Here is a 112,661-nt window from a genome sequence, read left to right on the forward strand (position 1 = left end):
ACATCGTCAACGGTCATTCGATGGTTGACGGCAAGAAGGTGGAGGCAGCCGCTGCATGAGCGCGCAACCCAATAATCCGGGTGGGAATCCGAGCGTCCCACCCGATCACGTCACCATCGAGATCGATGGCAAGTCGCTGGTCGTGCCCAAGGGCTCGATGATCATCCAGGCCGCCGACAAGGCCGGCATCTCCATTCCGCGCTTCTGCTACCACGAGAAGCTGCCGATCGCCGCCAACTGCCGCATGTGCCTGGTGGACGTGGAGAAGTCGCCGAAGCCGGCGCCGGCCTGCGCCACCCCGGTGATGGACGGCATGAAGGTCGCCACCCGCAGTGAGAAGGCGCTCAAGTTCCAGCGTTCGGTGATGGAGTTCCTGCTCATCAACCACCCGCTGGACTGCCCGATCTGCGACCAGGGCGGCGAGTGCGAGCTGCAGGACGTTTCGCTGGGCTATGGCCGTTCGGTCAGCCGCTTCAACGAGCGCAAGCGCGTGGTGCCGGACGAGGACATGGGTCCGCTGGTCGCCACCGAGATGACCCGCTGCATCCAGTGCACCCGCTGCGTGCGCTTCACCGCCGACGTGGCGGGCACCTATGAACTGGGTGGCATGTACCGCGGCGAGAACCTGCAGATCGGTACCTACGACGGCAAGCCGCTGACCACCGAGCTGTCCGGCAACGTCGTCGACGTCTGCCCGGTCGGCGCGCTGACCAACAAGGTGTTCCAGTTCCGCGCCCGCCCGTGGGAACTGACCGCGCGTGAATCGCTGGGCTACCACGACGCCATGGGTTCGAACCTGTTCCTGCACGTGCGTCGCGGCGAAGTGCTGCGCACCGTGCCGCGCGACAACGAAGCCGTGAACGAGTGCTGGCTGTCCGACCGTGACCGCTACTCGCACCAGGGCCTGTACAGCGAAGACCGTGCGGTCAAGCCGCTGCGCAAGGTCAATGGCGAGTGGAAGGAAGTGAGCTGGGCTGAAGGCCTGGCCGCGGCCGCCGAGATCCTGAAGGCGAACCAGGGCGACAACCTGGGCGTGCTGGTGCATCCGTCGACCTCGAACGAGGAAGGCGCGCTGCTGGCCCGCCTGGCCAAGGGCCTGGGCTCGAGCAACATCGACCACCGCATCAACAACCGCGATTTCTCCGATGCCGCAACCGCCGAAGTGTTCGGCCTGCCGCTGGCCGAAATCGAAGGCGCCGACCGCATCGTCGTTCTGGGCAGCAACATCCGCCACGAACTGCCGCTGCTGCACGCCCGCCTGCGCAAGGCGCAGACCACCAACGGCGCCAAGATCCACGTCGTCAACCCGGTGGATTTCGACTTCGCCTTCAGCATTGCCGGCAAGCAGATCGTCGCGCCGTCGAAGTTCGTCGACGCGCTGGCCAACGCCGAGCTGCGTTCGGCGGTGCAGGGCGGCAACAACACCGTGCTGATCGTCGGTGGCATCGCCGAGAACCACCCGCAGGCTGCCGCGATCCGTGCCGCCGCGCGTGACTTCGCCGCCGCCACCGGTGCCAAGCTGTGCCGCATCCCGCAGGGCGCCAACGCCGTTGGGCTGAGCCGTGCCGGCGTGCTGCCGGCCGGCAAGGACGTCGCCGCGATGCTGGCGCAGCCGCGCCAGGCCTACGTGGTGTACGGCCTGGAGCCGGGCCTGGACTTCGCCGATGCGCCTGCCGCGCGCAAGGCGCTGGTCGGCGCCCAGGTGGTGGCTTTCAGCCAGTTCGCCTGTGCCTCGACCCGCGACGTTGCCGACGTGATCCTGCCGATCGGCGCGCTGCCGGAAATCGACGCCACCCTGACCAACCTCGATGGTCGCGAGCAGTCGGCCCGTGCCGGCGGCAAGCTGCCGGGCGAGGCCCGTGAAGGCTGGCGCGTGCTGCGCGCACTGGGCGGCGAAATGGCGCTGGCCGGTTTCGACTTCACCGACCTCGCCGGCCTGCGCGCCAGCCTGGCCCCGGTGTCGGTCACCGTCGCCGCTTCGGCACAGCCGGTGGTTGCCGGTGAAGGGCTGGAAGTGGCTTCGACCGCCGCGATCTACCGCACCGATGCGGTGGTCCGTCGCGCCCCGGCGCTGCAGTCGCATCCGCTGAACAACGCCCCGCGCATCGTGCTCAACGCTGACGATGCCGCGCGCCTGCAGCTGCAGGAAGGGCAGATGGCCAAGGTCGGCACCGATGCCGGCAAGGCCACCCTGCCGGTGGTGGTCGACGCCCGCGTCGCTGCGGGTTCGGTCTGGATTGAATCGGGCCACGGCGCGACCGCGCCGCTGGGTGCCGCTCGCGTATCGGTGGTGGCTGCATGAACGAATTGCTGTTGAACGCGGTCGACCCGCTGCACCAGTGGCTGCTTGGCCTCGGTGACATCGGCGCGCTGATCTGGATCATCCTGAAGATCCTGGTGATCACCGTACCGGTGATCGTCTCGGTGGCCTTCTACGTGGTCTGGGAACGCAAGCTGATCGGCTGGATGCACGTCCGCCATGGCCCGATGTACGTGGGCATGGGCATCTTCCAGGCCTTCGCCGACGTCTTCAAGCTGCTGTTCAAGGAAGTGGTCCAGCCGAGCAGCGCCAACAAGGCGATCTACCTGCTGGCGCCGCTGATCACCCTGGCCCCGGCCTTCGCGGCCTGGTCGGTGGTGCCCTTCGATTCGCAGATCGTGCTGTCCAACGCCAACGCTGGCCTGCTGTACCTGCTGGCGATGACCTCGCTGGGCATCTACGGCATCATCCTGGCCGGTTGGGCGTCGAACTCGAAGTACGCGTTCCTGGGTGCGATGCGCGCCTCGGCGCAGATGATCAGCTACGAAATCGCCATGGGCTTTGCCCTGGTCGGCGTGATGATCGCCGCTGGCAGCCTGAACCTGAGCAACATCGTGATGGCGCAGGCCGGCAGCTCCGGCTTCTTCGACTGGTTCCTGCTGCCGCTGTTCCCGCTGTTCGTCATCTACTGGGTGTCGGGCGTGGCGGAAACCAACCGCGCGCCGTTCGACGTGGTGGAAGGTGAATCGGAAATCGTTGCCGGCCACATGGTCGAATACTCCGGCGGTGCCTTCGCCCTGTTCTTCCTGGCCGAATACGCGAACATGATCCTGATCAGCTTCCTGATCTCGATCTTCTTCCTCGGCGGCTGGCTGAGCCCGGTCCAGGGCTGGGTCAACTTCGGCGATGTCTCGCCGCTGGTCGACTGGATCTGGAAGGGCGGTGCACCGTGGCTGTTCGTCAAGGTGTTCTTCTTCGCCAGTGCCTACATCTGGTTCCGTGCCAGCTTCCCGCGCTTCCGCTATGACCAGATCATGCGCCTGGGCTGGAAGGTATTCATCCCGCTGGCCATTCTGTGGATCGCGGTTACCGCCGTCATGGTGTTCTTCGGCGTGATTCAAAAGGGCGTCTAAGTGATGAACAGGATTACCCATTACTTCAAGAGCCTGCTGCTGCTCGAACTGCTGGCCGGCCTTTGGCTGACGCTGAAGTACAGCTTCAAGCCGAAGTACACGATGATGTACCCGATGGAGAAGTTCCCGCAGTCGCCGCGCTTCCGTGGCCTGCACGCACTGCGCCGTTACCCCAACGGCGAAGAGCGCTGCATTGCCTGCAAGCTGTGCGAAGCGGTGTGCCCAGCCCTGGCCATCACCATCGACTCGGCCAAGCGCGAGGACGGCACCCGCCGTACCACCCGCTACGACATCGACCTGTTCAAGTGCATCTTCTGCGGCTTCTGCGAAGAAAGCTGCCCGGTGGACTCGATCGTCGAAACCCACATCCTCGAGTACCACTTCGAGAACCGTGGCGAAAACATCGTTACCAAGCCGCAGCTGCTTGCCCTTGGCGATCGTCTCGAAAACGAGATCGCCGAGCGTCGTGCCGCCGATGCCGCTTACCGCTGAGGTCGAGAGATGGATTGGGTAAATATCGCTTTCTGGGTGTTCGCCATCGCGGCAACGGTTTCGGCCGGTGCGGTGATCAGCGTGCGCAACCCGGTACACGCCGTGCTGTGCCTGGTGCTGACCTTCTTCTCCATTGCCTGCGTGTGGCTGCTGGTGGGCGCCGAGTTCCTCGGCGTGGCGCTGGTGCTGGTCTACGTCGGCGCGGTGATGGTGCTGTTCCTGTTCGTGGTGATGATGCTGGACATCGACCCCACCAAGATGCGTGAAGGCTGGGTGCGCTACCTGCCGGTGGGCCTGATCGTGGCCGTCGCCATGCTGGTGCAGATGCTGATGCTGATCGGCGTGAAGGGCAGGGCGGTCAACGCCTTCCCGGCCGACAACGCCGCCGCCCTGGCAGCGGACACCTCCAACATCACCTGGCTGGCCCGCAGCCTGTTCACCGAATACCTGCTGCCGTTCGAGTTCGCCGCCGTCATCCTGACCGTGGCCGTGGTGGCAGCGGTGATGCTGACCCTGCGCCGCCGTACCGGCGTGAAGAGCCAGAACCCGGGCGAGCAGACCATGGTCAAGGCGGGCGATCGCCTGCGCATGGTCAAGATGGGCGCCGAAGCGCCGGTCGTGCACAGCAACAGCAAGCCGGTCGCCGGCGAGGAGACCCAGCCGTGATTACCCTTGGCCACATGCTTGCGCTTGGCGCGGTGCTGTTCGCCATCAGCCTGGCCGGCATCTTCCTCAACCGGAAGAACGTCATCGTGCTGCTGATGTCGATCGAACTGATGCTGCTGTCGGTGAACGTCAATTTCGTCGCCTTCTCGCGTCAGTTGGGTGATCCGTCCGGCCAGCTGTTCGTGTTCTTCATCCTGACCGTCGCCGCAGCCGAGGCCGCCATCGGCCTTGCGATCCTGGTGACCCTGTTCCGTACCCGCCGCACGATCAATGTCGGCGAAGTCGATTCGTTGAAGGGCTGATCCACAGATGGAAATCACTCTCTCCAAGAGTCTGTTGATCGCAGTGGTGCTTGCACCACTGTTCGGCAGCATCATCGCCGGCCTGTTCGGTCGCCAGGTCAAGCGCTTCGGCGCGCAGACCGTCACCATCCTCGGCGTGGCCATCAGCTGCGCCCTGTCGATGTACACGCTGTACCAGTTGCTGTGGGGCGGCGCCCAGCCGTTCAACCAGAACATCTACACCTTCTTCGAAGTCGGCCAGTACTCGGCCCACGTCGGCTTCATGGTCGACAAGCTGACCGCGATGATGATGGTGGTGGTGACCTTCGTGTCGCTGCTGGTGCACATCTACACCATCGGCTACATGGAAGAAGACCCGGGCTACCAGCGCTTCTTCAGCTACATCTCGCTGTTCACCTTCTCGATGCTCACCCTGGTGATGAGCAACAACTTCCTGCAGCTGTTCTTCGGCTGGGAAGCGGTGGGCCTGGTGTCGTACCTGCTGATCGGCTTCTGGTTCAAGCGCCCGACCGCCATCTTCGCCAACATGAAGGCGTTCCTGGTCAACCGCGTGGGCGACTTCGGCTTCCTGCTGGGTATCGCCGGCGTGCTGTGGGTGTTCGGCACCCTGGATTACTCGCAGGTGTTCTCGCAGGCCAGCGTGCTGTCCAGCCCGCAGGCGCAGATGCAGGTCTGGGACGGCACCCTGCTGGGCATGCAGCTGCTGAGCGAGCCGGTGGTCTGGTCGATCGCCACGGTCATCTGCATCTGCCTGTTCATCGGCGCCATGGGCAAGTCGGCCCAGGTTCCGCTGCACGTGTGGCTGCCTGACTCGATGGAAGGCCCGACCCCGATCTCGGCACTGATCCACGCCGCGACCATGGTGACCGCCGGTATCTTCATGGTCACCCGCATGTCGCCGCTGTTCGAGCTGTCGCAGACCGCGCTGAACTTCATCCTGTTCATCGGTGCCACCACCGCGTTCTTCACCGGCCTGATCGGCATCGTGCAGAACGACATCAAGCGCGTGGTCGCGTACTCGACCCTGTCCCAGCTCGGTTACATGACCGTGGCCTTGGGCGTGTCGGCCTACTCGGCGGCCGTGTTCCACCTGATGACCCACGCCTTCTTCAAGGCGCTGCTGTTCCTGGGTGCCGGTTCGGTCATCATCGCCATGCACCACGAGCAGGACATGCGCAAGATGGGCGGCCTGCGCAAGTACATGCCGATCACCTTCATCACCATGTGGATCGGTACCCTGGCCCTGGTCGGTACGCCGTTCTTCTCCGGCTTCTACTCGAAGGACACCATCATCGAGGCCGCCGAGATCCACGCCCACATGCAGAACAGCTGGGTGGCCACCTATGGCTACTGGGCAGTGCTGGGTGGCGTGCTGGTGACCAGCTTCTACAGCTTCCGCCTGCTGTTCCTGACCTTCCATGGCAAGGAACGCTTCCGCGACGCGCACCATGAGGACCATGGCCACGGCCATGACGATCACCATGCCGCCGATGCCCACCACGGCGATGCGCACCACGACGACCACGGCCATGGCCATGGTCCGCACGAGCCGCACGAAACCCCGTGGGTGGTGACCCTGCCGCTGATCCTGCTGGCCATCCCCTCGATCGCCATCGGCTTCTTCAGCATCGGTCCGATGCTGCATGGCACCGACTGGCTCGGCCACCACGCCCACGACGCCATCAAGGGCCAGGCGACCACGTTCTTCACCGGCATAGTCGACTTCTACGATCCGGCCAAGAACACCGTCGGCTTCCTCGGCGAAGAGTTCCATGGTCCGGTGGCGTTCGCGCTGCACGGCATGATGCTGCCGCCGTTCTGGCTGACCCTGGCGGGCTTCGTGCTGGCCGCGCTGTTCTACCTGTGGAAGCCGGACCTGTCGGGCAAGGCGCGCAAGACCTTCGCCCCGCTGGTATCGGTGCTGGAAAACAAGTACGGCTTCGACAAGCTGTGGATCGATGGCTTTGCCGGTGGCAGCCTCAAGCTTGGCAAGGTGTCGCGCTGGATCGACAGCAACATCGTCGATGGCGTGGTCAATCTCTCGGCACGTGTTGTGGACGTTGCAGCCGGCGTGCTGCGTCGTACCCAATCCGGTTTCCTCTATCACTACGCCTTCGCGATGATCATCGGCCTGATTGCCCTGCTGGGCGTGCTGATGCATTACCTGCGTTGATGACCTGTACGGAATAAGAAGACGTGTCGAACTGGCCCCTACTCAGTGTCCTCATCTGGCTGCCGATCCTCGGCGGTGCCCTGATCCTTGCGATCCGTGATGCGCAGACCGCCCGCTGGGCGTCCCTGGGCGTCGCCGTCCTGACCTTCGTGGCGAGCCTCTCGCTGCTGAGCGGTTACGATCCGGGCATCGACGCGCTGCAGTTCGTCGAGACCCATGCCTGGATCCCGACGTACAAGATCGGCTACAACCTGGGCGTGGACGGCATTGCCGTGGCGCTGATCCTGCTGACCACCCTGGTCAGCGTGCTTGCCCTGATCGGCGCCTGGAGCGCCATTGACAAGCGCGTGAACCAGTACGTGGCTGCCTTCCTGATCCTGGAAGGCGTCACCGTCGGCATCTTCTCGGCCACCGACGCGATGCTGTTCTACGTGTTCTTCGAGGCGATGCTGATCCCGATGTTCCTGATCATCGGTGTCTGGGGTGGCCCGCGCCGCATCTACGCCGCGCTGAAGTTCTTCCTGTACACCTTCCTCGGCTCGGTGCTGATGCTGGTGGCGCTGATCTACCTGTACATGAAGGGCGGCAGCTTCCAGCTGGCCGACCTGTATGCCCTGCAGCTGTCGGGCAAGGAACAGACCTGGATCTTCTTCGCCTTCCTGATCGCCTTCGCGGTGAAGGTGCCGATGTTCCCGGTGCACACCTGGCTGCCGGACGCCCACGTGGAAGCGCCGACCGCCGGTTCGGTCATCCTGGCCGCCATCGCGCTGAAGATCGGTGGCTACGGCTTCCTGCGCTTCAACCTGCCGATCGTCCCGGACGCGTCGCAGGAATGGGCCTGGCTGGTCATTGCGCTGTCGCTGATCGCGGTGATCTACGTCGGCCTGGTCGCCCTGGTGCAGGACGACATGAAGAAGCTGATCGCCTATTCGTCCATCGCGCACATGGGCTTTGTCACCCTGGGCACCTTCATCGCCCTGTGGCTGGTGCGTGAAGCCGGCAACGTCGATGCAGCCCGCCTGGGCCTGCAGGGCGCTATGGTGCAGATGATCTCGCACGGCTTCGTGTCCGGCGCCATGTTCTCCTGCGTCGGCGTGCTGTACGACCGCATGCACAGCCGCCGCATCGCCGATTACGGCGGCGTGGTGAACGTGATGCCGTGGTTCGCCACCTTCGCCATGCTGTTCTTCATGGCCAACGCCGGCCTGCCGGGCACCAGCGGTTTCGTCGGTGAGTTCATGGTCATCCTGTCGGCGTTCCAGCGGAACCCGTGGATCGCCCTGGGCGCGGCCACCACCCTGATCATCGGCGCCGCCTACACCCTGTGGCTGTACAAGCGCATCTTCTTCGGCGAAGTGGCCAACAGCCACGTGGCCGAACTGAAGGACATCAACGGCCGCGAATGGCTGGTGCTGGGCGTGTTCGCCATTGGCGTGCTGGCCCTGGGCATCTACCCCAAGCCGCTGACCGACCTGATGGAGCCCTCGATCGCGAAGCTGGCGATGCAGATCGCATCCAGCAAGCTGCTGTAATTCCAGGATTTGATGATGACCACCTCGCCGCTGCTGCCATTGACCGCCGCCGACCTGCCACCGCTCGCTCCCGAGCTGGTGCTGATCGGCAGCGCCTTCGCCCTGATGATCCTCGACCTGTTCGTCAGCAACCGGAACAAGATCGTCACCCAACTGTTCGCAGTCGCCGCGCTGGCCGTGGTGCTGTTCATGCTGGCCACCGGCGTGGGCGGGCAGGGGGAAGTCTTCCATGGCATGTTCGTGCGCGACACCGCCGCGGACGTGATGAAGACCGGGATCGTGCTGCTCAGCGGCCTGACCCTGATCTACGGCTGGCGCTACCTGCGTGACCGTGACCTGTTCCAGGGTGAAATCCCGGTCCTGATCCTGTTCGGCACCGCCGGCATGATGATCCTGGTGTCCGCCGGCAGCCTGCTGATGGTCTACCTGGGCCTGGAACTGCTGGCCCTGTGCTCCTACGCCCTGGTCGCCAGCAACCGTGAAAACGGCCTGGCGTCGGAAGCGGCGATGAAGTACATCGTGCTGGGTTCGCTGGCCTCGGGCCTGCTGCTGTACGGCATGTCGCTGATCTACGGCGCCACCGGCAGCCTGCACCTGGATGCCATCCAGGCCGCCATCCCGCATTCGGACGAGCGCGTGCTGCTGATCACCGGTGCGGTGTTCATGATTGCCGGCGTCGCCTTCAAGCTGGGTGCCGCGCCGTTCCACATGTGGCTGCCCGACGTGTACCAGGGTGCCCCGGCGCCGATCGCGCTGTTCATCAGCTCGGCGCCGAAGCTGGCCGCCTTCGGCATGGCCTACCGCCTGCTGGAAATGGGCGTGGGCCCGCTGTCGACCGAACTGCAGATGCTGATTGCCGGCCTGGCCGCCGTGTCGCTGGTCATCGGCAACCTGATGGCCATCGCGCAGAGCAACCTCAAGCGCATGCTGGCCTTCTCCACCGTGTCGCACATCGGCTTCCTGCTGATGGGCATCGCCGGTGGTGGCGCCCAGGGCTATGCCGCAGCGCTGTTCTACGCACTGGCCTACGCCATCATGTCCACCGCCGCCTTCGGTGCGATCATCGCCCTGTCGCGCGCCGGCTTTGAAGCCGAGAACATCGAGGACTTCAAGGGCCTCAATGCCCGCAACCCGTGGATGGCCGGCCTCGTGCTGTGCATCATGGCGTCGCTGGCCGGCATCCCGCCGTTCCTGGGCTTCTGGACCAAGCTGGCCGTGCTCGGCGCTGCCGTGAACGGTGGCCTGCTGTGGCTGGCGATCCTGGGCGTGCTGTGCGCGGTGGTCGGCTGCTTCTACTACCTGCGTGTCATCAAGGTCATGTACTTCGATGAGCCGGTGGGTGAGGCCATGCCGCGCAGCAACGACCGCGTGCTGGGCCTGGTGCTGGGCGTGAACGCCCTGGCGCTGCTGGCTCTGGGCCTGGCCTGGAACCCGATCATGGTCTGGTGCCAGCAGGCATTTGCGCATCTTGCATAAAAGTTGACACAAAGCTGCGCGATTCGTGTAATATGCGCAGCCTGAGTTGTCACTGCAGCGGTTCAGCCAGAACATCGTTGCGGGAGTCCTCCTCGAAAGAGCAGGGCAGCAGTTCAAGCACTTCCGGTGCGGGGTGGAGCAGTCTGGCAGCTCGTCGGGCTCATAACCCGAAGGTCGCAGGTTCAAATCCTGCCCCCGCTACCAACTTCAGATCGGCGCCAACCGGTTTGATGAATGAGGGAAAGCTTGCATGTTTTGAAGCCATCACTCATAATTCCGCCTCTGATGCGGGGTGGAGCAGTCTGGCAGCTCGTCGGGCTCATAACCCGAAGGTCGCAGGTTCAAATCCTGCCCCCGCTACCAAGTAAAGAAGTCGCCTTCGAAGTCCTGCTTCGAAGGCGTTTTTCTTTGGGGTCCCTCCGTTTCTGTAGAGTCGAGCCATGCTCGACTACCTGCTGGAAAAGGGATCTGACCCCGGGTCCGCACCTTGCACCAGCGCGGTGCAGCCGCTATCATCAGCGGCCTAGGCAGTACCCCTGAAGGCGGCCTCCCCACGGGAGACCCGGTCCGGAAGGAGGGCTCGCAACACGCTTGCACAGCGCGTTGCAACCGGAATCCAGTCACCGGAGTCTTTCCGGAAAAAGGGGCCCAGCGGGCCCTTTGTCGTTTCCGGGGCGTCATGTTTTCACGCCGGCCGTGGCCGGCACCCAACCAAGAGATCAAGGCAGGCTGTGAGCGACAAGGCAACCGACATCGCGAATCTGCTCGCCCCGACCGTTGTGTCGCTGGGCCTGGAGCTGCTGGGCGTTGAGTATCTGCCGGCCCCCGGCGGTGCAACCCTGCGCCTTTACATCGACGTGCCGCTGGCTGAACAGCCCGAGCGCATCATCAACGTGGACGACTGCGAGCGCGTCAGCCGCGAAGTGTCCGCGCAGATGGACGTTGAAGACCCGATCAGCGGCAACTACACGCTGGAAGTGTCTTCGCCGGGCGTTGATCGCCCGCTGTTCAACCTGGAGCAGTTCGGTCGTCACCTCGGCGAAATGGCCAAGGTCACGCTGAAGCTGCCGCAGGACAACCGTCGTCGCCTGCAGGGCCGCATCGAAGCGACCGACGAGGCTGCAGACACCATCACCTTCATCGTCGACAAGACCGAAGTGGTCGTGTCGGCCGACAACATCGACAAGGCCCGGATCATGCCGGACTGGGTTGCCCTGGGCCTGGCCCCGGCCAAGCCGACCGGCCCGGCGCCGAAGCGTCCGAAGCCGGACAAGAATTCTTCTTCCAACGAGCCGGCGGCAAAGAAGCCGCGCGCGGAGTGAGCCAATGAGCAAGGAACTGTTGCTGGTAGTGGACGCGGTCGCCAACGAGAAGGGCGTGCCGCGTGAAGTGATCTTCGATGCGATCGAGGCCGCCCTGGCCTCCGCAGCGAAGAAGCGCTATCCCGACGAGGAAGTGCTGACCCGCGTGGTCATCGACCACAAGGATGGCAGCTACGAAACCTACCGCCGCTGGGAAGTGGTGGCCGATGACGTGGTGATGGAATCGCCGGACCGGCAGATCCGCCTGATGGACGCCGTCGACGAAGCCGAAGGCGTGGACGTTGGCGACTACATCGAAGAACAGATCGAAAACCCGGACTTCGGCCGCATCGCGGCCCAGGCTGCCAAGCAGGTCATCGTCCAGCGCGTGCGCGAAGCCGAGCGCCAGCAGGTTGTCGATGCGTGGAAGGATCGCGTGGGTGAGCTGATCACCGGCGTGGTCAAGCGCGCCGAGCGCGGCAACATCTATGTGGACCTGGGCGGCAACGCCGAGGGCTTCATTCCGAAGGACAAGGGCATTCCGCGCGACGTGCTGCGTGCCGGTGACCGCGTGCGCGGCTACCTGGCCGAAGTGCGCTCGGAACCGCGTGGCCCGCAGCTGTTCATCAGCCGCGCCGCCCCGGAATTCATGATCGAGCTGTTCAAGCTGGAAGTGCCGGAAGTCGGCCAGGGCCTGGTGGAAATCAAGGCCTGTGCCCGCGATCCGGGCGACCGCGCCAAGATCGCCGTGCTGGCCCACGATACCCGCACCGATCCGATCGGCGCCTGCATCGGTATGCGCGGTTCGCGCGTGCAGGCCGTGTCCAACGAGCTCAATGGCGAGCGCGTGGACATCGTGCTGTGGAACGACAGCCCGGCCAACTTCGTCATCAATGCGATGGCCCCGGCCGAAGTGCAGTCGATCATCGTCGATGAAGACAAGCATTCGATGGATCTGGCCGTGGCAGAAGACCGCCTGGCCCAGGCCATCGGCAAGGGCGGCCAGAACGTGCGTCTGGCCAGCCGCCTGACCGGTTGGCAGCTGAACGTGATGACCCAGGACCAGGTCACCGCCAAGTCCGAAGCAGAGCAGGCCTCGGCCCGCCAGCTGTTCATGGACAAGCTGGAAGTCGACGAGGAAATCGCCGGCATCCTGGTCAGCGAAGGCTTCGGCACCGTCGAGGAAATCGCTTATGTCCCGGTCGGCGAACTGCTGGCCGTGGAAGGTTTCGACGAGGACATCGTCGAAGAGCTGCGCGCTCGTGCCCGCGATGCGCTGCTCAATGAGGCCCTGGCAGTCGAAGAAGGCCTTGAAGACGGCCAGCCGGCGCAGGACCTGCTGTCCCTTGAGGGCATGGACGAAGCCACCGCGTATGCGCTGGCCGGCCACGGCGTGCGCACCAGCGAGGAGCTTTCCGACCTGGCCGCCGACGAGGTCATGGACTTCGGCATCGAAGGGCTGGACCAGGAGCGCGCCGCGGCGCTGATCCTGGCCGCGCGCGCCGAAGAGATCGCCCGACTGGAACGCGGCGAATGAGCCGGCAATGAACAGGGCCCTGAGCCGATCAGGGCGTAGAATCCGCGCCACCTCCATCTGCGGGGGGGCGCCCACAAGATCATAGGATCCGAATGTCGCAGCAAACCACCATCCGCAAGCTTGCCGAACTGGTCAACACGCCGGTCGAGAAACTGCTGGAACAGCTGGCCGGTGCCGGCATGAAGTTCAGCGGTCCCGACCAGGTCGTGACCAGCACCGAGAAGGTGAAGCTCCTGGGCTTCCTTCGTCGTTCGCACGGCAAGCCCGAGCAGGCCCCGGAAGAGACGGATCAGTCTGCAAAGAAGATCACGCTCAATCGCCGGAAACAGCAGGAAGTGACGGTCAATTCCGGTCGCAGCAAGACGACCGTGAATGTCGAGGTGCGCCAGAAGCGTACCTACGTCAAGGATGGTGCCCGTGCGATGACGCCGGACGAAGAGCGCGCCGACATCCTGCGCAAGCTGGAAGAGTCGCGCGCCCGCAACCTCGCCGAACAGCAGGCCCTGGCCGAGAAGGATCGTCTGCGCGACGAAGCCATCGTCCGTGCCCGTGAGGAAGAAGTTGCCGCCAAGGAGCGCGCCGAGGCCGAGAAGAAGGCCGCCGAGGAAGCCGCAGTGGCTGCCAAGGCCGCCGAGGCCCTGGCTGCGACCAAGCCCAAGCGCGCCCCGATCGACGAAACCGCGCCGCGCCCGCCGCGCGCTCCGGCCGCCGCCCCGGCTGCGCCGCGCAGTGCACCGCCGCCGCCGCGCAGCGACGACCGCAACAACCGCAGCGCGCCGCGCAGCGAGCGTGGCCCGGGCGATCGCTTTGCCGGCCAGATGCACCTGTCGGCCGCCGACCGTGCGCGTCGTGGCAACAGCAACAACAGCAACAACCGTGGCCGCCCGGGTGGCCGCAACCAGAGTGGCGGCCGTCGCGACATGTCGCGTGGTGGCAACAACGCCGGTCCGCACGCCTTCGAGCGTCCGACCGCACCGGTCGTGCGTGAAGTGGCGATCGGCGAGACCATCACCGTGGCCGACCTGGCGCAGAAGCTCGCGCTGAAGGGCGGCGAGGTGGTGAAGGCGCTGTTCAAGATGGGCGTGATGGCCACCATCACCCAGTCCATCGACCACGACACCGCTGCGCTGGTGACCGAAGAACTCGGCCACAAGGCGATCCGCGCCAATGACAACGACGCCGAAGACGCACTGCTGGCATCGACCGGTGAAAACCAGGGCGAAGCCGTGCAGCGTCCGCCGGTGGTCACCATCATGGGCCACGTCGACCACGGCAAGACCTCGCTGCTGGATTACATCCGCCGCACCAAGGTCGCCCACGGCGAAGCCGGTGGCATCACCCAGCACATCGGTGCGTACCACGTTGATACGCCGAAGGGCGTCATCAGCTTCCTGGATACCCCGGGCCACGCCGCGTTCACCTCGATGCGTGCCCGCGGTGCCAAGCTGACCGACATCGTGGTGCTGGTGGTGGCTGCCGACGACGGCGTCATGCCGCAGACCAAGGAAGCGATCCAGCACGCCCGTTCGGCGGGTGTGCCGCTGATCGTGGCCATCAACAAAATCGACAAGTCCGGCGCCGACCCGATGCGGGTCAAGAACGAACTGCTCTCCGAGCAGGTCGTGGCCGAAGACTTCGGCGGTGACATCCAGATGGTGGAGATCTCGGCCAAGACCGGCCTGGGCATCGACGACCTGCTGGACGCCGTTTCGGTGCAGGCCGAACTGCTGGAACTGAAGGCCGTCGACGAAGGCCGCGCCTCGGGCGTGGTGATCGAATCGTCGCTGGACAAGGGCCGCGGCCCGGTCGCTACCGTGCTGGTGCAGCAGGGCCGCCTGAAGAAGGGCGACTACCTGGTGTGCGGCATCCAGTACGGCCGCGTGCGTGCGCTGTTCGACGAAACCGGCAAGCAGCCGGAATTCGCCGGCCCGTCCATCCCGGTGCAGGTCCTGGGCCTTTCCGGCGTGCCGGAAGCCGGTGACGACTTCGTGGTCGTCGAGGACGAGCGCCTGGCCAAGGACGTTGCCCAGCAGCGTGAGACCAAGCGCCGCGAATCGCGCCTGGTCGCCACCGCTGGCAGCCGCATGGAAGACATCATGGCGACCCTGGGCAAGGGCGAGGGCCAGCAGGTCCTCAACCTGGTCATCAAGGCCGACGTGCAGGGTTCGGTGCAGGCCCTGAGCCAGGCACTGGTCGCGCTGTCCAACGAAGACATCCGCATCAACGTGATCCACTCCGGCGTGGGCGGCATCACCGAGTCGGACGCCAATTCGGCGGCCGCTTCGAAGGCCACCGTCATCGGCTTCAACGTGCGTGCGGACGCTTCGGCCCGTCGCATCATTGAATCCAACGGCGTCGACCTGCGTTACTTCTCGATCATCTATGACGTGATCGACCAGGTGAAGCAGGTGGCTTCCGGTCTGCTGGGCGTGGAGATCCGCGAAGAGATCATCGGTATCGCAGAGGTCCGCGACGTCTTTCGCAGCTCCAAGCTGGGTGCCGTCGCCGGTTCGATGGTCATCGAGGGCGTGGTCAAGCGCAACAAGCCGATCCGCGTCCTGCGCGACAGCGTGGTGATCTTCGAGGGCGAACTGGAATCGCTGCGTCGCTTCAAGGAAAACGTCGAGGAAGTCCGCAACGGTACCGAATGCGGTATCGCGGTGAAGGCCTACAACGACGTCAAGCCGGGTGACCAGATCGAGTGCTTCGAGCGTATCGAAGTGCCGCGCACCCTGTAATGCTGCAACGGACCGGCCCTCACGGGCCGGTCCTGTTTCATCCCGTAAACTGCAAAAACGCAACCCATACGAGCCTGACGCGTGCCCAAGACTTTCCATCGAACCGACCGTGTCTCCGCCCAGCTGCGCCGTGAACTCGGCACCCTGGTGCACAACGCCGTGCGCGAGCACGGGTTGCCCTCGGTGAGCGTGTCCGACGTGGAAATCACCCGCGACATGGCCCATGCCAAGGTGTTCGTCACCGCGCTGATGCCGGAACGTTCGGCCGAAGCCGTGGCCGGCCTGAAGGAACTGGGCTACCGCCTGCGCATGGACCTGGCCCGCGCGATGAAGCTGCGCCACGTGCCGGAGCTGCATTTCCACTACGACGACTCGGTCGACCGTGGTGAGCACATCGACAACCTCCTGCGCGACCTGCCCGATACGCTGGCCGCGGAGAAGCGTCGCGAGAGCGACGAAGAATAACCGCGCGACGCCGGGCATGCCCGGCGTTGTTGCATTCCGGCTGCGCGATGTCTGATGCAGACCGCGCTGCGGCAGTCGAGCATGGCTCGACTCTACGAAATCCTGTCATGACCCGAATTCAGTTCCGCCGCCTGGATGGCATCCTGCTGCTCGACAAGTCGACCGGCATGAGCTCCAACGCCGCTCTGCAGGTGGCCCGCCGCCTGTTCCGTGCCGAAAAGGGCGGCCATACCGGCAGCCTCGACCCGCTGGCCACCGGCCTGCTGCCGCTGTGCTTCGGTGAGGCGACCAAGATCGCCGGCCTGCTGCTGGGCTCGGCCAAGGCCTATGACGCCGACATCCAGCTCGGCCAGACCACCGATACCGATGATTCCGAAGGCCAGGTGCTGCTGCAGCGCCCGGTCCCGGCCATCAGCGGTGAGGCCCTGCGGGCTGCGCTGGCGCCCCTGACCGGCACGATCCTGCAGCGCGCACCGATCTATTCGGCGCTGAAGCAGGGCGGGGAGCCGTTGTATGTGAAGGCCCGCCGGGGCGACGCCATCGAGGCGCCCGAGCGCGAGGTCCAGGTGCATGCCATCGAGGTGCTGGAGCAGCAGGCCGACCGCCTGCGCCTGCGCGTGACCTGCGGGTCGGGCACCTATATCCGCAGTCTGGCCCGCGATCTGGGCGAAAACCTGGGTTGCGGTGCCCACATCAGCGCCCTGCGCCGGCTGTGGGTCGAGCCGTTCCGTGCGCCGGCCATGGTCACCCTGGACCAGCTGCGGGCCATGGTCGAGGCCGGCGATGAGGCCGGCATGGACGCCTTGCTGCTGCCCTTGGCGGCCGGCCTGGCCGAGTATCCACGGCTGGACCTGGATGCCGACCAGGCCCATCGCTTCTGTGTCGGCCAGCGCCAGCGCGACCCGTCCTGGCCGCGGGGCCTGGTGGCCGTGTACGGCCCGGACGATGCTGTCCAGGGCCTGGGCCAGGTGGACGACAGTGGCCTGCTGTCCCCGCAGCGGCGTTTCAACCTCTGACCGGGGCCTGCCGGTTCAGCCCCGGTCCTTGTCCCGGAAGCCCCCGGCCGTTACAATTTCGCGGCCGTTTTCCGGCAGCCTGCTTCGCGCAGGTTTCATCCTTGTAGTCCACGGCGAGCCTGGCGGTGCGCGAAGCGCGTTCCTGCCGGCCACGCATCACAGAGAAAAAAGAAAATGTCGATCGACACCCAGAAGGTCATTGAAGACAACAAGCGCAGCTCGGCTGACACCGGCTCCCCGGAAGTCCAGGTTGCCCTGCTGACCGCCCGCATCGAACTGCTGACCGGCCACTTCAAGACCCACAAGAAGGACCACCACAGCCGCCGCGGCCTGCTGCAGATGGTCAACCGCCGTCGCAGCCTGCTCGACTACCTGAAGAAGAAGGACGTCGAGCGTTACAAGGCCCTGATCGAGAAGCTTGGCCTGCGTCGCTAAGCAACGAATCCCCCGCGGCGCAGCGATGCGCCGCGGTTTTGTTTTGTAGCACCGCAATCCCCGATTCAGACCGGAACGATCCGGTCACCCGCAGGCGGCAAGGGTCGCCGACGGTCCAATTCGCAGACAGCATCCCCAAGGACACCCTCCGTGGCAAAAATCACCAAAACCTTCCAGTACGGCAAGCACACCGTCACGCTTGAGACCGGCGAAGTCGCCCGCCAGGCCAGCGGTGCCGTCATCGTCAAGATGGACGACACCGTACTGCTGGTCACCGCCGTCGCCGCCAAGACCGCGCGCGAAGGCCAGGACTTCTTCCCGCTGACCGTCGATTATCAGGAAAAGTTCTACGCCGGCGGCCGTATCCCGGGTGGTTTCTTCAAGCGTGAAGGCCGTGCGACCGAGAAGGAAACCCTGATCTCGCGTCTGATCGACCGTCCGATCCGTCCGCTGTTCCCGGAAGACTACAAGAACGAAGTGCAGATCATCGCCACGGTCATGTCGCTGAACCCGGAGGTGGACGGCGACATCGCTGCCCTGATCGGTGCCTCGGCTGCCCTGTCGCTGGCCGGCACCCCGTTCATGGGCCCGATCGGCGCTGCCAAGGTCGGTTACAAGAACGGCGAGTACATCCTGAACCCGACCGTCAGCGAACTGGCTGACTCGCAGCTGGAACTGGTCGTCGCCGGTACCTCCAACGCCGTGCTGATGGTTGAATCCGAAGCCGCGCTGCTGTCCGAAGAAGTGATGCTGGGCGCCGTGACCTTCGGTCACCGCGAAATGCAGAAGGTCATCAACGCGATCAACGAGCTGACCGTGGAAGCCGGCACCAAGCCGTCGACCTGGGTCGCCCCGGCCAAGAACGACGTGCTGATCGGCGCGCTGAAGGAAGCCATCGGCCCGCGCCTGGGCGAAGCCTTCCAGGTGCGCGACAAGCTGCAGCGCCGTGACGCCATCTCGGCGATCAAGAAGGACGTGGTCGAAAGCCTGGCTGGGCGCGTGGCCGCTGAAGGCTGGAACCCGGCCGAGCTGTCGAAGGAATTCGGCGAGCTGGAATACAGCACCATGCGCAACTCGGTGCTGGACACCAAGGTCCGCATCGACGGCCGTGCCCTGGACACCGTCCGCCCGATCGCCGTGAAGACCGGCGTGCTGCCGCGTACCCACGGTTCCTCGCTGTTCACCCGCGGCGAAACCCAGGCCATCGTGACCATCACCCTGGGCACCGCCCGTGATGGCCAGGTCATCGACGCCGTTGCCGGTGAGTACAAGGAAAACTTCCTGTTCCACTACAACTTCCCTCCGTTCTCGGTGGGTGAGTGCGGCCGCATGATGGGCCCGAAGCGCCGCGAAATCGGCCACGGTCGCCTGGCCAAGCGCGGCGTGCTGGCTGTCATGCCGTCGCTGGAATCCTTCCCGTACACCATCCGTGTCGTCTCGGAAATCACCGAGTCGAACGGTTCCTCGTCGATGGCTTCGGTCTGCGGCTCGTCGCTGGCCCTGATGGACGCCGGCGTGCCGGTGAAGGCGCCGGTTGCCGGTATCGCCATGGGCCTGGTCAAGGAAGGCGATCGCTTCGTCGTCCTGTCCGACATCCTGGGTGACGAAGATCACCTGGGCGACATGGACTTCAAGGTGGCCGGTACCGCTGAGGGCATCTCCGCCCTGCAGATGGACATCAAGATCGAAGGCATCACCGAAGAGATCATGAAGCAGGCTCTGCAGCAGGCCAAGGCTGGCCGTCTGCACATCCTGGGCGAAATGGCCCATGGCCTGACCGCTCCGCGTGAAGAGCTGTCGGACTACGCGCCGCGCCTGCTGACCATCAAGATCCACCCGGACAAGATCCGCGAAGTGATCGGCAAGGGTGGCTCGACCATCCAGGCCATCACCAAGGAAACCGGCACCCAGATCGACATCCAGGATGACGGCACCATTGTCATCGCTTCGGTCAACGCCATCGCTGCCCAGGCCGCCAAGGCCCGCATCGAGCAGATCACCTCGGACGTCGAGCCGGGCCGCATCTACGAAGGCAAGGTCGCCAAGATCATGGACTTCGGTGCGTTCGTCACGATCCTGCCGGGCAAGGACGGTCTGGTCCACGTGTCGCAGATCTCCAGCGACCGCGTCGAGAAGGTCGGCGACGTGCTGAAGGAAGGCGATGTGGTCAAGGTCAAGGTCCTGGAAGTCGACAAGCAGGGCCGTATCCGCCTGTCGATGAAGGCCGTGGAAGAAGGCGAAGGCGCCAGCGCCGAGTAATCGCCGGTCCCCGGTAGGTGTCAACCTTGGTTGACACGCTCCTGGAATCGCTGAAATGAAAAGGCGGGCTTCGGCCCGCTTTTTCTTTGCCTGCCATCCCGCGCAGCGGTACCGCTATGCTTCGCCGGTGGACACCCTTCGCCTGCTGGACCTGGACATTGATCGCCCGGCACGCCGCGTCTGCCGCGCCGGTGAGCTGCTGCCGGTAAGCGGCATGACCTGGATCCTGCTGGACGTACTGTTGGCCCACGGCACCGATGTCGTGGATTTCGACACCCTGGCCGCCGAGGTCTGGGCACCGGCGGTGGTTGGCGAAGATGCCGTCAGCCAACGCATCAAGCTCCTGCGGCAGGCCCTGGGCGATGACAGCCGGCACCCGCGCTACATCCGTTCCGTGCGTGGCCGCGGTTACCAGCTGTGCGCGCAACCGGTCGCCGTCGCAGCGCCTCCCGCGCGCGCTCGCTGGCACCGAAAGGCCGGTTGGACCGCCACAGCGGGCGCGGCACTGGGCGTGGCCGCCATCGTGTTCCTGCTGTGGCCACGGCAGGCACCGCAAGGCACGGCAGAGCCGCTGCTGCAACGCGCCGACTACTACGCCGGCATCGGCCAAGCCAGCAACAACGAACGTGCGATCAGCCTGTACCGGCAGGCGTTGCAGGCCGATCCGGAATCCGTGGCGGGCCGCCGTGGCCTGTCACGGGCCCTTGCCGCACAGGGTTGCCTGTTCAACGGCACGCCGGCGCAGATGAAGGAGGCGCTGCTGTTGGCCGACCGCGAACGCCAGCGCGCACCGGATGATGCCGCCGCGCATGCCCTTTGGGGGTATGCGCAGGATTGCCTGGGCGACATGCGGCAGGCCATCGCCGGCTACACGCGCGCCATTGAACTGGACCCCGCCGACGAACGCAGCCGCGCCTCGCTGGCCTACCTGCAGCAGGAGCGTGGCGAGCTGGTCACTGCGCTGCGCGGGAACCTGTCACTGAAGTCGCCGGGGCGCGTCCGCTTCCGTGATGTGCAGGTCGCGCGCGAACTGGAGCTGCTCGGCTTCACCCAGGCCGCCGCGCAGCGCCACGCGCGCAATTTCCAGCTTTACCCCGACAACGTGTTTTCCAACATCGCATGGCCGCGCAGCCTGTATCTGGCCGGCGCGCCCGAACAGGCCAGGCAGGCGCTGGACGAGGCGCTGACACGGCGGACGCCGCACCCGCAACTGCTGCGCCTGCAGGGCGAGCTGGCGCTGCTGGCCGGCGACCGCACAGCCGCCGCGGCAGCGTTCGAGCGTGCTCGCCAGCTTCGACCCCAGCAGTCGCTCGGCCAGACCCTGGCCGACCTGCATGGCGTGCCGCCCTCACGGCCCATGTGGCTAAGCGAGCGCCTGCAGCAACTCCGCGCCAGCGGCGATGACGGTTGGTCCGACGCGGCGCTGGAACGGGCGCTGCTGCTGCAGGCCGACGGGCGCCATGCGGACGCCGTGGCGGCGCTGCAGCAGGCGGTCGATGAGGGGTTCCGCGACGTGGCGTGGCTGCGCGTCACGCCCCTGTTCGCGCCCCTGCGCAGCGCGGCGGACTGGCCTGCGCTGCTGGATCGCCTCGACACGGACATCGCCCGCCAGCGTGCGCAGGTGCTGGCCGCGGCGTGGCGGCCAGACGATCTGCTGGCCCTCAGCGCAGCGCCGGCAGCAGGAACTCGGTGAGGATGCGCCGCGACTGGGGATGGGCGAAGCTGCGGTTGAAGGCCTGGCTGGTGACCACCGCCACCACGCGCTGCTCCGGCAGGACGAACACGTAGTTGCCGCCATTGCCGGACATCGCCCATACCGTGCGCGGTGAACCCTGCACCTCCAGTTTCAGGCCCCACCACTGGTAGCCGTAGTCGCTGCCGTCGGAGGTGGTAGCCTGGGGCCGCAGCATCGCCCCGATGTAGTCCTTGGGTACGAGCTGCCGGCCCTGCCAGCGGCCGCCATCGAGTACCAGCTGGCCGAAGCGGGCGAGGTCCTGCGTGCGGTAGCGGGTGCCGCCGCCGCCCATGCCGATGCCTTCCGGTGAACGGTTCCACTGGCTGTGGGTGATGCCCAGCGGTCGCTCCAGCAGGCGTGCGGCGTAGTCGGCCAGTGGCTGGCCGCTGGCCTGTTCAAGCACGGCACCGAGCACGAAGGAATCGGCAGTGCAGTAGGCGAACGCGCGGCCATGCGGGCTGTCCTCCGGCCGCTGCATCCATGGCGCAAAGCCCTTCACCGGCAGGGCCAGGGTGAAGTCCAGCCATTTTTCGGACACATACATGCGCTCCTCATGCCCGGACGAGAACGGGTTCTCGTCATCGCATTCCCAGAGGCTGCTCATGGTCAGCAGGTCCTGCACGGTGGTGGCGCGCAGGCGCGGGTCGACCGCGTGGCGCGCGGTGAACGCAGGGAAGGAGTCGTACACCCGGGCCTGCACGCCGGGCAGGGTGCCCTCGCCAATGGCGGCACCGACCAGCAGCGCGGTCACGCTCTTGCTGGCCGAGCGCACGTCATGCAGGGTCTGCGCATCGGCGCCGTTGAAGTAACCCTCGTAGACGATCTTCCCATCGACCTGCAGCAGCACGCTGCGGATCTGCTTGAGCTCATCGCTGGCGATGGCCTGTTGCAATGCCTGCAGCCGCTCGGGGTCGGGTGGTGCGGCGTGCGCGGCGAAGGGAAGGGTGCACAGGGTGCAGAGCAGGGTCAGGCCAGGCAGGATCGAACGCATTGTCAGGCTCCATCGAAAGGGAGCCCGATTGAGCCTGCGCTGCGTCTGAAGTGCTGGAAACCGGCCTGAAGAATTCTGAAGGCCCTGTGCCACAAGGCCCGCGCCCGGTAGGTGTCAACCTTGGTTGACACGCTATCACCGAAGTCGAGCAAGCTCGACGCTACGGGGCTTCCTCTTCTTCTTCCTCCTCTCCCAGCCACCACACCTGGCCTGGTTCCGGATCCTGCAGCGCATGATCCCGCTGTTCGATGGCATCCAACGTGCGTCCGGCTCCACCCTCCGTCCACACAGCCATCAGCTTCTCCACGGCAGCCCGGCCCTGGGCGGCGATGCCCAGGTTGCGCTCGCGCGCCCAGCCGTCGTCCTCCTCCGCGTCGCCCTGCCCATGCTGGTGCGGCGTGCCATAGCTGCAGCGCAGGCACAGGTGGCTCACCGAGTGGGTCCAGTCCTCGACCAGGCCGATTCCCGGCAGGCTCAACTCACGCAGCGCGGCGATGTCCTCGGCGGCATCGCATTGCACGAACACCGCATAGGTGGCCATGTCCGATTGCTGCAGGCGTTGCATGGCATTGAACACCGGCACCATGTGCTCAGCGTAGATGCGTTGCCCGGTGGCCGCGCCGTCGTGCAGCACGATGTCGCCGAAGCGGAATCCGCTCTCGGGCAGTGGTACGTTTTCCACCCGCGCACGCACCGGGTCCAGCCGGCGCATGTACACGGTTTCGCCGCTTGACCACGGATTCAGGCGCACGCAGGCGACGCCGAAGTTGCCGTCGATCGGTCCCTCACCTTCGGGGACGGCAATCCCGCATCGGTTCCACTGCCGGCGTGCCTCCACCCAGTCACCGGCGCCGGTGGCGGCAATACCGGCGTTCCATGCAGTGGCCTGGTCGAACGCATCACGCAGCTGCTCGGACTGCAGGTTGGCCTGCAGCGACGCCGGCCAGTCCCGCAGGTACTTGAGCGCCAGCCCCCGCATGTAGTGCAGGTGGGGAATGCAGGGGGTCAGTTCGACCAGCTGGCCGAACAGCGCTGCCGCATCGACCAGGTCGCCTTCGTCGAATGCCGCATAGGCCTGCGCTTCCAGTGACTGCAGCTTCTGCAGGGTTTCGTCGTCTAGCAGTTCGTCGTCCATGTCGGGGTCTGCGGTCATGTTCCTGCGCCTATGAAAATCCAGCGCCACCATAGCCCAGGTCGGTCGCGTGTTGTCCTGCAGCGACGCACTTTCGACGTGTCCGCGACCGGCACCTGGCAGCTTTCAAGGGCGACCGGCTGTCCAGAGGACGACATGCCGCGACATCGGTACGACAGGCACATTGGTTTGCTAACGTGGCCGGGTCTTCGAACCGGGAGTTTCCATGTTGCGCCAGACCCTGGCCGGGCTTGCCCTGCTGCTTGCCGCCGCCGTTCCCGCCACCAGCCAGGCTGCGCAACCACCGATCTACGGCGCTTACTACCCCGGCGGCTCTGCCGAGCGCTACCCGGTGTCGAGCATTCCGGCCGATCGGCTCACCCATCTGTTCTACGCGTTTTCCACCATCGAACAGGGGCGCTGCACGGTCGGTGCCGAAGCGCCGAAGAACTTCGCCGCGCTGGCCGAGCTGAAGAAGGCGCACCCGCACCTGCGCACGCTGATTTCCATCGGTGGCTGGGGAGCGGGGGGCTTTTCCGATGCCGCGCTGACCGAGGCCAGCCGCAAGCGCCTGGTGGATTCCTGCATGGCGCTGTTCTTCGACCAGTACGCAGGCAGCTTCGACGGCGTGGACATCGACTGGGAATTCCCGGTCAGTGGCGGGCCGAAGGAGCTGGCCCATCGCCCCCAGGACCGTGCGAATCTGACCCGGCTCGCGCAGGCCTTCCGCGTGGCGCTGGATGCGCGTGGCCGCAAGCGCGGCCAACCGATGCTGCTGACCGCCGCGCTCGCGGCCGGGCGCCTGCAGACCGATGGCCCCTACGACCCGGCCGCCAGTTATGACCTGCCGGCGCTGGCCAAGGTGTTCGACTTCATCAACCTGATGAGCTACGACATGGGCACCGGCTTCTCGGCGGTGTCCACCTTCAACGCGCCGCTGCATGAAGTGTCGGCCGATCCGCTGGCGCCGGAACTGCGCCGCTGGAACAACGTGGCCGGCGCCGTGCAGTACTACCGCGACCACGGGGTGCCGGCCGACAAGCTGGTGCTGGGCGTGCCGTTCTACGGCCGCGGCTTCAAGGTGACCGGCGACGCGCCCGATGGCCTGTTCCAGGCCTACAGCGCACCGGCCGATGCCGGCGACTGGCGGGTCATCAAGGCGCGCTACCTGGACCAGCCGGGCTGGACGAAGCACTGGCAGCCGCAGGCGCAGAGCCCGTGGCTGTACAACGCCGAGCAGAAGATCTTCATCAGCTATGAAGACCCGCGTTCGATCGGCCTGCGCGCGCAGTTCGCCCGCGAGCAGGGCCTGGCCGGCGTGTTCATGTGGGAACTGACCGGCGATGACGAACAGGCCAGCCTGCTCAACGCCATGCTCGCGCCGTGGCACAAGGCCCGCGTCGGCGATTGAGCGCGCTTTTGTAGAGTCGAGCTTGCTCGACTGCCTTTGGCGCGAAATCAACAGCAGTCGAGCATGGCTCGACTCTACCGGGTCGGTGCGAATCGGTAGCGCCGGGCCATGCCCGGCGGCTTCCTCAGTTGGCCCACACGCTGTTGGGATCCCCATCGCGGGCGCGGCGCTGGCTGGCCACCGCCAGCCGGCCGAAGCCGAAGGCCATCGCCAGCGCCACCACGTCGATCCAGAACAGCGGCCAGTGCCCACGCGATGCCGCCAGCCACAGCCAGTCGCCGCTGAGCGCGCCGTGCATGATCGGCACCAGTGCGGTGCTGATGGCCGCGGCCCACAGCAGCTCACGCGCAGCCTGCGCGGGCCGGCGCACGGCGGCCCACAGCGCACACGCCGCCCAGGTACCGAAACAGGCCCAGCGGATGCCATGGTCCACCGCCGCCGGGGCGACGCGCTCCAGTACCAGCGCGGTGACGAAGGCCACCGAGATCGCCACGCACAAGCCGATGCACACGCCCACCGTGGCCCGCGCCATGTTCACCCCGGAACGCGGCTGCTGCGGCTGCCGGCGCTTGCGCCGCGACTCGATCCACAGCAGGTTGCCCGAATAGAACAGGAAGGCGCCGCCCAGCCCCAGCAGGAAGTACAGCCACACCACCACGCCGTTGCCGAACTCGCCGAAGTGCAGGGCATAGGCTGCACTGAGCGTGGCGTGGTTGGCATCGCGGTGGCCGGGCAGCTGGCTGGCCAGTACGCGGCCACTGGCCACGTCCAGGGCCACCGAGCCCAGCGGGCCGAGGGTGCCGCTGGATTCGCCGGTGATCTCGATGGTGGCGTTGGCATCGCCGCCGTTGGCCAGCTTCAGGTAGGCCGGTTCGAAATCGGCCACGCCCTGTGCGCGCGCCACTTCCAGCGCCCGTGCATGCAGGATGCGCAGGCTGCCCGGTGCGGCGGGCACGCCGCTGGCCTCGCGCACGGGGGCCGTATCCATCGCCGCAGGTACCGCCTGCATCGCCTTGCCATCGAAGATGAGCGGGTTGAGTACCGCGATCTGCAGGAACACCAGGCAGAGCAGGGCACCGGTCACCGCGAACATCAGGTGGAATGGCAGGCTGAGCACGCCGATCACGTTGTGCGCGTCCTGCCACATCTGCTTGAGGTTGCGGCCCGGGCGCAGCGCGAACAGGTCGCCCAGCAGCTTGGGCAGGTGGATGACCAGGCCGCTGAGCAGCGCCATGCCATACAACAGGCTGACGATGCCCATCACATAGATGCCGGCCACCGGCAGGCCCAGGCTGTAATGCAGTTCGTTGACCAGTTCGGCCAGGCCCGACTGCGGTGGCGTCGGGCTGCCCGCGGTCTGCCCCGGCCAGGCATAGCGCCAGCCGCCATCGGCGGCCTGCCAGTAGGCCAGCGGTTGCGGGTGCTCTGCACCGGGGAAGGTCATGCCGACGTGGCGGCGCGCTTCGGGGTGCGCGGCCAGCACGTCTTCCAGCAGGTACTGCGCATCATCCAGCCCGGCAGGCAGTGCGGTCGCAGCGCCCGGGGTCTGCCACACCGGCAGGTCGTGGTGGAACAGGGTCAGGGCGCCCGCATAGAAGGCCACGAACAGGCCAAAGCCGGCCACCAGGCCGACCCAGGTATGCAGAGTGGTGAAGGTACGCAGGGTCTGCGAACTGAATTTCATGCGCTCATTCTCATTGCACTGCACCGGTCAGACGCAGCAACCACAGCGCGGCGAAGCCGCCGGCGGCGCAGGCCGCAGGCACCAGCCAGGCACGCGCTACGCTGCGGAAGCTGAAGGCCCACAGCGCGGCCAGCATCCACAGCGGAACAAAGGCGATCAGCGCCGGCACCAGCGCGCTCTGCCACGGGCCCGGCGGCAGCCACGTCACCAGGCCGGTAACGGCTGCGGCCAGGAAGAAGCCAGCAAAGATGCCGGACAGGGCGCGCATCCACATCAGCGCAGCTCCCGTGCGTTGTCCGCTGCCGGGCGGTGCCAGGCGGCCAGTGCCGGCAGCAGCATCGCCGCCAGCATCCAGGTGCACAGCATTGCCACCAGCCCGGCGGCCACGCCCAGTTCGGCCATCCACAGCCACAGCGAGGCCACGGCGGCGACCAGACCGATCTGCCGGCCCAGGCGGCCGGCACGGCGCAGGCGTGGCCAGCGGCAATGCGGCGAGGCCGCATAGAAGGCCAGCGCCGAGAACATCGCCGACAGCATGCCCAGGCTGCAGAAGCCCAGGGTGGACAGGCCCACGGTGATCATCGTCGGCTTACCACTGGTAGCGCAGGCTGGCGGTGACGGTGCGCGGGTAGCCGTAATAGCACCACGTCGCGCTGTTGCAGGCCGACACGTACTTCTTGTCGGTGGCATTGGCGGCGTTGACCTGCAGGCGCCACGGCCCGCGGTCGTAATGCACGCTGGCATCGAACAGGGTGAACGACGGCGTGTACCAGTCGTTGTAGATGTCACCATAGATGCCGCCGTTGTAACGCACGCCGGCGCCGAAACCGAGGCCACTCAACGCGCCGGCGGTGAAGGTGTAGTCGGCGCCCAGCGAGGCGCTTTCCTTCGGCACCAGCGCCACGCGCTTGCCCAGCGAGGCGGCATCGGTGCTGCGCCGCACCTTGGCATCCAGGCGGGTGTAGCTGCCGTACACGCTCAGGCCCTGGCCGATGTTCCAGCGGCCTTCCAGCTCGGCGCCGCGCACGCGGGTCTGGCCCTGCTGGATCGAGAACAGGGTGTGCTGCGGGTCAACGGTAAGCGTGTTGTCCTGCTCGATCTGGTAGGCGGCGGCGGTCAGCAGCAGGCGGCCGCCTTCGGGCTGGTACTTCACGCCGGCCTCGAACTGCTCGCCCGTGGTGGGCACGAACGCGCGGCCTTCGAAATCGGTGCCGATGGTGGTCTGGAACGACTGCGACCAGCTCACATATGGGCTCACGCCGTTGTCGAACAGGTAGTTCACGCCCACCCGGCCGGAGAACTGGTCATCGCTCTGGTGCGCGGTGCCGCTGCCGCCGATGCGCTGCTCGGTATCGGTGCCGACCCAGTCCTGGCGCCCGGCCAGGGTGACCAGCCAACGGTCGATGCGGATCTGGTCCTGCAGGTACAGGCCCAGCGTGCTCTGCGTCTGCACCTGCCGCGAGGTGTAGCCGGGCACCTGCACCGGCGCGCCGTACACCGGGTTGTAGGCATCGATACCGGGTGCGCCGAACAGGAACGCGGACGCGTAGTCGTCGCGTGCGCGGCGGTAGTCCAGCCCGGCCAGCACCGTGTGCTCGGCGCGGCCGCTGCGGAAGCGGAAGGTCAGGTTGTTGTCGATCGCCACGCTTTCGGACGTGTCCATGCGCGGGTAGTAGTAGCGCACCAGCTCGGTGCTGTCCGGCGCGGCCAGGCCGAACAGGCCCAGGCTGCCGTGGCTGGCATCCACTTCGGCCCAGCTGTAGCGCACGTTCTGGTTGAACACGGTGCCATCGCCGAAATCGTGGCGGAACTCGTAGCCCAGCGAAGCGGCTTCCTTGGTGTAGTCGTTCACGCCCGGCTCGCCGCTGAAGAAGTGGCGGGAGATGTAGCGGCCATTGGCGCCGGGCACCACGGTGCCCTGGTAGGGCAGGAAGCCGCCGGTCTCGACCGTATCGTTCTTCTGGTAGCGCGCCAGCACGGTCAGCGAATTCGCATCGTCCGGCGTCCAGGTCAGCGACGGGGCGATGTAGTAACGGTCGTCATGGACCTGGTCGATCACGTTGTCGCTGTTGCGGGCTAGGCCGACCAGGCGGTACAGCACGCTGCCGCTGTCGTTGAGCGCGCCGCCGATGTCGAAGGCGGCCTGTTTCAGGCCGTAGTTGCCCACCTGCAGTTCCACTTCCTGCAGCGGGTTGGCGTGCGGGCGCTTGCTGACGAAGTTGACCAGGCCGCCGGGCGGCATCGCGCCGTAGTTGACCGAGGCCGGGCCCTTCAGCACGTCGATGCGCTCCAGGCCGTAGGGCTCCATGCGCGATTCGCCGGTCCAGGTGCCTTCCACCGTGGCCAGGCCATCCAGGTAGCGGGCCGGCCTGAAGCCGCGCACCAGCAGCCAGTCACTGCGGCTGTCCTCGCCGTACTGGCCGCCCTGGGCACCGGCGGTGTACCACACCGCTTCCTCCACGCCATGGATGCCGCGGTCGCGCATCTGCCGGTCGGTGATGACCGAGATCGACTGCGGAATCTCGCGCAGCGGGGTGTCGGTCTTGGTCGCGCTGCCGCTCTCGGTGGCGATCGGCGCGGTCACCTGCACGGTATCGAGCGTGCGTGCCTCGTCGGCCAGGGCCAGCGCGGGCAGGGCGCCCAGCACGGCAAGCGCCAGGGCGGACAGCGGAACACGGAACAGGCCGGCACGGGCCGGCAGCGACTGCGGGGACATGGGCGGATCCAGGCCGGGAAGGGGGCGCGCCACACGCGAGTGAGAAACGCCTGCGTATGGTAATCATTGACATCTGGCCCTTCCAGCGGCCGCCATTCAGCCGTGTCGACGCCGCGGCCGGCGGGCTGGCTTGGGCTTTCCCGCGCGCTGGTTTAAGATCATCGCAGACCCCTGACTGGAACAAGGTGGCCCGCGCCCAGCGCCGGCCGAGCGTGCGACATGAGCACTACCACCGCCCATCGTTGACCTGCCCCCGAAGGCCCTGTGTTGCAGGCGCCCTCGCGGCGCTTTTTTATTGCCCGGGCGTTGCCCCGGAAACGCATCCAGCCCGCCCGAGCGGGCCCCGCACGAAGCCATTGCGATGATCAATATCACCCTTCCCGACGGCAGCCGCCGCGAATTCGAAAACCCCGTCAGCGTCATGGACGTCGCCCAGTCGATCGGCGCCGGCCTGGCCAAGGCCACCATCGCCGGTGCCGTGGACGGCGTGCTGGTCGATGCCAGCGACGTCATCGACCACGATGCCAGCCTGCGCATCATCACTGCCAAGGACGAGGAGGGCGTGGAAATCATCCGCCACTCCTGCGCCCATCTGGTCGGCCACGCCGTCAAGCAGCTGTACCCGGACGTGAAGATGGTCATCGGCCCGGTCATCGCCGAAGGCTTCTACTACGACATCTATTCCGAGCGCCCGTTCACGCCGGAAGACATGGCCGCCATCGAAAAGCGCATGGGTGAGCTGATCGCCCAGGACTACGACGTCATCAAGAAGGTGACCCCGCGCGCTGAAGTGGTCGAGATCTTCAAGGCCCGTGGCGAGGACTACAAGCTGCGCCTGATCGAGGACATGTCCGACGACATCCAGGCCATGGGCATGTACTACCACCAGGAATACGTGGACATGTGCCGCGGCCCGCACGTGCCGAATACTCGCTTCCTGAAGGCTTTCAAGCTGACCCGCATTTCCGGCGCCTACTGGCGTGGTGATGCGCAGAACGAACAGCTGCAGCGCATCTACGGCACCGCCTGGGCCGACAAGAAGCAGCTCGAGGCGTACATCAAGCGCATCGAAGAAGCCGAAATGCGCGACCACCGCCGCATCGGCAAGCAGCAGGACCTGTTCCACCTGCAGGAAGAAGCCCCGGGCCTGGTGTTCTGGCACCCCAAGGGCTGGGCGCTGTGGCAGGTGGTCGAGCAGTACATGCGCAAGGTCTACCGCAGCAGCGGCTATGGCGAAGTGCGCTGCCCGCAGATCCTGGACGTGAGCCTGTGGAAGAAGTCCGGCCACTGGGACAACTACCAGGACAACATGTTCTTCACCGAGTCGGAGAAGCGCACCTACGCGGTCAAGCCGATGAACTGCCCGGGCCACGTCCAGGTGTTCAACCAGGGCCTGCACAGCTACCGCGACCTGCCCATCCGCTACGGTGAGTTCGGTTCCTGCCACCGCAACGAGCCGTCCGGCGCGCTGCACGGCATCCTGCGCGTGCGTGGTTTCACCCAGGACGATGGCCACGTGTTCTGCACCGAAAACCAGATCGAATCGGAAGTGACCGCATTCCACCAGCAGGCGCTGGCGGTCTACCAGCACTTCGGTTTCGACGAGATCCAGATCAAGATCGCCCTGCGCCCGGAATCGCGCCTGGGTGACGACGCCACCTGGGACAAGGCCGAAGGCGCGCTGCGCTCGGCGCTGACCGCCTGTGGCGTGGAATGGCAGGAGCTGCCGGGCGAGGGCGCCTTCTACGGCCCGAAGATCGAGTACCACCTGAAGGACGCCATCGGCCGTACCTGGCAGCTGGGCACCATGCAGGTCGACTTCATGATGCCGGGCCGCCTGGGCGCCGAGTACGTGGACGAAAACAGCCAGAAGAAGCACCCGGTCATGCTGCACCGGGCCATCGTCGGCTCGATGGAGCGTTTCCTGGGCATCCTGATCGAGCACCACGCCGGCCAGTTCCCGGCCTGGCTGGCGCCGACGCAGGTGGTGGTGGCCAATATCACCGATGCTCAAGCTGAATACGTCTCGGGCGTGACCAAAACCCTTGCGGAGCAAGGCTTCCGCGTCAGCTCGGATTTGCGTAACGAGAAGATCGGCTATAAAATCCGCGAGCATACGTTGCAGCGCGTGCCTTACCTGCTGGTCATCGGTGACCGCGAGAAGGAAAATGGAGCTGTGGCGGTGCGTACGCGTTCTGGCGAAGACCTGGGCAGCATGAGCCTGCAGGCCTTCATCGAGCGGCTCCACGCCGAGGGCGCGTAAGCAAAGGTCCGGTCCGGGCGCACAGGCACCCGGACCGGTTCGATACCCTTGGGAGAACGTAATATCAGCACCCCTGACAACAAACAGAACCGCAAGAATCAGGAAATCCGTGTGCCGCGCGTCCGCGTGATCGGCAGTGACGGTGAAATGATCGGCGTGTTGTCGCGCGACGAAGCGCTGTCCATGGCCGAAGATGAAGGCCTGGACCTGGTCGAAATCCAGCCGCAGGCCGATCCGCCGGTCTGCAAGATCATGGACTTCGGCAAGTTCAAGTTCGAAGCGCAGAAGAAGGCCAGCGAGGCCAAGAAGAAGACCAAGCAGGTCGAGATCAAGGAAGTGAAGTTCCGTCCGGTCACGGACGAGGGCGACTACCAGATCAAGCTGCGCAAGATGCGTGGTTTCCTTGAGGAAGGCGACAAGATCAAGGTCAACATCCGCTTCCGTGGCCGTGAAATGAGCCACCAGGAACTGGGTCGCGAGATGGCCAACCGGATCGAGACCGATCTGGGCGAGGACATCGTCATCGAATCCCGTCCGCGCCTGGAAGGGCGTCAGATGGTCATGATGATCGCGCCGAAGAAGAAGACCTGAGGCCTGACGGGCCGCCTTCCGGGGCGCCTGGCTGAATGGTTCAGGGTAAAGGGGCGCCATGGGCGTCCCTTTGCTTTTGCAGCAGAGCGGTAAAAAGGGTTGCAGGGGCTGGTGGCAGGGCAGTTTTGCCTGTATCATGCCCGGCTCGACCCACCCAGGACGGGTCGTACGCCGATCATGGCAGGACGGAAAGAGCGGCCCAGGCCGCCGCCAGATCAGTCAGAAACCAGGGTCATATCCCATCAAGGACATTGCAATGCCCAAGATCAAGACCAACCGGGCAGCGGCCAAGCGTTTCCGCAAGACCGCCTCGGGCAAGTACAAGTGCGGCCACGCCAACCGTAGCCACATCCTCACGAAGAAAGCGACCAAGCGTAAGCGTAATCTGCGTCAGACGGGCCATGTCCGTGCAGAAGACGCAGGCCGTCTGGACCGCATGCTCCCTTACCTCTGAGGAACTGAAAAATGGCACGAGTTAAGCGTGGCGTACAGGCGCGTCGCCGCCACAAGAAGATTCTGGATCTCGCCAAGGGCTATTACAACGCCCGTCGCAAGGTCTTCCGCGTTGCCAAGCAGGCCGTCATCAAGGCACAGCAGTACGCCTACATCGGCCGTAAGCAGAAGAAGCGCAACTTCCGTTCGCTGTGGATCACCCGTATCAATGCGGCTGCCCGCATCAACGGCCTGAGCTACAGCCGCTTCATGAACGGCCTGCTGAAGGCCGGCATCACCCTGGACCGCAAGGTCCTGGCTGATATCGCCGTGCATGACGCAGCTGGTTTTGCTGCGCTGGCCGAAAAGGCCAAGGGCGCACTGGCGGCATAAGTCCTTCCCGATGCCGTTGCCGTTCAACGGGAACGGTGTCAGGTAGAGGCAATGCATGGGGAAGGGCGCAAGTCCTTCCCCATTCTTTTTTGGGTCCCGGCAACGCCGCAGGCGCGCGCTGCGGGGACCGGCGGTGGCGACAGGGGTCGGCCCTTCGCGCATCGCGATGGCAGACCGACTGGAGTTCCGGCCCCCCATGAGCGACATCCAATCCCTCACCACCCAGGCGCTGGCCGATGTGGCCGCCGCACAGAGCCCCGACGTGCTGGAACAGCTGCGCGTGGCCCTGCTCGGCAAGAGCGGCAGCATCACCGCCCAGCTCAAGCAGCTCGGCACCCTGCCGGCCGACGAGCGCAAGGCCGCCGGTGAAGCCATCAACCAGGCCCGTGACGCGCTGTCCAGCGCGCTGGGCGAGCGCAAGGCGCTGCTGGAAAACGCCGCACTGGATGCGCGTCTGGCCGCCGAAGCGATCGACATCACCCTGCCGGGCCGCAATGGCGACCGCGCCGGCCTGCACCCGATCACCCGCACCCTCGAACGCATCACCGGCATCTTCGGCCGGTTGGGTTACGAGCTGTCCGAAGGGCCGGAGATCGAAGACGACTGGCACAACTTCGAGGCGTTGAACTTCCCGCCGCACCACCCGGCGCGCGCCATGCACGACACCTTCTATTTCGGCGATGGCCGCCTGCTGCGCACGCATACCTCCGGTGTGCAGGTGCGCTACATGGGCGAACACCAGCCGCCGCTGCGCATGATCGCCGCCGGCAAGGTGTACCGCAGCGACAGCGACCAGACCCATTCGCCGATGTTCCACCAGGTGGAAGGCCTGCTGGTGGACGAGCATTCCACCTTCGCCGACCTGAAGGGCACGCTGGCCGAATTCGTGCGCGCCTTCTTCGAGCGCGATTTCGAAATGCGCTTCCGCCCCAGCTACTTCCCGTTCGTTGAACCGGGTGCGGAAGTGGACATCGCCTGGCAGCAGCCCGACGGCAGCACCCGCTGGCTGGAAGTGCTGGGCTGCGGCATGGTCCACCCGAACGTGCTGCGCAACGTCGGCATCGATCCGGAGCGCTACACCGGCTTCGCCTTCGGCCTGGGCGTGGAACGCTTCGCCATGCTGCGCTACGGCGTCAACGACCTGCGCGCGTTCTTCGAGAACGACGTGCGGTTCCTGAAACAGTTTGCCTAAGCGCCGACCCGTAGAGTCGAGCTTGCTCGACTGTTCCTGAATCGGCTGCTCCTAAATTCGCAGGCCCAGGCGCATGCGCCGGGCCCACCAGGGTGACACCATGAAATTCTCCGAAAACTGGCTGCGCAGCCACGTCCCGACCTCCGCCTCGCGCGATGAACTGAGCGCGGTGCTCACCGCCATCGGCCTGGAAGTGGAAGAAGTGACCGCGCTCGGCAACGGCCTGCAGCACGTGGTTGTGGCACGCATCGTCGAAGCCGTGCGCCATCCCGAAGCCGACCGCCTGCAGGTGTGCAGGGTCGACGCAGGGCAGGGCGAGCTGCTGCAGATCGTCTGTGGTGCGCCGAACGCGCGCCCGGGGCTGGTCGCACCGCTGGCCATGGTCGGCGCGCAGATCGGTGATCTGGCGATCAAGCCGGCCAAGCTGCGCGGCGTCGAATCCAACGGCATGCTGTGCTCGGCCAAGGAACTGGGCCTGGACACCGATGCCTCGGGCCTGCTGGAACTGCCTGATGATGCGCCGGTCGGCCAGACCCTGGTCGAGTACCTGGGCCTGCCGGACGCCAGTATCGAGATCAAGCTGACCCCCAACCGCGCCGACTGCTTCAGCGTGCGTGGCATCGCCTACGACGTGGCCGCCGCCACCCGCAGCGAAGTGCTGGATTTCGCCGCCGACGCCATTGCGCCGGTCGGCAGCCGTGAGCTGTCCATCCAGCTCGACGCCGGTGCTGAAGCGCCGCGTTACCTGGGTCGCGTCATCGAAGGCGTCAACGCCGCCGCCAAGACCCCGCTGTGGATGGCCGAGCGCCTGCGCCGCAGCGGCGTGCGCCCGGTGTCGCTGCTGGTCGACATCACCCAGTACGTGATGCTGGAACTGGGTCAGCCGATGCACGCCTACGACCTGGGCACCCTGCAGGGCAGCATCGGCGTGCGCCGTTCGCGCGCCGGCGAAGCCATCAAGCTGCTGGATGGCCGCGACGCCGTGCTGGACGAGAGCTTCCTGGTGGTGACCGACGCCGACCGTGCGGTCGGCCTGGCTGGCCTGATGGGCGGCTTCGACACCCGCGTCACCGACGACACCACGGCCGTGTTCCTGGAAGCCGCGCACTTCGCGCCGGCCGCCATCATGGGCCGCGGCCGCAAGCTGGGCCTGCACACCGATGCCGGCCATCGCTTCGAGCGTGGCGTCGACCCGGCGCTGCCGCGCACCGCCATTGAATACGCCACCCGCCTGGTGCTGGACCTTGCCGGCGGTACCCCGGCACCGGTCACCGAGGCGGTCAATCAGGCCGATCTGCCTGCGCCTGCGACGATCACCCTGCGCCGCGCCCGCATCACCCGCGTGCTGGGCATCACCATCGACGATGCCGAAGTCGAGCGCATCCTGCGCGCGCTGGGCATGGGCGTGGCCGCTGCCGGCGAAGGCTGGCAGGTGACCGCGCCGAGCCGTCGCTTCGATATCGCCATCGAAGAAGACCTGATCGAGGAACTGGCGCGCATCCACGGTTACGAGCAGATCCCGACCACCCTGCCGGGTGGCGCGGCGCGCGTGGCGATGCCGACCGAAACCCAGCTGGACGTTCTGAGCGTGCGCCGCCAGCTGGTTGCCCGTGATCTGCAGGAAACCCTGAATTTCGCCTTTGTCGACGATGCCCTGCTGACCCAGTGGCAGCTGCGCGACAACCTGGTGCCGCTGGCCAACCCGCTGTCGGCCGAGCTGGCGGTGATGCGCCCGGCGCTGCTGCCGGGCCTGGTCGCCACCCTGGGCCGCAATGCCGCCCGCCAGCTGGGCCGTGTGCGCCTGTTCGAGGTCGGCCGGGTGTTCGCCCAGCAGGCCGGCGAGACGTCGCCCGGCGAAAGCCAGCCGGCACCGCTGGAAACCCCGCGCGTGGCCGCCGCCGTCTGTGGTGATGCGCAGGCCGTGCAGTGGGGCCTGCCCACCCGCAAAGTCGATTTCCACGACCTGAAGGGCGACCTGGAATCGCTGGCCGCCGCCAGTGGCGCCGTGCTCGAGTTCCGCCCTTCCACCCGCGCCTTCGGCCATCCGGCCCGTTCGGCCGAGGTGTACCGCGATGGCGGGGTGATCGGCTGGATCGGCCAGATCCACCCGCGCCTGGCCAAGGCCATGGACATCGACGCCGACGTCTATGCCTTCGAGCTGGATCTGGAGGCGCTGTCCGCCCGTGCATTGCCGCGCGCAGGCGAGCTGTCGCGCTTCCCGGCCGTGCGCCGCGACCTGGCGTTCCTGGTGCCCGAGCAGGTGGCCTGGAGCGACCTGGCCGCGACCATCCGCCAGGCCGCTGGCCCGCTGTTGCGCGAACTGAACCTGTTCGATCGCTACGTCGGCCAGGGGGTCGAGCCGGGGTTCAAGAGTCTCGCTATGGGCTTGATTTTGCAGGACAAGTCGCGCACTCTGACGGACCGCGACGTGGAAGCGGTGGTGGCCGAGGCGGTCACTGCGATCGAGCGTGAGCACCACGCCCGGATCCGCGGCTGAGCGGGAAGCACTCAGGGGTAGCAGGCAATGGCATTGACCAAGGCGGAGATGGCGGAAAAGCTGTTCGACGAAGTCGGTCTGAACAAGCGGGAAGCCAAGGAATTCGTCGACGCGTTCTTCGATGTGCTGCGTGAAGCGTTGGAACAGGGACGTCAGGTGAAGCTGTCCGGTTTCGGTAATTTCGACCTGCGGCGCAAGAACCAGCGCCCGGGTCGCAACCCCAAGACCGGCGAGGAAATTCCGATTTCCGCCCGTACGGTGGTCACCTTCCGTCCGGGCCAGAAGCTCAAGGAGAGGGTGGAAGCTTATGCTGGATCCGGGCAGTAACCGCGAACTACCGCCGATCCCGGCCAAGCGCTACTTCACCATCGGTGAGGTAAGCGAGCTGTGCGACGTCAAGCCGCACGTGCTGCGCTACTGGGAAACCGAATTTCCCAGCCTTGAGCCGGCCAAGCGCCGTGGCAACCGCCGCTACTACCAGCGCCACGACGTGCTGATGGTGCGGCAGATCCGCAGCCTGCTGTACGAACAGGGTTACACCATCGGCGGCGCGCGCCTGCGCCTGGATGGTCCGGATGCACGCGAGGAATCCGCGCTGAGCAACCAGATCATCAAGCAGGTCCGCATGGAACTGGAAGAAGTGCTGCAATTGCTTCGCCGGTGATCCAAACCCCGCGTAATCCGCTATACTTCACGGCCCGCCGCACTGGCGGGTACGTCGCAGAATCAGTCGGGGCGTAGCGCAGCCTGGTAGCGCATCTGCCTGGGGGGCAGAGGGTCGTCGGTTCGAATCCGGCCGTCCCGACCACTGTGATGAAACAGAAAGCCCGCGCAGCGATGCGTGGGCTTTTTTGTTGTTGGCGTTGCTGCGCACAACAGGCGTTGCATGGATTCCGCGTTGAGGGCGTTGCGGGACGCACGGGCTGCGCTGGCGCTCACGCTGATGACCGCCAGGATGGTCGCGTGGCATCGAGCGCTGGCCCTACACCGGCCGTTCAGGCCGGCGGCCCATACGGCCGGGTACTTCCCTTATCATCGGCGCACATCCGATCGCATCGGTTTTCTTTCCGCACCCACCGCCGCGCCAGCGGGCGGAGCTTTGGCTCCGGCCACCGGTCGTTGCGGCGGGCGTGCTGGACGATGCGCGGACCACGACGACCACAGGGGGTTGCGTTGATCAGCAGTATCGTCATTCATCGCTCGGCCGGCGAAGGCGCGGCCGAGGTGCAGGTCCTGGACACCACGTTCAAGGGCAAGCGTATTTTCGTGGCCTGGGGCCTGCGTGGGCCGGAACTGAGTCGCGAAGCCGAACCGGCTGACACGGCCGCCGCACGGCAGGCCTTGCAGCGCGAGTCGCGCCAGGTCGATGGGCCGCGCAGCGGCGAGGTGTTCATCGCCAGCCAGTCGGGTGTGGCCATCAGTGTGTACCGCATGCTGACCGAAGCACGCAGCGGAGACGCGGTGTTCTTCCTGTGTGATTCGCCGCCGGTGGTGGATTGGCTGGTGACCGCGTTGGAAGTGCAGGGGCCGTTCCCTTTGTAGAGTCGAGCCATGCTCGCCTGCTTCTGCCAACAACAGTCGAGCATGGCTCGACTCTACAGAAGGTCTTCCAGCGCGGCATCCACTGCGGCACGTGCGTGCAGGGTGGTGGTGTCGAACAACGGCACCGGGCTGTCTTCGTCGCGCACCAGCAGCATGATCTCGGTGCAACCGAGAATGATGGCTTGGGCGCCGCGCTCGACCAGACGCCGGATCACCTCCACATACACCTGGCGCGAAGCCTCGCTGACCACGCCGGCAATCAGTTCGCGGTAGATGATGTCATGCACATCACGGCGGTCGTCGGCGTCGGGCACCAGCACCTGCAGGCCGAAGCGCTCGCTCAGCCGGCCGCGGTAGAAATCCTCCTCCATCGTGAAGGCGGTGCCGAGCAGGCCGACCGTGCCCAGCCCGGCCTGCACGATGGCCGTCGCGGTGGGGTCGGCAATGTGCAGCAGCGGTAGCGGGCAGGCCGCTTCCATCTGCGGGGCCAGCTTGTGCATGGTGTTGGTGCAGACCACCAGCAGTTCGGCACCGCCGGCCTGCAGGCGCTGCGCCGCGGCGATCATCTCCGCGCCCAGGGCATCCCAGTCGCCTTCGTGCTGGAGCTGCTTGATGCCGGCGAAGTCCATCGACCACAGCAGCAGCTGCGCCGAATGCGCACCGCCCAGCCGCTGCCGCACCTCTTCATTGATGAGGCGGTAGTACTGCGCCGAGCTTTCCCAGCTCATGCCACCGATCAGGCCCAGGGTCTTCATGCGTGTCTCCATGCTGGAGGCTCCATTGCAGCACAGCCCAGGGCACGGCGCAGCCCTGCATCTGTACCCGTCAATCCCGCCACGCGCTGTACGTACCGCCGCTGTGGTGCAGGCCGTAAGCTGGTCTGCTCCCCCGCGTCGAGAACAGCAATGGCCCTGCAAACCTGGTGGTGGTTCCTGGCCACGGTCTTCGTGCTGTGTGGCACGCCAGGGCCGAACATGCTGCATATCCTGGGTCGCAGCGTCGGCCTGGGCTTCCGTCGCAGTGTTCCGGCCATGGCCGGTTGCCTGCTGGCGATGCTGCTGGTGCTGGCCGCATCGGCCGCCGGCCTGAGTGCCCTGCTGCGTTCTTCGCCGATGCTGTTCGACATCCTGCGCTACCTGGGTGTGGCCTATCTGGCGTGGCTGGGCATCAAAGCATGGCGCGACAGCTACCGGCTTGCCCCGGTGGTGGCGGCCAACGAGCCGGAGCTGATTCCGGTGCAGGGCGCGTGGGCGGTATTCCGCGGCGGGCTGCTGGTGGGCCTGAGCAATCCCAAGCTGCTGCTGTTCTCCGCTGCGTTCCTGCCGCAGTTCGTCGACCCGGCACGCGGGCAGGGCCTGCAGTACACCGTGCTGGTGGCAACCTTCGCCAGCTGCGAACTGTTCTGGTACGTGATGTATGCCGCCGGTGGCCATGGCCTGCGCCGCTGGCTGGCAAGGCCCTTCGCACGGCGCTGGTTCGAACGCCTGGTCGGCAGTGTGTTCCTGGCGTTTGCGGTGGCGCTGCTGCGTTTCCGCCCGCGCTGAGTGGCGCGGCTTCACGTCGTACGCGCGGCGCGCTCACGGTGCTGGCATCGGTGCCGACCTAACCTGATCACACCGTTTGCAGTCCCTGCGGGGAAAGGATCGACATGATCAAGTGGGCCATCATTTTTGCAGTCATCGGCCTGATCGCCGGCGTGCTCGGCTTCGGCGGCATTGCCGGTGCCGCGGTCGGCATCGCCAAGTTCCTGTTCTGGGCCGGCATCATCATCGCGGTGATCCTGTTCCTGATCGGGATGAGCGTGGCCAAGAAGGTTGCGTGACAGCGCGCCTGTGGCAGCCAGGCAGCAGCGCGCTCAGTGCGCGCTGCTGCTGGAAAACAGATTGATCACCAGTACGCCCGCGCAGATCAGGCCGATGCCGATCAGGGCCGGGGTATCCAGGCGCTGCTTGAACACCAGCAGGCCGATCAGCGAGATCAGCACGATGCCAACCCCGGACCAGATCGCATAGGCGATGCCGGTGGGGATCGACTTCATGGTCATCGCCAGCAGGTAGAAGCACACACCGTAGCCGGCCAGCGCACCCAGGGTGGGGCCGAGCCGGGACATGCCGTCGGAGGCTTTCAGCAGGGAGGTGGCGATCACTTCCAGGATGATCGCGCCTGCCAGGTATACATAGGGGTTCATCAGCGGCTCCAGGTCAGGCGGGCAAGCACAGCTTCATGGCTTCGGCGGCCATGGCCAGTGCATTGCGCCGTTCTTCCTCGTCCAGCGGTCGGCCATAGGCCGTGGCCCAATAGCCGTCGGCGGCGCAGCGCGCCGTATACAGGCGCGGGTCGTTCGCTTCGCCGGGGAACTGCGTCAGCATCGCGCGCATCCACTCGCGCCAGCGCGCCAGCATCGCCGGTTCCAGCAGGTTGGCCATGGTCAGGCCGATGTCGTTGTCGCGCGTCTGCTGCAGCAGATGATCGAAGGTGACCTCGACATAGGCGCGGGTGAAACAGCCGTGGCTGGCAGGCGCGTGCTGCATGTGCGCGCGCAGGTCCTGCTCGAAATCATCGAGCATCGCGGTGAGTGTTGCGTCCAGCAGCGCCTGCTTGCTGCTGAAATGGTGGAACAGGGCGCCCTTGCTGACCCCGGCGGCGTCTGCGACGTCCTGCACGGTCATTGCGGCCAGTCCGTTCTGGCCGATCACGCGGGCGGTGGCGTCCAGCAGGGCTTGGCGCACGAGATCGGGCGCCTTGCGGCGGCCGGCGGTGGGGGATGTTTGCATGGGGAATGAAACCGACTGGACGGTTTGATTGTAGCGCATGCCACCTTCCGCGAAGGCACGGTTGGCGGCGGGCGGGGGTCAGTCTTCGATGCGGGCGAAGCGCGGCCGCGGGCCGTTCTCGCCTGGGACCTGCTCGACGAACATCGCGTACGGGCGGACCCACAGGCCACCTTCGCCATACAGGGCGCGGTAAAGCACCTGCGGTTGCAGGGTTTCGCTGCTGCGGACGATATCGATCACTTCGTACAGGCCGCCCTTGAAATGGCGGTAACGGCCCGGCGCGAGGCGGGGCAGGGGACTCAGGTCGGACATGGGGGCCTTACTTGCGGGCAGGAGTGGCGGGGGTGGCACACCAGGCGTCGATCGCCTCGGCGGTATTGGCCAGACCCTGGGCCTGGGCCAGCTCCCAAGGGCGTTCGCAGCGCTGGCTGCGCTGGCACCACTGGTAACCGGCCGAGCCGATGCAGCCGTGGGCATCCCGATCGCCGCCCACCACCGGCGCAGCCGGCGTCATGTCGGTGCGGGCCGGCGTCGACGCCGGGCGCGCACAACCGGCCAGTGCCACGACCAGCAGCACCATCGGGATCACGATCTTCATCGGAGTGGCTCCGGGTCTGGGGGCCTTAGTGTCGGCCGCTTCGACCCGGGCAACAAGCGATCAGCTGAGACTGGCGCGGACCAGTTCTTCCAGAAGGACCATGTAGCTGGCCACGAAATAGAACTTCAGCAGCGTGGAACGCTGGACGGGAAGGGAGGTGCGCATGTGGAAGGAGCCCCTGTTGATGACGGTAGTGTGAAGCCGGCCTGACTTCGTGACAAGGGTCACGAAAAAAATTCACTAAACGGACTCAGGGTTGTGATGGAGGGAAATTTCCCAGCCTCCGGCAGGGAATTTTCGTACTTGTCCGATAGGCCTGCCCCGAGGGGCTGGCTAGGCTGACTCCATCGAAGGACCGCTGTGTCCCGGCACCCATCAACCCTGCAGGAGTACGTCATGGTCATCACCGTCAAATGTCATTCCCAGCACTGGTCCGTGCTCGACTCGCAGCGCGATTCCAATGAGAGCTTCAACAGTGGCGCCGCCGCCTTCGATGCTGCGGTCGTTCTTGCCAGCGACCACCATCGCCGCACTGGCAAGCACAGCACCGTGCGGGTGGAAGCACTCGGCAACACCGTGGACGCGCTGCACTTCGGCCAGTAAGCGCGGCCGGACACAGTCAGGTCCGGTTGGGTTGTTTGAACGAAGAAAAAACCGCCGTCGCCGCCCCTCTGTGCGGCGCGCGGGGAATCCCCGATGCTTGCCTCCATCGTATTCATGTGGAGACGTGGGATGGGCAAGGGATTCGGCTGGCGTACCGTGGCGTGCACCGTGCTGCCGATGCTGGCGGCCGTAGGTGCTGCACAGGCGCAGAATTATGGATACGACGATCGCTACGATGACCGTGGCAGTGGCATCGTGCGCTGCGAATCGGTGAAGAACCGCAGCAACGAGTGCCGACTGGACGGCCGTGCGCGGCTGATCCGCCAGTTGTCCGGTTCGCCCTGCGTGGAAGGTGAGACCTGGGGCCAGTCGCGTTCCGGGGTGTGGGTCACCCAGGGGTGCCGCGCCGAATTCGTCGGTGAATCGCGCCGCGGCGGTGGCTGGGGCCATGGCAATGGCAACGGGTGGGGCGGTGGCGGTGGCCAGGTGATCGCGTGCCATTCGAACGACCGTCGCCAGCAGTACTGCGAGGCCAATATCCGTCGTGGCGTGCGCCTGATCCGCCAGGATTCGCGCAGCGCCTGCGTGGAAGGCAACACCTGGGGCTGGGACCGCCGCGGTATCTGGGTCAGCAATGGTTGCCGGGCCCAGTTCCAGGTCAACTGAGTCCGCTGCAGCGATCGCAGAAGATCAGAAAAATCCGATAGCGATCACAGTTCATTCCTCGTATTGTCGGCACCCGGGGGGCTGGAAAGCCTCCCGGTCATCCCACCGCCATCGATACGCTGTTCAAGGAGTGAGCAACGCATGTTGATCCGACTGCAATGCGAGCAGCGCCAGTGGCGCGTGCTGCACCCGGACAAGCCGGAACCGATCGAGTTCCGCGACGGTGTCCGCGCCTACGACTTCGCCGAGACCCTTGCCCGCCTGCATTTCACCGATACCGGGCAGCGCGCCGCCGTGCGCGTGGAAGCCAGCGGCGCGTTCGTGGAAGCAGTCAGTTACGGTTGAGAGCATCATCCACGCGTGGCGTGGATTTGCCGGCATGCAGTAGAGCCACGCCATGCGTGGATCTACCGGGGTGCTTCATCCACGCACGGCGTGGATCGATCGGCATGCAGTAGAGCCACGCCATGCGTGGATCTACCGGGGCGCTTCATCCACGCATGGCGTGGATCTACTCAACTCGCTGCGCTCAGGGGCGGAGTGCCGTTGGCCAGCTGCGGCCAGCGCTTGAGCACCGCCGCGCGGATGCCGGCGGCATCGATACCGGCTTCGCCCAGCAGGTCTTCGCGGCTGGCGTGGTGCTGGAAGGCATCGGGCAGGCCCAGGTGCAGGATCGGGCGCAGCACCTCTTCGGCGTTGAGCAGTTCGGCCACCGCCGAACCGGCGCCGCCGGCCACAACGTTGTCCTCGATCGTCACCAGGCCGTCGTGGCCCTTGGCCATGGCCAGCACCAGTTCGCGGTCCAGCGGCTTGATGAAGCGCATGTTGACCACGCTCAGCCCCAGTTCGCGGCCGACCTGTTCGGCGGCGGCCACGCAGCTGCCGAACGCCAGCAGGGCGATGCGGCTGCCCTGTACGCGCAGTTCGCCCTTGCCGATCGGCAGGGTCGACAGATCGCTGCCGGCATCGACGCCGGTGCCGCTGCCGCGCGGGTAGCGCACCGCCGCCGGGCCGGGGTGCTGCAGGCCGGTGCTGAGCATCTGCCGGCACTCGGCTTCGTTGGACGGCGCCATCACCACCATGTTCGGCACGCAGCGCAGGAAGCTCAGGTCCAGGTTGCCGGCATGGGTTGCACCGTCCGGGCCGACCACGCCGGCACGGTCGATCGCGAACAGCACGTCCAGATCCTGGATGGCCACGTCGTGCACCAGCTGGTCATAGGCGCGCTGCAGGAAGGTCGAGTAGATCGCCACCACCGGCTTGCCGCCCTGGGTGGCCATGCCGGCGGCCAGGGTGACCGCATGCTGTTCGGCAATGGCCACATCGAAATAGCGCTGCGGGTATTCCTTGCTGAAGCGCACCAGGCCCGAGCCTTCGCGCATGGCCGGGGTGATGCCGTACAGGCGCGGCTCGGCGGCGGCGGCATCGCACAGCCAGTCGCTGAACACATCGGTGTAGGTCGGCTTCTTCGCGCCGGCCTTGGCCACCAGGCCCTTGTCCGGATCGAACGGGCCCACGGCGTGGTAGCCGATCTGGTCACCCTCGGCCGGCTCGTAGCCTTTGCCCTTGGTGGTCATCACGTGCAGCAGCTTGGGGCCCTTGGAGGCGCGCAGCGTCTTCAGCGTGGACAGCAGGGCGGGCATGTCGTGGCCATCGATGGGACCGGTGTAATGGAAGCCCATTTCCTCGAACATCGTGGACGGCACGAACATGCCCTTCCAGTGCTCTTCCCACCGCTTCACGAAGCGCGCGGGGTTGTTCTTCTTGTCGCCCAGGATCTTCTTGCCGCCCTCGCGCAGAGCATTGAGGGTGCGGCTGCCGGTGGCGCGGCCCAGCATCTTGGTCAGCCCGCCGACCGCCTCGGAGATCGACATGTTGTTGTCGTTGAGGATCACCAGCAGGTTCGGTTCGGGGTCCATGCCGCCGGCGTGCATCAGCGCTTCGAAGGCCATGCCGGCGGTCATTGCGCCATCGCCGATCACAGCCACGACCTTGCGCTCATCGCCCTGCGACTGGCGCGCGATGGCCATGCCCAGCGCGGCGGAGATGGAGGTGGAGGAGTGACCGACGCCGAAGGTGTCGTACTCGCTTTCCTCGCGCTTGGGGAACGGCGCCACGCCGTCCTTCTGCTTGACGGTGTGGATCTCGTCGCGGCGGCCGGTCAGGATCTTGTGCGGGTAGGTCTGGTGGCCGACATCCCAGACCAGCTGGTCGTGCGGGGTCTGGTACAGGTAGTGCAGGGCCACGGTGAGTTCGATCACGCCCAGGCCGGCAGCGAAATGGCCACCGCTCTTGCCCACCGATTCGATCAGGTAGGCGCGCAGTTCATCGGCGACCGCGCGCATTTCGGATTCGTCGAACGTACGCAGGTCATCCGGCGTCTGGATACGCGCGAGGCGGGGATAGCGGGCAGAGTCGATCATCGTGTTCGCACTTTTTCTGAACGCCCATTTTCGCCCTCAATCGGGGGTGGGGCAAGCAAACGCCGCCGCCCGTGACAGGACGGTGAGGGTTGCCGGTGGCGGTGTTCAGGTGCTGAGCTTGGAACGCTTGGGCAACTGTGCCTTCAGGAAGGCCATCTGGTCGGCCAGGATGTTGCGGTTGGACAGGATCAGGTGCTCGATCCAGCTGGGCCGGTAGGGAATGGCGAGCAGGGGCATGTTGGCCTGCTGCGGGGTGCGGTCGCTCTTGCGCGAATTGCACTGGAAGCAGGCGGTCACCACGTTTTCCCAGCAGTCCAGGCCGCCCTTTGAAAGCGGCATGACGTGGTCGCGGGTCAGGGTGGGGCGGTTGAACTGCTGGCCGCAATACAGGCACAGGTGGGCGTCGCGGGCGAACAGGGCCGGGTTGGTCAGGTTCGGCGTGGGGTCCGGCGCGCGCGAGCGGGCGTGGCCGCGGGCGGCGATGATCGGGTGCAGGTCCATCCCGCTCTGCAGGCCGCTGAGCCGGTTGGTGCCGCCGTGGATGTGCAGGCACGGGTCGCCCAGTGTCCAGGACACCGCATTGCGGGCGTAGAGGCAGGCGGCGTCCTGCCAGGTGATCCAATCCAGGACGCGTCCGTGGGCATCAAGCGAGAGCAGGCGGACGGTGCCGGGGCGATGCAGCGGGCTGGCAGTGGGCGATGACGCGGCGCCCGGAGCAGACATCGAGGCTCCGGCTTCGATCAGACCCAAGCGTGTAGTGTCTGTCTCCATCGGGAAAACAGCTTATACCCGAATGTTGACGATTTGTGTATCGCCTGTCGGCGATACGCAAATCGTCAACATTCGGGTCCACACATTCTGCACCCCATCCCGCCGCTGGCGTGCTGGGGTGCCCACGCATTCCTCCTATCCCCCGCGCCGTTGGCGCGCCCCCCCTTAACAAAGGGGGGCTCTCCTCCAGACAGGGGCCGGGGGCTGCCGGGCTGGGGTCGGATCCCTTTCCGCAGGAAAGGGCTCTGACCCCCTCTCCACGCATGGCGTGGATCTACTGGGACTCCACGCATGGCGTGGATCTACCGGGGTGTCGGGGCTGGGGTCGGATCCCTTTCCGCAGGAAAGGGCTCTGACCCCGTGCGCTCAGGCGCCGAAGCGCTCGTCGTCCATGGCCATCAGCGGGGCGGCGCCGGCCTGCATGGCCGCGGCGTGGGCCAGGGTGCGCGGCAGCACGCGGGCGAAGTAGAACCGCGCCGTTTCGCGCTTGCCCTGGGCGAAGGTGGCGCCGTGCGCGCTGGCGTCGGCGGCGGCCACGCTGCGGGCCCACCAGTAGGCCAGCACCACGTAACCCGAGTAGAACAGGTAGTCGTAGCTGGCCGCGCCCAGTTCGTCCGGATTGCCGGCCGCGCGCTGCAGCACGTCCATGGTCAGCTTGCCCCATTCGGCGGCCTTGGCACGCAGCGGGGCGATGAACTCGGCCAGCGCCTCGTTGCCTTCGTGTTCCTGGGCGAAGGCTTCGATCTCGGCCAGCATCAGCTTCAGGCCGGCGCCCTGGCTGGACGCGGTCTTGCGGCCGATCAGGTCCAGTGCCTGGATGCCGGTGGTGCCTTCATACAGGGTGGTGATGCGCGCATCGCGGGCCAGCTGCTCCATGCCGTGTTCGCGGATGTAGCCGTGGCCACCGAAGCACTGCAGGGCGTTGTAGGTGTTTTCAATGCCCCATTCGGTCTGGCAGGCCTTGGAAATGGGGGTCAGGAAGCTCACCAGGGTGTCGGCGCGCTCGCGCTCGGCGGGGTCCTGGGCGCTGTGTGCCACGTCGATCAGGGTGGCCGCGTGCAGGGCCAGCAGGCGGCTGCCTTCCACCAGCGACTTGATGGTCAGCAGCATGCGCCGCACATCCGGGTGCACCAGGATCGGGTCGGCCGGCTTGTCCGGGAACTTGGCGCCGCTCAGGGCGCGCGACTGCAGGCGCTCACGGCTGTACTTCAGCGCGTTCTGGTAGGCGCGTTCGGACAGGCCGATGCCCTGCAGGCCGACGCCCAGACGCGCGGTGTTCATCATGGTGAACATCGCCTGCAGGCCCTTGTGCGGCTGGCCGACCAGGTAGCCCTGCGCACCGTCGAAGTTCATCACGCAGGTGACCGAACCCTTGATGCCCATCTTGTGCTCGATCGAGCCGCAGCGCAGCGCGTTGCGCTCGCCGACGTTGCCGTCGCGGTCGACCTTGAACTTGGGGGTGACGAACAGCGAGATGCCCTTGGCGCCCGGGGGGGCATCGGGCAGCTTGGCCAGCACCAGGTGCACGATGTTTTCCGTCAGATCGTGCTCGCCGGCGGTGATGAAGATCTTGGTGCCGGTGATGGCATAGCTGCCGTCGGCGTTCGGCTCGGCCTTGGTCTTCAGCAGGCCCAGGTCGGTGCCGCAATGCGGCTCGGTCAGGCACATGGTGCCGGTCCAGCGGCCTTCGATCAGGGGCTTGAGGAAGGCGTCGTGCTGCCAGGCCTCGCCGTGCTGCTTCAGCGCTTCGATGGCGCCGTGCGACAGCAACGGGAAGTTGCCCCAGGCCAGGTTGGCGGCGTTGATCATTTCGTTCAGCGGCACGCCCAGGGTATGCGGCAGGCCCTGGCCGCCCAGGTCCGGCGAGGCGGTCAGGCCGGTCCAGCCACCATCGACGAACTGATCGTAAGCCTGCTTGAAGCCCGGCGGGGTGGTCACTTCACCGGTGGCCTGGTCGAGCACGCAGCCGATTTCGTCGCCCACGCTGTTGAGCGGTGCCAGCACGCTGGCGCTGAAACGGCCGGCTTCTTCCAGCACGGCATCGACTACATCGGCGGTGGCGTCGGTGAAGCCCAGGCGGGCGAACAGCGGTTCGACCTTGAGCACGTCGTGCAGGGCGAAACGGAGGTCGGAAAGCGGGGCGGTGTAGCTGCTCATCGGTGACGTCTCGATCAGGACAAAGGGGCGCGGCAGGCGATGCCGCGGCGAAAGGGGGAACTCAGCGCAGCACGCCGGGCAGGCCCGGGGCCTGGTTGAGGGTGCTGCGGCCGCTGATGTCGAAGCTGCGCTGCTTCTTTTCCTGCGGCGTGGCCGCCACCGTGCCCTTCAGGCTGTAGGCCAGGGTGCGGTTGCCAGCCAGCGCGTCGGCCACCACCAGGCGGGCGGCGGAGCTGGGCGCCAGGTCCAGGTTGACCACGTCGGCGGAGGCGCCGCCGATGGAAATGGCCGGCTTGGCCTGCAGGGTGCCGGCTTCGGTATCGCCAACGGTCAGCGTCAGCGACACATCATCGAAGGTCATGGGCATGGAACTGTAGTTCTGCAGGCGCAGTGCCACGGTCCAGTTGCCGTCGGCACGCACGGTCAGCTGCTGCAGGCTGGCCGCCGGTTCCGAAACACGCTTGACGATGCCATCGCTGCAAGCAGCCAGGGCCAGGGTGCACAGGACGATCAAGGTGAAACGGAAGCGGTGGAACATGGGCGCAGGTCCTTTGTAGGGGGTGCGTGGAGTAAGCATACTACGGCGTATGGTCGAATGGATCGCCTGTGGCGACCCGCCGCAGAGGGTAGCGCGTGAGCATGACCGCGGGAGCGCGATCCGCAGGCGCGGGCACCGCCGTCCGCCGCGTGTGCGATGCAGATGTCCGTGCGTGGTCAGTCGGCCGGCGGAGTGGGGGGGTCGTGCAGCGGGGCCATCAGCCGCAGCGGTGCCAGGTCATAGCCCATGGCCTCGGCCTTGGCCTTGAGCTGCTCGAACAGGCCGCGGTCCATGTCCGGCAGGCGCGAGAGGATCCACAGGTATCTGCGGTCCGGTTCGCCGACCACGGCCCACTGGTAATCCGGGTCCAGCGCGATGACCCAGTAATCGGCCCAGACCAGCGGCACCCAGCTCAGCCAGTCCGGTGCGAAGCGCACCTGCAGCTGGCCGGGCTGGCCTTCCACCGGGCGTGCCACGCCCTCGGCCACCACCCGCACACCGTCGCGGTTGCGGCAGCCATTGGTGACGCTGATGCGGCCATCGCGGCGCAGCCCGTAGTTGGCGGTAATATCGCCCACGCACTGCTTCTGGAACGACACCGGCAGGTGCGCGATCTCATGCCACTGGCCGGCGTAGCGATCAATGTCCAGGGTTTCAACCGCGCGCACGGGTTCGGCGGCCAGGGCGGGCGCGGCGGTCAGCAGCAGGCAGGTCAGCAGGGCAGGGCGCAGACGCATCGGCATGGGCAGGCTCCGGACGTGACAGTCGAGCGTAGGCCAGAGGCTGTGGCCGGGTGTGAACATTGCCGGGACGGGGCGGACCGTGGTCATTGGCCGAACGGGGCCTGGCTAAGTTCCTCGCCATCGTGGCTGAGGGTGCGGGTCTGCAGGATGTGCCTTTCCATGTCCCATTTGAACAGGTCCACGCCACCTCCGCCTTCGCCTTGGGCGCGCAGACGCACCACGCCGCGGGTCAGGTTGTCGGTCAGAAGAAGCTGCGATGAGCCGTCCGCGTCGACACGGAGCCCGGCCCGGTCACGCACGCGCGCCTCGCCCCGACCTACGGGTGCGTCCAGGGCAAGGCTGGCGCTGCCGTCGTCGAACGTGGATATACCGCCGCGTTCGGCACCCGTGCGGTCAAAGATGAGCAGTCCGGCCGCGCGGCTGCGCCGGCCGTCTTCGGAGCCATCCTGCGTGATTTCCACGCGCACCACGCCGCGGTCATCCAGCACCTGCAGCCTGCGTGTGGTCAGTGCATCGACATGCAGCGGAGCGTGGCGCTGCAGGGCCAGCCAGGTGGTGGCGGCAGCCAAGGCAGCCACGAGCACGAAGAGGCCAACGATCATCCAGTGCATGCGTCGCAGCGAACGCTGCAACTGGGGCAGGGTAAGGGTGTCGTCCATGTCGTCGTCGCTCCAAGCATTCAGCGAGCGACCGTACTACAGATGTGGCGACGGGAAACGAGGGCGGAAGCGACACAAAAAAAAGACCCGCATTTCTGCAGGTCTTCAAACTGGTGGCCGAGGACGGAATCGAACCGCCGACACGGGGATTTTCAATCCCCTGCTCTACCAACTGAGCTACTCGGCCAGTTTGGCTGGCCAACCGCGCAGGGCGCGATGGCTGGAAAAAAAAGACCTGCATTTCTGCAGGCCTTCGAAAGTGGTGGCCGAGGACGGAATCGAACCGCCGACACGGGGATTTTCAATCCCCTGCTCTACCAACTGAGCTACTCGGCCACTTGTTTCGTTGCAGCGTGGTCGCTGCCGAGGACGCGCATATTACGGAGGTCGCGCGCCTTCGGCAAGCGTTTTGGCAAAAAACCTTCACATTGCCGTCTGCGCGCCTGCAAGTGATTGATCCTGCGTTGCGGGGGCAGGGCAGGCCGCGCCGATGTGATCGATCAGCTGCCCGTGGCCTTTTCCCTGCGCAGCAGTTCGCGCTTGCGCTCCACGCCCCAGGCATAGCCGGACAGGTCGCCATTGCGGCGGACCACCCGATGGCAGGGCACAGCGATCGCCAGTGGATTGCTGGCGCAGGCGCGCGCGACCGCGCGGCTGGAGCGCGGCGCGCCGATGCGCGCGGCGATATCGGCATAGGACGCGGTCTGGCCCTGCGGGATCTGCTGCAGCGCCTGCCAGACACGCTGCTGGAATGCGGTGCCGCGGATGTCCAGCGGCAACGTGCTGCCACCTGCGGGATCTTCCACCAGCCCCACCACCTGCGCGACCAGATGTTCGTAGCCGGCATCGGCACCGATCAGTTCGGCGCGGCTGAAGCGTTGCTGCAGTGACTGCAGCAGGGCATCGGGGTCATCGCCGAGCAGGATGGCGACCACGCCGGTCGTGCTGCTGGCCACCAGCACGCTGCCCAGCGTGCTTTCGGCGATGGCGAAGCGCAGGGTTTCGCCCTTGCCACCGGCACGCCAGCGGCGCGGTGTCATGCCCAGCAGGCGCGGCGCGTTCTCGTAGAAGCGGCCGCTGGAGCCGAATCCGGCCTGGTAGAACGCATCGGTGATGCGTTCCTGCTGCTGCAGGCCCTCGCGCAGGCGATCGGCGCGCAGGGCGGCGGCATACTGCTTCGGGGTCAGGCCGGTGGCCTGCTTGAACAGCCGGTGCAGCACGGTGGGGCTGCAGCCGGCCAGTTCGGCCGGCGCTTGCAGCGAAGGCGCTTCATCACAGGCCTGCAGGTGGCGGCAGACCCACTCGATACGGGCGTCGGGAGGTGCGGAGGGCGTGTCCATGGGCGGATTCTGGCACGCAGCCGGTGATCGGAAACTCCGGTTCCTGCACGGGGTAGGGGGCGCAGGAAACGGAGTGTGGGGCGTGCGCGGCGGCGCCATCGTGGCCGCACCACCCAACCACAGGACGGCACGATGCGCCTTCACGACAGGATTGCCCTCATCACCGGTGCCAGCGCGGGAATCGGCCGCGCCTGCGCGCTGCGCTTCGCCGCCGAAGGTGCGCGGTTGGTGCTCAACGCGCGCCGCCTGCAGCCGCTGCAGGAACTGGCGGAACACATACGCGCCGGCGGTGGCGAGGTGGTGGTGCATGCCGGCGATGTGGCCCAGGCCGACACCGCGCAGGCACTGGTGGATGCCGCATGCCAGGCCTATGGTGGCCTGGACATCGCCATCAACAATGCCGGCATGCTTGGCCCCAGCCGGCCCACGGCCGAGCTGGCCCCCGCCGACTGGCGGCAGGTGATGGCCACCAACCTCGACGCCGGCCTCCATGCCGCCCGCGCGCAGCTGCCGGCCCTGCAGGCGCGCGGCGGCGGTTCGCTGGTCTTCATCGGCACCTTCGTTGGCCACACGGTCGGTTTCCCCGGCATGGCCGCCTATGCGGCAAGCAAGGCCGGCCTGATCGACCTGAGCCAGGTGATCGCCGCCGAGTACGGCGCGCAGCGGATCCGCAGCAACGTGCTGCTGCCCGGCGGCACCGACACCGAGATGGGGCGCCAGGCGGCGGCCACGGAAGAGGCGCGCGATTTCGTCCGCTCGCTGCACGCGCTCAAGCGCATGGCCGAACCAGAGGAGATCGCCAATGCCGCCCTGTTCCTGGCCAGCGATGAAAGCAGTTTCATCACCGGCAGCGCACTGCGCGTGGAAGGCGGGGTGTCGATCACCCGCACCTGAGCGCGCCTGCGTGAGCGCGTCTGCGTGCATCGGTGTGTGCCGAGTGTGGCCGCGCGCGCAGGGCAGCCACCGGCACGCTGTCCAATCGGGCCGCCGATGGTTCATGCTGCGCCTCTGTTGCATCGACCAGGGAAGGACATGCCAAAGACCACCGACGTCCATGCCATCGACTGGCAGGCATTGCAGGGGGCGTATGGCGACGGCGCCGAAGCGGGCGCCCTGCTGGCGGCGCTGATGGACCCCCAGCACCAGCAGGACTGGAACGATGCCTGGTCGCATCTGTGCCACCAGGGCACGGTGTACACCGCCAGCCACGCCGCGCTGCCCGTGCTGCTGGCGATCGCGCGGCAGAGCGGACGCAGCGACCGCGATGATGCATTGCTGCTGGCCGGCGCCATCGTGGCCGGTTCGGAGGTGGGCGATCCCGGCCTGGTGCCGCATGGCGATGTCATCCAGGCGTTGCGGAGCAAAGTGCAGCAGCGCCTGCAGGGCAGTGGCAAGGACGCCGTGCCGTTGTCCGGGGATGGCCATGGTGAGCGCGGCGGGCTGCGCCAGGCGTGGCTCGGGCTGAGCGGCGAAAAAGCGTGGTCGCTGCACCTGGACCGGCTTGCCGAAGGCGAAATTGCCGGCGAATGTGCGGCCTGTTCGGCCGATCTGTACTGCACGCTGGACGCCGACGCGCCGTATGTCTGCCACGAGGACCCGGTGTTCGGCGTGCCGACGGCGGTCACCGCGTTGCTGCCGGGTGAACCGGTTGGCGTGGCCGAGCAATGGCTGATGCAGCAGGTGCGCGGCGATGGCGACGCTCGCGCCGAGCAGCTGCTGGGTCTGGCGTTCGGTCATTCCACCTGCAGCGCCTGCGGGCATCCGTTCGCCGTGCGCGAGTGCGTGCAGGCCTGAGCCACGCGCTGCCCCTGCACGTGGCGCTCGCGGCGGCCTGACTGCCGCATCACTGCCGCGCGGCTAGCGTCCCGTGGCAAGGCCGGCGTGTTGCCGGTGGGAGCCCCGCCGTGAACGACAAGCAGAACCCCAACCAGCAGCAGGCCCGCGAGGGGGCCGAGGAAAGCCGCCAGGATCGTCGGCAGGATGAGGTCGCAAAGCAGCGGCCGGGGCAGCATGACCAGCAGGTGCATGATGCCCATTCGCGGCGGCCGCAGCGCAAGGACGGCAGCCAGGATCCCGACTGAGCCTGTGCTCGGCTGCCGCTGGCTGGCCGTTCAGTCCTGCAGGGTGAATCCGGCAGGCGCGCGCTGCACCGGTGCGGCGGGGCAGTGGTACATGTCCATGTACACGGCGGTAGTGGTTTCACCGCAGTGCACGTCGTAACGGTCGATGACGTGGTAATCCGTTGCGCCTTCGGCCAGCGGCGCGAAGGTCATCATCGCCTCAAACTCGCGTTCGCGGACGGCACGATCGCTGGAGGGGGGATTGCGATTGCCGACGCTGCCACCACGCTCGAAGCGCGGGTGGCTCTGGTCGCTGCAGACCAGCCGTGCCAGGTAAGCGTGCTGGCCGATGGGCTGGCACACCTCGACGGGATTTTCCTTGCGCAGGCCCCACTGCGCCTCGTCGGTCGCGGCGGAATCGGCCGCGTGGGCAGGTACAGCGGAAACGGCCAGCGCGGCCAGCGCCAGCAGGGGAATGACTGCATGCATCCGTGCATCCTCAAGGGGTGTCGACGTGCCGATCATATCGCCGCGGCACGAGGGCGCGCGAGGGGCGTTGCGGCCCAAAGAAAAAGCCCGCAGATCACGGGGATCTACGGGCTTCTCTGAATAGTGGTGGAGCCAAGGAGGATCGAACTCCTGACCTCGTCATTGCGAACGACGCGCTCTCCCAGCTGAGCTATGGCCCCACAGCGGGGTCCAGTGTAGCGCTGCCCCCCGAGCTTGCCAAGCGGCCGGCCGGGTTGGCTGCCGGCGGGACCGACAGCCCTCCCCGCCGGTTCAGCACAGGGCTTGGCGCAGCAGGGCGCCTGCGCGTTCTACCGCCATGCCGGTGGAGGCGGCCACGGTCTGCAGGTGGATGCAGGCATGGATCATTCCGGGCAGCCGTTGCAACGTGCAGTCGATGCCGGCGCCCTGCAGCCGCCGCGCGTACTGCTCGGCCTCATCACGCAGCGGGTCGTGCTCACAGCTGAGCACGGAGGCCGGCGCCAGTCCTTGCAGGTCCGCTGCGTGGGCCGGCGAGGCCAGCGCCGGTGCGGGAGCCCGATCACCCAGATAGGCCTGCCAGCACCGCTGCATAAGTTCGGCGCTCAGGTAGTAGCCGCTGGCGTAGTCGCGATAGGAGTCGCTGCCCATGCCGGCATCCAGCGCGGGGTACAGCAGCAGCTGGTGGCGCGGCTGCGGCAGGCCGGCCTCGCGCAGCAGCAGGCAGCAGGCGGCGGCCAGATTGCCACCGGCGCTGTCGCCGCCGATCGCCAACCTTTGCGGGTCCAAGCCAAGGCGTTCGGCGTTGGCCTGCAGCCACTGCCAGGCGTCCGTGACGTCGTGCAGCGGCACCGGGAACGGATGTTCCGGCGCGAGCCGGTAGCCGACTGCCGCGATCACGCAGCCGCTGGCGTTGGCCAATGCACGACAAGGGCCGTCATAGACCGCCAACGAACACTGGAACCAGCCGCCGCCATGCGCGAACAACAGGGCCGGCGACGGGCCATCGCGCAGCCCTTGCGGTGTATAGAGGCGGACCTCCAATGCATGCCCGTCGCGTGCGATCACCGTGTGCTCGATCACGCGTGCAACCGGCTGCGGCGCACCCTGCAGCGTCGGCAACGTCCCCTCGCTGATCGCACGCAGTTCCCGCAGATCGTCGGGCAATGGCTGTGATGCCACAGCGTCGACGAACTGCTGCAGTTCCGGTTCAAGCCGCATGGCGCGCCTCCTGCAGGAATGGCAGCAGCTGCGCGAGGAACGCCTGCGGCGCTTCTTCCATGATGAAGTGGCCGCAGCCCGGAACGATGCTGCCGCGGATATCGTCGGCATGCGGCTGCAGGGTCAGCATCGGCGCATCGGCGGTGGCGTGTTCGGCGCCGATGGCCAGCACGGGCATCGGCAGCCGGCGCTGCGCGCGCAGCCTGTTCTGGCGGATCGTTTCCGGAATCGCGCGATACCAGGCGAAGCCCGCGCGCAGCGCGCCGGGGCGGCTGTAGGCGGCGATGTAGGTGTCGGCGGCCACTGCATCGCGGCGATACGACCAGCGGTCGAACATGAATTCCAGGTAGGCGCGCTCGCGACCACTGATCAGTGCCTCGGGCAGGTCGGCCACCTGGTTGAACATGAAATGCCAGAGGAAGATGTTGTCGGCCGGTGCAGCGAAGATGCCCGGTTCCGGCGCCAGGCCGGGAATCACCGCTTCGGTGACGGCCAGCTGGCGCACCGCCTGCGGCTGGTCGCTGGCCAGTGCATAGGCGATCCACATGCCGATGTCATGGCCGACCACCTGGTAACGGCCGTGGCCCAGCGCCAGCATGGTCTGGTGCAGGACGGCGGCGGCGCTGCCGGTGTCGTAGCCGTGGGCAGGGCGGTCGGATTCGCCGATGCCCGGCGGATCCACGGCAATCGCTTCGAAACCGGCCTCGGCCAGGGCGTGGAGTACGTGGCGCCAGGCGTACCAGGTCTGTGGCCAGCCGGGAATCAGCAGCACAGGTTCGCCGTGGCCGGCGGATACGCAATGCACGCGCTGGCCATCGATGCGCAGGTAGTGGTGGCGCAGGGTGTCGTCGCCGGCGGCGCCAGCGGGAAGGGACGTGGTCATGGGGAAGTGCTCCGTTGGGGCTCAGGCGATGCCGAGCATCTGCTGCATCTGTGCGGTGCTGATCGGTGCACCGGCGAAGTCGTCGAAGATCTTGTCGGTGACCGGAATGATGTGGTCGCGGATGAACGCGGCGCCTTCGCGCGCGCCGGCTTCCTGGTCCTTCAGGCAGCACTCCCACTCCAGCGTCGCCCAGCCCTGGTAGTCGCACTGGGCCAGCTTGGAGAAGATCGACTTGAAGTCGACCTGGCCGTCGCCCAGCGAGCGGAAGCGGCCCGCACGTTCGGTCCAGTCGGCATACCCGCCGTAGATGCCCTGTCGGCCACTGGGGCGGAACTCGGCATCCTTGACGTGGAACATGCGGATCAGCGGGTGGTAGATGTCCAGGTACTGCAGGTAGTCGAGCTGCTGCAGCACGAAGTGGCTGGGATCGAACAGGATGCGGCAGCGCTCGTGCTGGCCGACGCGCTCGAAGAAACGTTCGAAGCTGGTGCCGTCATGCAGGTCTTCGCTGGGGTGGATCTCGTAGCAGAGGTTGATGCCGTTGTCCTCGCAGGTATCGAGGATCGGTCGCCAGCGTCGTGCCAGTTCGTCGAATGCCGCATCGATCAGACCCGGCGGGCGCTGCGGGAACGGGAACAGGTAGGGCCAGGCGAACGAGCCGGAGAAGGTGCCCATGTCCTGCAACCCAAGACGGCGCGAGGCGCGGGCAGCCAGGTGCAGCTGCTGCTGTGCCCATTCCGTGCGGGCCCGCGGATTGCCGCGCAGTGCTTCCGGTGCGAAGCCATCACAGAGTTCATCGTAGGCCGGATGCACCGCTACCAGCTGGCCGAGGATGTGGGTGGTGAGCTCGCTGACCTGCAGGCCGTGCTCGGCCAGGGTGCCGCGGATGTCGTCGCAGTAGTCCTGGCTGTCGGCGGCGGTGGCCAGATCAAACAGGCGTGCGTCCCAGGCCGGGATCTGCAGGGCCTTGAAGCCGTGGCCGGCGGCCCATTCGGCGATGCCGGCAAGTGAGTTGAATGGGGCCTGGTCGCCGGCGAACTGCGCTAGGTGCAGGCTGGGGCCCTTGAGGGTCTGCATGTGTTGCTCCAGTTGTTTGTCGATCGACAAAGAATAGGCGCGGCCCTCGCGATGGTCAACACCCGCGTTACACTGCGCGCCTCACTGGAGCAGGCAGGCAGATGGCAGGGCGACCGCGCGAATTCGACAGGGACCAGGCGTTGCGCAAGGCGATGCTGCTGTTCTGGCAGCACGGCTATGAAGGCACGTCGATGTCGGCACTGGTCGAAGCACTGGGCATTGCCTCTGCACGCATCTACGCCGCGTTCGGCAGCAAGGAGCAGTTGTTCCGCGAAGCCGTGGCGCTGTACGAAGAAGGCGAGGGTGGTTTCGCGCCGCGCGCGCTGGAGCAGGCGACGCTGCGTGAGGCGATCGGTTCGATGCTGCGCGAGGCGGTGCTGACTTACACCCGTCGCGGGCGCCCGCATGGTTGCCTGGTGGTGTCCTCGGCCAGCAGCGTGTCGCCCGATGGCGAAGGCGTGCGGGACTGGCTGGCCAGTCATCGTCGCCAGCGCACGGCGGCGATCATCGCTCGCCTGGAGCAGGCCCAGGCCGCCGGCGAGCTGTCTGACGGTACGGCAGTGCAGGCGCTGGGTGATCTGTTCGCCACGCTCCTGCACGGCATTTCGGTACAGGCGCGCGATGGGGTCAGCCGAGAACGCCTGCTCGCTTCGGTCCAGGTCGCGCTTGCGCTGCTGCCCGGCGCGCACGCCCACGACTGAAGCCCTGCCGCACCCGCATTGATCCGCTTCGCCATGAGGAACCCCACATGACCGACTACCGCCCGCTGGACTGCGATCTGCACGATGTACTGGAAATCGCCTGCCTGCATCGCGCACGGCTGCAGGTGGAACTGACCGATGGCCGCACCATCGTGGCCCGCGCGCGCACCACGCTGAGCACGCAGGGCAAAGAGGAGTTCCTGCTGCTGGACGCGGATGATGGTGAGCACCGCATCCGCCTGGATCACCTGCTGGCGGTGGCCACGCTGGGTGCCGACGGCATGCCCGGAACGCGTACCGTGCTGGCCACGCCGCGCCCCGGTGAAACTGAACACGGTTTGTGAATCAAGGGCTTGGCGCTGTCAATAACCCGAAGCGACTAGGCCGGGTGGCGTAAAGAGGACCAGAACGGTGCCGTTAAGAGGGGACGCCTCGCGCGCTCCCTTCCACGGATATTCCTTCTGATGATGGCCCCGGCTGCATCCCGATTTTCCGCCTCGCCGCCGAAGCGGACCCTGACCATCGCAACCCGCCTGGCGCTGCTGATGGTGGCGATCACCACGGTGGCCTTCGCCGCACTGGCGATCCTGATCTACCGCGACACCGCCGACAGCTACCAGCAGCGTGTGAGCGCCGGCCTGGACACCGCCACCGTGCTGATGCGCGATTCGGTGCAGTTGTACGACCGCAGCCTGAGCGAGAGCACCGAGCGTATTGCCGGTACCTTCCGCGCGATGCTGCCGCAGGGCGAGGCGCTGGCCGATGCTGCCACACCCATCGAGGTGGCGGACCGCAGCGCGCCGACTCTGCGCCTGGGCACGCAGGCAATCGGGCCAACATCGACCGAGGTGGATCGCTTCGCCGAGGCGACCGGCGGCGTTGCCACCGTGTTCGTGCGTGACGGCGAGGACTTCGTGCGCGTGGCGACCTCGCTGCGCAACGCACAGGGCGAACGGGTGCTGGGCACCGTCCTTGACCACGCCAACCCGGCCTATGCGCGGGTGCGCGCAGGGCAGGGCTACACCGGTCCGGCGCACCTGTTCGGCACCGACTACATGACCCATTACATGCCGATTCCCGCGGCCGATGGCAGCGTGGCCGGCATCGCGTTCGTGGGGCAGGATTACTCGCAGGGCCTGGCCGCGCTGAAGACGCGCCTGCGCGATGCGACGCTGGGCCGCGAGGGTCGCTTCATCGTGGTCGACACGCGCGAGGGCAAGGCGCGCGGCCGCGTGCTGGCTGCCGCCGATGGCGAAGGTGACCTGCTGCAGGAACGCGTGGCTGCCGCGGATCTGCCGGCACTGCAGGCCCTGCTGGAGGGCAGCAGCACGCAGGCCCGCCTGCACCTGCGCCCGGCCGATGGTGGCCCCGAGCAGGCGTGGTTCGCCTCGGCGCAGCGCTACGGCCCCTGGCAGTGGATGGTGCTCGGCCTCGAGCCGCAATCGGTGCTTGGCGATGTACTCAACGGCCTGATGCTGCGCATCGCGCTGATCTCGGCGCTGGCGCTGGCCACCGTGGTCGTGCTGATCGTGCTGGTGGTGCGGCGCCTGCTGGGTCGTCCGCTGGCAGCGGCGGCGCAGGTCGCGCGCGATGTCGCCAGCGGGCGCCTGGACCGCGAAATCGATACCGGCCGTGATGATGAGGTCGGCCGTCTGCTTGGTTCGCTGCAGCAGATGCGCGCCAAGCTGCGCGAGATCCTGCAGGCGCAGGCCACCATGAGCGAACGCCATGCGGCAGGCGCGGTCAGCCATCGCATCGACGAGCAGGCCTTCGAGGGTGAATTCCGCACCATGGTGGCCGGCACCAACGCGCTGGTGGCGGCGCACCTGCAGACCCAGCAGCGCATGGTGGCCCTGGTCCAGCGCTACGCCGAGGGCGATCTGCAGCAGACCATGGACGTGCTGCCGGGCGAACAACTGGCGATCACGCAGGCGTTGAACGGCGTGCGCGGCAAACTGCAGGGCATCAATGGCGAGATCAAGCGGCTGGTTGCTGCGGCGGCCGCAGGTGACTTCAGCGTGCGCGGCGATGCGCAGGCCTTCGCCAATGATTTCCAGCAGATGGTGCAGGGCCTGAACAGTGTGATGGCCACGGCCGATGACAACCTGCTGGCGCTGTCGGGCCTGCTGCGCAACCTGGCCGAAGGTGACCTGCGCCACCGCATCGAAGGGCAGTCGCAGGGCGTGTTTGCGCGCATGCGCGAGGATGCCAATGCCACGGTGGGGTCGCTGGCCGGCATCGTCGGCCGCATCCAGCAGGCCGCCGGTGCGGTCAGCATGGCCGCAGCGGAAATCGCCGCCGGCAATGATGATCTGTCGCGCCGTACCGAACAGCAGGCCGCCAACCTGGAAGAGTCGGCCGCCTCGATCGAGGAAATGACCTCGGCCGTGCGCCAGAACGCCGATCACGCGCGCCGCGCGGACCGTCTGGCGACGGAGGCGGCGCAGGTGGCCGGGCGCGGTGGCGCGGCCATGGCCGAGATGGAAGCGACGATGGGGCAGATCGACGCCGCCTCGCAGCGCATCGCCGAGATCATCGCGGTGATCGATGGCATCGCCTTCCAGACCAACATCCTGGCGCTGAATGCCGCCGTGGAAGCCGCACGGGCTGGCGAGGAAGGCCGCGGCTTCGCGGTGGTGGCCAGCGAGGTGCGCGCGCTGGCACAGCGCTCGACGCTGGCGGCGGCGGAGATCAAGGGGCTGATCGAGGAATCGGTGGCGCGGGTGGCCGAAGGCAATGTGCTGGCCGGCGATGCCGGGCGCACCATCCAGGACGTGGTGGCCTCGGTGACCGAGCTGGGCGGGCTGGTGGGTGAGATCGCCCATGCCTGCCAGGAGCAGGCCGCCGGCATCGAACTGGTCAACCAGAGCATCGTGCAGATGGATGGGGTGACCCAGCAGAACGCCGCGCTGGTGGAAGAGGCGTCGGCTTCGGCCCGGTCGATGAGCGCGCAGGCGCGCGCGCTGCAGGACGCGGCCGGCCGCTTCGTGCTGGAGCGGCGCCCGGCAATGGCCATGGTGTAAGGGGAGCAGGGCCCGGGAGGCGGTGGCACAGGTTGCCGCCTCCCGCTTGCGCACTTTGCCGCAGCGGGCGGGACGCTGATTGCGACGGGGTGCGCAACGAAATCGTAACAATTCGGGCGATAATGAACGCTTGCGCAGTGTTCTCCTCTTCTACCGCCCGGCTCGCGCAGGCCGCACGGATGCCTCCTCAGAGCTCTCGATGCCTTCCCATACCGATTCCCGCCGTTCGTCGGGCATGTCGTCCTCCGTTTCCTTCCGTCGCCACCCGCTGGCCCTGGCCTGTGCCAGCCTGGCCCTGGCGGCCAGCTTCGGCGCCGCCGCGCAGGACCACGCGCCGACCGCGACCGCGCTGGACACGATCACCGTGACCGCCGAACACCGCGAACAGAACCTGCAGGAAGTGCCGGTGTCGGTGGGCGTGGTGCAGGGCGAGCGCATGCGCGACTTCACCGCCGGCGGCGATGACACCCTGCTGGCCCTGTCCGGCCGCGTGCCCAGCCTGTATGCGGAAACCACCACCGGCCGCATCTTCCCGCGCTTCTACATCCGCGGCCTGGGCAACATCGACTTCTACCTGGGTGCCTCGCAGCCGGTGTCGATCATCCAGGACGACGTGGTGCTGGAACATGTGGTGCTGAAGTCCAACCCGGTCTATGACGTGGACCAGGTGGAAGTGCTGCGCGGCCCGCAGGGTTCGCTGTTCGGCCGCAACACCACCGCCGGCATCGTCAAGTTCGACACCATCAAGCCCAGCCAGGAATTCGGCGGCCGCGTCAGCGCCAGCTACGCCACCTACAACAGCGTGTCGATCGACGGCGGCTTCGGCGGCCCGATCAACGACGTTGCGGCGTTCCGCGTGTCGGCCCTGTACCAGCACCGCGACGACTACGTCGACAACACCTACACCGGCCCCAGCGCCGATGGCACGGTCAGCCCGAAGAAGAACGCCATGGGCGGCTTCGACGACCGCAACGTGCGCGCGCAGCTGCTGCTGACCCCGAGCGACCAGTTCTCTATCCTGGCCTCGGCCCACGCCCGCGACTACGAAGGCACCTCGACCCTGTTCCTGCGCAATGCGCTGACCAAGGGTTCCAACCAGACCGACGTGCCGCGCGACAAGGTCGCCTACGACGAAGCCGACAACAACCCGCAGGCGTACAAGACCTACGGCGGTTCGGTGAAGGCGCGCTATGACTTCGGTGCGGTCGATTTCACCTCCATCACCGCCTACGAAACCACCTCCGGCTACAGCCGTGGCGATACCGATGGCGGCGCGGCGGTGAACTACCCGGTCAATGGCGTGCCGAACGGCTACGGCCAGTCGATGGGCCAGATCCGCGACCTGGACCAGTGGACCCAGGAATTCCGCCTGGCCAGCCATGACGACAGCGCCCTGCAGTGGCAGGCCGGCGCGTTCTACTTCAATGGCAGCGACACCACCGATTTCTACCAGCGCGCCTGGTTCCTGCAGGGCACCGCCCGCAACCCGAACAACTGGGTGCGCCTGCGCAACAAGAACACCTCCTGGGCCGGTTTCGGCCAGCTGAGCTACGCCTTCACCGACAAGTTCACCGTCACCGCGGGCCTGCGCCAGACCAAGGACGAGAAGCACACCCGCCTGCTGAAGACCGCCGACACCGCTGCCGGTGCGGTGACCTACAAGGGCCGTACGGACGTGAAGATGTCCGATACCACCCCGAGCTGGGACCTGAGCGCGATGTATCAGTTCACCCCGAACGTGAGCGTCTACGCCAAGGTGGCACGTGGCTTCCGCGGCCCGACCATCCAGGGCCGTTCGGCCGTGTTCAATGCCGACTTCACAACCGCCGATTCGGAAACGATCCTGTCGTGGGAAGCGGGCGTGAAGAGCAGCCTGTGGGACAACCGCCTGCGCCTGAACGCCACCGCCTTCACCTACACGGTCAACGACATCCAGCTCAACGGCAACGATTCGGACGGCAATGGCGTGCTGTTCAACGCCGACAAGGCCAAGGCCTACGGCTTTGAAGCCGACATGGAACTGCGTCCGATCCCGAACCTGACCCTGAGCGCCGGTGTCAGCCTGCTGCACAGCGAAATCCAGGACAAGCGCGTGTACGCGCAGGTCTGCGCGCTGAACGGCGCGGTGGTGTGCACCGTGAACGACCCGACCATCAAGGTCGGCGCGAACACCTTCGCCCAGATCGACGGCAACCCGCTGCCGAACGCGCCGAAGTACAACGTGAACTTCGCTGCCCGTTACGACTTCCCGGTCAGCGATGCCGGCACCATGTTCGTGTCCACCGACTGGAACAAGCAGGGTTACACCAGCTTCGTGCTGTACGACAGCAAGGAATTCAATTCCAAGGGTGACTTCGAAGGCGGCCTGAAGCTGGGTTATTCCGGCAACTACGGTGCCTACGAAGTGGCGCTGTTCGCGCGCAACATCACCAACGAGAAGAACCTGAAGGGTGTGATCGAGAACTACATGGCCGCGGTCTACAACGAACCGCGCACCGTGGGCGTCTCGCTGAACATGAACTGGTAAAGGCACTGCGGCGGTGGCGGGTTGTCCTGCCACCGCAACGTGAAGACAGAAAGGGCGACCCGGTGATCCGGGTCGCCCTTTCCGTTGCAGCGGGCAGTGAGTGCCGGGGCCTGCCTGTCAGCCGGGGTCAGCGCGCCGGCAGCAGTGCCTGCAGGCGTGCTTCCAGTTCCTGCTGGCGCCAGCCGGCCAGGGCGGCCGGCCACTGGCGGCGCTCCAGGTAGCTTTCCAGGTGCTTGCGCGACGCCAGCACGCCATCGGCCAGGCCCAGTTCACGGCTGCGCTCGGCCACCGCGTCCTGCAGCTTCTTCACCAGCTGCTTGTTGGTATCGCTTGCCTGCAGGGCCAGCGGCGCTTCGGCTTCGTCATCCAGCGGCGTGGTCAGCGCCTGCCAGACCGCGCCGGTCAGCTTGCGCGGCGCCTTCGGGAACTGTTCGAACAGCTTGCCCAGCGCGGCCGCATCGGCCGGGGGCGTGCGCGCCAGGGTGGCGGCCAACTCGTTGTCCAGGATCCAGCTGCGCGGGCGGTCGCTGCTGCGGGCCTGCACATCGCGCCAGCGCAGCAGGCGCAGCAGGCGGTGCTGGGCCGGTGCATCAAGGAACTGCGCGGACCGCATGGCCAGATGCGGCCAGCGCTCCTCGTCGTTGGCCACGCTGGCCAACAGGCGCTCGCCATCGTCGTGCAGCCACTGCTGGCGGCCCAGCGCCTGCAGCTTGCCGTCAATCGCATCATGCAGCGCGAACAGGTGCTCGACATCGTCGGCGGCGTACTGCAGCTGCGACTCGGACAGCGGCCTGCGCATCCAGTCCGAACGGGTTTCACCCTTGGCCAGGGTCACGCCGGTGATTTCCTGCACCAGCTTCTGGTAGCCCATGCCGCCACCGATGCCGGCCAGCGCCGCGCCGATCTGGGTGTCGAACAGCGGGCGCGGCATCACGCCACAGGTCCACTTGAAGGCCACCAGGTCTTCGCTGGCGCTGTGCATCACCTTGGTGATGGATTCATCGGCCAGCCACGGCGCCAGTGCCTCGGGCATGCCGGGAATCAGCGGGTCGATCAGCAGGATGTCATCGCCAACGGCCATCTGCACCAGCGCCAGCTGCGGCCAGAACGTGCGTTCACGGATGAATTCGGTGTCCAGGCCGATGCGGCTCGGGCGCTGCTGGCGGTATGTGTCCAGCTCGGCGGGGGTGGTGATCCAGGTTGCCACGGGTCAGGGCCTACTACTCGGGTTTGCTCAGGCAGGGGAGAATAGCCTAACGTCGGTCCGCGTCCGTGCCGAAGGAGGCCTTGCTTGCGTTTTCCGCTGTCGTCCGTGCTGTGCATCGCCGTGGCCCTGGCCGCGGCCGGCTGCACGCCGCCGCCGTCGGCGCCCGCCAACGGGGCCGCCCCGGGGCGCGTGGCCGAGCCGGACAAGGCGCCGGCGCAGGATACGGGGCAGGGCACGGTCACCATTGCCGGTGACGATGCGGCCGAGGACATCCAGCAGTGGACGCCGCCGCGGGTGGACCGCCAGCAACGCAGCCAGGCCCAGTTGCGCCGCGCCGCCGAGCAGGCCTTCACGCGCGACCATCTGTACGAGGATGCCGACGCCGCCATTCCGCTGTGGCTGGCCGTGCAGGAAGAAGACCCGGACGACCGCCAGGCCCGTGCCGGCCTGCAGCGCGCCCGGCAGCGCCTGCTGCAGCAGGCCGATGCCCTGCTGGCGCGCCCCCTGCAGCAGCGCGAAGCGCTGGCCGAGGCCAGCCGTCAGGCCCTGGTGCTGCTGACCTTGGCGCCGAAGGACGACAAGGTGCGGGCCCTGCAGGCGCGGGTGGAGACTGCCCAGCGCGTGGTGGCCTACAATCGTGCCGGTGAGGACGACCTGCGCGCAGACCGCATCGGCGAGGATGGTGACGGTGCCATTCCCAATTTCCGTGAAGCGCTGGCGCTGGACAAGGACAACCGGCGCGCCCGGCAGGGGCTGGCCGCCGCCGAAAGCGGCCTGATCCGCCGCGCCGAGGATGCCGCGCGGGCGCGCGATTTCGCCAGCGCCGGTGCCTGGCTGGCCGAGGCCAGCAAGGTGCGTGATTCTTCCCCGACCATCGCCGATGCCTTCGAACGCATCGAGCAGATCCGTGCCGCCACCCTGGTCCAGCTGCGCGATGGCGGCCTGCAGGACCTGACCACGCCGCAGGGCCTGAAGCCGGCCCGTGAAAAGCTCGCCGAAGCCCTGCGCATCGCCCTGCCAGGGGATGCGGTGGTGGCGCAGCTGCGCGAGCGCATCGATCTGGCCACCCACTACGGCAGCTTCCGCCCGGGGCAGGTGTTCAGTGATGCGCTGCGTGACGGCGGCCGCGGCCCGCAGATGATCGTGGTGCCGCATGGCGGCTTCCAGATGGGCGCCGGCGATACCGAGCCGGGGGCGACGGATGCAGAGCGGCCCTCGCACTACGTGCGCTTCGAGCGCGGCTTCGCCATGGCGATCACCGAAGTGACCGTCAGCGATTTCGAGCGCTACGTGAAGGCCGCCAATGCGCGCCCGCGCGCGACCCGGCGTGGCCATTCGGTGGTCTACGACGAGCGTAGTGGCAACTTCATCCGCCGCAGCGGCGTGGACTGGCGTTCGGATTACGACGGCAGCCGGGCCATGGGCAACTCGCCGGTGATGCACGTGAGCGTGCGCGACGCGGAAAACTACGCGGCGTGGTTGTCCGAGCAGACCGGCCGCTCCTATCGGCTGCCCAGCGAAGCCGAGTTCGAGTACGCCATGCGCGCCGGCAACAGTGGCCGCTACCCTTGGGGCGATGCGGGCCTGCCGCCGGAGGGCAGCGGCAACTTCACCGGCAGCAAGGATGTGTCGCCGTCCGGCCGCCACTGGCACAACGCCTTCGTCGGCTACGGCGATGGCTGGTGGGGCCCGGCACCGGTGGCCAGTTTCCAGGCCAACCCCTTCGGCCTGCACGACATGGGCGGCAACCTGAGCGAATGGGTGGCCGACTGCTGGCACGCCAGCTACCGGCGTGCCCCGTCCGACGGCGTGGCCTGGTTCAACCCCGGCTGCCGTTCGCGGGTGATCCGCGGCGGCAACTGGGCCAATGCCCCAGAACAGACCCGCGCCGCCTGGCGCCAATCGCAGGATTCGGACACCACCAGCGCACGCATCGGCTTCCGCCTGGTGCGCGGCATCTGACGCCGCAGCGGTTTCACCCGGCGCAGGCAGCGGCGCACTAAGATTGCGCCGTGCCCGCCGGCCGGCGGGGTCTGCTGGAAGGCCTGTCGATGCGCAACGATCCCTTTTCCCGCTCGCCGCAGCAAGGCTCGCAGCGGCGTGGGCTGTTCGGCAATATCCGCTGGTGGGTGCTGGTGCTGGCGGCGGGCTACGCGGCGTTCTACTGGTTTTCCAACCGGACGGTCGATCCCTACACCGGCGAAAAGGTGCTGATCGACAGCAGCCTGGACGCCCGGCAGGAGAAAGCGCTGGGCCTGCAGGCGTACCAGCAGATCCTGTCGCAGGAACGGCCGTTGGACCCGAACGCGCAGATATCGCGTGACGTCCGTGCCATTGCCCAGCGCCTGATCGCCAAGGTGGATGTGGTGGAAACCGCGCTGGCGGAAGAGCACGGTCTGAAGCCGGGGCATTTTTCCCGCGATTTCGAATGGGAGGTCAACGTCATCCAGTCCGACCAGGCCAACGCATTCTGCCTGCCGGGCGGCAAGATGGCGGTATACACCGGCCTGGTGCCGGTGGCGCGCACCACTGATGCGATGGCGGTGGTGATGGGCCATGAGATCGCCCACGCCCTGCTGCGGCATGGTGCACAGCGCATGGCGCAGCAGAAGCTGACGCAGATCGGCCAGGTCGCCGGCGCGGCCAGCGGCATGGATGCGCAGCAGCAGCAGATGATGATGTCGGCGATGGGCTACGGCTACCTGCTGCCGTACGCGCGCAGCCACGAGACCCAGGCTGACGAAGTGGGGTTGATGCTGGCGGCCGCAGCGTGTTTCGACCCCCGCGAGGCGGTGCCGTTGTGGCAGCGCATGGGGCAGGCCAGTGGTGGCCAGTCGCCGCCGGAGTTTTCCTCCACCCACCCCAATCCTGGCACCCGTATCCAGAATCTGCAGGCATTGATGCCGAAGGCCCTGGAGTACCGGCAGAGGTTCTGCGAGCAGGCAAAGTAGGGGGTTGTTCGGCAGGGCTTGCAGCCCTGCACCTGCTGCAGATCTACGTCAACGTCAAAGGCGGGCATTCCGTGGGATGGCGGGGTGGGTCCGGTTGAGGGGGACGCCGTAAACCCGTCCATGGGGGCTTGGTCGCGGCATCCATGCCGCTCACACCCCCTCAACCGGACCCACCCCGCCTTCGACAATTTCCCGCGATCTGTCGGAACGGCGTCCTGCCTTGGTCGACTCAGTAGAGCCACGCCATGCGTGGATGCATTTCGATTTCAATTCGAAATACTCGATTCCGATTGAGAATCATCCACGCATGGCGTGGATCTACTGGCTGCCGGCCAACTGTCACAGGATGCTGTAACAGTGCCCCGCCTTCGACAATTTCCCGCGATCTGTCGGAACGGCGTCCTGCCTTGGTCGACACAGTAGAGCCACGCCATGCGTGGATGCATTTCGATTTCAATTCGAAATACTCGATTCCGATTGAGAATCATCCACGCATGGCGTGGATCTACTGGCTGCCGGCGCCATGGATGGCGCCTACGAGCCCCCAGGGATGGGTTTACGGCGTGTCCTGCAAGCCCACACCGCCCCGCCATCCCACGGAATGCCGCTCTTGCCTTTGACGTTGACGTAGATCTGCAGCAGGTGCAGGGCTGCAAGCCCTGCCGAACAACCCCCTACTTGACCAGCACGTCGATCACGCCGTCACCGACGCGCGCCTGCAACGCATCCCCCGCCTGCACCTGCCCGACCTGCCGTACCAGCGTGCCGTCATCCGTGCGGGTCAGGATGCTGTAACCACGTGCCACCGTCGCCAGCGGGCTCACCGCTTCCAGCGAACGCGCCAGCCCACGCAGACGCAGGGCATCACGCTGCAGCAAGCGCTGCAGCGCCGCCTGCGGGCGGCCCCCCAGCGCGGCCAGGCGGCGCCGCATCTCGTCCAGCTGGCGCTGCGGATGGTGGCCACGCAGCACGGCGGCCGCGTGGCGCAGGCGCGCGGCTCGGCGTTCCTGCTGCTGGTTGAACACCGCATGCAGACGCCGGCCCAGATCCAGTTGGCGGCGGCGCAACAGGTCCAGTCGCGCCTGCGGGCTCTGTGCGTTCAGGCGCAGCAGGGCACGATCCGTGCGCTGCATGGCCTGCTGCATCGTGTGCCGCTGCAGCTGCACCATGCGCGCGGCGGTGCGACGCAGGCGCAGGGTCAGTTCGCGCTGGTCGGGCACCAGCAGTTCGGCCGCCACCGACGGCGTCGGCGCGCGCAGGTCGGCAGCGAAATCACTCAGGCTGAAGTCGGTTTCGTGACCCACCGCCGATACCACCGGCGTGCCGCTGGCGGCAATCGCGCGGGCCAGGGCTTCATCGTTGAACGCCCACAGGTCTTCCAGCGAACCACCGCCGCGGGTCAGCAGGATCACGTCGTAGCGCCCGCTGGCATCGGCGGCCTGCAGCAGGCGGGTGATCTGCGCGGCGGCGGTGCTGCCCTGGACCAGGGTCGGCAGCAGGTCCACTTCCAGCAACGGGAAGCGGCGGGCCAGCACGCTCAGCACGTCGCGCACGGCGGCGCCGGTGGGCGAGGTGATCACCGCCAGGCGCTGCACGTGCGCGGGCATCGGCCGCTTGCGCGCCGGGTCGAACAGGCCCTCGGCCTCCAGCCGCGCCTTCAGTTCCTCGAACGCGCGGCGCAGCGCGCCTTCGCCGGCTTCCTCCATGTGGTCCAGCACCATCTGGTACTCGCCACGGGCGTCGTACAGCGTCACCTTGCCGCGCACCAGCACGCGCATGCCTTCGCGCGGCACGAACTTCAGGTACTGCGCCTTCATCCGGAACATCGCCGCACGCAGCTGGGCGCGCGCGTCCTTCAGGGTGAAATACAGGTGCCCGGAGGCGGGGCGGGCCACGCTGCCCAGTTCGGCTTCGACCCAGATGGCCGGGAAGCTGCCTTCCAGCAGGTCGCGGGCCAGGGTGTTGAGCTGGCTGGGGGTAAGGATGTCGTTGCTGCGTGGCTGCATGGGTACGGCGTGCGGCGGGTGGAACGGGCGCTCAGGATCGCACGTCAGCGGGCGCCGTGCTGGGCCAGTGCCCACTGCACGTGTTCGCGTACCACGGGCGAGGCATCGTCGATGCGCGTGTGCAGGGCGGCCAGTGCTTCGGCCGAGGCCGGTGCATTGCCCAGCGCCACGGCGATGTTGCGCAGCCAGCGTTCATGGCCGCTGCGGCGGATCGGGCTGCCTTCAGTGCGGCGCAGGAACTCGGCTTCGTCCCAGGCGAACAGCTGGTCCAGGCGCGCGGTATCGAGGTTGTTGCGTGCACGGAAATCGGCTTCGTCGGTGCGCTTGGCGAACTTGTTCCAGGGGCAGACCAGCTGGCAGTCATCACAACCATAGATGCGGTTGCCGATCAGCGGACGCATGTCTTCGGGGATGGCGCCATCGTGTTCGATGGTCAGGTAGGAAATGCAGCGCCGTGCATCCAGCCGTTGCGGGCCGATGATGGCCTGGGTCGGGCAGACATCGATGCAGCGCGTGCAGGTGCCGCAGTGGGCGGTGGCCGGCGCGTCGATCGGCAGCGGAATGTCGATGTAGATCTCGCCGATGAAGAACCAGGAGCCGCCCTGGCGGTCGATCAGGCAGGTGTGCTTGCCGATCCAGCCCAGCCCGGCGTTGCGGGCCAGGGCTCGTTCCAGCACGGGCGCCGAATCGACGAAGACGCGGTAGCCCAGCGGCGCCACTTCATCGTTGATCTGCGTGGCCAGCTTCTGCAGCCGGTTGCGCATCAGCTTGTGGTAATCGCGGCCCAGCGCGTAGCGCGCCACGTAGGCGCGGCCGGGATCGGCCAGGGTGGCCCAGGCTTCGGCGTCGTCCTTGTGGCTGTAGTCCATGCCCACCGAGATCACCCGCACGGTGCCGGGCAGCAGTTCGGCCGGGCGCGCGCGCAGCGTGCCGTGCCGGGCCATCCAGTCCATCGTGCCGTACAGGCCCTTGCCCAGCCAGTCGGCCAGGTGCGCCTCATCCTCGCCCAGCTCGATGCCGGCGATGCCGCAGCGCTGGAAACCGTGCGCACGCGCCAGTTCGCGGATGCGCTGCACGGCCTGGGCCGGGTCGAGGGGGGCAGGGGCGGGGAACATGCGCACCAGTATAAAATCTCCGCATGGCCAATCTTGCCGATCTGTTCGATTCCGCTGCCGCGCGTGCGCTTGATGCGCAGGCGTCCGCGCTGGCCGGTGATGGTGGCTGGGAGCTGATTGCCCAGGCCGGCCTGGCCGCCTGGCAGCGCCTGCTGCGGCACTGGCCGCAGGCACTGCATGTGGGTGTGGTGGTGGGTAGCGGCAACAACGGCGGTGACGGCCTGGTGCTGGCGCGGCATGCGCTGCTGGCCGGGCGCCGGCTGACGGCGCTGGCCCTGCCGGAAAAACCGCCCTCCACGCGCCTGGCGCAGCGCGCAACCTCGGATTTCAAGTCCGTGGGGGGAATCCTGGCGGAATTTGATGGGACGCTGCCTGAGGTCGACCTCTGGGTGGATGCCCTGTTCGGGCTGGGTTTTGCCCGCGCTCCCGAGGGCGCGGCACAGGCCCTGATCGAAGCGCTGAACGCACAGACCGCACCGGTGCTGGCGCTGGACGTGCCCAGCGGCGTCGATGCCGACCGTGGCGCAGTGCCTGGCGTGGCGGTGCGCGCGGCGCTCACCCTGCAGTTCATTGTGCCGCACCGCGGCCTGTACACCGGCAACGCGCTGGAACATGTGGGCGAACCTGCGCTGGCCGCGCTGCAGCTGCCCCAGGCCGCATGGCAGGGGGTTTCGGTGGCTGCCGAGCACTGGACCGGTGCGCGGCTGCCGGCCCTGCTGCCACCGCGGCGCGCCAATACCCACAAGGGCGAATCCGGCCACGTGCTGTGCGTGGGCGGCAACCACGGCAGCGGCGGCGCGATTGCGCTGGCCGGTGAAGCCAGTCTGCGCGCCGGTGCCGGCCTGCTCAGCATCGGCACCCGTGGCGACCACGTCGGGCCGCTGCTGTCGCGCCTGCCCGAAGCCATGGTGCATGGGCTGGAAGACGGTGACGTGCTGCCCGGCCTGCTGGAGCGGGCCAAGGTGATGGCAATCGGTCCAGGCCTGGGCCAGGACGACTGGGCGCGCGCGCTGTTCGCACGGGTGCTGGCCTGCGGCAAACCGCTGGTGGTCGATGCCGATGCGCTGAATCTGCTGGCGCAGGACCCACGCGCGCTGCCCGATGCCATCCTCACGCCGCACCCGGGTGAGGCCGCACGCCTGCTGGAGTGCACCACGGCCGAGATCCAGGCCGACCGCTATCGCGGCGCGCAGGCGCTGGCCGAGCGCTACCACGCCGTGGTGGTGCTGAAGGGCGCCGGCAGCATCGTCGCCGCCCCCGGCCGCGTCCCGCGCCTGATTGCCGCGGGCAACCCCGGCATGGCCGTGGGGGGCATGGGCGATCTGCTGACCGGCATCATCGCCAGCCTGCGCGCGCAGGGCCTGGCGGCCTTCGATGCCGCTGCCGCCGGTGCGCTGCTGCATGCGCTGGCCGGCGACAGCGCCGCCGCCGATGGCGCGCGCGGCCTGCTTCCTACTGATCTGCTGGTGCCCCTGCGGCGGCTGGCCAACCCGGAACCTTCCCGATGACTGAATTCTTCCTGGCCGACAGCGAAGCCACCGAACTGCTGGGCCAATGGCTGGCCGCCACCCGCCCCGCGCAGGCGCTGGTGGAACTGCGCGGTGACCTGGGCGCCGGCAAATCCACCACCGCACGTGCATTGCTGCGCGCGCTGGGCGTGCAGGGCGCCATCCGCAGCCCTACCTACACCCTGGTCGAACGCTATCCGCTGTCCAGCGGTGGCGAAGCGTGGCACCTGGACCTGTACCGCATCGGCCAGGCGGGCGAACTGGATTTCCTGGGGCTTGACGAGGGCAGTGCCGTGCTGTGGCTGGTCGAGTGGCCCGAGCGGGGGGCGGGCGCATTGCCGCCCACGGACCTGGTGGTGGCGCTGGAAATCGAAGGGCAGGGCCGCCGCGTCCGTCTCAGTGGGGCCAGCGACGTGGGCCGTGAATGGCTGCGGCGACTCCCCGATGGGGGCGACTTGCAGGCCATTTCTGTCGGCTGACGAGAACAAACACCGGCAGGTTACGGATTATTAAGGAAAAAGGTGTTGCATTCCGTTCAGCGCGGTGATTGAATCCTGAGCCATGCGCCTGGGGAACCGTCTCATCGCCATCTGTGCCGCCGTCGGACTGGGTCTGACGAGCGTCAGCGCGTGGGCGGGCGAAGTCCGCCAGGTGCTGCTGAATACGGGCTCCACAGGCACCCGTGCCGAAATTGCCCTGGTCGGCAGTGGCGGCTACAAGACCTTGTCGCTGTCCTCGCCGAACCGCCTGGTGGTCGACTTCCCGGACTCCAGTGCCATACGCAACCTGAAGATGCCGGCCGCGCAGGGCGTGGTGACGGCGGTGCGTACCGGCCAGCCGGTTCCCGGCACCTTCCGTGTCGTGTTTGACCTGGCCGAGTCGGTGGCGCCCTTCCGCCCGCAGATGCAGCGCGAAGGCAACGAATCCAAGCTGGTGATCGAATGGCCGGGTGATGGCCCGGCCACGGCTGCCAGCCATGCCGCACCCGCTGCAACCCGCGCGCCTGCCGCGCAGCCGGTTGCCAGTGCGGCGCCGGCCCAGAACCCGCCGGCACCGGTCACGGCGGCAGAGAGCGCGCAGTCGCGCGGCGATGCCGCCCGTGCCACCGCCCTGTTGACCGCCCAGGTGCAGCAGCAGGCCAGTGCCAGCGCCGCTGCACCGGTCGTACCGGCGCCGGCGCCGACCACTACCCCGGCCCAGGTGGCCGCTGCGGGCACCAGTGCCGGCAGCACGCCGCCGGCCTCGTCGCCGGCCGCCATCCTGGCGGGCCAGCCGACCCGCGCCGTGGTGTCCACGCCGCCGGCCCCGGCGCCCACGCCCGCTGCACCCACCGAGGCCCCGCGCCCGGCCATGCCCAGCGATGCCTCGCGCATCCGCATGCAGCCTGGAATGCGCCACCTGGTGGTGGCGATCGATCCCGGCCACGGCGGCCAGGACCCTGGCGCAATCGGCCCGACCGGCAAGCGCGAGAAGGATGTCACCCTGGCGGTGGCCCGCGAGCTTGCCCGCCAGGTCAATGCCACGCCGGGCCTGAAGGCCTACCTGACCCGCGACAGCGATGTCTTCATCCCGCTGCCGATGCGCGCGCAGAAGGCGCGCGCGAACAAGGCCGACATCTTCATTTCGATCCACGCCGACGCCGCCGAGAACCGCTCGGCCACCGGTTCGTCGGTGTACGTGCTGTCGACCAAGGGCGCATCCTCGCAGCGCGCGCGCTGGCTGGCGGACAAGGAAAACGCGGCCGACCTGGTCGGTGGCGTGCGCCTGCAGCAGACCGAAGGCACCCTGGCCAACGTGCTGCTGGACCTGGCGCAGAGCGGCTACATGAAGGCCTCCGAAGATGCAGCCGGCCACGTGCTGGGCGGGCTGAAGCGGATCGGCAACAACCACAAGCCGAACATCGAGCGCGCCAACTTCGCGGTGCTGCGCACCTCGGACATGCCGGCCATGCTGGTGGAAACCGCCTTCATCTCCAACCCGGACGAAGAGCGCCGCCTGATCGACCCGTCCTACCAGCGCAAGGTCGCGGGCGCGGTGCTGGACGGCGTACATACCTTCTTCAGCCGGCAGCCGCCGCCGGGCACGCTGTATGCGGCCCGCGCCCAGGCCGAGATCGACGCCGCGGCCACCATGGCCGGCGGCAGCAAATAACCCGCCGATCAGGCGGTCGGTAGCGCCGGGCCGCGCCCGGCGGACGTGTGCCTCCGTTATCATCGCTGCATGACGTCTGCTCCCCATCCGCGCCCGATCCGGCCGCTGCCGGAAATCCTGATCAACCAGATCGCCGCCGGCGAAGTGGTCGAACGCCCCGCGTCGGTGGTCAAGGAACTGGTCGAGAACGCGATCGACGCCGGCGCCAGCCGCGTCGACATCGATCTGGAAGAGGGCGGCGTGCGGCTCATCCGCATCCGCGACAACGGCAGCGGCATCGCCCCCGAACAGTTGCCGCTGGCGGTATCGCGCCACGCCACCAGCAAGATTGCCGATCTGGACGATCTCGAATCGGTGGCCACCCTCGGTTTCCGTGGCGAAGCCCTGCCGTCCATTGCTTCGGTCAGCCGCTTCACCCTGGCATCGCGCCGTGCGCATGACGAACACGGTTCGGCGCTGCAGATCGAAGGCGGCAAGATCGGTGAAGTCACCCCGCGCGCGCATGCGCCGGGCACCACGGTGGAAGTGCGCGAGTTGTTCTACAACGTGCCGGCACGCCGCAAGTTCCTGCGCGCCGAGCGCACCGAAATGGGCCATATCGAAGAGTGGCTGCGTTCGCTGGCGCTGGCCCGCCCCGATGTCGAACTGCGCGTTTCACACAACGGCAAGGCCTCGCGCCGCTACAAGCCCGGTGACCTGTATTCCGATGCGCGCCTGGCAGAGACCCTGGGCGAGGACTTCGCCAACCAGGCCGTGCGCGTGGACCACACCGGTGCCGGCCTGCGCCTGCACGGCTGGATCGCGCAGCCGCATTATTCGCGCGCCAGCGCCGACCAGCAGTACCTGTACGTCAACGGCCGTTCGGTGCGCGACCGCAGCGTTGCCCATGCAGTGAAGATGGCCTACGGCGATGTGCTGTACCACGGCCGGCAGCCGGCGTATGTGCTGTTCCTGGAACTGGATCCGACCCGGGTGGACGTGAACGTGCACCCGGCCAAGCACGAAGTGCGCTTCCGCGATTCGCGCCTGGTCCACGATTTCGTCTACCGCACCCTGAAGGATGCACTGGCCGACACCCGCGCCGGCATGTCCGCGCACGATATCGGTGCCGGGCCGATGGCGCCGGCCGATGCCGCTGCCGCAGCCCTGCCTGCCAGTGCTGGCGCGTCCGCATTCGGCCTGGTCCGCGGTGCCGCGCCGGGAGCCGGTGCAGGGGGCGGTGGCGGCGGATTCTCCGGCTGGCGGCCGCAGCAGCCGCTGGGCCTGCAGGTGGCCGACGCACCGGCCGCCTACGCCGCGCTGTATGCCGCGCCCGCTGCCGGCGAGCGCAGCAGTGCGCTGCCGCCCATGCCCAGCGAGAACGGTCTGCCGGTTACCAGCGCCGACGCCGGCGTGCCGCCGCTGGGCTACGCCATTGCCCAGCTGCATGGCATCTACATCCTGGCCGAGAACGCCGAAGGCCTGATTGTGGTCGACATGCATGCCGCCCACGAGCGCATCGGCTACGAACGCCTGAAGAATGCCCACGATGGCATCGGCCTGCAGTCGCAGCCGCTGCTGGTGCCGATCACCCTGGCCGTGGGCGAGCGCGAGGCCGACACCGCCGAGACCGAGGCGGACACGCTGGCGGCGCTCGGTTTCGAGGTGACCCGCGCCGGCCCGGGTGCGCTGCATGTGCGCAGCATTCCCGCGCTGCTGGCCAATGCCGAGCCCGAAGGCCTGCTGCGCGATGTGCTGACCGACCTGCGCGAACACGGGCAGAGCCGCCGCATTGCCACTGCCCGCGACGAACTGCTGTCGACCATGGCCTGCCATGGCGCGGTACGCGCCAACCGGCGCCTGACCGTGCCGGAAATGAACGCGCTGCTGCGCGACATGGAAATCACCGAGCGCTCCGGCCAGTGCAATCACGGCCGGCCGACCTGGGCTCGTTTTTCGCTGGCGGAAATCGACCGCTGGTTCCTGCGCGGCCGTTGAGCCGCGCAACGTTGAGGGGAGCATCGATGCGGTATCGGGGAATGATCGGCCTGCTGGCCGCGCTGTGCCTGGCGGCCTGCAGCCAAGCGCCAGCGCCGGCGGTGGCGGCCAAGGAAGATCCGGCGTTTGCCGCGCAACAGCAGCAATGGCGCGTACAGCGCTACGAAGAGCTGACCCGGCCCGATGGCTGGACGGCGCTGGTCGGCCTGCACTGGCTGCAGCACAAGTCGCACTTCATCGGCAGCGGCGCCGGCAGCGGCGTGCGCCTGGCGGTGGGGCCGGACAAGCTCGGCCTGTTGCGGCGCGAGGGTGACCAGTGGTGGTTCACCCCCGAAGCCGGTGCCGACGTCACTCTGGACGGCCAGCCAGTGCGCGGCCGCGTGCGCATGGACACCGACAAGGATCCGCAACCGACCCTGCTGGCCTTCGATGGCGGCAAGGGGCAGTTGAGCCTGATCCGCCGTGGCCCGCGCGATGCGCTGCGGGTGAAGCATGCCGACGCGCCCGCGCGGATGAACTTCGCCGGCCTGCAGTACTGGCCCGGCGGCGCGGACTGGCAGATCAAGGCCCGTTTCATCGCCCATCCGGCCGGCAAGACCCTGCCGATCGTGGACATCACCGGGTTGACCACGGAGATGCCCAATGCCGGTGCGGTCGAATTCGAGCGCGACGGACGGACCTGGCGCCTGGAAGCCATCGGCGCAGCGGGGCAGCCCCTGTTCCTGATCTTCGCCGACCGTACCAGCGGCCATGGCAGCTACCCTGCTGGCCGCTACCTGGACACCGATGCGCCGGCTGCCGACGGCAGCGTGACGCTGGATTTCAACCACGCCTACGACCCGCCCTGTGCCTTCACCGCCTATGCGACCTGCCCGCTGGCACCGCCGGAAAACCGGATGGACCTGCGCGTGGAAGCCGGCGAGAAGGCGTACCACCTGCCTGAAGGAGAAGGCTGATCATGTCGATCACATCCCTGTTGCGCGGCGCCGTGCTGCTGCTGGCCTGCACGATCCCGGCCCTGGCCGGCGCACGCGGCGCCCCGGCCGAGGCACCTGCGGCCAAGCCGCCGGTGCCGCTGCTGTGGAAGGTCACCGGCCCCGGCGATGCGCGCGTCTACCTGCTCGGCTCGTTCCATCTGCTGAAGCCTGGCGATTACCCGTTGTCGGCCGATGTCGAGCAGGCCTTCGAAGCGTCCAGGCGTGTGGTGTTCGAAGTGCCGCCGGAGGAAATGGAGTCGGCCCAGGCCGCCAGCCAGATGGTGCAGGCAGCCACGCGCCGCGACGGCAGTGAGCTCAAGCGCGACCTGGACGAGGCCACCTGGAAGCAGCTGCAGGCCTATTCCACCCGGAACGGCCTGCCGCTGGCGCAGCTGCAGGGCATGAAGACCTGGTTCGTCGCGCTGAACATCACCATCGGGCAGATGCAGAAGATGGGCCTGGATGCGAACCTGGGCCTGGATCGCCATTTCATGACCCGGGCGAAGCAGGCCGGCAAGCAGACCATCGGGCTGGAAGACATGCAGGGCCAGATCGGCCTGCTCGATGGCATGAGCCTGCCAGAGCAGCGGCAGATGATGGCCGAGGCGCTGGATCAGGCGGGAAAGGGCGACGAGCAGTCGATGATGCTGCACGAAGCCTGGCGCCGTGGCGATGACCGCCTGCTGTGGACCAAGATGGCCGTGGAGATGCGCCAGCAGTACCCGCAGCTGTACCAGCGCATCAACATCGCGCGCAACGATGCCTGGGTGCCCAAGCTGCAGCCCTACCTGCAGGACGGGCAGGGCACCACCCTGGTGGTGGTCGGCAGCCTGCACCTGCTGGGCAGCGATGGCGTGGTGGAGAAGCTGAAGGCCAAGGGCTACAAGGTCGAACGTGTCTGCAGCAAGGGTTGCAAGCGGTAGAACCACGCCACGCGTCGATGAGTGTCGATGGGTGGGGACTGGCAACAAAAAACGGCGCGCCAGGGGCGCGCCGTTTTCGTGTCGGGCAGGGGGCCCGGCTCAGCGCCGGGTCTTGCCGCCGGTACCCGTGCCGGTGCCGGTGCCCGGTTCGTTCGGCTTGCTGCCAGTACCGGTTCCCGTGCCGCCCGGGCGCGGGCCACCGAAACCGGTGCCCATGTTGCGCTGGAATTCCTGCCACAGCTCCAGGTTGCGCTCGGTCAGCTGGTTCATCATCGCCCACGGGGTCTGGCCCAGCAGGTTGCCCATCTGCTGGCGGAACTGCTGCTGCTGGTCCAGGAAGACCTGCATGCTGCGCTCCAGGTAGTTGCCCATGAAGCCCTGCAGCGAATCGCCGTAGAAGCGGATCAGCTGGCTCAGCAGCTGGGTGGACAGCATCGGTTCGCCGTCCTGTTCCTGGTCGGCGATGATCTGCAGCAGCACCGAACGGGTCAGGTCGTCGCCGCTCTTGGCGTCGCGGACCTCGAAGTCTTCGCCATCCAGGATCAGCTGGCGCACGTCCTCGATGGTGATGTAGCTGGAAATTTCGGTGTCGTAGAGACGGCGGTTCGGATACTTCTTGATGATGCGGGTCGCAGCCATGAAGCGGTCACTCGTCACAGTAGATGTGCAGCATGGCGCAGTGCACAAGCCTTGGCAACCGCCCCAGCCCCCGCCAGGCTTGGGTTTCACGGCCGATCATGTTGCGCAGCAAGGGTTTGCGTGCTGCGCAGCATGACCAACGGCAGGGGCCACCGCGGTGGCCCGCGCCGCTTACCAGCCCATGTGGTGGCCGCCGTTGATGTCCAGGTTGCTGCCGGTGATCCAGGCGGCCTCATCGGCCACCAGGAAGGACACGCCATAGGCGATTTCCTCCGGCTTGCCGAGGCGGCCGGTGGGGATGTCGGCGATGATCTTGGCGCGCACTTCCTCCGGCACCGCCATGACCATGTCGGTGGCCACGTAGCCGGGCGAGATGGTGTTGACGGTAATGCCGAAGCCGGCGTTCTCGCGTGCCAGCGAGATGGTGAAGCCGTGCATGCCGGCCTTGGCGGCCGCGTAGTTGGCCTGGCCATACTGGCCCTTCAGGCCGTTGATCGAACTGATCTGGATCACCCGGCCCCAGCCGCGGCGGCGCATGCCTTCGATGACCGGGCGGGTGACGTTGAACACCGAATTGAGGTTGGTGTTGATCACATCGTGCCACTGGTCCGCGCGCATGCGGTGGAAGGTGGTGTCGCGGGTGATGCCAGCGTTGTTGACCAGGATCTCGACCGGGCCCAGTTCGGCTTCGACCGCGCGCACCATCGCTTCGGCGCTGTCCGGTTCGGACACATCACCGGGGAAGATCGCGACGCTGTAACCGCGCTCGGCCATCGCCTGCTGCCAGGCGCGGGCCTTGCCCTCGTCGCGGTAATTGGTGGCGACCCGGTGGCCCTGGTCGGCCAGGCGTTGGCAGATGGCGGTACCGATGCCGCCGGTTCCGCCGGTGACCAGTGCGACGCGAGATGTCATGGAATGCTGTCCGGGTTTCAGGTGGGGGAAGGGGGATTCTGCAACATCGGCGCGGAAAGTGCGCCCGGCGGCAGCAGAATGTCCTGGCGTGGCAGCCGCGCCGGATCGAAGCCCCGCAACGCGGCGGCCAGCAGGGCGTGCAGATCGTCCACGCCCTCCAGCGTGGCCGGTACTTGACCCAGCAGGCGCCACAGCTGGCGCAGCACTGGAACCGGCTGGGCGCTGTCCACCGGCAGGGCAGCCAGCGATTTGGACAGCTTGTGGCCCGGCGCATCCAGCAGCAGTGGCAGGTGCCAGTAGCGCGGAACGGCCAGCCCCAGTGCCTGCTGCAGCAGGATCTGCCGGGCGGTGGAATCGAGCAGGTCGGCGCCGCGCACCACTTCGGTCACGCCCTGTGCGGCATCGTCCACCACCACGGCCAGCTGGTAGGCCCAGCAGCCATCGGCGCGGCGCAGCACGAAATCGCCCACCTCGGCATGCACGTCCTGGGTCTGCAGGCCGCGCAGGCCATCTTCGAACTGGACCACGCTGCCGGCAGGGACGCGGAAGCGGACGGCGGGGTCCGGTCGCGGTTGCCGTGCGACGCAGCGGTGGTGGATGCCGCCGCTGGCGGCCACTTCACTGCGGCTGCAATGGCAGACGAAGGCCTGGCCGCTGGCCAGCAGTACGTCCAGCGCGGCCTGGTAGGCGTCGCCGCGCGCGCTCTGCCACAGCACCTCGCCATCATGGGCCAGGCCGAATGCGGCCAGCGCCTGCAGTTGCGATTGCGCCGCGCCGGCGACCGTGCGTGGTGGGTCGACATCCTCGATGCGCAGCCGCCACAGCCCGCCGTGGTGGCGCGCAAGCAGCCAGCTGCCGAAGGCGGCGAGCAGGGAACCGGGGTGCAGCAGGCCGGTGGGCGAGGGCGCAAAGCGGCCGCAGGGAATAGGCAAGGTCATGCTGGCTGAATCGTCGGTCAGGTTGGCGCTTGAATTCAAGCTGACTGCACCGCAAATTGGCAGATATCGACCCCTTCCGAGCCGGATTTTCCCATGTTTACCCGCATAGCCCTTTTCCTGGCCACCAACCTTGCGGTGCTGATTCTTGCCGGCATCGTGATGTCCATCCTGGGCGTGGACTCCCGTTCGATGAGCGGCCTGCTGGTCATGGCCGGCATCTTCGGCTTTGGTGGTTCCTTCATCTCGCTGCTGCTGTCCAAGTGGATGGCCAAGCGTTCCACCGGCGCGGTGGTCATCACCGAACCGCGCAACCCGACCGAGCGCTGGCTGTTGGCCACCGTCGAACGCCAGGCCAAGGCGGCCGGCATCGGCATGCCGGAAGTGGCCGTGTATGACGGCCCGGAAATCAACGCCTTCGCCACCGGTGCCAACCGCAACAACGCACTGGTGGCGGTGTCCACCGGCCTGCTGCACAACATGAGCGAAGACGAGGCCGAAGCGGTGCTGGGCCACGAAATCGCCCACGTCGCCAACGGTGACATGATCACCATGGCCCTGCTGCAGGGCGTGCTGAACACCTTCGTGATCGTGCTGGCCCGCGTGGTCGGCGGCGTCATCGACAGCGCGCTGTCGGGCAACCGCGAAGGCGGCGGCCGTGGCTTTGCCTACTTCATCATCGTGTTCGTGCTGGAAATGGTGTTCGGCCTGTTCGCTACGATGATCTCGATGTGGTTCTCGCGCCACCGCGAATTCCGCGCCGATGCCGGTGGTGCCTCGCTGGCCGGCCGCCAGAAGATGATCGCCGCGCTGGAGCGCCTGCAGCTCAACCATGGCCAGAGCACGCTGCCGACCCAGATCGCCGCCTTCGGCATTGCCGGTTCGACCGCGAAGAAGCTGTTCATGAGCCACCCGCCGCTGGAAGAGCGCATCGCCGCGCTGAGGGCTTCGACCGCGGCGTAAGCGTCGCGCTTCAAACCGGAAACACGAACGCCCGGCCTTGTGCCGGGCGTTTTGTTTTTCCAGCGCGGCAGCGGTTGTCACGTTGGTTTGTAGAGCCGAGCCCACGCTCGGCTGTCTTTCGCGCTGCGCGCGTAGGTCGAGCATGGCTTGACTCTACAGACGCCCACGCCCGGCCATGTGCCGGGCGTTTTGTTTCTCCAACGCGGCAGCGGTTATCGCATAGGTTTGTAGAGCCGAGCCCACGCTCGGCTGCCTTTCGCGCTGCGCGCGCCAGTCGAGCATGGCTCGACTCTACAAGGGGCGGGCCATGCCGGGCGAGCGGCACAAACAGAAACGGCACCCTTGCGGATGCCGTTTCAGTGAACCGCGCTGCCTGGACGCTTAGAACTTCGCGTCGAACTCGGCGGCGTAGCCGGTGTTCACCAGCACCTTCTGCAGCGACTCGGCCACTTTCAGGTTGCCGGCCACGACCTGCTGGGTATCCGGGCCACGGTTATCCATGCGGGCCAGGGTGCCGCCCTTGAAGTCGCAGACCTTGCCACCGGCCTCGCGCACCAGCAGCACGCCGGCGGCGATGTCCCAGGCCTTCACGCCGGCTTCGAAGTAGGCGTCGGCGCGGCCACAGGCCACGTAGGCCAGGTCCAGCGCGGCCGAACCACTGCGGCGGATGTCCTCGGCCTGCACCAGCAGGGCGTCGACCGCCTTCAGCTGGGCGCTGGCACGGGCACGTTCGCGCGGGGCGAAACCGGTGTGGATCATGGTGCCGCCCAGGTCCTTGCGGTCGGCCACGCGGATGCGGCGGTCGTTCAGCACGGCACCGGCGCCACGGCTGGCGGTGAACAGTTCATTGCGCAGCGGGTCGAAGATGACCGCATCGGTCGGCTCGCCGTTTTCCACCAGGGCAATCGACACGCAGTAGTGCGGCACGCCGCGCAGGTAGTTGCTGGTGCCGTCCAGCGGGTCGATGACCCACATGTTGCGGTGGCCACCCTGCACGCCGCCTTCCTCGCCGAATACGCCGTATTCGGGGTAGGCGCGCTTGAGTTCCTTGACGATGACCTTCTCCGCGTCCGCATCCACTTCGCTGGCGTAGTCCATGCGGCCCTTCTGCACCACATTGAGCGCCTCGAGCTTGTTGATGTTGCGCAACAGGACGTTGCCGGCGAGGCGGGCGGCCTTGACCATGACGGTGACGGCGGGTTTCTGCATGGCGTGGGCTCCCGGAAAGGCAGATAGGGTAGGGCTGGCGGGGGAAAAGAGCGGGTCCGGCGCAGTGGCCGGCCGCACAGTTTACCATTGCTCATCGTCCAGCTCGACATTTCCCTGTTCATGTCCCAGTTTTCCGCCGCCACCCGCCTCCGATTCGTCCTGGTCGGTACCCAGCACCCCGGCAACATGGGCGCTGCCGCCCGCGCCCTGAAGACCATGGGCCTGGCCCGCATGGTCCTGGTCGCCCCCGAAAAGCCGCTGGACGAGGAGGCCTTCCGCCGCTCGGCCGGTGCCGAAGACGTGCTCGGCGACGCCCCGGTGGTGGCCTCCCTGGCCGAGGCGGTGGCCGACTGCACCCTGGTGCTGGGCTGCACCGCCCGTGCGCGCCGGGTCCAGCTGGAGGAGTTCCTGCCGTCCGACGCGGCCGCCCGCGCGGTGGCCAAGGCCGGCGAGGGCGCCGAGGTGGCCCTGGTGTTCGGCCGTGAACGCACCGGCCTGACCAACGAAGAGCTGCAGCTGTGCCACGCGGCGGTGCATATCCCGTCCGACCCGGCGTTCAGCTCGCTCAACCTGGCCGCCGCCGTGCAGGTGCTGGCCTATGAAACGCGCATGCAGCTGCTGGGCGCGCAGCCGGTGGCCGAGGTCGAAGCCGGCGCCCGCGAACCGGTCGCCAGCCACGAACAGATGGAGAGCTTCTTCGCCCAGCTGGGTGACACCCTGGACGAGATCGATTTCCACAAAGGCCGCGCACCGGAATCGGCGATGCGCAAGCTGCGCCGCCTGTTCCTGCGCAGCGAACCCAGCGAGCAGGAGGTGCGCCTGCTGCGCGGCATCCTGGCCGATGCCCAGCGCATGGCGCGATTGGCTCGCGACAGCGGAAAGAGCTGACGACGGTCTCATTTTTTCGGGTAGTCTGTCTGGATACCCTGGGGGGATGAACTTGTGTCGGCTTCATGTAAGGCAACGCAGTGGGGATTGCTGAGCCTGGTTCCCTGTCGGCGTGCCCGCGCGGCCAAGGCTGCGCCGGGCGCACAGCGGGATCGGCGGGCGCGGCATCGGGTCGACGGGTTCACGGAAACGAAAAAGGCAGGGGCGCTGCTGCAGCGCCCGGCCGCAGGCTGCGTGCGGCAGTGGTGGAATGGAATGACACTGGAATCGAGACGCGTGCAGAAGGTAGTGGAATGAAGTGGCTCGGCTCCGGAATGCAGGCCCGTTTCCTGCTCGCGATGGGCGGGGCAATGCTGGTGGTGGTGGCGATCCTGGCGGTGCTGCTGGGGCGCCAGGCGACGATGCAGAACGAGGTCAAGAGCCTCAGTGGCGGCGTCATCCATGAACTGTTCGACCGCAGCGTGCGCAGCCGTGGCGAAGCGCTGGCGCGCGAGCTGTCCGATTCGCTGGCCAACCCGCTGTACTACAACGATCTGGGCCAGGTCGGCGCACTGGTGCGGACGACCTCGCGGCAGCAGGTCGTGCGCTATGTAAAGGTGTTCGATGCCAAGGGCCGGCTGGTGCATGACGGCTCGGCCAACGTGGCCGGCTTCGGCAAGCCGATGGACGACCCGATGGCGGCCGCGGCCGTGGCCGCACAGGGCCTGGTGGTGCAGCAGTCGCCCACCGTGCTCGACAACGCCATGCCCATCCTGTTCGGCAAGCAGCGTATCGGCGGCGTCCGCGTGGGCATGGCCCTGGACGAGGTGAAGGCGCGCGAGCTGGCCGCCAGTGCCACGATGGGCGAGCGCCTGCAGCAGGTCGGCAGCCGCCACCTGGGCTGGCTGCTGCTGATGCTGGGCCTGCTGGTGGTCATCGGGGTGACGGTCATCCTGTACGTGCAGCGCACCCTGGTGGCGCCGATCCGCGATCTGGCCGCGGCCGCGCGCCGCATCGAATCCGGTGATTACCAGGCGCCGCTGCTGGAAAACACCCGCGACGACGAAGTGGGCGAGCTGGTGCGTGGCTTCGCCCGCATGCGCGATGCCATCGCCCGCCACGACCGCGAAGTGCGGCACATGGCCTACACCGATGCGCTGACCGGGCTGACCAACCGCCTGGCCTTCCGCGAGGCGCTGGACCACCGGCTGATGGCCGCACGGGCATCCAAGCACCGGCTGGGCCTGCTGTTCGCCGACATCGACGATTTCAAGCGGGTCAACGACACCTTGGGCCATGAGGCGGGCGACGAAGCACTGCTGCAGTTCGCCCAGCGCATCGGCCAGGCCGTGGCCGAGGCCGGCGGCGATGACGCCCTGCTGGCCCGCTTCGGTGGCGACGAATTCGTGATCCTGGTGGGCGATGGTGACGTGGCCGCCAATGCCCGCCTGCTGGCCGAAGTGCTGGTGCGCGAGCTGGGCAAGCCGCTGGTGGTGCAGGGCAGGGAGCTGTTCCTGGGCACCTCGATCGGCGTGACCCTGTTCCCCGACGATGCCGCCGACGCCACCACGCTGCTGAAGAATGGCGACATCGCCATGTACCAGGCGAAGATGGCCGGCAAGAACTGCTATCGCTACTACAGCCGGGCGATGGACCACGCGGTCGAGCGCCGTGTGCACATGGAACAGGAACTGCGCGGCGCCTGGGAGCGCGGCGAGCTGCGGTTGGCCTACCAGCCGATCTTCCGCATGCGCGACCGCCGCCTGGTGGGCGTGGAAGTGCTGCTGCGCTGGCAGCACCCGACTCTGGGCACCATCCCGCCTTCGGTGTTCATCGAAGTGGCCGAGCAGAGCGGCCTGATCGAGGTGATCGGCCCGAAGGTGCTGCGTGCGGCCTGCATGGAAGCCTCGCAGTGGCCGCGCGGTGCGGCCGGCGATGAGCTGTTCGTGTCGGTGAACGTGTCCCCGCGCCAGCTGCGCGGCGGCGAACTGCCGGCGCTGGTGGCGCAATGCCTGCACGAGTCCGGCCTGCCGGCGTCGCGCCTGCATCTGGAACTGACTGAAACGGCGGTGATCGGCGATGAAATGCTGGCCGCGCAGCTGTTGGACAAGCTGCACCGCACCGGCGTGAAGGTCTGGCTGGATGACTTCGGTACCGGCTTCTCCGGCCTGAGCCACCTGCGCCAGGTGCCGGTGGATGGCGTGAAGATCGACAAGAGCTTCGTGGCCGACATGCAGCGCGACCCGGACGACCTGGCGCTGACCACGGCCATCATCGCCATGGCTCATGCGCTGGGGATCACTGTGGTGGCCGAAGGCATCGAACAGGAAGCGCAGTTCGAGCTGCTGGCCCAGCGCGGCTGCGATCTGGGCCAGGGCTACTGGCTGAGCCACCCGGTGACCGCCACGGAGGTGGTACGGATGATCGATTCGGGCGCGTGACAGTAGATCCACGCCATGCGTGGATGCTTCTGCCTGGACGCCCATCCACGCATGGCGTGGATCTACTGGTTACACCGGGCGCTTGCTGGGGTCGCCGGGCAGTTCGCGCACCAGCTTCGGAATCAGGTAGCCGGACAACCGTGCGGTCAGACCGGCAATCAGCGCCTTGGCCTGGGTGTCGTCCACTTCGAAGTGGGCCACCCCTTCCACCTTGTCCAGCTGGTGCAGGTAGTAGGGCAGCACGCCGGCGGCGAAGCTGCGCTCGCTCAGGTCCTGCAGGGCCTGCACGCTGTCGTTGACCCCGCGCAGCAGCACTGCCTGGTTCAGCAGCTGCGCGCCGGTGCCGCGCAGGCGGGCCATGGCGGTGTCCACGCTGGCATCGAATTCATTGGCGTGGTTGGCGTGCACCACGATGGCCAGCGGCCACGGCAGATTGCCCAGCCAGGCCAGCAGTTCCTCGTCCACCCGCTCGGGCAGCACGATCGGCAGGCGGGTATGGATGCGCAGGCGGCGGATGTGCGGAATCTGGCGCAGGGCGTCGGTCAGCTCGGCCAGCTTGTGCGTGGCCAGCGACAGCGGGTCGCCGCCGGACAGGATCACCTCGTCGATGTCCGGGTCGGCCGCGATGGCCGCCACGGCCTCCTGCCAGCCGCCCTTGGCGGCGTTTTCCGCACCGTAGTCGAAATGGCGGCGGAAGCAGTAGCGGCAGTTGATCGCGCAGCTGCCGGTGGCCACCAGCAGGGCACGACCGCGGTACTTCTGGATGACCCCGGTGGCCTTCTTGGCCGCGCCATCGCCCACCGCGTCGAAGCTGAACCCGGGCGCCGGGCGCATTTCCTCGTCGATGGGCAGCACCTGGCGCAGCAGCGGGTCGGCGGCATCGCCTGGCCGCATGCGGGCCACGAATCCCTCCGGCACGCGCAGGGCGAACTGGGCCATGGCCGCGTCCGAGACCCCCAGTGCCGCCGGGTCCAGCTGCAGCCGCGCCAGCAGGGCGTGTGGGTCGCGCAGTGCCTGGCGCCAGAGCTGCTGCCAGCGCGCGGGCGCGCCTGGCGACTGGGGCCGGGGGAAGGCGGAAAGCTGCATGGAGAGGGGGCCTGCGGTTATCATGGGGGCAGAAAAACTGTTGCCCACCGGCTTCCGGTGGGCTTTCCATTCTATCCGGCTCGCCGCACCCGCGGCGGTTTTGCCATTTGAGGAGCTTGAGCATGGCCACTGTGGGCATGAATGACGTCAAGAACGGGATGAAGATCCTGGTCAACAACGAACCGGCAGTCATCACCGACACCGAGTACGTCAAGCCGGGCAAGGGCCAGGCCTTCACCCGCGTGAAGTACCGCTTCATCCGTTCGGGTCGCGTGGTCGAACTGACCATGAAGGCGACCGACGACCTGGAAGTGGCCGACGTCGTCGACACCGACATGAACTACATGTACAGCGATGGCGAGTACTGGCACTTCATGGATCCGGAATCCTTCGAGCAGGTCCAGGCCGACAAGGCCGGCATGGGCGGCGCCGAGAAGTGGCTGAAGGGCGAAGAAGCCTGCATCGTCACCCTGTTCAATGGCGCGCCGATCTTCGTGCAGCCGCCGAACTTCGTCGAACTGAAGATCACCGAAACCGATCCGGGCGTCCGTGGCGACACCTCGGGCGGTGGCGGCAAGCCGGCCACCCTGGAAACCGGTGCCGTGGTCCGCGTGCCGCTGTTCGTCAACCAGGATGAAATCATCAAGGTTGATACCCGTTCGGGTGAGTACTCCTCGCGCGTGAAGTAATCCGGGTACGCGCTGGCGCATTCGCGCTGGCGCTCCCACGATCCGCGGTGCGGATCGTGGGCCCCCACTTACCAGCACCCACACCCCGCCGCTTCGCGGCCGCCCCTGACTCAGGGGCTCGTCCTCCAGAAGCTCAGCGGTAGCCGTTCGGCCGGCGATCAGCCGCCCGGTCAGGCCCAAGGCCGCGAATGGTCCTTCCTCCCCCAGCCAGTGAGCCCGCATGAGCGATAGCCCGCACCTCCCCGAAGCCTGCGACCTGCTCATCGAAGCCGGTTACGTCGTCCCGATCGAGCCGCATGCGGTGGTGCTGGAAGACCATGCCGTGGCCGTGCGTGGCAGCGAGATCATCGCGATCCTGCCGCGTGCCGAGGCCCGTGCGCGTTTCCGCGCCGCGCAGGTGGTCAGCCGCCCGGAAGCGGCGCTGATGCCCGGCCTGGTCAACGCGCACACGCACAACCCGATGACCCTGCTGCGCGGCGTCGCCGACGACCTGCCGCTGATGACCTGGCTGCAGCAGCACATCTGGCCGGTGGAAGCGGCGGTGATCGGCCCGGAATTCGTGGCCGACGGCACCACCCTGGCCATCGCCGAGATGCTGCGCGGCGGCACCACCTGCGCCAACGAGAACTATTTCTTCGGCGATGTGCAGGCCGCGATCTACAAGAAGCACGGTTTCCGCGCGCTGGTCGGTGCGGTCATCATCGATTTCCCCACCGCCTGGGCCAAGACCGATGACGAGTACTTCGCCAAGGCCGGTGAACTGCATGACCAGTGGCGCAGCGACCCGCTGATCGGCACCGCGTTCGCGCCGCATGCGCCGTACACGGTGAACGACGCCAATTTCGAGCGCGTGCGCATGCTGTCCGACCAGTTGGACATGCAGGTACACCTGCACACCCATGAAACCGCGCAGGAAATCACCGATTCGATCAAGCTGCACGGCCAGCGTCCGCTGGCGCGGCTGGATCGCCTGGGCCTGGTCAACGACCGCCTGATCGCGGTGCACATGACCCAGCTGACCGATGCTGAAATCCACCTGTGCGCCGAACGTGGTGTCAGCGTGGTGCACTGCCCGGAATCGAACCTGAAGCTGGCTTCCGGTTTCTGCCCGGCCTGCGCCCTGCAGCGCGCCGGGGTGAACCTGGCCATCGGCACCGATGGCTGCGCCAGCAACAACGACCTGGACATGTTCAGCGAAAACCGCACCGCAGCCATCCTGGCCAAGGCCGTGGCCGACGATGCCACCGCGCTGGACGCGGCCACCACGCTGCGCGCCTCGACCCTGGGCGGCGCACGCGCGCTGGGCTTCGGCGAGCGCATCGGCTCGATCGAAGTGGGCAAGCAGGCCGACCTGGTCTGCGTTGACCTGTCGGCGCTGGAAACCCAGCCGCTGCACAACGTGCTGTCGCAGCTGGTGTACGCCACCGGCCGCCAGCAGGTCAGCGATGTCTGGATTGCCGGCAAGCCGAAGCTGGTCCAGCGCGAGCTGGTCGGCATGGACCTGCCGGGCATCATCGCCAACGCGCGCCAGTGGCGCGAGCGCATCCGTCATATCCGCGCCTGAACCCCGGCGCTGCAAGGACTTCCCATGACTGCCCCCCACGCTTCCTCCAATTTCGATCAAGCCGAGCTGGACAAGTTCGCCGCACTGGCCAACCGCTGGTGGGACGCTGACGGCCCGCAGAAGCCGCTGCATGCGCTCAATCCGGTACGCCTGAAGTACGTGGCCGACCGCGTAACGCTGCGTGGTGCGCGCGTGCTGGACATCGGCTGCGGTGGCGGCCTGCTGAGCGAAGCACTGGCCCAGGCAGGCGCCGATGTCACCGCGATTGATCTCGCCCCTGAACTGGTCAAGGTCGCACGCCTGCACGCGCTGGAAAGCGGTGCCAAGGTCGACTACCGGGTGCAGGCGGCCGAGGATCTGGCTGCCGAGCAGCCGGGTAGCTTCGATGTGGTCACCTGCATGGAAATGCTCGAGCACGTGCCCGACCCGGGCGCCATCATCGAGGCCTGCAAGCGCCTGCTGAAGCCGGGCGGCCACCTGTTCCTGTCGACCATCAACCGCACCGCCGCGGCGTTCGCGGTGGCGATCGTCGGCGCCGAGTACGTGGCCCGGTTGCTGCCAAAGGGCACACACCACTACCAGGAATTCATCAAGCCGGCCGAGCTGGCACGCTGGCTGCGCGAGGCCGACGTGCAGCTGGTGGACGTGAGCGGCATGGCCTACGAGCCGTGGCGCAACCACGCCCGCCTGAGCGGCCGCACCGACATCAACTACCTGGCCTACGCGGTCAAGCCGGAATGAGTGCCGCGCCTTTCCCGCGTGCGGTGCTGTTCGATCTGGATGGCACGCTGCTGGACAGTGCGCCGGATTTCGTCGCCACCTGCAATGCCATGCTGGCCGAGCGCGGCCGCGCACCGATCGACCCGGCGCAGCTGCGCCCGGTGGTGTCCAAGGGCTCGCGTGCGATGGTCGCCGCGGCCTTCCCGGACCTGGAAGCGGCTGAGCGTGATGCGCTCATTCCCGAATTCCTGCAGCGTTACCAAGCGCTGATCGGCCAGCACGCGGTGCTGTTCCCGGGCGTGGCCGGCATGCTGGCCGCGCTGGATGCCGCAGGTACGGTGTGGGGCATCGTCACCAACAAGCCGGAATACCTGGCGCGCCTGATCCTGCCGCAGCACGGCTGGCAGCAGCGCTGCGCGGTGCTGGTGGGCGGTGACAGCCTGGCCGAGCGCAAGCCGCACCCCCTGCCGCTGCTGCATGCGGCGCAGGCGATTGCCGTTGCCGCCGAAGACTGTGTCTATGTCGGCGACGATGAGCGCGACATCATCGCCGCACGCGCGGCGGCCATGCCGTCGGTGGCGGCGCTGTGGGGCTACCGCCTGCACAGCGACGATCCGCTGGCCTGGCAGGCCGATGTGCTGGTGGAAAACGCCGAACTTCTGCAACTGGCCAGCCTCTGGCCGACCCGGCCGGCAACCCCGGCCCAGCCGTAAGGAACATCGTAGTGAGCAGTACTGCGCTGGACAGTTTCCTCGACAAGTGGCGCAGCCGTTGGCCGGAATGGTCGGTGGCCGCCCCGTTCGTGGCCGAACCGCAACGCGAGCGCGCGGTGGCGTGGTTCGCGCTGCTGCAGGAATTCGACGACATGCTCAACACCAGCGGCGACCCGCTGCCGGCCGACGCCAAGCTGGCCTGGTGGGGGGAGGAGCTGCGCAGCTGGGCCGCGCAGCGTTCGCGCCATCCGCTGGGGCGCCTGCTGGAGCCGGTACGTGCGCCGTGGGCGCAGCTGGCCGAAGCCCTGCCGGACCTGGTCGAAGCACGCACGGTCGCGCTGGACGCTGCCGGCGCCGAACGCGCCCTGGCCAACTACGCCGAAGCGGTCGCTGCGGTGGAAGCAGCGCTGTTCAACGACACGCCGCGCAAGGGTGCCGGGCGTGCGGTGCAGCTGCAGACCCTGGCCCAGCGCCTGCAGGATGCCGGTGTGGCCGGCGTCCCGCGCAGCCTGCTGGACGGTGATGCCAGCACGGCCGCACAACGCTGGGCACAGTACCTGCTGAAGGGCTGGGGCGCCCGCGTACCGGGCCCGCGGCCACGCCGCGTGTGGTCCAGCCTGGCACGCGCCCGCGTGGCCGCGCGGGCCGCAGGCAAGCCGGTGGAAGCGACCCCGCTGCGCACGCTGCTGCGCGTGTGGTGGGCCGCGCGCGGTTGATGCCGCTGCGCTCGCCGGGCATGGCCCGGCGCTACCGGGCGCGTTGATCGGCCGGCGCCGGGGCATGCCCGGCGACGATGCGCGTGCGTTACTTGCGTTCCAGCACCAGCAGCGGGTCGATGCGGGTATCGAACCAGTTCATGCCCCAGTGCAGGTGCGGGCCGGTGGCGCGGCCGGTAGCGCCGACGGCGGCAATCACCTGGCCCTGCTCGACACGATCGCCCACCTTCACGTCGATGCGTGACAGGTGCAGGAAGTTCGAGCTGATGCCGTAGCCATGGTCGATCAGCAGCGTGCCGCCGGTCAGGTACAGATCCGGGCCGGCGAAGGTGACCACGCCGGCGGCCGGCGCCTTCACCGGGGTGCCGGTGGGCACCGCGATATCCATGCCGGAATGGCCTGCGCCAGGCTGGCCGTTGTACACGCGTGCATTGCCGAAGCGGCCGCTGATGCGGCCCTGCACCGGCCAGATGAAGGTCTGGGTGAAGTCGGTGCGGTTGTCATCGCGGGCGCGCGCCGCGGTCACCTGCGCCTGTTCGCGCTTGATGCGCTCGGCAATCGCCGGCGGTGGATTCACCGTCTTCGGCGGCACGCCGTTCACGCGCTCGGTCGGCCAGTCGCGCGGGGTCACCGAAATCGTGGCCGTCTCGCTGCCGCCATCCGGGCGCTGCACCTGCACCTGCAGCGGGCCTTTCTCGTCGCGGCCGATGCCGAACACCACGCTGCCGTAGTTGCTTACGCGCAGGTCGCGGCCGGCGTAGCGCACGCGGCTGCCGGCCGGCACCTTGCCGATCACCATGGCGCCCTGCGAGGCGCTGGGCGGGAATACCACGCGGCTGTCGATCAGGCTGCCGATGCCATCCTGCGCTTGTGCCGATGGTGCGTTGAGCAGGGGCGCGGCCAGCAGCAGCGCCCCGGACAGAAATACGCTGCGCATCAGCGGTCGTAGGTCATGCGCTGGCCGGCCGGTTCGCCGACCAGCGTGCTGCCGTCCCACACCCGCTGGCCGTTGACCCAGGTGGAGGCGATGCGCGAACGGAAGGTGGTGCCTTCAAACGGCGACCAGCCGCACTTGGACAGCACGTCCTCGCGCTTGACGGTGAACGGCACGTCTTCGACCAGCACCAGGTCGGCGAAGTAGCCTTCGCGCAGGAAGCCGCGCTCTTCCACGTCGAACAGCTGGGCCGGCGCATGCGCGAACTTCTGCACCACCTGCTCGCGGGTCAGCTTGCCTTCGTGCACGCGCTCCAGCGCGGCCACCAGCGCGTACTGCACCAGCGGCAGGCCCGACGGCGCCTGCGCGTAGGGCTTCTGCTTCTCTTCCCAGGTGTGCGGGGCGTGGTCGGTGGCCAGCACGTCCAGCACGTCGTCGGCCAGCGCGGCGGTGATCGCTTCGCGGTCGGACACTTCCTTGATCGCCGGGTTGCACTTGATCAGGTTGCCCTTGGTCGCGTAGTCCGGGCGCGCGAAGTGCAGGAAGTGCACGCAGGTTTCAGCGGTGATCTGCTTGCGGCTGCCGTCGGCGCGGATCAGCGGGCCCTTCTCGAACAGTGCCAGCTCGTCGGCGGTGGAGATGTGCAGCACATGCAGGCGGGTGCCGTGCTTGCGGGCCAGCGACATGGCCAGACGGGTCGACTTGATGCAGGCCTCGCGCGAACGGATGTCCGGGTGCATGTCCGGGGTCAGCGCGTCGCCGTACTTCTCCTGGAACGCCTTCAGGTTGGCATCGATCATCGGCGTGTCTTCGCAGTGCGTGATGATCGGGGTCGGGCACTCGCGGAAGATCGCGTCCAGCGTTTCCGGGTTGTCCACCAGCATGTTGCCGGTGGACGCGCCCATGAACACCTTCACGCCCGGCGCCTTCTTCGGGTCCAGGGCGCGGATCGCGTCGAGGTTGTCATTGCTGGCGCCGTGGTAGAAGCCGTAGTTGGCCCAGGCGCGACCGCGGGCCAGCTCGTACTTGGCTTCCAGGATGGTCGAATCCAGCGTCGGCGGGTTGGTGTTGGGCATATCCATGAAGCTGGTCAGCCCGCCGGCCACGGCAGCGGCCGATTCGCTGGCGATGTCGCCCTTGTGGGTCAGACCGGGTTCGCGGAAGTGCACCTGGTCGTCGATCATGCCCGGCAGCAGCCAGCGCCCGGCTGCGTCCACCACCTGTTCGCCGTCGCGCGGCGTCAGCCCGCTGCCGATCTGCGCGATGCGGCCGTTCTCGATGCGCAGGTCGCCGTCGAAGGTGCGGCCTTCGTTGACCATGCGGGCATTGGTGATGAGCGTGGAGGACATGTCAGTGTTTTCCTGTGCAACGGCAAGAGGGGGCGTGGGGAGACTCGGGCACTGGATCGAAGCCGCCGGGGTGGAACGGGTGGCAGCGTCCCAGCCGGCGCGCGGCCAGCCAGCTGCCGCGCAGCGGACCGTGGCGGGCAATGGCATCCATGGCGTATTCAGAACAGCTGGGCACGAAGCGGCAGCGCGGCCCCAGCAGGGGGCTGATGAAGCGCTTGTAGAAGCGCAGCAGGGCAATGAGCAGGCGCGAGATCACCCAGTCATCTTATGCCAGTTGGCATGAAGGCCGCATTTGTGCAGGATGGGCCGTTGGTCGCATGTCGCCGATGGCCTGCGACCGCTGTCGGCACCGCTGGGTGCCGGCCAGGTTCCGTACCGCGCAAGGCGGTCCGTGTTCGTCGGACCGCGCTTTGGGTGCCTTGGCTCCAGGACTGAATGGAGCAGGGCGCCGAGGTTGCTGCTGCGGGTCGGGTAGGCTATAAAGGCCCGCTTTCCCGGGCCCCGGGGAATCCAAGGAAGAGCGTTTCGTGGCTGCTAAAAAAACTGCAAAGAAGGCCGCAACGGCCGCCAAGAAAACCGCCAAGCCTGTTGTGAAGAAGTTGGCGGCAAAGCCCGTTGCCAAAAAGCCGGCCAGCAAGGCGGTGACCAAGGCAGCGTCCTCGCAACCGGCGGCCAGGAAGGCCACCGCGAAGAAAGCACCGGTCAAGGCGACCAAGCCGGTGGCAAAGAAGGCCGCCGCACCCGCCAAGGCCAAGCCTGCCGCTGCCGGCAAGAAGGCGCCGGTGGTGAAGAAGGCTGCCAGCAAGGCCGCGCCGGTGAAGAAGGCCGCCGCCAAGCCGGTGGCGAAGAAGGCAGCCGCCAAGCCGGCGCCGAAGGCGGTGGTGAAGAAGGCCGCAACCAAGCCGGTGTCGAAGCCTGCTGCCGGGAAGGCCGTAGCGGCCAAGCCGGCCGCCAAGCCTGCCGCTGTAAAGAAAGCCACCAAGAATGTCGCCAAGCCGGCTGCCAAGCCGGCCCCGGCCCCCGTAGTGAAGTCCGCACCGAAGCCCGCCGCCAAGGCAGCTCCGGCCAAGCCTGTCCCGGCCAAGACCGCGGCAGTGGCAGCAGCCCAACCGGCCCCCAAGCCGGCCCCGGCCGCCCCCCCTGCAGCATCGACCGCCCCGCAATCCAAGAATCCCGTGCCCGTTTCGAAATCGCCTGCCAAGACTGCCGTGAAATCTGCTGTGAAATCAGATCCCGCTCCGAAGACCGTGTCGCGCCCTGTGGGCAAGGTTGCCGTGGCTGTGACCGCCCGTTCGGCGGCGCCGGCCCCGCGCAGCAAGTACAAGGTCGTCGAATACAAGACCGACGAGGCCACCGGCCGCCCGATCCTGCCGGCAGGCTACAAGCCCGCCTCGGACGAGGAGTACATGAGCCCGCTGCAGCAGGAGTACTTCCGTCAGCGCCTGCAGAACTGGCGCGCCGATCTGGTGGAAGAATCCAAGCAGACCATCGAGAACCTGCGTGAGGAAGTGCGTGACATCGGCGACGAAGCCGAGCGTGCGACCCGCGAAACCGAGAACTCGCTGGAACTGCGTACCCGCGACCGCTACCGCAAGCTGATCGGCAAGATCGACAGCACCCTCAAGCGCCTGGAAGCCGGCGACTACGGTTACTGCGTGGACACCGGCGAAGAAATCGGCCTGGACCGCCTCGAAGCGCGTCTGACCGCCGAGCGCACCATCGACGCCCAGGAACGTTGGGAGCACCTGCAGAAGCAGCAGGGCGACTGATTCCGGATCGTTGTCTGGTCATGCAGAAAACCCGGCCACGGCCGGGTTTTTTGTTGGGTAGTGCGGGCTCTTGTAGTCGAGCCATGCTCGGCTGGCCGTTCCTTTGTAGAGTCGAGCCATGCTCGACTGGCTTCTGAAAAGCAGTCGAGCAAGCTCGACTCTACTGCAGGTCGCGCAGATTCAACTTCCGCAGCGTCGGGTTCTTCCACGCCGTGATTCCGGCCACGCTCAACACCGCGAACCCCCCCAGCACCACCGCCGGCACCAGGCCCAGCAACTTGGCCATGGTGCCCGCATAGAACGCGCCCAGCTCGTTCGACGAGCTGATGAAGATGCCGTTGATGGACGACACCCGTCCGCGCATTTCCTCCGGCGTGGCCAGCTGCAGGATGGTCGAGCGCACCACCACCGACACGCCATCGAACGCGCCGTAGAACAGCAGGATCAGCGCCGACAGCCAGAAGTGCTGCGACAGGCCGAAGCTGACCACGCACAGGCCGAAACCGGCCACCGCGAACAGCAGCACGCGGCCGGCGTTCTTCTGCAGCGGGTGCCGGGCCAGCCACAGGCCCACGCAGACCGAGCCCAGCGCCGGTGCCGCGCGCAGGATGCCCAGCCCTTCCGGGCCGTGGTGCAGGATTTCGTGCAGGAACGCCGGCAGCATCGCCACCACGCCGCCCAGCAGCACCGAGAACATATCCAGGGCCATCGCCCCGACCATGATGCGGTTGCCAACCACGAAGCGGGCGCCTTCGGCGATGCTCTTGAAGATCGGTGCGGCCGGGCCGGTGTGCACCGGCTCTTCCACCTTCAGCGTGGCCAGGCAGCCCATCGCCACCAGGGCGAACGTCGTGGCCACGCCATAGGACAGGCCCTTGCCACCCATGCCCACCAGCACGCCGCCCAGCGCCGGGCCGGCCACCATGCCGGCCTGGAACACCACCGCGCCCAGGCCCGCGCCCCGCGCGTACTGCTCGCGCGCCAGCACGCGGGCAAACAGCGCGTTGTAGATGGGTGACAGGAAGGCGCGGACCATGCCGGTCAGGGCGATGGCCGCATAGATCGGCCACACGCCGTGGAACGGCAGCCAGCCCTGGGCCACGCTGGTCAGCACGATGGCCGTGGCGATCAGGCCGGCGCAGGCCACCATGCCCAGCCGGCGCCGCGGCAGGTGGTCCACCAGGTAACCGGCGAACGGGGCCACGCAGAAGAACGGCAGCACCTCGGCCAGGCCCACCAGGCCCAGCGAGAACGGATTGCGGGTGACTTCGTAGATATGCCAACCGACGGTGACGGCCACCACCTGGTAGGACAGCATCGCGAAGATGCGGTAGGCCAGCAGCTTGGCAAAGCCGGGCCGGCCCAGCAGGGCCAGCGCGCCGGCATCATCGGTGTCGGCAGCGGTCACGGCTGTTCGCGCTGCTGCTGGGCCTGGGCGGTTTCGCGGATGAAGGCCAGCATCGCCGCCACGCCGTTGCTGCGGGTGGGCGAAAGATGGCGGGCCAGGCCGATGTCCTGGATGTAGCTGGGTTCGGTCTCCAGGATCTCCTGCGCCGAGCGCCCGGAATACACGCGCAGGGCCAGGAAGATCAGGCCGGAGACAATGGCCGAATCACTGATGGCGTGGAAGCGCAGCGACTGCGCATTGCCCTCGGGCACGATCCACACCATTGACTGGCAGCCCAGCAGGCGGTGCTCTTCGGTCTTCCACTCGTCGGGGAAGGCCGGCAGCTTGCGGCCCAGATCGATCAGGTACTGGTAGCGCTCGGACCAGTCACCGAAGAAGGCGAATTCCTCGGCGATGGCGGCCTGGGCCTCGGCGGCGGTGGGTTCAAGCGGGAACGGGGAGTCGGTCACAACGGTCTCTACAGTGGGGGCGTGGCCGGTGCGGCCGGCCACGGGGCAGGGCGGGTCAGGCGCGCTTGCGCACCCAACGCACCCCCTGCGGGGTGTCTTCCAGCACGATGCCTTCGGCGGCCAGCTGGTCGCGGATGGCGTCGGAACGGGCGAAATCACGCGCCTGCTTGGCCGCGGCACGTTCGTCGATCAGTGCCTGGATGCGCGCATCGTCGTCACCTTCGCTGGCGGCGGTGCCGAACCACTGCGCCGGGTCGGCCTGCAGCAGGCCCAGTGCCAGGCCGGCGCCCAGCAGTTCGCCCTTCAGGCGCGCGCGTTCGGCCGGATCGGTGGCGCGGCGTGCCTCACCGGCGATGCGGGCCACTTCGGCCAGCGCCTGCGGGGTGTTCAGGTCATCGTCCAAGGTGGCCTCGACGGTGGCCGGAATCGCCGCCACGGCGTCCACCTCGGCCAGGTCGCGCAGGGTGCCGTACAGGCGGTCGAGGGTGCGCGCGGACTGCTCGATCAGCCCGTCGGTCCAGTCCAGCGGCTGCCGGTAGTGGGCCGACAGCAGGGCCAGGCGCAGCGCCTCCGGCGGGTGCTGGCGGACCAGGTCGTGCACGCGCTCGATGTTGCCCAGCGACTTGCTCATCTTGGCGCCGCCGAAGTTGAGCATGCCGTTGTGCAGCCAGAAGCGGGCGAAGATCCTGCCGCCATGCGCGCACTCGCTCTGCGCGATCTCGTTTTCATGGTGCGGGAACTGCAGGTCAACGCCACCGGCATGGATGTCGATGGTCTCGCCCAGGTGGGCGGCGGCCATGGCCGAGCACTCGATGTGCCAGCCCGGGCGGCCACGGCCCCAGGGCGAATCCCAGCCGGGCAGGTCGTCGCTGGACGGCTTCCACAGCACGAAATCGCCGGCGTCGCGCTTGTACGGGGCCACTTCCACGCGGGCACCGGCCAGCATTTCCTCCGGGTCGCGGCGCGACAGCTTGCCGTAGCCGTCGAAGCTGGCCACCGCGAACAGTACGTGGCCCTCAGCGGCATAGGCGTGGCCGTTGGCGATCAGCTGCTCGATCATGGTGATGATCTGCGGCATGTGCGCGGTCACCTCCGGTTCGATGTCCGGCGGCACCACGCCCAGCGCGGCCATGTCTTCACGGTAGGCCGCGGCGAAGCGGTCGGTGATGGTGCTGATCGGCACGCCCTGCTCACGCGCGGCGTTGTTGATCTTGTCATCCACGTCGGTGATGTTGCGGGCGTAGCGCAGGGCGCCGAAGCGGCGCCGCAGCAGGTCGGCCAGCACCCCGAACACCACCGGCCCACGGGCGTTGCCGATGTGCACGTAGTTGTAGACCGTGGGGCCGCACACATACAGGGTCGGACAGGCCGGGTCGAGCGGGGTGAACGGTTCGAGCTGGCGAGTCAGGTTGTTGTGCAGGCGCAGGGTCATGGGGCTGTGGCTGGGGGACAAGCCTGTGATTTTAGAACGTGTCGGCCCCCAATGGGGGACGGCCTGCGGCCGCCGGGCGGGGCAGGGGGTGGGCGGTGGGCTGGGCAGGAGCAGCGCGGACGGGTAATGTTCAGCCCCTCGCGGTCGTCACTGCCTACACTATCGCCGTGCCCTTCCTTTCATCGCCAATGAAATCCACCGCGTTGCTGACCCTGGCCTGCCTGTCGGCGGCGCCGGTCGTGGCCCAGGCCCAGGACGCCGAGCCGCGCAACCGGGTGGTGATCGTGGAGAACGTGAAGTTCGACTACGCCCAGGTGCTGAACGTCGAACCGGTGTTCCAGACCCTGCGCGCGACCCGTACCGAGGAGCACTGCGAGCCGGTCTCGACCCGCACCCTGGCCCCGGTGAACGTGACGGGCGAGGAACCGACCGAAGACAAGGGCCGGATCAGCCGCTTCTGGGATTCGGTGCGCTCGATGTTCAAGCGCTCCGACGAGGAGGTCGCCGAGGAGGTGGCCGCCGAGAACCCGACCCCGGCCCCGGCCAACAACGGGCCGATGCTGACCCGCGATTGCAAGATCGTGCCGGTCGGGCGTGAATTCCGCCGGCCCATCGCCTATGACGTGGACTACGTCTACAAGGGCACCAAGTACCGCTCGCGCCTGCCGGAAGACCCCGGCAACCGCCTGAAGATCCGGGTCTCGATCACCCCCTGGGTGGGTCCGGAGCAGGCCGGGGCCGGTACGCCCTGAGCCATGCGGCCGCTGGCCCTTGCGCCAGCCCCGGCCCCATGCAAAGATAATCGACCATGAAGCTCACCGACTTCCAGCACGACAGCAGCGCCGCCCGTCAGGCCACTGGCATGACGTCGCGTGCCCGTCGACCGGAACCCCACATCCTCGCTGGGTAACCGGAGCTTTCTGCTGTTCGTCCGAAAAAAACCCAGCCCACCGGCTGGGTTTTTTCGTTTCCACTGTCCGAAAGCTTCATCTGCAACCTTTTCGTTCCACCCTGTTTTCCGGTTTTCCCTTCCACCGCGTCGAAACCCGGCGCCGCCACGCAAGGAAAGATGATGTCCCCCAAGCACTTCCTGAACACCCAGGACTGGAGCCGCAGCGATCTTGATGCGCTGCTGACCCAGGCCGCGCTGTTCAAGCGCAACAAGCTCGGCGACCAGCTCAAGGGCAAGTCGATCGCGCTGGTGTTCTTCAACCCGTCCATGCGCACCCGCACCAGCTTCGAACTGGGTGCGTTCCAGCTTGGTGCCCATGCGGTGGTGCTGCAGCCGGGCAAGGATGCGTGGCCGATCGAGTTCAACCTCGGCACGGTGATGGATGGGGACACCGAAGAACACATCGCCGAAGTGGCCAAAGTGCTGGGCCGTTACTGCGACATCATCGCCGTGCGGGCGTTCCCCAAGTTCGTGGACTGGGCCTACGACCGCCAGGACATCGTCCTCAACAGCTTCGCCAAGTACTCGCCGGTGCCGGTCATCAACATGGAGACCATCACCCACCCGTGCCAGGAACTGGCGCACGCGATGGCCCTGCAGGAGCACTTCGGCACCCAGGACCTGCGCGGCAAGAAGTACGTGCTGACCTGGACCTACCACCCCAAGCCGCTGAACACCGCCGTGGCCAATTCGGCGCTGACCATCGCCACCCGCATGGGCATGGATGTGACCCTGCTGTGCCCGACCGCCGACTACATCCTGGACGAGCGCTACATGGGCTGGGCCGAGCAGAACGTCGCCGAGAGCGGTGGTTCGCTGAAGATCAGCCATGACATCGACAGCGCCTACGCCGGCGCCGACGTGGTCTACGCCAAGAGCTGGGGCGCGCTGCCGTTCTTCGGCAACTGGGAGCCGGAAAAGCCGATCCGCGACCAGTTCAAGCACTTCATCGTGGACGAACGCAAGATGGCGCTCACCAACAACGGTGTGTTCAGTCATTGCCTGCCGCTGCGCCGCAACGTCAAGGCCACCGATGCGGTGATGGATTCGCCGCAGTGCATCGCCATCAACGAAGCCGAGAACCGCCTGCACGTGCAGAAGGCGATCATGGCCGCCGTTGCCGGGCGCTGATTTTTTTTCCGATTCAATCATTTCCGCCGGGCACGGCCCGGCGCTACCAGGACATACCCTCCCCATGAGCAACAAAGACGTCGTTCTCGCCTTCTCCGGCGGCCTGGATACCAGCTTCTGCGTGCCCTACCTGCAGGAACGTGGCTACAACGTGCACACCGTGTTCGCCGATACCGGCGGCGTGGATGATGAAGAGCGCGATTTCATCGAAAAGCGCGCCGCCGAACTGGGCGTGGCCAGCCACCAGACCGTCAACGGTGGCCCAGCCATCTGGGAAGGCTTCGTCAAGCCGTTCGTGTGGGCTGGCGAAGGCTACCAGGGCCAGTACCCGCTGCTGGTGTCCGACCGTTACCTCATCGTCGATGCCGCGCTGAAGCGTGCCGCCGAACTGGGCACCAACATCATTGCCCACGGCTGCACCGGCATGGGCAACGACCAGGTCCGCTTCGACCTGGCCGTGAAGGCCCTGGGTGACTACCAGATCATCGCGCCGATCCGCGAAATCCAGAAGGAACACACCCAGACCCGCGCCTACGAGCAGAAGTACCTGGAAGAGCGTGGCTTCGGCGTGCGTGCCAAGCAGCAGGCCTACACCATCAACGAGAACCTGCTGGGCCTGACCATGTCCGGCGGCGAGATCGACCGTTGGGAAGCCCCGGGCGAGGGCGCCCGTGGCTGGTGCGCGCCGCGCAGCGAGTGGCCGGAACAGGCGCTGACCGTCACCCTGAAATTCGTCGAAGGCGAAGCCGTTGAACTGGACGGCAAGGCGCTGCCGGGCGACCAGATCCTGGCCCAGCTCAACAAGCTGTTCGCCCCTTACGGCGTCGGCCGTGGCGTCTACACCGGCGACACCGTCATCGGCCTGAAGGGCCGCATCGTGTTCGAGGCCCCGGGCCTGGTTTCGCTGCTGGCCGCGCACCGCGCGCTGGAAGATGCCGTGCTGACCAAGCAGCAGAACCGCTTCAAGCCGGACGTGGCACGCAAGTGGGTGGAGCTGGTGTACGAAGGCTTCTACCACGACCCGCTGAAGACCGACATCGAGGCCTTCCTGAAGTCCTCGCAGGCCAAGGTGAACGGTGAAGTGGTGCTGGAAACCCGTGGTGGCCGCGTCGACGCAGTGGCCGTGAAGTCGCCGCACCTGCTCAACACCAAGGGCGCCACCTACGCGCAGTCGGCCGACTGGGGCGTGGAAGAGGCCGAGGGCTTCATCAAGCTGTTCGGCATGAGCTCGACGCTTTACGCGCAAGTCAATCGCTGAGCGATTGAATTGCGCGCGCGTCTCCCGCGCATTCCACCTTAACCCTGCGCCGTTGGCGCGCCCCCTTCAACAAGAAGGGGGCTCTCCACCAGACGCATCACGGTAGCGCCGGGCCATGCCCGGCGGAATTCCACAGGATTGTTGATTCATGCTTGAACAGACGCTCGATCACCTGCAGGCGCTGGTGTCCTTCGACACCCGCAACCCGCCGCGTGCGATCACCACCGGTGGCATCTTCGATTACCTGCGCGCGAACCTGCCTGGGTTCAACGTCGAGGTGATCGACCACGGCGTCGGTGCGGTCAGCCTGTATGCCGTGCGCGGTACGCCGAAGTACCTGTTCAACGTGCACCTGGATACCGTGCCGGACTCCCCGCACTGGAGTGCCGACCCGCACGTGATGCGCCGCCTGGACGACCGCGTGGTCGGCTTGGGCGTGTGTGACATCAAGGGCGCAGCTGCTGCGCTGGTGGCCGCGGCCAATGCCAGCGATGGCGATGCCGCGTTCCTGTTCTCCAGCGATGAAGAAGCCAACGACCCGCGCTGCATCGCCGCGTTCCTGGCCCGTGGCCTGCCTTACGAGGCGGTGCTGGTGGCCGAGCCGACCATGAGCGAGGCCGTGCTGGCCCACCGTGGCATCAGCTCGGTGCTGATGCAGTTCGCCGGCCGTGCCGGCCATGCCTCGGGCAAGCAGGATGCGGCCGCCAGCGCGCTGCACCAGGCCATGCGCTGGGGCAACCGCGCGCTGGACCATGTGGAATCGCTGGCGTCGGCGCGTTTCGGCGGCCTCACCGGCCTGCGTTTCAACATCGGTCGCGTGGAAGGTGGCATCAAGGCCAACATGATCGCGCCTGCGGCTGAAGTGCGTTTCGGTTTCCGCCCGCTGCCGTCGATGGACATCGACGCCCTGCTGGCAACTTTCGCCGGTTTCGCCGAACCGGAAGCGGCACTGTTCACCGAAACCTTCCGTGGCCCCAGCCTGCCGGCCGGTGACATTGCCGAAGCCGAAAACCGCCGCCTGCTGGCGCGCGACGTGGCCGATGCACTGGACCTGCCGATCGGCAATGCCGTGGACTTCTGGACCGAAGCCTCACTGTTCTCGGCCGGTGGTTACACCACGCTGGTGTTCGGCCCGGGTGACATCGCCCAGGCCCACACCGCCGATGAGTTCGTGACGCTGGACCAGCTGCAGCGCTACACCGACGCCGTGCACCGCATCATCGCCGCCGGCGCCTGATCGACCCCCACAACGCCGCCATGCCCCGGCATGGCGGAACTGCAACGCGGCGACCGCCGCCTGTGACGAAACCGAAATGTCTCCTGCCCTCCAGCCCCACCGCCAGACCCGCCAGACCATCGTGCGCCTGCTTTCCAGCATGGCCAGCGCGAAGGAGATCAGCCAGTACCTCAAGCGCTTCTCGCAGCTGGACGCCAAGCGCTTCGCCGTGGTCAAGGTCGGCGGCGCGGTGCTGCGCGACGATCTTGAAGCGCTGACCTCCTCGCTGTCGTTCCTGCAGGAAGTGGGCCTGACCCCGATCGTGCTGCACGGCGCCGGCCCGCAGCTGGACGCTGAACTGTCCGCTGCCGGCATCGAGAAACAGACCGTCAACGGCCTGCGCGTGACCTCGCCGGAAGCATTGGCGATCGTGCGCCGGGTGTTCCAGCAGTCCAACCTGCGCCTGGTCGAAGCCCTGCAGCAGAACGGCGCACGCGCCACCTCCATCACCGGTGGCGTGTTCGAAGCCGAGTACCTGGACCAGGACACCTACGGCCTGGTGGGCGAGGTGAAGAAGGTCAATCTGGCGCCGATCGAAGCCAGCCTGCGCGCCGGGTCGATTCCGGTCATCACCAGCCTGGGTGAAACCGCCGGCGGCCAGATCCTCAACGTCAACGCCGACTTCGCCGCCAACGAACTGGTCCAGGAACTGCAGCCGTACAAGATCATCTTCCTGACCGGTACCGGCGGCCTGCTGGACGAGTCGGGCAGCGTGATCGATTCGATCAACCTGTCCACCGAATACGACCACCTCATCGCGCAGCCGTGGATCCACGGCGGCATGAAGGTGAAGATCGAGCAGATCAAGGATCTGCTGGACCGCCTGCCGCTGGAATCGTCGGTGTCGATCACCCGCCCGGCCGATCTGGCCAAGGAACTGTTCACCCACAAGGGCTCGGGCACGCTGGTGCGCAAGGGTGAAAAGGTGCTGCGTGCCACGACCTGGAATGAACTGGACCTGCCACGCCTGAAGGGCCTGATCGAATCCAGCTTCGGCCGCACCCTGGTGCCGGATTATTTCCAGAAGACCAGGCTGCTGCGCGCCTACGTCAGCGAGAACTACCGCACCGCGGTCATCCTCACCGACGAAGCCGAAGGCGTGTACCTGGACAAGTTCGCGGTGCTGGACGATGCGCAGGGCGAGGGCCTGGGCCGTGCCGTCTGGAACGTGATGCTGGAAGAAACCCCGCAGCTGTTCTGGCGCTCGCGCAATGGCAACCCGATCAACCATTTCTACTACGCCGAATCCGATGGCTGCTACAAGCAGAACACCTGGAAGGTGTTCTGGTACGGCGCCGATGGCATCGACCGCATCAAGACCTACGTCGACCACTGCGCGGCGCGTCCGCCGAGCCTGCAGGACTGAGTGCGATGAGTGACGCCGACGCCTGGACCACCGTTCCCACCCTGCGCGGCCAGCACGTGCTGCTGGAGCCGCTGCAGCGTGAGCATGTGCCCGGCCTGGCCGCGGCGGTGGAGGGCAGTGGCCTGGACCGGCTGTGGTACACCCAGGTGCCGTCGCCGCAGCAGGTCGGGCACTACGTGCAGGCCGCGCTGGATGTGCAGGCCGAAGGCAAGGTGCTGCCGTTCGTGATCCGCGATGCGGCCGGTGACATCGTCGGCAGCACGCGCTTCTATGCGCTGGAACCGAGCGTGCCGCGGCTCAGCCTCGGATACACGTGGTACGCGCCGCGCGTGCAGCGCAGCGGCGTCAACACCGAGGCCAAGCTGCTCCTGCTGCAGCACGCCTTCGAAACCCTGGGCTGCATCAGCGTGGTGCTGGAAACCAGCTGGTTCAACCACACCTCGCGCACCGCCATCGCCCGCCTGGGTGCCAAGCAGGATGGCGTGCTGCGCAACTACACCCGGCATGCCGATGGCACGCCGCGCGATACCGTCATCTTCTCCATCATCGACGCGGAATGGCAGGGCGTTAAGCGCCACCTGCAGCACCGCCTGGACAGTCACGCATGAACGATTCGACTTTCACCCTGGGCATCGTCGGTGCCCGCGGCCATACCGGCGCCGAACTGATCAAGCTGGTGGCCGCGCACCCGCGCCTGCAGCTGGCCTTCGTGTCCTCGCGCGAACTGGCCGGCAGGCCCTTGGCCGACCATCACCCGGAATACACCGGTGAGCTGCACTACGAAAACCTGGATGCCGATGCCGTGGCCGCCAAGGGCGTGGACGCGGTGATCCTGGCCCTGCCCAATGGCCTGGCCGCACCGTTCGTGGCTGCGCTGCAGGCGGTCAAGCCGGACACCATCATCGTCGATCTGTCGGCCGACTACCGCTTCGACAGCCAGTGGTACTACGGCCTGCCGGAGCTGACCCGTGGCCGCTACCAGGGCCAGAAGCACATCAGCAACCCGGGTTGCTACGCCACCGCCATGCAGCTGGCCATCCACCCGCTGCTGGACCTGCTGGCCGGCCCGCCGCAATGCTTCGGCGTCTCCGGTTACTCCGGTGCCGGCACCTCGCCGTCGGACAAGAACAACCCCGAGCTGCTGGCCGACAACCTGATGCCGTATTCGCTGACCAACCACATGCACGAGCGCGAAGTATCCGCGCAGCTCGGCGTGCCGGTCGAGTTCATGCCGCACGTGGCCCCGCATTTCCGTGGCATCACACTCACCGCCAACCTGTGGCTGAACCGCGCGCAGACCCGCGAGCAGATCGTCGAGCGCTTCCAGCAGGCCTATGCCGGCGAGCCGCTGGTGGAGGTGGTGGACGAAGCACCGTGGGTCAGCCGCATTGCCGGCCGCCACGGCGCCCAGGTCGGTGGTTTCACCCTGGCACCCGGTGGCAAGCGGGTGGTGGTGGTGGCCACCCTGGACAACCTGCTGAAGGGTGCGGCCACCCAGGCCATGCAGAACCTCAACCTTGCGCTGGGCATCGACGAACTGACGTCGATCCCGCACTGAACACGTATTACGGAGCCCCCCATGGCAGACCTTCTTTGGCAGAAGCCGGGCGTCGCGGTCGACGCACAGATCCAGACCTTCCTCGCCGGCGATGACGTGATCCTCGACCGTGAGTTCTTCCTGCACGATATCGCCGCCAGCGCCGCGCACGCGCAAGGCCTGCAACACATCGGCATCCTCAGCGCCGACGAGCTGGAAGGCCTGCTGCGCGAACTGGAGGTGCTGGCGCAGGACTTCCGCGCAGGCCGTTTCGTGCTTGATACGCAGTACGAGGATGGTCACTCGGCCATCGAAGCGCGCCTGACCGAGCGCCTGGGCGATGCCGGCCGCAAGATCCACACCGGCCGCAGCCGCAACGACCAGATCCTGGTGGCCACCCGCCTGTGGCTGAAGGAAAAGCTGCAGCGTGTGGCCCAGCTGAGCGCTGAAGTGGCCAAGGTCGCGCTGGACCGCGCGCAGGCCGAGAAGGACCTGCCGATTCCCGGCTACACCCACATCCAGCGCGCCGTGGTGTCCTCGGCGGGCATGTGGTGGGCCGGCTGGGCCGAAGCCTTCATCGACAACGCCGTGCGTGCCCGCGACACCCATGCGCTGGTCGACGCCAATCCGCTGGGCACTGCCGCCGGTTACGGCGTGAACCTGCCGCTGGACCGCGAACACACCACCGCTGCGCTGGGCTTTGCCCGCATGCAGATCTCGCCGATCTACGCGCAGCTGTCGCGCGGCAAGTTCGAGCTGGCCGCACTGGAAGCGCTGGGTGGCGCTACCCTCGACCTGCGCCGCATCGCCTGGGATCTGTCGCTGTTCACCAGCGCCGAGTTTGGTTTCGTTGCACTGCCGGCGCAGTACACCACCGGCAGCTCGATCATGCCCAACAAGCGCAATCCGGACGTGATCGAGCTCATGCGCGCCACCCACGCCAGCGTGGCCGCAGCGCGCACTGAAATCGAACAGCTGCTGTCGCTGCCGTCCGGCTACCATCGCGACCTGCAGTCGTCCAAGGGCGCCATCTTCCACGGCTTCGGCCGCGGCCTGGCCGCGCTGGAGCTGCTGCCGGCGCTGCTGGCCAACCTGGAATGGCGCGACGACAAGCTGCGCGCGGCCATCGACTCGGGCATGTATGCCACCGACGTGGCCGTGGAAGCCGCCGTGGCCGGCGTGCCGTTCCGCGAGGCCTACAAGGCCGCTGCCGCCGGTGCCGACAGTGCAGGGCAGGGGCGCACGCCCGAAGGCAGCCTGGCCGCGCGCGTGTCGCCCGGTTCGGCCGCCGACCTGCGCCTGGACGAACTGCGCACGCGCTGGCAGGCGCTGGCCTGATGGCGGGCACCGTCTACCTGGTCATGGCCATGCGCCGGCCGGACTTCAATGATGCCGCCGTGCAGCCGCATCGCGACTTCCTCGATGCACTGCGCGAGCAGGGCCGGTTGCAGCTGACCGGCGGGTTCGCCGATGGCAGCGGTGGCGCCTACGTGCTGTGCAACGTCGACAGCCTGGCGCAGGCGCAGGCCATCGTCGCCACCGATCCGCTGGTGACGATGCAGGCCTCGCACCTGACCGTGCACGAATGGAACACCCGCTGAGGCGCACCTGATGACCCTGCACGCCCCCCACGTCGCCTCGCCGTTCCCCGAACAAGCGCTGCCGCCGTGGCGGCGTGCGGTGCTCAAGGTGGGCAGCAGCCTGCTGGCCGCCGATGGCGGTGGCCTGTCGCCGCGGCATGCGCTGGGCCTGGCGCAGTTCGTGTCGGCCAACGTGCTGGCCGGGCGCGAAGTGGTCATCGTCTCCTCCGGCGCGGTCGCCGCCGGCCGCGCCATCCTGCCGCGTGCCGATGAACCCGGTGCGGCCATGGCCGCACGGCAGGCACTGGCCGCGCTGGGCCAGGCACAGTTGATCGGCCTCTGGCAGCGCTTCTTCGAGCGCCCGGTTGCCCAGGTACTGTTGACCCACGACGACCTGCGCAACCGCCGCCGCTACCTCAATGCGCGCGCCACGCTGACCGAGCTGCTGCGCCTGGGTGCATTGCCGGTGGTCAACGAGAACGACACCGTGTCGGTGGACGAGCTCAAGCTTGGCGACAACGACAACCTGGCCGCCACCGTGGCCGCGCTGGTCGATGCTGATGCACTGTTCATCGCCACCGATATCGACGGCCTGTACAGCGCCGACCCGCGCACCGTGGCCGATGCCCGCCCGCTGCACGACGTGCCCGAACTGGACGATGCCGTGCTGGCCATGGCCGGCGGCGCCGGCTCGCGCGCGGGCACCGGCGGCATGCGCACCAAGCTCGAGGCCGCCGCCAAGGCGGGCCGGTTGGGCATCGAAACCTACCTGTTCAACGGCCGCAGCGGCGACGTCGTGCGTGCGCTGGGCCACGACCGCCTGTTCGGCACCCGCATCCATGCCGCGCGCAGCCGCGAGGCCGCACGCAAGCACTGGCTGCGGCATGCACCGCTGGCCGAAGGCGCGATCATCGTCGATGCCGGCGCGGCGCAGGCCATGCGTGAAAAGGGCGCATCGCTGCTGCCCGGCGGCATCACCGGCGCCGACGGCGACTTCCGCCGTGGCGACATGGTGCAGGTGTGCTGGAACACGCCGCAGGGCCGCGTCTGCGTGGCCCGTGGCGTCAGCCAGTACGCCGCCGACGATGTGCGCCGCATTGCCGGCCGCCATACGCGCGACATCCAGGCCGTGCTCGGCTACAACTACGGCGGTACCGTCGTCCATCGCGACGACCTGGTGCTGCCATGACCGGACTGCAGGACACCCCCATGAGTGACATCGAAGCACAGGCCCGTGCCTGCCGTGACGCGGCCCAGGTGGTCGCTGGCCTGGACAGCACCGCACGCGGCACGCTGCTGCAGGCCATGGCCCAGGCATTGGAAATGAACGCCGGGCTGATCCTGGCCGGCAATGCGCGTGACCTCGCCGCCGCGCGCGAAAAGGGCGTGGGCAGCGCCATGCTCGACCGCCTGGCGCTGGACCCGGCCCGCCTGTTCGCCATGGCCGAGGCCGTGCGCGAAGTGGCGGCGTTGCCGGACCCGGTGGGCCAGGTGACCCGCGACGACGTGCGCCCCAACGGCATCCGCGTGCAGAAGGTGCGCGTACCGCTGGGCGTGATCGCGATGATCTACGAAGCCCGCCCGAACGTGACCGCCGAAGCCGCCGCGCTGTGCCTGAAGGCCGGCAATGGCGTGATCCTGCGTGGCGGTTCGGAGGCCATCCATTCCAACAGCGCCATCGCCCAGGCGCTGTCGTCCGCACTGAAGGCCAACGGCGTACCGCCGGCTGCCGTGACGGTGCTGACCGACCTGCGCCGCGAAGCGATGCTGGAACTGCTGCAGCTGCACGAACTGATCGACCTGGCGATCCCGCGTGGTGGCGAAGGGCTGATCCGTTTCGTGGCCGAACACGCCCGCGTGCCGGTCATCAAGCACTACAAGGGCGTGTGCCACCTGTACGTGGATGCCAGCGCCGACCTGGACAAGGCCATCGGCCTGCTGGTGGACGGCAAGTGCAGCCGCCCCGCGGCGTGCAACTCACTGGAAACCCTGCTGGTGCACCAGGACGTGGCCGACGCCTTCCTGCCGCGCGCCGCACAGGCCCTGGGCGAACGCAACGTGCAGTTGCGTGCCGACGAACGCGCCCAGCCGCTGCTGCCGGGCAGCACCGCCGCCACCGACGAAGACTATGCCGCCGAGTTCCTCGATCTGGTGCTGGCCGTGCGCGTGGTGGACGACCTGGACGCCGCGATCGCGCACATCCGCACCTACACCTCCGACCACACCGAAGTGATCGCCACCGAAGACAGCGTCAGTGCCGAGCGCTTCGTCAACGCACTGCGCTCGGCGGTGGTGATGGTCAACGCATCGTCGCGTTTTTCCGATGGTGGTCAGCTCGGGCTGGGCAGCGAGATTGGTATTTCCACCACGCGGCTGCATGCCTATGGGCCGATGGGTCTGGAAGCGCTGACGGTCGAACGGTTTGTCGTCCGCGGCGAAGGCCAAACGCGGTAGGGGGTTGTTCGGCAGGGCTGCGCCCTGCACCCGCCGAATCAACGTCAACGTCAACGTCAAAAGCTGGCTATCCGTGGGGGGGCGGGGTGGGTCCGGTTGAGGGGGACGCCGTAAACCCATCCATGAAGTGACCCCCAAAAGTTGGACAGTTGGGGATCAGGCGGCCAGCGCGGCCTGTTCCCGGTACTTTACCGGGCTCAGACCCTTTAGTTTCAGTCGGATACGGTCTTCGTTGTAGTACCGGATGTATTCCACCAGCCCGGCTTCCAAACTTTCGATGCTGTCAAAGGTGTTCAGGTAGAAGAATTCCGACTTCAGCGTCCCGAAGAAGCTCTCCATGGCCGCGTTGTCCAGGCAGTTGCCACGCCGGGACATGCTCTGTTTCAGCGAGTGCGTTGCGAGCTTGTGGCGGTAGTTTTCGTGCTGGTAATGCCAGCCTTGGTCCGAGTGAATCATCGGTCGATCTGCGGGCGAAAGCTTCTTGATCGCTTGATCCAGCATCTCACCCACCAGGTCGAATACTGGTCGACGCTTCATCTTGTAAGTCACGATTTCGCCGTTGTAGAGGTCCATGATCGGCGAAAGATAGAGCTTCATGCCCTGCACCTTGAACTCGGTTACATCGGTCACCCACTTACGATTGGGCATCTCAGCCTCAAACTGGCGGCCCAGGTCGTTGGGAACCACGACATTGGCCGCTCCCTTGAACGCGCGATAGCGCTTGATGCGTACCCGCGACTGCAGGCCCAGCTCGGCCATCAGCCGCTGTACCCGCTTGTGGTTGATGGCCTGGCCCTGATTGGCCAGCTCCAGTGTTATGCGACGGTAGCCGTAGCGCCCTTGGTTCTCGTCGTAGATCGCGCGGATGCGCTCACGCAGCTCCGCCTCGCCCTCATCGGGATGGGCCAAGGCGTTGATCTGGTAATAGAACGTGCTGCGAGAGAGCTCGGCCGCCTCGAGCAACAGCGGCAGTGCGTAGATCTGCCTCAATCCTTGGACGGCTTGCGCTTTGCATCTCGCGCCGCCTGCTCTTCCCGGATCAAGGCATCGAGTTTTTTTAGGTAAGCGGTCTCCGCACGCAGGTAGGCCACTTCCTTGAGGAGCTCATCGCGGCTCATGTCCTCGGCGGGCTTGGACGAGCGGGTCTTTTTCATCGGCTTTTGAGGCGGTAATGGTGGCGGTGCCAACGCTTGGGCACCCCCCTTAGCATACAGCCGCCGCCACAGCCCCACTGCGCCGGCATCGCCAATCTGGAAGTAAGTGGTGGCCTCACGCGCGGACATTCCGTCCTGGCTCATCTTCTCCAGGACCGCAAGTTTGAACTGGAGATCGTAGGACCGCGGTTTGCGGTCAAACCCCGGTCGGCCATGCAGCCGGTAGGTCGCTGCCCACCGCCTCACCGTGGAGAACTCCAGGCCATGGCGGCGGGCAACAGCCTTGACCGATGTGGAGGTGTTGCAGGCCTCTTTAGCCACCTGCAATTTGAAACGAACCTCATATCTGTTCATGTAACCCTCTGGGTTGGATCAGGTGTCCAACTCCAGGGGGTCACTTCACCATGGGGGCTTGGTCGCGGCCTCCATGCCGCTCACACCCCCTCAACCGGACCCACCCCGTCTTCGACAGTTGGCCGCGATCTGTCGGAACACGGGGGCGGATCCCGTTGCTGTGCAACGGGCTCTGACCCCAATCTGGAATTCGATATCTGATGGATTTCATCCACGCATGGCGTGGATCTACTGGCCACCGGCCAACTGTCAGAGGTGGGGCGGTGTGGGCTTGCAGGACCGCAGGCGCCATGGATGGCGCCTACGAGTTTCCGCGATCTGTCGGAACGGCATTCTGCCTTGGTCGACACAGTAGAGCCACGCCATGCGTGGATG

At 67.2% G+C, this 112,661-nt stretch carries 104 protein-coding genes and 6 tRNA genes (1 of these 110 only partly in view); 70 read left to right on the top strand and 40 right to left on the bottom strand.

All coding sequences use genetic code 11. The features are described 5' to 3' along the window. The 19 genes from nuoF to ACM2ZB_RS00330 form a co-directional block, all read left to right on the top strand. Window positions 1-59, top strand: partial view of an NADH-quinone oxidoreductase subunit NuoF gene (gene nuoF, locus ACM2ZB_RS00240; protein ID WP_108765760.1) — the 3' portion only. It extends 1,282 nt beyond the left edge of the window; 59 of the gene's 1,341 nt are visible here — the last part of the coding sequence; the start codon falls outside the window, past its left edge; the stop codon is at window positions 57-59. After that, entirely contained in the window at window positions 56-2,302 is a 2,247-nt protein-coding gene (nuoG, locus tag ACM2ZB_RS00245; protein ID WP_416056985.1) for an NADH-quinone oxidoreductase subunit NuoG, read from the top strand. Before nuoF ends, nuoG begins: the two co-directional genes overlap by 4 nt. Beyond that, window positions 2,299-3,393: an NADH-quinone oxidoreductase subunit NuoH gene (gene nuoH / locus ACM2ZB_RS00250; RefSeq protein ID WP_107231065.1), complete on the top strand. Its 1,095-nt coding sequence runs from the start codon at window positions 2,299-2,301 to the stop codon at window positions 3,391-3,393. Before nuoG ends, nuoH begins: the two co-directional genes overlap by 4 nt. Window positions 3,394-3,396: 3 nt before the next feature. Continuing rightward, a complete protein-coding gene (nuoI, locus tag ACM2ZB_RS00255; RefSeq protein ID WP_005410456.1) occupies window positions 3,397-3,885 on the top strand; it encodes an NADH-quinone oxidoreductase subunit NuoI in 489 nt (162 codons plus the stop codon). Window positions 3,886-3,894: 9 nt separating this feature from the next. Further along, a complete protein-coding gene (locus tag ACM2ZB_RS00260; RefSeq protein WP_416056986.1) occupies window positions 3,895-4,551 on the top strand; it encodes an NADH-quinone oxidoreductase subunit J in 657 nt (218 codons plus the stop codon). Continuing rightward, window positions 4,548-4,853, top strand: a complete 306-nt coding sequence (gene nuoK / locus ACM2ZB_RS00265; RefSeq protein ID WP_006381125.1) for an NADH-quinone oxidoreductase subunit NuoK — start codon at window positions 4,548-4,550, stop codon at window positions 4,851-4,853. Before ACM2ZB_RS00260 ends, nuoK begins: the two co-directional genes overlap by 4 nt. Window positions 4,854-4,860: 7 nt before the next feature. Then, a complete protein-coding gene (gene nuoL, locus ACM2ZB_RS00270) occupies window positions 4,861-7,026 on the top strand; it encodes an NADH-quinone oxidoreductase subunit L (RefSeq protein ID WP_416056987.1) in 2,166 nt (721 codons plus the stop codon). A 23-nt stretch (window positions 7,027-7,049) separates the two neighbouring features. Next, window positions 7,050-8,558 (top strand): NADH-quinone oxidoreductase subunit M, encoded by a 1,509-nt coding sequence (locus ACM2ZB_RS00275; RefSeq protein ID WP_313441063.1) that lies wholly within the window; start codon window positions 7,050-7,052, stop codon window positions 8,556-8,558. A 15-nt stretch (window positions 8,559-8,573) separates the two neighbouring features. Then, complete coding sequence (nuoN, locus tag ACM2ZB_RS00280) at window positions 8,574-10,034, top strand: NADH-quinone oxidoreductase subunit NuoN (protein ID WP_313441061.1); 1,461 nt, start codon at window positions 8,574-8,576, stop codon at window positions 10,032-10,034. A 127-nt stretch (window positions 10,035-10,161) separates the two neighbouring features. Next, window positions 10,162-10,238: transfer RNA gene (locus ACM2ZB_RS00285), tRNA-Met, on the top strand. 82 nt (window positions 10,239-10,320) lie between these two features. Then, window positions 10,321-10,397: transfer RNA gene (locus ACM2ZB_RS00290), tRNA-Met, on the top strand. A gap of 368 nt (window positions 10,398-10,765) precedes the next feature. Beyond that, a complete protein-coding gene (rimP, locus tag ACM2ZB_RS00295; RefSeq protein ID WP_313441059.1) occupies window positions 10,766-11,356 on the top strand; it encodes a ribosome maturation factor RimP in 591 nt (196 codons plus the stop codon). Between the two features lie 4 nt (window positions 11,357-11,360). Then, entirely contained in the window at window positions 11,361-12,872 is a 1,512-nt protein-coding gene (gene nusA, locus ACM2ZB_RS00300) for a transcription termination factor NusA (protein ID WP_313441057.1), read from the top strand. Between the two features lie 92 nt (window positions 12,873-12,964). Continuing rightward, window positions 12,965-15,610 carry a translation initiation factor IF-2 gene (gene infB / locus ACM2ZB_RS00305; protein ID WP_313441055.1) on the top strand — a complete coding sequence of 882 codons (2,646 nt, stop codon included), beginning with the start codon at window positions 12,965-12,967 and terminating at the stop codon, window positions 15,608-15,610. Between the two features lie 81 nt (window positions 15,611-15,691). After that, window positions 15,692-16,075 (top strand): 30S ribosome-binding factor RbfA, encoded by a 384-nt coding sequence (gene rbfA / locus ACM2ZB_RS00310; protein ID WP_019660575.1) that lies wholly within the window; start codon window positions 15,692-15,694, stop codon window positions 16,073-16,075. A gap of 107 nt (window positions 16,076-16,182) precedes the next feature. Next, window positions 16,183-17,091 (top strand): tRNA pseudouridine(55) synthase TruB, encoded by a 909-nt coding sequence (gene truB, locus ACM2ZB_RS00315; RefSeq protein WP_416056988.1) that lies wholly within the window; start codon window positions 16,183-16,185, stop codon window positions 17,089-17,091. A gap of 174 nt (window positions 17,092-17,265) precedes the next feature. Continuing rightward, the gene (rpsO, locus tag ACM2ZB_RS00320; protein ID WP_005410445.1) at window positions 17,266-17,526 is read left to right on the top strand and encodes a 30S ribosomal protein S15; all 261 of its coding nucleotides are present in this window, start codon (window positions 17,266-17,268) and stop codon (window positions 17,524-17,526) included. A 150-nt stretch (window positions 17,527-17,676) separates the two neighbouring features. Then, window positions 17,677-19,785, top strand: a complete 2,109-nt coding sequence (gene pnp / locus ACM2ZB_RS00325; RefSeq protein WP_416056989.1) for a polyribonucleotide nucleotidyltransferase — start codon at window positions 17,677-17,679, stop codon at window positions 19,783-19,785. Window positions 19,786-19,840: 55 nt separating this feature from the next. Next, entirely contained in the window at window positions 19,841-21,478 is a 1,638-nt protein-coding gene (locus ACM2ZB_RS00330) for a winged helix-turn-helix domain-containing protein (RefSeq protein WP_416056990.1), read from the top strand. Here ACM2ZB_RS00330 and ACM2ZB_RS00335 read toward each other — a convergent pair. Next, a complete protein-coding gene (locus ACM2ZB_RS00335; protein WP_416056991.1) occupies window positions 21,447-22,511 on the bottom strand; it encodes a serine hydrolase domain-containing protein in 1,065 nt (354 codons plus the stop codon). The genes ACM2ZB_RS00330 and ACM2ZB_RS00335 overlap by 32 nt on opposite strands. A gap of 160 nt (window positions 22,512-22,671) precedes the next feature. Continuing rightward, window positions 22,672-23,664, bottom strand: coding sequence for a tetratricopeptide repeat protein (locus ACM2ZB_RS00340; RefSeq protein WP_416056992.1), 993 nt, complete (start codon window positions 23,662-23,664; stop codon window positions 22,672-22,674). 205 nt (window positions 23,665-23,869) lie between these two features. On the opposite strand from ACM2ZB_RS00340, the gene ACM2ZB_RS00345 reads away from it, so the two are divergent. Beyond that, window positions 23,870-25,054, top strand: a complete 1,185-nt coding sequence (locus tag ACM2ZB_RS00345; protein WP_416056993.1) for a glycoside hydrolase family 18 protein — start codon at window positions 23,870-23,872, stop codon at window positions 25,052-25,054. A 124-nt stretch (window positions 25,055-25,178) separates the two neighbouring features. On the opposite strand, the gene ACM2ZB_RS00350 is transcribed toward ACM2ZB_RS00345, so the two are convergent. Genes ACM2ZB_RS00350 through ACM2ZB_RS00365 form a run of 4 tightly spaced genes read right to left on the bottom strand, consistent with a single transcriptional unit; the run spans window position 25,179 to window position 29,454 of the window. Further along, complete coding sequence (locus ACM2ZB_RS00350) at window positions 25,179-26,738, bottom strand: PepSY-associated TM helix domain-containing protein (RefSeq protein WP_416056994.1); 1,560 nt, start codon at window positions 26,736-26,738, stop codon at window positions 25,179-25,181. A 10-nt stretch (window positions 26,739-26,748) separates the two neighbouring features. After that, entirely contained in the window at window positions 26,749-27,012 is a 264-nt protein-coding gene (locus tag ACM2ZB_RS00355) for a hypothetical protein (protein ID WP_416056995.1), read from the bottom strand. Next, on the bottom strand, window positions 27,012-27,320 hold the full coding sequence (locus tag ACM2ZB_RS00360; protein ID WP_313441037.1) for a hypothetical protein: 309 nt from the start codon (window positions 27,318-27,320) through the stop codon (window positions 27,012-27,014). Before ACM2ZB_RS00360 ends, ACM2ZB_RS00355 begins: the two co-directional genes overlap by 1 nt. 7 nt (window positions 27,321-27,327) lie before the next feature. After that, the gene (locus ACM2ZB_RS00365; RefSeq protein ID WP_416056996.1) at window positions 27,328-29,454 is read right to left on the bottom strand and encodes a TonB-dependent siderophore receptor; all 2,127 of its coding nucleotides are present in this window, start codon (window positions 29,452-29,454) and stop codon (window positions 27,328-27,330) included. 361 nt (window positions 29,455-29,815) lie between these two features. Between ACM2ZB_RS00365 and thrS the strand changes: the two genes are divergently transcribed. The 10 genes from thrS (at window position 29,816) to ACM2ZB_RS00415 (ending at window position 38,364) form a co-directional block, all read left to right on the top strand. Continuing rightward, a complete protein-coding gene (gene thrS, locus ACM2ZB_RS00370; protein ID WP_313441033.1) occupies window positions 29,816-31,717 on the top strand; it encodes a threonine--tRNA ligase in 1,902 nt (633 codons plus the stop codon). A gap of 48 nt (window positions 31,718-31,765) precedes the next feature. Next, window positions 31,766-32,308 carry a translation initiation factor IF-3 gene (gene infC, locus ACM2ZB_RS00375; RefSeq protein WP_079222586.1) on the top strand — a complete coding sequence of 181 codons (543 nt, stop codon included), beginning with the start codon at window positions 31,766-31,768 and terminating at the stop codon, window positions 32,306-32,308. 256 nt (window positions 32,309-32,564) lie between these two features. Beyond that, complete coding sequence (gene rpmI / locus ACM2ZB_RS00380) at window positions 32,565-32,762, top strand: 50S ribosomal protein L35 (protein WP_005410436.1); 198 nt, start codon at window positions 32,565-32,567, stop codon at window positions 32,760-32,762. An 11-nt stretch (window positions 32,763-32,773) separates the two neighbouring features. Then, window positions 32,774-33,133, top strand: coding sequence for a 50S ribosomal protein L20 (gene rplT, locus ACM2ZB_RS00385; RefSeq protein WP_005410435.1), 360 nt, complete (start codon window positions 32,774-32,776; stop codon window positions 33,131-33,133). A gap of 196 nt (window positions 33,134-33,329) precedes the next feature. Next, the gene (pheS, locus tag ACM2ZB_RS00390) at window positions 33,330-34,325 is read left to right on the top strand and encodes a phenylalanine--tRNA ligase subunit alpha (RefSeq protein WP_416056997.1); all 996 of its coding nucleotides are present in this window, start codon (window positions 33,330-33,332) and stop codon (window positions 34,323-34,325) included. Between the two features lie 100 nt (window positions 34,326-34,425). Next, window positions 34,426-36,822 carry a phenylalanine--tRNA ligase subunit beta gene (gene pheT, locus ACM2ZB_RS00395; RefSeq protein ID WP_416056998.1) on the top strand — a complete coding sequence of 799 codons (2,397 nt, stop codon included), beginning with the start codon at window positions 34,426-34,428 and terminating at the stop codon, window positions 36,820-36,822. Between the two features lie 27 nt (window positions 36,823-36,849). Continuing rightward, window positions 36,850-37,149: an integration host factor subunit alpha gene (locus tag ACM2ZB_RS00400; RefSeq protein ID WP_005410432.1), complete on the top strand. Its 300-nt coding sequence runs from the start codon at window positions 36,850-36,852 to the stop codon at window positions 37,147-37,149. Next, window positions 37,130-37,486 carry a MerR family transcriptional regulator gene (locus tag ACM2ZB_RS00405; protein ID WP_005410431.1) on the top strand — a complete coding sequence of 119 codons (357 nt, stop codon included), beginning with the start codon at window positions 37,130-37,132 and terminating at the stop codon, window positions 37,484-37,486. The genes ACM2ZB_RS00400 and ACM2ZB_RS00405 overlap by 20 nt, the downstream gene beginning before the upstream one ends. A gap of 67 nt (window positions 37,487-37,553) precedes the next feature. Then, a tRNA-Pro gene (locus ACM2ZB_RS00410) sits at window positions 37,554-37,630 on the top strand. A 332-nt stretch (window positions 37,631-37,962) separates the two neighbouring features. Further along, on the top strand, window positions 37,963-38,364 hold the full coding sequence (locus tag ACM2ZB_RS00415; protein WP_416056999.1) for a hypothetical protein: 402 nt from the start codon (window positions 37,963-37,965) through the stop codon (window positions 38,362-38,364). Window positions 38,365-38,417: 53 nt separating this feature from the next. On the opposite strand, the gene ACM2ZB_RS00420 is transcribed toward ACM2ZB_RS00415, so the two are convergent. Next, entirely contained in the window at window positions 38,418-39,119 is a 702-nt protein-coding gene (locus tag ACM2ZB_RS00420) for an aspartate/glutamate racemase family protein (protein ID WP_416057000.1), read from the bottom strand. A 150-nt stretch (window positions 39,120-39,269) separates the two neighbouring features. On the opposite strand from ACM2ZB_RS00420, the gene ACM2ZB_RS00425 reads away from it, so the two are divergent. Both ACM2ZB_RS00425 and ACM2ZB_RS00430 read left to right on the top strand, forming a co-directional pair. Continuing rightward, complete coding sequence (locus ACM2ZB_RS00425) at window positions 39,270-39,908, top strand: LysE family translocator (protein ID WP_416057001.1); 639 nt, start codon at window positions 39,270-39,272, stop codon at window positions 39,906-39,908. A gap of 104 nt (window positions 39,909-40,012) precedes the next feature. Further along, window positions 40,013-40,186, top strand: a complete 174-nt coding sequence (locus tag ACM2ZB_RS00430) for a DUF1328 domain-containing protein (RefSeq protein WP_116863212.1) — start codon at window positions 40,013-40,015, stop codon at window positions 40,184-40,186. A gap of 33 nt (window positions 40,187-40,219) precedes the next feature. On the opposite strand, the gene ACM2ZB_RS00435 is transcribed toward ACM2ZB_RS00430, so the two are convergent. From ACM2ZB_RS00435 to ACM2ZB_RS00450, 4 genes are all read right to left on the bottom strand, one after another. Beyond that, window positions 40,220-40,552: an SMR family transporter gene (locus ACM2ZB_RS00435; protein WP_416057002.1), complete on the bottom strand. Its 333-nt coding sequence runs from the start codon at window positions 40,550-40,552 to the stop codon at window positions 40,220-40,222. A gap of 13 nt (window positions 40,553-40,565) precedes the next feature. Then, window positions 40,566-41,138, bottom strand: a complete 573-nt coding sequence (locus ACM2ZB_RS00440) for a TetR/AcrR family transcriptional regulator (RefSeq protein ID WP_416057003.1) — start codon at window positions 41,136-41,138, stop codon at window positions 40,566-40,568. Window positions 41,139-41,216: 78 nt separating this feature from the next. Beyond that, window positions 41,217-41,450, bottom strand: coding sequence for a DUF1653 domain-containing protein (locus ACM2ZB_RS00445; RefSeq protein ID WP_416057004.1), 234 nt, complete (start codon window positions 41,448-41,450; stop codon window positions 41,217-41,219). 7 nt (window positions 41,451-41,457) lie between these two features. Next, window positions 41,458-41,652 carry a peptidase gene (locus ACM2ZB_RS00450; RefSeq protein ID WP_416058595.1) on the bottom strand — a complete coding sequence of 65 codons (195 nt, stop codon included), beginning with the start codon at window positions 41,650-41,652 and terminating at the stop codon, window positions 41,458-41,460. A 480-nt stretch (window positions 41,653-42,132) separates the two neighbouring features. Between ACM2ZB_RS00450 and ACM2ZB_RS00455 the strand changes: the two genes are divergently transcribed. From ACM2ZB_RS00455 to ACM2ZB_RS00465, 3 genes are all read left to right on the top strand, one after another. Then, window positions 42,133-42,339 (top strand): hypothetical protein, encoded by a 207-nt coding sequence (locus ACM2ZB_RS00455; protein WP_313441011.1) that lies wholly within the window; start codon window positions 42,133-42,135, stop codon window positions 42,337-42,339. Between the two features lie 129 nt (window positions 42,340-42,468). Beyond that, window positions 42,469-43,005: a DUF3011 domain-containing protein gene (locus tag ACM2ZB_RS00460; RefSeq protein ID WP_416057005.1), complete on the top strand. Its 537-nt coding sequence runs from the start codon at window positions 42,469-42,471 to the stop codon at window positions 43,003-43,005. A 141-nt stretch (window positions 43,006-43,146) separates the two neighbouring features. Continuing rightward, window positions 43,147-43,350, top strand: coding sequence for a hypothetical protein (locus ACM2ZB_RS00465; protein ID WP_313441007.1), 204 nt, complete (start codon window positions 43,147-43,149; stop codon window positions 43,348-43,350). Between the two features lie 170 nt (window positions 43,351-43,520). Here the strand turns inward: ACM2ZB_RS00465 and dxs are convergent, their stop codons facing one another. The 9 genes from dxs to ACM2ZB_RS00510 form a co-directional block, all read right to left on the bottom strand. Continuing rightward, the gene (dxs, locus tag ACM2ZB_RS00470) at window positions 43,521-45,428 is read right to left on the bottom strand and encodes a 1-deoxy-D-xylulose-5-phosphate synthase (protein WP_416057006.1); all 1,908 of its coding nucleotides are present in this window, start codon (window positions 45,426-45,428) and stop codon (window positions 43,521-43,523) included. Between the two features lie 105 nt (window positions 45,429-45,533). Beyond that, a complete protein-coding gene (locus tag ACM2ZB_RS00475; RefSeq protein WP_313441003.1) occupies window positions 45,534-46,199 on the bottom strand; it encodes an HNH endonuclease in 666 nt (221 codons plus the stop codon). 366 nt (window positions 46,200-46,565) lie between these two features. Beyond that, entirely contained in the window at window positions 46,566-48,356 is a 1,791-nt protein-coding gene (locus tag ACM2ZB_RS00480) for an acyl-CoA dehydrogenase C-terminal domain-containing protein (protein ID WP_416057007.1), read from the bottom strand. A 61-nt stretch (window positions 48,357-48,417) separates the two neighbouring features. Next, on the bottom strand, window positions 48,418-48,894 hold the full coding sequence (locus ACM2ZB_RS00485) for an LEA type 2 family protein (RefSeq protein ID WP_416057008.1): 477 nt from the start codon (window positions 48,892-48,894) through the stop codon (window positions 48,418-48,420). 176 nt (window positions 48,895-49,070) lie between these two features. Further along, entirely contained in the window at window positions 49,071-49,631 is a 561-nt protein-coding gene (locus tag ACM2ZB_RS00490; RefSeq protein ID WP_416058596.1) for a lipocalin family protein, read from the bottom strand. 89 nt (window positions 49,632-49,720) lie between these two features. Further along, window positions 49,721-50,296, bottom strand: a complete 576-nt coding sequence (locus ACM2ZB_RS00495; protein ID WP_416057009.1) for a hypothetical protein — start codon at window positions 50,294-50,296, stop codon at window positions 49,721-49,723. A gap of 111 nt (window positions 50,297-50,407) precedes the next feature. After that, window positions 50,408-50,483, bottom strand: a tRNA-Phe gene (locus ACM2ZB_RS00500). A gap of 73 nt (window positions 50,484-50,556) precedes the next feature. Further along, window positions 50,557-50,632: transfer RNA gene (locus ACM2ZB_RS00505), tRNA-Phe, on the bottom strand. A 164-nt stretch (window positions 50,633-50,796) separates the two neighbouring features. Beyond that, a complete protein-coding gene (locus ACM2ZB_RS00510; protein ID WP_416057010.1) occupies window positions 50,797-51,636 on the bottom strand; it encodes a methylated-DNA--[protein]-cysteine S-methyltransferase in 840 nt (279 codons plus the stop codon). 132 nt (window positions 51,637-51,768) lie between these two features. On the opposite strand from ACM2ZB_RS00510, the gene ACM2ZB_RS00515 reads away from it, so the two are divergent. The 3 genes from ACM2ZB_RS00515 (at window position 51,769) to ACM2ZB_RS00525 (ending at window position 53,717) form a co-directional block, all read left to right on the top strand. Beyond that, the gene (locus ACM2ZB_RS00515; RefSeq protein WP_416057011.1) at window positions 51,769-52,530 is read left to right on the top strand and encodes an SDR family oxidoreductase; all 762 of its coding nucleotides are present in this window, start codon (window positions 51,769-51,771) and stop codon (window positions 52,528-52,530) included. A gap of 138 nt (window positions 52,531-52,668) precedes the next feature. After that, window positions 52,669-53,430 (top strand): hypothetical protein, encoded by a 762-nt coding sequence (locus ACM2ZB_RS00520; protein WP_416057012.1) that lies wholly within the window; start codon window positions 52,669-52,671, stop codon window positions 53,428-53,430. A 110-nt stretch (window positions 53,431-53,540) separates the two neighbouring features. After that, on the top strand, window positions 53,541-53,717 hold the full coding sequence (locus ACM2ZB_RS00525) for a hypothetical protein (protein WP_416057013.1): 177 nt from the start codon (window positions 53,541-53,543) through the stop codon (window positions 53,715-53,717). Between the two features lie 30 nt (window positions 53,718-53,747). Here the strand turns inward: ACM2ZB_RS00525 and ACM2ZB_RS00530 are convergent, their stop codons facing one another. From ACM2ZB_RS00530 to ACM2ZB_RS00550, 5 genes are all read right to left on the bottom strand, one after another. Beyond that, window positions 53,748-54,185 carry a hypothetical protein gene (locus ACM2ZB_RS00530; protein ID WP_416057014.1) on the bottom strand — a complete coding sequence of 146 codons (438 nt, stop codon included), beginning with the start codon at window positions 54,183-54,185 and terminating at the stop codon, window positions 53,748-53,750. 124 nt (window positions 54,186-54,309) lie between these two features. Then, window positions 54,310-54,385 (bottom strand) — tRNA-Ala (locus tag ACM2ZB_RS00535). A 91-nt stretch (window positions 54,386-54,476) separates the two neighbouring features. Further along, on the bottom strand, window positions 54,477-55,403 hold the full coding sequence (locus ACM2ZB_RS00540; protein ID WP_416057015.1) for an alpha/beta hydrolase: 927 nt from the start codon (window positions 55,401-55,403) through the stop codon (window positions 54,477-54,479). After that, entirely contained in the window at window positions 55,393-56,286 is an 894-nt protein-coding gene (locus tag ACM2ZB_RS00545; RefSeq protein ID WP_416057016.1) for an alpha/beta fold hydrolase, read from the bottom strand. Before ACM2ZB_RS00545 ends, ACM2ZB_RS00540 begins: the two co-directional genes overlap by 11 nt. A gap of 21 nt (window positions 56,287-56,307) precedes the next feature. Then, window positions 56,308-57,363, bottom strand: a complete 1,056-nt coding sequence (locus ACM2ZB_RS00550; protein WP_416057017.1) for a sugar phosphate isomerase/epimerase family protein — start codon at window positions 57,361-57,363, stop codon at window positions 56,308-56,310. Window positions 57,364-57,464: 101 nt separating this feature from the next. Between ACM2ZB_RS00550 and ACM2ZB_RS00555 the strand changes: the two genes are divergently transcribed. From ACM2ZB_RS00555 to ACM2ZB_RS00570, 4 genes are all read left to right on the top strand, one after another. After that, window positions 57,465-58,064 (top strand): TetR/AcrR family transcriptional regulator, encoded by a 600-nt coding sequence (locus ACM2ZB_RS00555; RefSeq protein WP_416057018.1) that lies wholly within the window; start codon window positions 57,465-57,467, stop codon window positions 58,062-58,064. Window positions 58,065-58,111: 47 nt separating this feature from the next. After that, window positions 58,112-58,408, top strand: coding sequence for a Rho-binding antiterminator (locus ACM2ZB_RS00560; RefSeq protein WP_416057019.1), 297 nt, complete (start codon window positions 58,112-58,114; stop codon window positions 58,406-58,408). A 120-nt stretch (window positions 58,409-58,528) separates the two neighbouring features. Continuing rightward, complete coding sequence (locus ACM2ZB_RS00565) at window positions 58,529-61,087, top strand: Cache 3/Cache 2 fusion domain-containing protein (protein ID WP_416057020.1); 2,559 nt, start codon at window positions 58,529-58,531, stop codon at window positions 61,085-61,087. 199 nt (window positions 61,088-61,286) lie between these two features. Next, window positions 61,287-63,614 (top strand): TonB-dependent receptor, encoded by a 2,328-nt coding sequence (locus tag ACM2ZB_RS00570; protein WP_313440981.1) that lies wholly within the window; start codon window positions 61,287-61,289, stop codon window positions 63,612-63,614. Window positions 63,615-63,741: 127 nt separating this feature from the next. Here the strand turns inward: ACM2ZB_RS00570 and rnd are convergent, their stop codons facing one another. Continuing rightward, entirely contained in the window at window positions 63,742-64,821 is a 1,080-nt protein-coding gene (gene rnd, locus ACM2ZB_RS00575) for a ribonuclease D (RefSeq protein WP_313440979.1), read from the bottom strand. Between the two features lie 84 nt (window positions 64,822-64,905). Here rnd and ACM2ZB_RS00580 point away from each other — a divergent pair, with 84 nt between their 5' ends. Both ACM2ZB_RS00580 and ACM2ZB_RS00585 read left to right on the top strand, forming a co-directional pair. Continuing rightward, window positions 64,906-66,783 carry an SUMF1/EgtB/PvdO family nonheme iron enzyme gene (locus ACM2ZB_RS00580; RefSeq protein ID WP_416057021.1) on the top strand — a complete coding sequence of 626 codons (1,878 nt, stop codon included), beginning with the start codon at window positions 64,906-64,908 and terminating at the stop codon, window positions 66,781-66,783. Between the two features lie 89 nt (window positions 66,784-66,872). Further along, window positions 66,873-67,772, top strand: coding sequence for a M48 family metallopeptidase (locus ACM2ZB_RS00585; RefSeq protein ID WP_313440975.1), 900 nt, complete (start codon window positions 66,873-66,875; stop codon window positions 67,770-67,772). A gap of 674 nt (window positions 67,773-68,446) precedes the next feature. Here ACM2ZB_RS00585 and xseA read toward each other — a convergent pair. Further along, window positions 68,447-69,778 (bottom strand): exodeoxyribonuclease VII large subunit, encoded by a 1,332-nt coding sequence (gene xseA, locus ACM2ZB_RS00590; RefSeq protein WP_416057022.1) that lies wholly within the window; start codon window positions 69,776-69,778, stop codon window positions 68,447-68,449. 44 nt (window positions 69,779-69,822) lie between these two features. Further along, window positions 69,823-70,893 (bottom strand): tRNA epoxyqueuosine(34) reductase QueG, encoded by a 1,071-nt coding sequence (gene queG, locus ACM2ZB_RS00595; RefSeq protein WP_416057023.1) that lies wholly within the window; start codon window positions 70,891-70,893, stop codon window positions 69,823-69,825. A gap of 23 nt (window positions 70,894-70,916) precedes the next feature. Here queG and ACM2ZB_RS00600 point away from each other — a divergent pair, with 23 nt between their 5' ends. The 6 genes from ACM2ZB_RS00600 (at window position 70,917) to ACM2ZB_RS00625 (ending at window position 78,429) form a co-directional block, all read left to right on the top strand. Continuing rightward, a complete protein-coding gene (locus tag ACM2ZB_RS00600; protein WP_416057024.1) occupies window positions 70,917-72,401 on the top strand; it encodes an NAD(P)H-hydrate dehydratase in 1,485 nt (494 codons plus the stop codon). Continuing rightward, window positions 72,398-72,880 (top strand): tRNA (adenosine(37)-N6)-threonylcarbamoyltransferase complex ATPase subunit type 1 TsaE, encoded by a 483-nt coding sequence (gene tsaE / locus ACM2ZB_RS00605; protein WP_416057025.1) that lies wholly within the window; start codon window positions 72,398-72,400, stop codon window positions 72,878-72,880. The genes ACM2ZB_RS00600 and tsaE overlap by 4 nt, the downstream gene beginning before the upstream one ends. A gap of 82 nt (window positions 72,881-72,962) precedes the next feature. After that, on the top strand, window positions 72,963-74,552 hold the full coding sequence (locus ACM2ZB_RS00610; protein WP_313443142.1) for an N-acetylmuramoyl-L-alanine amidase: 1,590 nt from the start codon (window positions 72,963-72,965) through the stop codon (window positions 74,550-74,552). Window positions 74,553-74,621: 69 nt separating this feature from the next. Further along, a complete protein-coding gene (gene mutL, locus ACM2ZB_RS00615; RefSeq protein WP_416057026.1) occupies window positions 74,622-76,529 on the top strand; it encodes a DNA mismatch repair endonuclease MutL in 1,908 nt (635 codons plus the stop codon). A 26-nt stretch (window positions 76,530-76,555) separates the two neighbouring features. After that, on the top strand, window positions 76,556-77,485 hold the full coding sequence (locus ACM2ZB_RS00620; RefSeq protein ID WP_416057027.1) for a DUF1684 domain-containing protein: 930 nt from the start codon (window positions 76,556-76,558) through the stop codon (window positions 77,483-77,485). A gap of 2 nt (window positions 77,486-77,487) precedes the next feature. Continuing rightward, window positions 77,488-78,429 (top strand): TraB/GumN family protein, encoded by a 942-nt coding sequence (locus ACM2ZB_RS00625; RefSeq protein WP_416057028.1) that lies wholly within the window; start codon window positions 77,488-77,490, stop codon window positions 78,427-78,429. Window positions 78,430-78,528: 99 nt separating this feature from the next. Here the strand turns inward: ACM2ZB_RS00625 and phaR are convergent, their stop codons facing one another. From phaR to gluQRS, 3 genes are all read right to left on the bottom strand, one after another. Beyond that, window positions 78,529-79,068 carry a polyhydroxyalkanoate synthesis repressor PhaR gene (gene phaR, locus ACM2ZB_RS00630; RefSeq protein ID WP_313443147.1) on the bottom strand — a complete coding sequence of 180 codons (540 nt, stop codon included), beginning with the start codon at window positions 79,066-79,068 and terminating at the stop codon, window positions 78,529-78,531. Window positions 79,069-79,239: 171 nt separating this feature from the next. After that, window positions 79,240-79,980 (bottom strand): acetoacetyl-CoA reductase, encoded by a 741-nt coding sequence (phbB, locus tag ACM2ZB_RS00635; protein WP_313443149.1) that lies wholly within the window; start codon window positions 79,978-79,980, stop codon window positions 79,240-79,242. A gap of 17 nt (window positions 79,981-79,997) precedes the next feature. After that, window positions 79,998-80,918 (bottom strand): tRNA glutamyl-Q(34) synthetase GluQRS, encoded by a 921-nt coding sequence (gene gluQRS, locus ACM2ZB_RS00640; protein ID WP_416057029.1) that lies wholly within the window; start codon window positions 80,916-80,918, stop codon window positions 79,998-80,000. Between the two features lie 93 nt (window positions 80,919-81,011). Here gluQRS and htpX point away from each other — a divergent pair, with 93 nt between their 5' ends. Further along, window positions 81,012-81,878, top strand: a complete 867-nt coding sequence (htpX, locus tag ACM2ZB_RS00645; protein WP_200733057.1) for a protease HtpX — start codon at window positions 81,012-81,014, stop codon at window positions 81,876-81,878. 381 nt (window positions 81,879-82,259) lie between these two features. Here htpX and ACM2ZB_RS00650 read toward each other — a convergent pair whose 3' ends face one another. Continuing rightward, window positions 82,260-83,087, bottom strand: a complete 828-nt coding sequence (locus tag ACM2ZB_RS00650) for an inositol monophosphatase family protein (RefSeq protein WP_313443152.1) — start codon at window positions 83,085-83,087, stop codon at window positions 82,260-82,262. A gap of 120 nt (window positions 83,088-83,207) precedes the next feature. Here ACM2ZB_RS00650 and ACM2ZB_RS00655 point away from each other — a divergent pair, with 120 nt between their 5' ends. Together ACM2ZB_RS00655 and ACM2ZB_RS00660 are read left to right on the top strand one after the other, a co-directional pair. Beyond that, complete coding sequence (locus tag ACM2ZB_RS00655; protein ID WP_416057030.1) at window positions 83,208-83,975, top strand: RNA methyltransferase; 768 nt, start codon at window positions 83,208-83,210, stop codon at window positions 83,973-83,975. A gap of 293 nt (window positions 83,976-84,268) precedes the next feature. Continuing rightward, entirely contained in the window at window positions 84,269-86,395 is a 2,127-nt protein-coding gene (locus tag ACM2ZB_RS00660; RefSeq protein ID WP_416057031.1) for an EAL domain-containing protein, read from the top strand. Window positions 86,396-86,464: 69 nt separating this feature from the next. Here the strand turns inward: ACM2ZB_RS00660 and epmB are convergent, their stop codons facing one another. Continuing rightward, a complete protein-coding gene (epmB, locus tag ACM2ZB_RS00665; RefSeq protein WP_416057032.1) occupies window positions 86,465-87,505 on the bottom strand; it encodes an EF-P beta-lysylation protein EpmB in 1,041 nt (346 codons plus the stop codon). A gap of 98 nt (window positions 87,506-87,603) precedes the next feature. Here epmB and efp point away from each other — a divergent pair, with 98 nt between their 5' ends. The 5 genes from efp (at window position 87,604) to ACM2ZB_RS00690 (ending at window position 91,883) form a co-directional block, all read left to right on the top strand. Continuing rightward, a complete protein-coding gene (efp, locus tag ACM2ZB_RS00670; RefSeq protein ID WP_108765696.1) occupies window positions 87,604-88,170 on the top strand; it encodes an elongation factor P in 567 nt (188 codons plus the stop codon). A 220-nt stretch (window positions 88,171-88,390) separates the two neighbouring features. Continuing rightward, window positions 88,391-89,734, top strand: coding sequence for a TRZ/ATZ family hydrolase (locus ACM2ZB_RS00675; RefSeq protein WP_416057033.1), 1,344 nt, complete (start codon window positions 88,391-88,393; stop codon window positions 89,732-89,734). Window positions 89,735-89,758: 24 nt separating this feature from the next. Then, complete coding sequence (gene ubiG, locus ACM2ZB_RS00680; RefSeq protein ID WP_416057034.1) at window positions 89,759-90,475, top strand: bifunctional 2-polyprenyl-6-hydroxyphenol methylase/3-demethylubiquinol 3-O-methyltransferase UbiG; 717 nt, start codon at window positions 89,759-89,761, stop codon at window positions 90,473-90,475. After that, complete coding sequence (locus ACM2ZB_RS00685) at window positions 90,472-91,167, top strand: phosphoglycolate phosphatase (protein WP_416057035.1); 696 nt, start codon at window positions 90,472-90,474, stop codon at window positions 91,165-91,167. Before ubiG ends, ACM2ZB_RS00685 begins: the two co-directional genes overlap by 4 nt. 11 nt (window positions 91,168-91,178) lie before the next feature. Next, window positions 91,179-91,883 (top strand): squalene/phytoene synthase family protein, encoded by a 705-nt coding sequence (locus tag ACM2ZB_RS00690; protein ID WP_416057036.1) that lies wholly within the window; start codon window positions 91,179-91,181, stop codon window positions 91,881-91,883. Between the two features lie 88 nt (window positions 91,884-91,971). On the opposite strand, the gene ACM2ZB_RS00695 is transcribed toward ACM2ZB_RS00690, so the two are convergent. The 3 genes from ACM2ZB_RS00695 to yidD are packed head-to-tail and all read right to left on the bottom strand — an operon-like array spanning window position 91,972 to window position 94,422. Then, entirely contained in the window at window positions 91,972-92,820 is an 849-nt protein-coding gene (locus tag ACM2ZB_RS00695; protein WP_416057037.1) for a peptidoglycan DD-metalloendopeptidase family protein, read from the bottom strand. Beyond that, window positions 92,820-94,166, bottom strand: a complete 1,347-nt coding sequence (locus tag ACM2ZB_RS00700; protein ID WP_416057038.1) for a dihydroorotase — start codon at window positions 94,164-94,166, stop codon at window positions 92,820-92,822. The genes ACM2ZB_RS00695 and ACM2ZB_RS00700 overlap by 1 nt, the downstream gene beginning before the upstream one ends. 1 nt (window position 94,167) lies before the next feature. Further along, the gene (yidD, locus tag ACM2ZB_RS00705; protein ID WP_107230993.1) at window positions 94,168-94,422 is read right to left on the bottom strand and encodes a membrane protein insertion efficiency factor YidD; all 255 of its coding nucleotides are present in this window, start codon (window positions 94,420-94,422) and stop codon (window positions 94,168-94,170) included. A gap of 271 nt (window positions 94,423-94,693) precedes the next feature. Here yidD and dksA point away from each other — a divergent pair, with 271 nt between their 5' ends. Then, window positions 94,694-95,935, top strand: a complete 1,242-nt coding sequence (dksA, locus tag ACM2ZB_RS00710; RefSeq protein ID WP_416057039.1) for an RNA polymerase-binding protein DksA — start codon at window positions 94,694-94,696, stop codon at window positions 95,933-95,935. A 160-nt stretch (window positions 95,936-96,095) separates the two neighbouring features. Here dksA and ACM2ZB_RS00715 read toward each other — a convergent pair whose 3' ends face one another. From ACM2ZB_RS00715 to cysS, 3 genes are read right to left on the bottom strand one after another with little or no spacing between them, the layout of a single operon-like run. Continuing rightward, entirely contained in the window at window positions 96,096-97,343 is a 1,248-nt protein-coding gene (locus ACM2ZB_RS00715; RefSeq protein WP_416057040.1) for an MFS transporter, read from the bottom strand. Then, window positions 97,340-97,792: a SufE family protein gene (locus ACM2ZB_RS00720; protein WP_313443178.1), complete on the bottom strand. Its 453-nt coding sequence runs from the start codon at window positions 97,790-97,792 to the stop codon at window positions 97,340-97,342. Before ACM2ZB_RS00720 ends, ACM2ZB_RS00715 begins: the two co-directional genes overlap by 4 nt. A 55-nt stretch (window positions 97,793-97,847) precedes the next feature. Next, window positions 97,848-99,224, bottom strand: coding sequence for a cysteine--tRNA ligase (cysS, locus tag ACM2ZB_RS00725; RefSeq protein WP_416057041.1), 1,377 nt, complete (start codon window positions 99,222-99,224; stop codon window positions 97,848-97,850). A gap of 188 nt (window positions 99,225-99,412) precedes the next feature. On the opposite strand from cysS, the gene ACM2ZB_RS00730 reads away from it, so the two are divergent. The 11 genes from ACM2ZB_RS00730 (at window position 99,413) to ACM2ZB_RS00780 (ending at window position 110,778) form a co-directional block, all read left to right on the top strand. Continuing rightward, window positions 99,413-99,976, top strand: coding sequence for a hypothetical protein (locus ACM2ZB_RS00730; protein ID WP_313443182.1), 564 nt, complete (start codon window positions 99,413-99,415; stop codon window positions 99,974-99,976). A 320-nt stretch (window positions 99,977-100,296) separates the two neighbouring features. Continuing rightward, complete coding sequence (locus tag ACM2ZB_RS00735; protein ID WP_416057042.1) at window positions 100,297-101,307, top strand: N-acetylornithine carbamoyltransferase; 1,011 nt, start codon at window positions 100,297-100,299, stop codon at window positions 101,305-101,307. Between the two features lie 64 nt (window positions 101,308-101,371). Then, a complete protein-coding gene (locus ACM2ZB_RS00740; RefSeq protein ID WP_200753574.1) occupies window positions 101,372-102,565 on the top strand; it encodes an argininosuccinate synthase in 1,194 nt (397 codons plus the stop codon). 148 nt (window positions 102,566-102,713) lie between these two features. Beyond that, on the top strand, window positions 102,714-103,802 hold the full coding sequence (locus ACM2ZB_RS00745) for an acetylornithine deacetylase (RefSeq protein ID WP_416057043.1): 1,089 nt from the start codon (window positions 102,714-102,716) through the stop codon (window positions 103,800-103,802). 76 nt (window positions 103,803-103,878) lie between these two features. Continuing rightward, a complete protein-coding gene (locus ACM2ZB_RS00750) occupies window positions 103,879-105,207 on the top strand; it encodes an acetylglutamate kinase (RefSeq protein ID WP_416057044.1) in 1,329 nt (442 codons plus the stop codon). Window positions 105,208-105,212: 5 nt separating this feature from the next. Further along, a complete protein-coding gene (locus tag ACM2ZB_RS00755; RefSeq protein WP_416057045.1) occupies window positions 105,213-105,815 on the top strand; it encodes a GNAT family N-acetyltransferase in 603 nt (200 codons plus the stop codon). Next, window positions 105,812-106,765, top strand: a complete 954-nt coding sequence (argC, locus tag ACM2ZB_RS00760; protein ID WP_416057046.1) for an N-acetyl-gamma-glutamyl-phosphate reductase — start codon at window positions 105,812-105,814, stop codon at window positions 106,763-106,765. The genes ACM2ZB_RS00755 and argC overlap by 4 nt, the downstream gene beginning before the upstream one ends. A gap of 21 nt (window positions 106,766-106,786) precedes the next feature. After that, window positions 106,787-108,082: an argininosuccinate lyase gene (gene argH, locus ACM2ZB_RS00765; RefSeq protein ID WP_164075410.1), complete on the top strand. Its 1,296-nt coding sequence runs from the start codon at window positions 106,787-106,789 to the stop codon at window positions 108,080-108,082. After that, window positions 108,082-108,345: a YciI family protein gene (locus ACM2ZB_RS00770; protein WP_416057047.1), complete on the top strand. Its 264-nt coding sequence runs from the start codon at window positions 108,082-108,084 to the stop codon at window positions 108,343-108,345. The genes argH and ACM2ZB_RS00770 overlap by 1 nt, the downstream gene beginning before the upstream one ends. 10 nt (window positions 108,346-108,355) lie before the next feature. After that, window positions 108,356-109,513, top strand: coding sequence for a glutamate 5-kinase (proB, locus tag ACM2ZB_RS00775; protein ID WP_416057048.1), 1,158 nt, complete (start codon window positions 108,356-108,358; stop codon window positions 109,511-109,513). Beyond that, window positions 109,510-110,778, top strand: coding sequence for a glutamate-5-semialdehyde dehydrogenase (locus ACM2ZB_RS00780; protein WP_416057049.1), 1,269 nt, complete (start codon window positions 109,510-109,512; stop codon window positions 110,776-110,778). The genes proB and ACM2ZB_RS00780 overlap by 4 nt, the downstream gene beginning before the upstream one ends. 156 nt (window positions 110,779-110,934) lie before the next feature. On the opposite strand, the gene ACM2ZB_RS00785 is transcribed toward ACM2ZB_RS00780, so the two are convergent. Beyond that, window positions 110,935-112,286 (bottom strand): IS3 family transposase gene (locus ACM2ZB_RS00785; protein ID WP_416056775.1). Its coding sequence is split into 2 segments (ribosomal slippage): window positions 110,935-111,839 and window positions 111,839-112,286, totalling 1,353 coding nucleotides; the frame shifts between segments, so codons are not numbered across the junction. Between the last annotated feature and the right edge of the window lie 375 nt (window positions 112,287-112,661).

This window comes from Stenotrophomonas maltophilia (assembly GCF_047782825.1).
GTDB lineage: Bacteria > Pseudomonadota > Gammaproteobacteria > Xanthomonadales > Xanthomonadaceae > Stenotrophomonas.

Coding starts and splice junctions, on each gene's coding strand:
- nuoG (WP_416056985.1), top strand. CDS start 56: ATGAGCGCGCAACCCAATAATCCGGGTGGGAATCCGAGCGTCCCACCC.
- nuoH (WP_107231065.1), top strand. CDS start 2,299: ATGAACGAATTGCTGTTGAACGCGGTCGACCCGCTGCACCAGTGGCTG.
- nuoI (WP_005410456.1), top strand. CDS start 3,397: ATGAACAGGATTACCCATTACTTCAAGAGCCTGCTGCTGCTCGAACTG.
- ACM2ZB_RS00260 (WP_416056986.1), top strand. CDS start 3,895: ATGGATTGGGTAAATATCGCTTTCTGGGTGTTCGCCATCGCGGCAACG.
- nuoL (WP_416056987.1), top strand. CDS start 4,861: ATGGAAATCACTCTCTCCAAGAGTCTGTTGATCGCAGTGGTGCTTGCA.
- nuoN (WP_313441061.1), top strand. CDS start 8,574: ATGACCACCTCGCCGCTGCTGCCATTGACCGCCGCCGACCTGCCACCG.
- nusA (WP_313441057.1), top strand. CDS start 11,361: ATGAGCAAGGAACTGTTGCTGGTAGTGGACGCGGTCGCCAACGAGAAG.
- infB (WP_313441055.1), top strand. CDS start 12,965: ATGTCGCAGCAAACCACCATCCGCAAGCTTGCCGAACTGGTCAACACG.
- truB (WP_416056988.1), top strand. CDS start 16,183: ATGACCCGAATTCAGTTCCGCCGCCTGGATGGCATCCTGCTGCTCGAC.
- rpsO (WP_005410445.1), top strand. CDS start 17,266: ATGTCGATCGACACCCAGAAGGTCATTGAAGACAACAAGCGCAGCTCG.
- ACM2ZB_RS00330 (WP_416056990.1), top strand. CDS start 19,841: ATGAAAAGGCGGGCTTCGGCCCGCTTTTTCTTTGCCTGCCATCCCGCG.
- ACM2ZB_RS00335 (WP_416056991.1), bottom strand. CDS start 22,511: ATGCGTTCGATCCTGCCTGGCCTGACCCTGCTCTGCACCCTGTGCACC.
- ACM2ZB_RS00340 (WP_416056992.1), bottom strand. CDS start 23,664: ATGACCGCAGACCCCGACATGGACGACGAACTGCTAGACGACGAAACC.
- ACM2ZB_RS00345 (WP_416056993.1), top strand. CDS start 23,870: ATGTTGCGCCAGACCCTGGCCGGGCTTGCCCTGCTGCTTGCCGCCGCC.
- ACM2ZB_RS00350 (WP_416056994.1), bottom strand. CDS start 26,738: ATGAAATTCAGTTCGCAGACCCTGCGTACCTTCACCACTCTGCATACC.
- ACM2ZB_RS00355 (WP_416056995.1), bottom strand. CDS start 27,012: ATGTGGATGCGCGCCCTGTCCGGCATCTTTGCTGGCTTCTTCCTGGCC.
- ACM2ZB_RS00360 (WP_313441037.1), bottom strand. CDS start 27,320: ATGATCACCGTGGGCCTGTCCACCCTGGGCTTCTGCAGCCTGGGCATG.
- ACM2ZB_RS00365 (WP_416056996.1), bottom strand. CDS start 29,454: ATGTCCCCGCAGTCGCTGCCGGCCCGTGCCGGCCTGTTCCGTGTTCCG.
- thrS (WP_313441033.1), top strand. CDS start 29,816: ATGATCAATATCACCCTTCCCGACGGCAGCCGCCGCGAATTCGAAAAC.
- rpmI (WP_005410436.1), top strand. CDS start 32,565: ATGCCCAAGATCAAGACCAACCGGGCAGCGGCCAAGCGTTTCCGCAAG.
- rplT (WP_005410435.1), top strand. CDS start 32,774: ATGGCACGAGTTAAGCGTGGCGTACAGGCGCGTCGCCGCCACAAGAAG.
- pheS (WP_416056997.1), top strand. CDS start 33,330: ATGAGCGACATCCAATCCCTCACCACCCAGGCGCTGGCCGATGTGGCC.
- pheT (WP_416056998.1), top strand. CDS start 34,426: ATGAAATTCTCCGAAAACTGGCTGCGCAGCCACGTCCCGACCTCCGCC.
- ACM2ZB_RS00400 (WP_005410432.1), top strand. CDS start 36,850: ATGGCATTGACCAAGGCGGAGATGGCGGAAAAGCTGTTCGACGAAGTC.
- ACM2ZB_RS00405 (WP_005410431.1), top strand. CDS start 37,130: ATGCTGGATCCGGGCAGTAACCGCGAACTACCGCCGATCCCGGCCAAG.
- ACM2ZB_RS00415 (WP_416056999.1), top strand. CDS start 37,963: ATGCGCGGACCACGACGACCACAGGGGGTTGCGTTGATCAGCAGTATC.
- ACM2ZB_RS00420 (WP_416057000.1), bottom strand. CDS start 39,119: ATGAAGACCCTGGGCCTGATCGGTGGCATGAGCTGGGAAAGCTCGGCG.
- ACM2ZB_RS00425 (WP_416057001.1), top strand. CDS start 39,270: ATGGCCCTGCAAACCTGGTGGTGGTTCCTGGCCACGGTCTTCGTGCTG.
- ACM2ZB_RS00430 (WP_116863212.1), top strand. CDS start 40,013: ATGATCAAGTGGGCCATCATTTTTGCAGTCATCGGCCTGATCGCCGGC.
- ACM2ZB_RS00435 (WP_416057002.1), bottom strand. CDS start 40,552: ATGAACCCCTATGTATACCTGGCAGGCGCGATCATCCTGGAAGTGATC.
- ACM2ZB_RS00440 (WP_416057003.1), bottom strand. CDS start 41,138: ATGCAAACATCCCCCACCGCCGGCCGCCGCAAGGCGCCCGATCTCGTG.
- ACM2ZB_RS00445 (WP_416057004.1), bottom strand. CDS start 41,450: ATGTCCGACCTGAGTCCCCTGCCCCGCCTCGCGCCGGGCCGTTACCGC.
- ACM2ZB_RS00450 (WP_416058595.1), bottom strand. CDS start 41,652: ATGACGCCGGCTGCGCCGGTGGTGGGCGGCGATCGGGATGCCCACGGC.
- ACM2ZB_RS00455 (WP_313441011.1), top strand. CDS start 42,133: ATGGTCATCACCGTCAAATGTCATTCCCAGCACTGGTCCGTGCTCGAC.
- ACM2ZB_RS00460 (WP_416057005.1), top strand. CDS start 42,469: ATGGGCAAGGGATTCGGCTGGCGTACCGTGGCGTGCACCGTGCTGCCG.
- ACM2ZB_RS00465 (WP_313441007.1), top strand. CDS start 43,147: ATGTTGATCCGACTGCAATGCGAGCAGCGCCAGTGGCGCGTGCTGCAC.
- dxs (WP_416057006.1), bottom strand. CDS start 45,428: ATGATCGACTCTGCCCGCTATCCCCGCCTCGCGCGTATCCAGACGCCG.
- ACM2ZB_RS00475 (WP_313441003.1), bottom strand. CDS start 46,199: ATGGAGACAGACACTACACGCTTGGGTCTGATCGAAGCCGGAGCCTCG.
- ACM2ZB_RS00480 (WP_416057007.1), bottom strand. CDS start 48,356: ATGAGCAGCTACACCGCCCCGCTTTCCGACCTCCGTTTCGCCCTGCAC.
- ACM2ZB_RS00485 (WP_416057008.1), bottom strand. CDS start 48,894: ATGTTCCACCGCTTCCGTTTCACCTTGATCGTCCTGTGCACCCTGGCC.
- ACM2ZB_RS00490 (WP_416058596.1), bottom strand. CDS start 49,631: ATGCGTCTGCGCCCTGCCCTGCTGACCTGCCTGCTGCTGACCGCCGCG.
- ACM2ZB_RS00495 (WP_416057009.1), bottom strand. CDS start 50,296: ATGGACGACACCCTTACCCTGCCCCAGTTGCAGCGTTCGCTGCGACGC.
- ACM2ZB_RS00510 (WP_416057010.1), bottom strand. CDS start 51,636: ATGGACACGCCCTCCGCACCTCCCGACGCCCGTATCGAGTGGGTCTGC.
- ACM2ZB_RS00515 (WP_416057011.1), top strand. CDS start 51,769: ATGCGCCTTCACGACAGGATTGCCCTCATCACCGGTGCCAGCGCGGGA.
- ACM2ZB_RS00520 (WP_416057012.1), top strand. CDS start 52,669: ATGCCAAAGACCACCGACGTCCATGCCATCGACTGGCAGGCATTGCAG.
- ACM2ZB_RS00530 (WP_416057014.1), bottom strand. CDS start 54,185: ATGCATGCAGTCATTCCCCTGCTGGCGCTGGCCGCGCTGGCCGTTTCC.
- ACM2ZB_RS00540 (WP_416057015.1), bottom strand. CDS start 55,403: ATGCGGCTTGAACCGGAACTGCAGCAGTTCGTCGACGCTGTGGCATCA.
- ACM2ZB_RS00545 (WP_416057016.1), bottom strand. CDS start 56,286: ATGACCACGTCCCTTCCCGCTGGCGCCGCCGGCGACGACACCCTGCGC.
- ACM2ZB_RS00550 (WP_416057017.1), bottom strand. CDS start 57,363: ATGCAGACCCTCAAGGGCCCCAGCCTGCACCTAGCGCAGTTCGCCGGC.
- ACM2ZB_RS00555 (WP_416057018.1), top strand. CDS start 57,465: ATGGCAGGGCGACCGCGCGAATTCGACAGGGACCAGGCGTTGCGCAAG.
- ACM2ZB_RS00560 (WP_416057019.1), top strand. CDS start 58,112: ATGACCGACTACCGCCCGCTGGACTGCGATCTGCACGATGTACTGGAA.
- ACM2ZB_RS00565 (WP_416057020.1), top strand. CDS start 58,529: ATGATGGCCCCGGCTGCATCCCGATTTTCCGCCTCGCCGCCGAAGCGG.
- ACM2ZB_RS00570 (WP_313440981.1), top strand. CDS start 61,287: ATGCCTTCCCATACCGATTCCCGCCGTTCGTCGGGCATGTCGTCCTCC.
- ACM2ZB_RS00585 (WP_313440975.1), top strand. CDS start 66,873: ATGCGCAACGATCCCTTTTCCCGCTCGCCGCAGCAAGGCTCGCAGCGG.
- xseA (WP_416057022.1), bottom strand. CDS start 69,778: ATGCAGCCACGCAGCAACGACATCCTTACCCCCAGCCAGCTCAACACC.
- queG (WP_416057023.1), bottom strand. CDS start 70,893: ATGTTCCCCGCCCCTGCCCCCCTCGACCCGGCCCAGGCCGTGCAGCGC.
- ACM2ZB_RS00600 (WP_416057024.1), top strand. CDS start 70,917: ATGGCCAATCTTGCCGATCTGTTCGATTCCGCTGCCGCGCGTGCGCTT.
- tsaE (WP_416057025.1), top strand. CDS start 72,398: ATGACTGAATTCTTCCTGGCCGACAGCGAAGCCACCGAACTGCTGGGC.
- ACM2ZB_RS00610 (WP_313443142.1), top strand. CDS start 72,963: ATGCGCCTGGGGAACCGTCTCATCGCCATCTGTGCCGCCGTCGGACTG.
- mutL (WP_416057026.1), top strand. CDS start 74,622: ATGACGTCTGCTCCCCATCCGCGCCCGATCCGGCCGCTGCCGGAAATC.
- ACM2ZB_RS00620 (WP_416057027.1), top strand. CDS start 76,556: ATGCGGTATCGGGGAATGATCGGCCTGCTGGCCGCGCTGTGCCTGGCG.
- ACM2ZB_RS00625 (WP_416057028.1), top strand. CDS start 77,488: ATGTCGATCACATCCCTGTTGCGCGGCGCCGTGCTGCTGCTGGCCTGC.
- phaR (WP_313443147.1), bottom strand. CDS start 79,068: ATGGCTGCGACCCGCATCATCAAGAAGTATCCGAACCGCCGTCTCTAC.
- phbB (WP_313443149.1), bottom strand. CDS start 79,980: ATGACATCTCGCGTCGCACTGGTCACCGGCGGAACCGGCGGCATCGGT.
- gluQRS (WP_416057029.1), bottom strand. CDS start 80,918: ATGACCTTGCCTATTCCCTGCGGCCGCTTTGCGCCCTCGCCCACCGGC.
- htpX (WP_200733057.1), top strand. CDS start 81,012: ATGTTTACCCGCATAGCCCTTTTCCTGGCCACCAACCTTGCGGTGCTG.
- ACM2ZB_RS00650 (WP_313443152.1), bottom strand. CDS start 83,087: ATGCAGAAACCCGCCGTCACCGTCATGGTCAAGGCCGCCCGCCTCGCC.
- ACM2ZB_RS00655 (WP_416057030.1), top strand. CDS start 83,208: ATGTCCCAGTTTTCCGCCGCCACCCGCCTCCGATTCGTCCTGGTCGGT.
- ACM2ZB_RS00660 (WP_416057031.1), top strand. CDS start 84,269: ATGAAGTGGCTCGGCTCCGGAATGCAGGCCCGTTTCCTGCTCGCGATG.
- epmB (WP_416057032.1), bottom strand. CDS start 87,505: ATGATAACCGCAGGCCCCCTCTCCATGCAGCTTTCCGCCTTCCCCCGG.
- efp (WP_108765696.1), top strand. CDS start 87,604: ATGGCCACTGTGGGCATGAATGACGTCAAGAACGGGATGAAGATCCTG.
- ACM2ZB_RS00675 (WP_416057033.1), top strand. CDS start 88,391: ATGAGCGATAGCCCGCACCTCCCCGAAGCCTGCGACCTGCTCATCGAA.
- ubiG (WP_416057034.1), top strand. CDS start 89,759: ATGACTGCCCCCCACGCTTCCTCCAATTTCGATCAAGCCGAGCTGGAC.
- ACM2ZB_RS00685 (WP_416057035.1), top strand. CDS start 90,472: ATGAGTGCCGCGCCTTTCCCGCGTGCGGTGCTGTTCGATCTGGATGGC.
- ACM2ZB_RS00695 (WP_416057037.1), bottom strand. CDS start 92,820: ATGCGCAGCGTATTTCTGTCCGGGGCGCTGCTGCTGGCCGCGCCCCTG.
- ACM2ZB_RS00700 (WP_416057038.1), bottom strand. CDS start 94,166: ATGTCCTCCACGCTCATCACCAATGCCCGCATGGTCAACGAAGGCCGC.
- cysS (WP_416057041.1), bottom strand. CDS start 99,224: ATGACCCTGCGCCTGCACAACAACCTGACTCGCCAGCTCGAACCGTTC.
- ACM2ZB_RS00730 (WP_313443182.1), top strand. CDS start 99,413: ATGAAATCCACCGCGTTGCTGACCCTGGCCTGCCTGTCGGCGGCGCCG.
- ACM2ZB_RS00735 (WP_416057042.1), top strand. CDS start 100,297: ATGTCCCCCAAGCACTTCCTGAACACCCAGGACTGGAGCCGCAGCGAT.
- ACM2ZB_RS00740 (WP_200753574.1), top strand. CDS start 101,372: ATGAGCAACAAAGACGTCGTTCTCGCCTTCTCCGGCGGCCTGGATACC.
- ACM2ZB_RS00745 (WP_416057043.1), top strand. CDS start 102,714: ATGCTTGAACAGACGCTCGATCACCTGCAGGCGCTGGTGTCCTTCGAC.
- ACM2ZB_RS00750 (WP_416057044.1), top strand. CDS start 103,879: ATGTCTCCTGCCCTCCAGCCCCACCGCCAGACCCGCCAGACCATCGTG.
- ACM2ZB_RS00755 (WP_416057045.1), top strand. CDS start 105,213: ATGAGTGACGCCGACGCCTGGACCACCGTTCCCACCCTGCGCGGCCAG.
- argC (WP_416057046.1), top strand. CDS start 105,812: ATGAACGATTCGACTTTCACCCTGGGCATCGTCGGTGCCCGCGGCCAT.
- argH (WP_164075410.1), top strand. CDS start 106,787: ATGGCAGACCTTCTTTGGCAGAAGCCGGGCGTCGCGGTCGACGCACAG.
- ACM2ZB_RS00770 (WP_416057047.1), top strand. CDS start 108,082: ATGGCGGGCACCGTCTACCTGGTCATGGCCATGCGCCGGCCGGACTTC.
- proB (WP_416057048.1), top strand. CDS start 108,356: ATGACCCTGCACGCCCCCCACGTCGCCTCGCCGTTCCCCGAACAAGCG.
- ACM2ZB_RS00780 (WP_416057049.1), top strand. CDS start 109,510: ATGACCGGACTGCAGGACACCCCCATGAGTGACATCGAAGCACAGGCC.